Raw genomic sequence first — 114,112 nt, 5'->3', positions numbered from 1 at the left:
GTTCGGCGCTGTTCATCAACGCCCGGATCGACACCTACCTGATGTCCCTCGGAGATCCCGCCACCCGACTGCGGGACACGCTTGACCGGGCGGCGGCCTGCATCGCCGCCGGCGCGGACGGCATCTTCGTGCCCGGCGTGGCCGACGCCGAAACCATAGCGGCGCTCGCCGCCGAGCTCGCGGTGCCGTTGAACGTGATGGCCGGGCCGGGCTCACCCTCGATCAGTGAGCTTGCCGACCTGGGCGTCACGAGGGTCAGCCTCGGCCCGGCGATCGCCCTGGCCGCGTACGCGGCGGCGCGGCGCGCCGCCCGCGAGTTGCTGGCCGCTGGGACCTACCTGGCACTCGACGGCTCACTGGGCTTCGCCGAGACCGATGCGCTGATGGCTGCGCGGGCCTGATGGGTGTCGAACGGACGTCCGACGCCCGCGGCATGCCCACTGAACCCGCCCGAGGTGGGTCTCTCGCCTTGTCGGGCCCCCGCACTCCTGTTTCCGCGACTCGCGTATCCGGGCGCCGGTCAGGTGCCGACGCGGCGTGTCTCGTAGGCCCACATCACGATCTCGACGCGGTTGCGGGCGTTGAGCTTGCGCATCAGGGCGGCGATGTGGGTCTTGACGGTGCTGAGGCTGATGGACAGCTCATCGCCGATCTCGCTGTTGGTCCGCCCGCGAGCGGCAGCCAGCAGAACCTGTTCTTCGCGAGCGGTCAGCGGCTCGACAGGCTCAGGTGGCACCGAGCGCGGGCGGCTGTTCGCGAAGGAGGACAGGAGCCTCGCGGTGATGTTCGGTGCGATCAGGGCGTCGCCGCGGGCCGCGGCATGGACGGCCTGGGTGAGCATCTCGGCGCCGGCGTCCTTGAGGAGGAAGCCGCGGGCGCCTGCCTTGAGCGCGCCGTAGACGTACTCGTCGAGGTCGAAGGTGGTGATGACGACGACGGCCAGAGGATCGGCGACGTCGGCCCCGGCGAGCCGGCGGGTGGCTTCGATCCCGTCGACCTCGGGCATGCGGATGTCCAGCAGGCACACATCGGGACGCAGCGAACGGGCCATGGAGATCGCCCGGCGGCCGTCGGCGGCGTCGCCGACGACGGCGATGCCCGGTTGGGCGTTCAGGATCATGCAGAGCCCTGCCCTGACGATGTCCTGGTCGTCAGCGACCAGCACGCGGATGGTCATGACGTGCGCGCTGTCCGAGGCAGCGAGGCGTCGACGCTCCAGCCGCCGTCCGCGGCAGGTCCCGCCCGGAGGGTGCCGCCGAGCAGGCTCGCCCGCTCGGCCATGCCGCGCAGCCCGTAGCCGGCGTGCGAAGAGCTGGTCGTGGTCGCCTCGCCGTCATCGCGTACCCGCAGGTGCACCTGGTCGCGGGATGCGGTGACGTCGACGGTGACTCCGGTGGCGCCGCGGGCGTGGCGGGTCGCGTTGGTGACCGCCTCGGCGGCGATCAGGTAGAGGGCGGTGCCGACCGCCGGCTCAACGGCGTCGGCGTCACCGGAGACCTGCACGCGGACGCCCAGCACCTCGCCGCCGGGACGAGCGAGTCGCTCGATGTCCGCCACTCCTCGCCGAGGGGTGAGATCGGCGTCCGTACCGTCGCGCAGCACGCCCATGAGGGCTCGCATCTCCCTGAGCGTCCGGGACGCCTCTTCCTCGATGGTGACCAGGGTGGCCAGCGCGCGCTCCGGATCTGCGGCGGCCAGCGCGCGACCTGCCTGTGCCTGGACGGCGATGGCCGAGACGTGATGGCCGACCGTGTCGTGCAGCTCGCGGGCGAGTTCGTTGCGCTGGTGGAGCCGGACCTGCTCGACGTCGCGCTCGTGGCTTCTGGTGCGGTAGCGCACTGCCGCTCCGAGCGCGGCAGAGCACAGGAAGAAGCCGTAACCGGCGACCTTCTCCGCGGGTGAGGTCGACTCCGCGACGAGGGTGACGGGTAGCCAGATGAGGATGATGCCGAGTCCGAGGGCAGCCTCACGACCTGCTCCCCAGCGCAGCAGGGCGTAGGGCAACACGAGCAGCCCTGCGATGCCCAGCAGACCGGTGGCGTCGATGACCGCGATCCTCGCGATGTCGAAGAGGAGAACGGCTCCGAAGGCAACGCTTACCGCGGCCAGCGGTCGCGTGCGTCGATACAGCAGGCACGCTGCGACCACGACGCTGACACCGACCAGCAGCGGCGCCCATGCCCTGTCGTCGCGCAGCAGCATCTCGACGACCGAGATCACGACAAGAGCCGAGGACAGCGCCCAGTCCCGCCACAGACGCACCGGCGCACCTGTGGGGCGAGGCTCAGCCCAGATCCCAGCAAGCATGCTTCCCCCTTTTCCGAGAACGTAAGGGGGCCGCCCCTCGGGCGGATCAGCCGAAAGTACGGCGAGTTTCCCGCGCCCGGGGCCAGGACAGCCCGAGCCCGCAAGCGGATGTGACGCCCGCCGACGCTGGTCAGTGTGGAGACATCGAGTGAGCCGACCCGGCTGACGCCAGCAGACAGGAGACGTGATGACCAGAACCGACAGACGGGCCGGTGCGCTCCAGGAAGCGCACCTCCCGGTCCAGGCGAAGCTCGCCGCGGCCTGGGCCAGCTTCATGTTCCTCTACATTTACGTCGACTACCTCGCCCTGTACAAGCCCGGCTTCATCGACGACATCCTGGCCGGCGCCGTGCACGGGTTCGACACGGGCCCGACCTTCGTCGCCCTCGCGCTCACACTCATGGCCGTCCCGATCCTCATGATCCTGCTCTCCACGACGCTCCCCGCCCGTGTCAACCGCGCCACCAACCTCGTCGTGGCAACGCTCTACATCCCCGTCACGGTGTACAACGCGGACGGCGAATCCTGGACCTACCTCTACTTCTACGGCTTCTCCATCGGGCTCGAACTGCTGCTCCTGGCCTTCATCCTGCGCACCGCATGGACCTGGCCCCGGGCCGTTCGAGCCACCGCCGGCCGCGACCTCGCCCAGGCCCCGGCGTGACGCTCGAGGCAGGCCCCGTCGGCGGGGTCGGTTGCAGCTGCTCCGGCAGCAGCGACCGCGAGCAGCCGATTGCGTCGAATGTCGTTATATCTGCGTCTTCGCAGAACTTCATGGCATCCGCGAGACCGTATCGATCTTCTTCTTCTTTCCTCTGGCTCCTGGTAGAAGTGCGACATGCCCTCACGGCGTGTCACGTCACTGGCGGATGAGAGCGGATCGCGACGTGCTGGCTCGCCGCCGATGCACGGGTGTACCTCGCCGGGGCGGGCGGTGCCTCGGGTTTCATGATCGGTCGACTGCTGCTCGCGGTGCTCAGTGCGGGCACAACAGCTGGTCACGGCAACTCGTCGTCCAGCACTGGAGGTGTGATGAGCGAACCTGCCGAGGTCGATCGCCTGCTCAGCGCCGCCGACGAGATCACCGCGCGGGCCGGTCTCGGCCCGGACACCCGGGCGGCCGTTGAGCGGGCGGTTGCCGCTGCCCGTGGTCTGGGCGATCCCGGGCGTCTGCTGCATGCTCTCGGCCGCGCCACTCTGAACCTCTCTCAGGAACGGCTCGCCGATGGCGGTGACGTCACTGATCTGCGGGAACAGGCCGAGGAGGTCATCGCGCTCGCCGGCGATCTGCTCTCCGATCCGGACTGGCATGCCGACGCCGTGGTCCGCACCGTGCAGGCGGGCCAGATCCTGGCCGGCATCGGGCTCGTCGATCGCGGGCGCGATGTCGTCGAACGGGTGTGGCGGTTGGTCGCGCCCCGGCCCGCCGACGGCCTCGACGCCCGCCGCGCTCGGACCGCGGCACTGACTGGGCTGGTCACCCTGAGACTCGAGACGGACCCATCCGTCCTGGGACCGTTGGCCGCCGAGATGGTCGACCTGCAGCGTGGGCTCGCCCGCGACACCGGCGAAGCGGCCGCCGTGATCGACCTGGCGGACGCCCTTGGAATCTTCGCGCGGGTCGCCAGCAGTCTGGGGCGGCCGGACCTGATGCGGGTGGCGCTGACTGAACAGTACTCACTGGAACAGATGTTCCAGGGTTCCGGAGCGCAGAAGCGACTAGAACGGACCGAGGCGTCGCTGGCGCAGCTGCAACAAGCCGCGCCGGAAAACCTGGTGGTGCCCGACTCGGGCGCATGGCGGGTCCGCCGCTCCTACCTGGATCTGCTGGCCCAGCCCGCACCATCCGGCGTTACCGCCGGCGGGTTCGCGGCTCGGCTGGCGGCGGAGTCGCGGGTGACCGGCCGTGCACCCGGCAACCGCCCGCCCGCTGACCCGTCGGTGATCGCCGATTGTGCCGCCCGGCTCGATCAAGGTATCTCTCTGGCCGACGCGGATCAGATCATCGAGGCCGACCGCGTCCTCGCCGAGCTCGCCGACGAGTTGAGCCTGTACGACGGGGCGACGTCGGAGCCGGCCCGGCGGGACGTCCGGCGCCTCTGGTCCGCGGCCCTCTACCAGCGGGCGATGCTCCGGCACCGGATCGGCCACTGCGACGACGCCTGGGACCTTGCCTGGCTGTCCGTGGTCGTTGCCGTCCGGCGGCACGAGGGCCTGCTACGCGGGACCACCACCGAGCGGGAGGCGTTGGCCGACGCGGTCACCCACATGGTCGACGCCGCCGTCGTCGCGGAAGCCACCGGACGTCACGAAGACCAGATCATGCTGCTGTCGGAGGTCATCGACCGCTGCGCGGACGCGGAGGCGGCCTATCCACGGCTGCGCCGGATCCTCGGCACGGCCCTGCACAATCTCGCCTCCGCGCTGCTCGAACGCCGGCAGACAGCGACGGCGGCGCCCCTGGCCGAACATGCCTACGCGATCCGTCATGAGCTGGCCGTGCTGGACCAGCGCGCAGCCTGGGAGTACGCGAACACACTGCTGCTCACCGCCGCGCTCGCCGTCGACCGTCAGGACTGGCGAATCGCCGTCGAACGTCTCAGCGCAGCTGGGCGGCTGCTGGTTGCCTTACGGACGTACCCGGGAGCGATGGCCGGATACGCAGGACAGCTCGCCATCGAGGTCACCACCCGGGCGCCCGAGCTGGTGGATCGGGCCCGTGCCGCCGGCACCTGGCCGTATCAGACTTGGACCCCTCAGGCGTAGCGCCGCCCGTTCGGCGTGAGACCTCGCCCACGCGTGGGACGCCAAGCTCCGTCCCAGTTTGGCGCGAGCCTCGGTAGGGAAGTTTCGCGGACACCTCGATGAAGGAGGGGGTATGGAGACGTCCGCTAGCGTCGGGCGCAGTTATCGACAGCCGACAAGGCCATGCGTGGCGGCACCTGCTGCAGCGCCACCGCCGAGGGGGCGAGCCTAATGGCTCGCGTCGGTCGCTACGGGATCCCGAGGTTCGTGTGGTCCCTGATCTGGCTCGTCGTCTGCATCTTGATCGTCATCCTGTTGGCCCTGGTCATTCACCACTTCGGAGGCGCCTCTCTGTCGCTCAAGCTCGGCCACTTCTACCTGAACGTCGGCGTCACCTGACTTGCCACCTCGTCGACACTCCGGCGGCGGTCCGCTGCAGTACTGGCCCGGACCGCTCGGAGGGTGCCCGCGCGACGCGGGCACCCTCCGGGGCCGGCGGTGCCGGATTCCCGGCTCGCCCTCAGCTCGTGGGGCCGGACGCCGCCCCGCCGAGGGTCACCTTGAGGATCTTCTCGTTGCTGTTGTTCGGGGTGCTGTCCTTGTCCCCGCCGGTGCTCGTGGTCAGCCACAGGTTGCCGTCGAGGGTCGGTTCGACGGTGCGCAGCCGGAAGTACGTCCCGACGAAGTACTGCTGGACGTTGGTGAGCGTGTCGCCGCTGATCTCCGCACGGTACATCCGGTTGCCACGCAGGCAGGCGATGTAGAGCACGTCCCGGACGATCGCGATGCCGCTGCACGAGGCCTCGGCCACCGGGTACGTCCGGATCGGGGCCCTGAAGCTCGGGTTGGCGCAGTCGCCGGAGGTGCCTTCGCAGGCGGGCCAGCCGTAGTTGCCGCCCTTGACGATGATGTTGGTCTCGTCCATGACGTTGTTGCCGAACTCCTGCTCGAAGAGCCGGCCCTGGGAGTCGAAGGCAAGGCCCTGCGGGTTGCGGTGGCCGTAGCTCCACACGTGGTTGCCGAAGGGGTTGTCCGCCGGCACCGTGCCGTCGGGGTTGAGCCGCAGCACCTTGCCGCCGAGATTGTTGGTGTCCTGGGCCACGTCGGGGTTCTGTCCGTCGCCGGTGGCGGCGTAGAGCTTGCCGTCTGGGCCGAAGCGCAGCCGGCCGCCGTTGTGGTACTTGTTGCGCGGGATCCCGGTGACGAGCACCTGCCTGGTGCCGGTCTGCAGCGTGTCGTCGTAGCGGATGCGCACGATCCGGTTGTCGGTCGTGGTGGTGTGGTAGATGTACAGCCAGCGGTCGGTGGTGAAGGTGGCCGAGACGGCCAGCCCGAGCACGCCGCCCTCGCCGCTGGTGCCGGCCACGTTCGGCACGGTGCCGATGCTGCGCTTGTCGGTGCCGTCCGGGTTCATGGCGACGATGTCGAACAGGTCGCGCCGGCCGTAGAGGACCGTGCCGTCGGGCAGTTGCACAAGGCCCCAGGGCAGGTCCTTCTCGGTGGTGACCACCGTGGCGCCGCACACCGGGTTCGTGCAGCCCGAGCCGGTGTGCGCGGTGACCGCGGCGCTCGTCCCCGAGACATTGCCCTGGGCGTCGCGGGCGGTCACCGTGTACCGGTAGTCGGTGTCGGGCGTCAGCCCGGTGTCGGTGAACGTGGTCGCCGGTGGGTTGCCGCCGGTGCCGGTGGTGGAGCCGACGGCCGTACCGTTGCGCAGGATCGTGTAGCCGGTGACCGCGACGTTGTCGGTGGAGGCCGACCAGGTGAGGGTCACGGCTGTGCCGTTCACCGTCGCGGCCAGGTTGGTCGGCGTGCTGGGCGGAGTCGTGTCCTGCTGGCAGAACGGCGGGGTGACCGAGAGCGTGGAGCTGGCCTGCGAGACGTTGCCGGCGGCGTCGCGGGCGTTGACGTACCAGCCCCAGGTGACACCCTGCACGACGCTGAGCGTGGCGGTCAGCGTCCGTCCCGAGACCGAGGTGACGAGCTGGCCGTCGTGGTAGATGTCGTAGAAGGCGACGCCGACGTTGTCCCGGGACGCGTACCAGGAAAGCGTGACGGACTGACAGGTCAGCCGGCTGCTGCGCAGGCCGGTCGGCCGGGTGGGCGGGCTGGTGTCGGCGGCGAGCCGGGCCGCCGGCCGGCTGCCGGCCGCCGGCGCGGCCGCCGCGGCGTTTGCGGGTACGCCGGTCAGGACGGTGCCGGCGCAGATCAGCAGGGCGAGCGGTACGCGGTGTCGGAGCTGGTGAGGATTGGTCCGCACGGGTGCTTTCCTTCCCGGGGTTCTTGGTCAGTACGGGTAGCCGGGGACGTTGAGCCGAATGCTGTACAGGCCGGAGTCGTTCGTCCGGCCGGAGGTGATGTAGAGGGTCTGCCGGTCGGGTCCGCCGAACGCCACGTTCGTGGTGCCGGCGCCGCCGGAGCGGATCGTGCCGAGCTGCGCGCCTGAGGGCGAGTAGACGTGGATCAGCCCGTCCGAGCCGGAGGCCCAGTACACGTTGCCGGCGCAGTCGACGGTGACGCCGTCGGGACCGCCGAGGTAGTTGACGAAGACGCTGCGGGCGCCGGTGCTGCCGTCGGGCTGGACGACGTACTTGTAGATCTTGTCCTCGGAGTAGGCACCCACGTAGAGGGTGCCGCCGTCCGGGGAGAGCGCGATGCCGTTGGGTTGCCGCAGCCGGTCGTCCACCAGCGAGACCTGGCCGCCGGAGACGCGGAAGACACTGGTACGTCCGCTCATCTGGTCGGGTCGGTTGCCGCGCTGGAAGTTGGGGTCGGTGAAGTAGACGACGCCGTCGGAGCGGACCGTGACGTCGTTCGGTGAGTTGAACGCCCGGCCCTGGTAGTCGGCGGCGACGGTGCTGCGGGTCCGGTCGCTCAGCCGGTACGCGGAGACGTTCCGCTGGTCGTGGGTGGCGGCGATGATCTGCTGGGCGTCGGGGCTGAGTGCCAGGCCGTTGCTGCCGGAGTCGGCGATGAAGGTGTCGAAGGTCGAAGGCGGGGTGAATCGGCGGATCGTGGAGGGCTGCACGTTGTACGGCCCGGTGCCCGCGGCCATGTCGGACATCAGCAGGTAGCCGCCGTCGGCGATCCAGACCGGTCCTTCGAGGAACGAGAACCCGCCCTGGATCTTCGTCGCGGACACGGAGCCGGCCGGCAGCGGCGGGCCGTACCCGGTGCCGCCCGGGCAGACCCCGGGGGGCGCGCCGGGCGGCCCGGCGAGCGGGTAGGTGTGAACGTTCACATGAGCGGCGCGCCGAGGTGCCGGGGGCGCGGCGCCGGCGGGGCCTGGTGCGGTGGTGAGCGCGAGGCACAGGCCGGTGAGTGCGGCGATGGTTGGACGCCAGGTCATCGGGTACTCCAATCGGGGTCGGTGAATGCGAGGCCCGTGGCTGCCTGGACCGGCCCCGGCCGCCGACACCTGCTATCGATTAGTATCGATGTATTGGATGCAGCTTAGGCGAGGAAGCGGCGCCCCGCATCAGTTCCCCACGATCGCCTTCGGCGCATGCCCCGAAAGGCGGCCGATGACGTGACCGGGTTGAGCGCGGACACCCCGTACACCTTCTGCCGATGTTCGACATGACCCGCGCGTCTACTCACGATTCCGTCCCGGTGTCGTACTGCTCCCGCCGCCGGGCTCCTACCCGAGCTTGCTGCCCGCGCGGGCGGCGGCGAGAGCGGCTGCCATCCGGGTCAGGCGTGCGCCCTGGAAGCAGGCCGTCTCGAGGACAGCTCTGGCGTACTCGGGATCCCGGCTGGCGCGGCTCTCCACCTGGCTGACGCCGTACGGGTTTCCGCCGGCGACGTGAGCGGTGTCGTAGTTCAGGTAGCCCGTAGGCAGGATGATCGACCCCCAGTGGTGGAAGGTCTGGTAGAGGCTGAGCAGAGTCGCCTCCTGGCCGCCGTGTTCCTCGTAGCTGGCGGTGAAACCGGTCGCCGGCTTGTCGGCCAGTTCCTCCGCCTGCCATGGGCCGGTCGTGGTGTCGAGAAACTGGCGCAGCTGAGAGCAGATGTTCCCGAAACGGGTCGGCGTGCCGAAGGCGTACCCGTTGGCCCACCGGAGGTCGTCCAGGGTGGCGACCGGAATGTCGCCAGTGGCGTCGAGGTGGGCTCGCCACTGCGGCTTGGCATCAATGACGTGCTCCGGCGCCAACTCTGCCACCCGGCGCAGGCGGACCTCCGCGCCGGCGTCCGCGGCTCCGTCGACAAATGCCTGCGCGAGCCGGTGCACGGTGCCGGTGGCGGAGTAGTAGATGACGGCGATCCTGGCATCGGTATGCATGCTGCCTCCTGGGTCGGCTCGGTACTCGGTCAATCGTGCCGAGCAGGCTTACCGTTCGCTGACCACCCCCTTACCGACGCCGCTGAACGGCTGTTCGTCGAGGTCGAGCTGTGCGCCGCGGCTCATCTCGGCAGCGAGTTCGTCGCTGCCGAGCGCCTCCCGGAGGCGGGCGGTGATGCGCTGGACGTCGTGTTGCTCGCTGGGAGGCTGCGGCGCGCCGGCGGCCTCGCGCAGCGTCCGTGCCGCGGCGAGCAGCCGCGCGGCGGGCCGACTGTCACCGCCGAGGCTGATGGCCCCGGCGAGGCCCTCGAGAGCCAGGGCGACCGCCCGTTGATCACCGGTGGCGCGCGCCGCGTCGAGCGACTCACGGTGGTGGCGCTCGGCGAGGACAGCATCACCGCGGTGCTCGGCGATGAACCCCAACTCGGCCAGCGCGAGCGCGCAGCCCGGCAGGAAGCCGGCACGGCGGTTCCAGTCGAGCAGGTCCCGCTGCCGGGTCTCGGCGGCGTCGAGGTCGCCCCGCCGTCGCGCGATCATTGCCAGGCCCGTGCCGGCGAAGGCGACGGCGGAGGAGCTCGACTGTTCCTGGGCCACCTGTAGCGCGCGGTCGTGACTGACGACGGCCTCGTCGAGGTCGCCTCTCAGAATGGCGAGCCGGCCGATGCATGCCAGCTGCCGGGACACCGACGTCCACAGCCGCAGGTGTTCGGCGATGCGCAACGCCTCCCGGTAGCGCGTGGCGGCGCGATCGTAGTCGCCGTGGATCTCGGCCAGGGTTCCCAACAGGCTCGTCGGATGTACTTGGCCCCAGCGGTCGCCCAGTTGCTCGAACAGCGCCCGGCTGGTCTCGCAGTCACGCTGCGCCGCGGGCAGGTCGCTGCGGAGTACGAGCGCGAGGTCCGCTCGGATGGCGCAGGCGGCAGCGATGCCCCACCGGTCCCCGCCGGCGCGGAACGCCGCCAGCGCCGCGTCGACCAGGACGGCCGCCGCGCCCGGATCTCCGGAGCCGAGCATCATGGAAGCGAACAACCACTGCGCGAACGCCTTCTCCGGCCCCTCGTGGTCCTGGTAGCTCTCCAGGATCCGCTGCCGGGGAGCGGTCGGATCGCCGTCCCGGGTGGCGAGAGCGGTCAGCCACATCTCCGCATGCCGCCGCAGGCCGTCCGGTGCGACGTCGACCTCGCTCCTCGGGACGATGTCCAGCGCCGTTCGCAGTGACCGGCTCACCTCTCCGAACCGACCCCGGAGCAGCCGGTACCAGGACAACGAGGTGGCGAGCGCCAGGCCCACGCGGGCCTGACCGTCAGTGGCGGCGACGTCGAGCGCCGCCCGGAAGTTCGCGTTCTCGGCGTCCAGCTCGCGTAGCGCGCGGCTCTGATCGTGACCACGTAGCCGCCCGGCGGCCTGCTCGGCGAGACGGGCGAAACACGTGACGTAACGGCGACGAGTTGCGGGCAGCTCGGCGGCGCTGTCGAGCTGTTCCAGACCGTAGGCAGCCACCGTCTCCGGCAGCCGAAAGCGTCGCGGACTCTCACCGTGCCGCACCATGACCAGCGACCGGTCGATCAGGCGTGCCAGCACATCGAGGACCTCGTCCGCTGCCACCTGGCCGCCAGCGCACACCTGCTCGGCGGCGGCCAGGGTGGCGCCGTCGGCGAAGACCGCGAGCCGGCGCAGCACCGCGCGTTCGGGAGGCGCCAGCAACTCCCAACTCCAGTCGATCACGGCGCGAAGTCCCTGCTGACGCGGGGGCGCGGTGCGCCGGCCGGATGACAGCAGCCGGAAGCGATCGTCGAGCCGTGCCGCCAGCTCGTCCGGATCGAGAACGGCCAGACGGGACGCGGCCAGTTCCAGCGCCAGCGGTACGCCGTCGAGACGCCGGCAGATGACGGCGACCGCGTCCGTGTCCCGCTGATCGACGGTGAACCCCGGCTCGGTGGCGCGGGCGCGGGCTACGAAGAGCCGAACCGCCGGAGCCTCGGCGATCTGCCGCGCGCCGGCTCCGGGCTCCGGCAGGGCCAGCGGCGGCACCGGAATGACGACTTCGCCGGGGATCCCGAGCGGTTCGCGGCTCGTCGCCAGGATGCGCAGGTCGGCCGCGGCGCCGAGAAGTTTCTCGGTCAGTTGAGCGACTGACGCCACCACGTGTTCGCAGTTGTCGAGCAGCAACAGCATCCGCCGACCTCGCAGCGCGGCGACCAGCCGGTCCATCGGCTCGCGGGGTGGTCGATCACCGGGCAGGCCGGGCGGACTGTCGTCTCGGATCTCGAGCGTCGCCGCCACCATGTCGACAATCTCGGTGCAGGTCGCGTGGTCGCCGCTGTACGGCCGGCCGGCCAGCTCGACGAGCCACACTCCAGCGGGGAACGTGTCACCCAGCACCCGAGCGGCCTCGATCGCCAACCTGCTCTTTCCCACCCCACCCAGACCGGTCAGGGTCACCAGCCGCTCGTTCGTCAGCCGCTCCCGTACCGCCTCGACAGCCGCGTCGCGCCCGATCAGTCCGCCGTACGGACCCGGCGACAGAGGCGCCGGCAGGTTGGTTCGGGCCGGAGCCGACGCCGGTGCCGGCGGCTGGAGGGCGGGATCCTGGCGCAGGATCGCCGCGTGCAGCTCGACCAACTCTCTGCCGGGATCGACACCGAGTTCGTCGCGCGCCTGCCGACGGAACTGCTCGTAGGCGAACAGCGCCTCATGCTGCCGTCCCGAGCCGTACAGGGCGCGCAGGTGCGCGGCCCGTAGTCGCTCACGCCACGGGTGGCCTGCGACCAGGTCGGTCAGTTCCCCGGCGAGCAGGTGGTGCTGGCCAAGATCGAGCCGGGCCTCGGCCAGTTCCTCCAGCGCGGTCAGGCGCTGGTCGTTGAGCCGATCGACCGCCTGGCGGACGAATCGCTCGTCACTGAAGTCGGCGTACGGGGAACCGCGCCACAGCGACAGAGCGTCGGTCAGCGTCGCCGCCCGCACAGCGGGCTCCCGCTGCGCGCCCGAACGTAGCAACAGAGCGGCGAAGCGACCGGCGTCGACCGATTCCGACGACGTCCGCAGCCGGTAGCCGGCCTCACCGGACTCGACCAGCGCACGGCCACCCGCCTCGCCCGCCTCCAGGGCACGCCGCAACTGCGACACCTTGGTCTGGAGCGCCCCGAGCGCGTTGCCCGGCGCCTCGTCACCCCAGAGATCCTCGATCAGCCGGTCGGCGGTCACCGGGCGCCCCTCGTGAACCAGCAGGTCAGCCAGCAGACCACGCACTTTGAGGCCGGGCACGGCGACAGGTGTGCCGTCCGACGTCCACACCGCAACGTCGCCCAGCACTCCGAACCTCATCGCTTCACACTAGCCAGCCGGCTGTCCCGCCCCGCGAAGGTCCGCCGGCCGTCGGTCTGCTGGGCGGGAAGCGACGCGGGGTCACCGACGCGTACGTCAGCCGGCCATCAGCCGACGGTAAGGAGTCCCGGGAAGGCTGAACCGAGCCGACACCGGAGGAACGACATGGATCAGCTACAGCGGCGCCGAGCCGCTCACCGCGACAGGCAACTCGCACCGGGGCGGGTGGCCACACCCTGGCTCGCCCTGCTGGCCGGTCCGCTGTCGTTCGGGATTGCCGCACCGGCACTGCTGCTCGACGACCTGGCGCGCGCGACGGGTGGTGGGGAACAGGCCGCGGCCGCCGGTGTGACCGCCTTCGGCTGGGGGATCGCGTTGGGGACGCCGCTGTTGGCGGCGCTGCTCGCCCGTCGCGGCGTACGAGCGGCCCTGACCGTCGCGTCCGCGCTGGTGGCAGCGGGGACGCTCATCCTCGTGCTGATCCCGAGCGTGTCGGCGATGGTGGCCGGTGCGGCGGTGCAGGGACTGGGGTCTGCCGGCCTCACCGTGACCGCGATGAAACTGGCCGACTCGGCCCGGCAGATGGGCGTGGTCGCCGCGTCGCTGGCGGTCGTCGGGGCCACCGGTCCGCTGACCGGCGCACTGATCGCCGACCTCTCCTCGTGGCAGGCGGCGCTGGCGTTGCCGCTGCTGGCGGTGCTCGCCGTGCCCGCGACTCGCCGCGGCACCACCGCACCGGACGCGGCGCCGGCGCCGTTCGACTTCTTCGGGATGACCATCCTGGCCATGCTGGTCACCGCAGCCGTCCTCATTCCGCACCGGCCGCTGGTGGCCGGCCCGGCCACCGTCGTGCTGCTGCCTCTGCTGGTGGCCTGGACCAAGGTCCGCCCGGACGGCTTCCTGCCTGCTGCGGTGGCACGGAACGGCCGGTTCCTCGCGGCGTGCGCGCTGGCCTTCGCGCTGGGAGCGGGGAACTTCGCCCTGCTCTACGCCGCGCCGGACCTGCTGCGACAGCACGCGGGATGGGCAGGCACCCAGAGCGGGCTCGTGCTGCTGGCGCCGTACCTGATCGGCGGCATCTGCTCCGGGTTCCTGGTCGCGGCATCCGTGCGAGTGCCACGCCGCGTCGCGGTCGCCGTGTTGCTCCTCACCGGCGCCGCCGCGCTGCTGCTGGCGACGGTCACCACCGCTGTACCGCTGCTGCTTGCGGCGATGACGCTCGGCTCCTTGGCCGCCGCGACCGGCCAAGGCGTACTCGCCCTGCACGCGGCCGGCGTCGTATCCGGCTCCCACCGGGCCGAAGCACTGGGCCTGTTCAACCTCGCCTACCTGCTCAGCGTCGCGATCGGACCAGCCATCGCCGTGGCGCTCTCCCATCCGACCGCCTGATCAGCCCACGTCACGTCGCGGTCGGCACTATCGTGACTTTCAGGTCCGGCAGGCCGCGCCGTACGATCCGGTCCTCCACGGAGGGAAGTCCACGTGCCTTCAGACGTACATCCGGCCCTGGATGTGTTGATGCCCGCGGCGTTCCTGGGCCACGGCAACCCGATGAACGCCCTCGAGGTCAACCGGTATACCTCCGCGTGGAGAGCCTTCGGCGCCGCGGTGCCGCGTCCCCGCGCGATCCTGGTGGTCAGCGCCCATTGGTACATCAACGCCACGGCCGTCACCGCGATGCCCCGGCCGAGGACCATCCACGACTTCTACGGGTTTCCGCAGGAGCTGTTCGAGGTGCAGTACCCGGCGCCGGGGCTGCCCGAGCTGGCTGAGGAGGTCAGTGACGTCGTCCATCCGACCTGGGTCGGGGCGGACGTCGACAGCTGGGGCATCGACCATGGCACCTGGTCGGTGCTGATGCACGCCTTTCCGGACGCGACGATTCCCGTCGTCCAGCTCAGCATCAACGCCGACAAGCCGATGGACTACCACCTTCAACTCGGCGCCCGGCTCGCTCCACTGCGTCGGCGCGGCGTGCTGATCGTGGCGAGCGGCAACGTCGTGCACAACCTGCGCGGCATGGACTGGACGCTGACCGACGACGGCTTCGACTGGGCGCGACGCTTCGACGAGGACGCCAAGGCCCGGATGTTGACCGATCCGGGCGAGTACGCGACCCTCGACGCCCACGGGGACTTCCGCCGTGCGGTACCGACACCGGATCACTTCATCCCGGCGTTGTATCTCGCCGGTCTGGCCGCCGCCATGGACACCCCCGACACCGAGGTCCTCGTCGACGGCTACGCCTACGGCTCGTTGTCCATGACGGCCTACACCCTGGGCATGTCCTGTCCACCGGCTGCCGGCCGGGGCGGATCCCCGCAGCCACCGTCCGGGCTGCCGCCGGACGGCTCCAACATCTGAGCACCGGCTGTGTTCGATGGTTCCCCATGTTTGTGCCCGGGTGACCTGGGGCGCGGTCGCCCGGGCACCGCGGGCTACACCGTCGGCCTGGCTTCGTGCAGGATCCGGGCCAGCTCGGCCGGTCGGCTGAGCATCGGCCAGTGCCATGTCGGCAGTTCCTCGTACCGCCACGAATCGCCGGCCATGTGCCGGCACAGCGGCACGGTGGCGGCCATCTCGCGTGCCTGCTCGGCGGTGAAGCTCGACAGCACGCCGAGGCGGGGCAGCTTCTCCCACGCGCCGGTGAGCCGCACCGGGGTGATGGCAGTCGCCCACGGCTGGGCCACCGACCGCTCATCGAGCAACGCGACGACCGACTCATCCACGTCTGCTGCGCTCGCCGCCAGCCCGGCCCACGGCGGGGGTGGCAGCCGCCAGCCGTCGCCGTGTTCGGCCACCATCGCCGCGTTGCGGTCACGCTCCGGGGGCGGGCTGAAGTCCTCGTTCGCCGCCCCGTCGGGCAGCGGGCCGGTGTCGACGAAGACCAGTTGGGCGATGCGGTCGGTCATGCGGTCGGCAACGGCGGTCGTCACGACCGCGCCGGCGTAGCTGTGCCCGACGAGCACCACGTCGTGCAGGTCCTCGTAGCGCAGCAGGTTGACCACGTCGGTGACGTGGACGTCGAGGTCGGTGTCCGGGCGGGCCAGGTGGGCGCGCTCGCCCAGACCGGTCAGGCTCAGCGGGTACACCTCGTGGCCGTGCCCGCGCAGGGCGGCGGTGACCGGGCGCCAGGCCCATGCGCCGAGCCAGAACCCGGGAACCAGTACGAAGGTCGTCATGCCTGACACGCTACGATCAATACCGGACAGGTTCCGCCCGGATTGGAAGTGGGGATTCGTGACCCGGCCGACCGCGCGCGTACTGGCGTTGCTGGAGATCCTCCAGGCCGGCGGCGGCTTCACCGTCGCCGAACTGGCCGGTCGGCTGGGCGTCGACGAGCGCACGGTCCGCCGCTACGCCGCGCACCTCGCCGACCTGGGCATCCCGGTCGAGGCCCGGCGCGGCCGCTACGGCGGATACCGGCTCGCGCCCGGATACAAGCTGCCGCCACTCATGCTCACCGACGAGGAGGCGGTCGCCGTCATGCTCGGGCTCGTCGCCGCCCGCCGGGCCGGGCTGGTCACCGCCGAAGGCGCGGCCGCCGAGAGCGCGACCGCGAAGATCCGCCGGGTGTTGCCGGCGGTTCTCGCCCGGCGGATCGATTCGCTGCTGGAGACCGTGGACTTCACCGCACGGGTCCGGAAGTCCGCCCCGCCCGGCATCGAGGTGCTGCTGGTGCTCGCGGAAGCGGCCCGGCATCAGCAACCGGTGAACATCACCTACACCACCTGGCGTGGCGAGGCCGGCGAGCGCCGACTCGACCCGTACGGGCTGGTCTTCCACGCCGGCCGGTGGTACGTCACCGGCCACGACCACAACCGCCGGGCCGTACGGACGTTCCGGCTCGACCGCATCGGGACCGCCCGCCCCACCCCGGGCAGGTTCGACATCCCGGCCGGCTTCGATCCCACCACGCAAGTACTCACCGGGCTGGCAGCAGTGCCGTACGCACACGACATCTCCGTGGTGCTGCACACCAGCCCGGAGCAGGCGCAGCGACGGATCCCGCCCTCGGTCGGCACGCTCACCGAGGTTCCCGGCGGAGTGCGCCTCACCGCCCGAGCGGAACGGCTCGACGGCGCGGCACAGATGCTCGCCGGGCTCGGCTGGTCGTTCACGATCGAGCGCCCGGACGAACTCAAGGACGAGATACGCTCCCTGGCCGCCCGGCTGCTCACCGACACCGACGCCTGATCGGGCACTCACCCCGCGTACCGGCCGGATCGCTTCGGGCGCGCTGTCCCTGGCGGCGAGGCAATCGGCGGGGAATGATCGGGGTACACCGCGGGCTGCCCGCAGCAGTCCACGGCGCAGCAGAAGGGCGGGTCGACGCCGATGACTCCGACGCAGCTACGGGCCTACGTCGCTGTCGTCCGGCTGGGATCCGTCAAGCAGGCCGCCGCGCAACTGGAGGTCTCCGAGTCGGCGGTCTCGCTGCTCATCGGCCAGCTCCGGCGGGAGTTCGGAGACCAGTTGTTCACCCGGACGGCGGCGGGGCTGGCCTTCACCCCCGGCGGGCTGCGGCTCGCCAGCCGCGCGGCCGAGATGCTGGGCCTGCAGGACCGTACGGTCCTGGAGGTCAGTTCGGCGGCACACGGCCGCCGGATGCTGCGGGTCGCCGCCTCCAGCGAGTTCGCCGAGTTCGCCGCGCCGAGACTGATCGAGCTGTTCGCCAGACGCGCCGCCGACCTCGACATCGAGCTGAGCGTCTGCGACCCCGGCTCCTTCGAGTCGCTGCTGCTGACCCGGGCCGCGGACGTCGCGATGGGGCCGCTGCCGCCGGTGGCTGATCCGGCGATCTCCGGCCGGCCGATGATGAACTACCGGCTGGTGACTGTCCTCGGCCCGGACCATCCGCTGGCCGGTGTGCCGGCCTCGCCGGGGCAGCTGCGTGACCAGACCTGGCTGCTCGGCCCTTCGGCCACCGACACCGTGGGCGCTGTCCCGGCGATGCTGCGCCGGCTCGGCGTACCCGAGGAGCGGCAGCAGATCTTCCAGAGCCACGCGGCGGCGCTGGGTGAGGCGCAGCGCGGCCGGGGGATCGCGCCCGCGCTGTCGTTCACCGTCGCGCCGGATCTCCGCAGCGGCCAACTCGTGGCGTTGTCCGGGCCGCACGCCAAGGCCGAGGCGGTGTGGCATTCGCTGGTGCTCGTCACACCCGGCACACCGTCCGTGGCAGCGGAACTGTGCCGCTTCGCGTCGACGCCCCGGGCGATTCAGGCGATGATGCGCGGCGTGGGCGTCGCGGTGAACCGCTTCCGGCCCTCGGTGCACGTGACGCTCTGGAGCTGACCGGCGGCGTCCAGCAGGTCCCGGAACGTCGCGGCCGGCAGCAGCCGGTCACAGTAGGGCAGGGCCGCGGCCATGCCCGCCACCAGGGGAGCGAAGCCGGGGGCGCCGGCCCGTGGGTTCAGCCAGACGATCCGGTGGGCGCGGCGGCTCAGCCGTGCCATCACGGCGGCGAGTTCGTCCGAGGGGTCGCTGTCCCAGCCGTCCGAGCCGATCAGCACCACCGCCCCGCGAACCGCGTCGCCGTGCGGGGACGCGAGCAGTGCCCGCAGGTTCGTCGCGATGCGCGTACCCCCGAACCGGTCGGTCACGGCGGCGCCGGCGTGCGCGATCGCCGCGGACGCCGACGTGTGCCGCAGCGCGACGGTGAGCCGGGTGAGCGTCGTGGCGAAGGCGAACACCTCCGCGTCGGTGCTCACCGCGAAGGCCCGCAGCAGGTGCAGGTACGCGTGGGCCTGGGCCCGCATCGACTCGCTGAGGTCGCACAGCAGCACCACCCGGCGCGGTCGGCGTACCTGTCGCTCGCGGACGACCTCGACGGGCTCCCACGCGGTGCGACGGGCCCGGGCGATCGTCGGACGCAGCGCGACGCGCCGCCCGGCCGGACCGACGGCGTGCCGCCTGGTGCGCCGGGACGGCCAGCGGGCGACGGCCTCGCGCAGGGCGTCGCCGAGCAGCGCGAGCTGGGCGGCGTCGAGGTCCTCGAACGGCCGGTCGGCGAGCCCGGCGAGGGCGCTGGGCCGTCGCTCGGGCAGCCGCACCCCGGCGTCGGAGGGCTCCGCCTCGGCGACGGGCGCCGGCAACGTCGCCCACGGCAGCCCACCACCGTCGCCGGTGGCGTCGGTGTCGGCGGGCAACGGCAGGTGCACGTCGTCACGAGCGGCCGGCGGGGCCGCGGACCGGGTGAGCGGCAGCGGCGGCGCGTCGGCGAAGACAGCGGCGAAGACGCGGTCGAAGGCGGCGAGGTCGGCGTGCCGCCGCACGAAGCTGATCCGGGCGGCCCAGTAGAGCGCGGTCGTCTCACCGGGCGTCCACACGCCGAGCGCCCGGACGAAATCACCGGCCTCGGTGAGCCCGGCGGGTACGCCGGCCCGCTGCAACCGGTCGGCGAACGCCGTCGCGAACGCCGCGCGGTCGACGCCGCGCAGCAGACCGCCGCTCACCGGCGGGCGACCCACCAGGCGATCATCCCACCGACGACGACGATCCCGACGAGCACCGGCACGAGGCGCTTGACGACGGCCCCACCGGCGATGTCGAGCAGGTCCAGCGTCTCCGGTTCGGCGTCGGCATCCGGTCGACCGGTGGGCGCCGAGACGGCCACGGGGGTGCCGGCCACGGTGGTCCCGGACGGGGTGGCGTCCGCGTCGGCCGCGAGGGTACGGGGCAGGGCCGTGGAGGCGTCGGGCCCGGTCGCGGCGGACGTGGCGCGGTCGGGCGTGGCGGCGACGGCCGGCGCGGGCTCGGACGCGTCAGGCGCGGTGGCCGCGTGCGGGTCGCCGGTCTCCTCTGCCGCCAGCCTCGCTTCGAGGTTGGCGACGAACTGGGCGAGCAGCTTGCCGGACACCTCCTTGATCATGCCGCTGCCGAACTGGGCCAGCCGCCCCGAGATCTTCAGATCGGTGTCCACGTTGACGACTGTGCGCTGACCGTCCGGCCGCAGGTGGGCGGTGACCAGGGCGGACGCGTTCGCCGCGGACCGCCGGTCGCGGCCCTTCGCCTCGATCACCCCCCGGTACCGCTCCTCGTCCTTCTCGACGAAACGTGCGGTGCCGGCGAACTCGGAGACGACCGGGCCGACCTTGACCTTCACCGTGCCCTGGTGGACGTCGCCGTCGACGCCGGTCAACTGGGCGCCCGGCAGGCACGGCGCGACGCCCTCCAGGTCGGTGAGGATCGCCCACGCCTGCGCGATCGGAATGTCGACGGTGAACTCGTTGGTGATCTTCATGCCGGCCTCTCCTGGTGTGCGCCGAGCGCGGCGGCGACGGCGGCGCGGTCGTCGGGGGTCTTGGCGATGGTGCCGATGGTCCGGACGACGTCGGCGGCGGAGAGGTCGGCGGCGCCGAGCACTGACAGCGCGGCGACCCAGTCGATGGCCTCGGCCATGCCGGGCGCCTTGTCCAGGCCGAGGGCACGTACGTCGCCGACGAAGGCGGTCGCCGTGCGGATCAGCCCTTCGGTGGCGCCCGGCACGGCCCGCCGGACGATCTCGGTGGCCCGGTCCATCTGCGGAAAGTCGATCCAGTGGTACAGGCAGCGGCGGCGCAGCGCGTCGTGCAGGTCGCGGCTGCGGTTGGAGGTGAGCACCACGACCGGCGGCGTGGTCGCGGTGAACGTGCCCAGCTCGGGGATGGTGATCCCGGACTCGCCGAGGAACTCGAACAGCAGCGCCTCGAACTCGTCGTCGGCCCGGTCGATCTCGTCGATCAGCAGCACCGGCGGGACCGGCCCCGGGTGGCGTACCGCCCGCAGGATCGGCCGTTCCTGCAGGAACTCCGCGGCGAACAGGTCGGCGTCGGTGAGCGAGGCGTGCCGGGCCTCGGCCAGCCGGATGGCGAGCAACTGCCGCTGGTAGTTCCATTCGTACAGCGCCTCGCCGGGCGTCAGGCCCTCGTAGCACTGCAGCCGGATCAGTGTCGTGTCCAGCGCCCGCGCCAGCGCCTTGGCCGCCGCGGTCTTGCCGACGCCGGGCTCACCCTCGAGCAGCAGCGGCTTGCCCAGCTCCAGCGCGAGGAAGACGGCCATCGCCATGCCGTCGTCGGCCAGGTAGTCGACGGCGTCGAGCCGGCGCCGCACGGCCAGGGGGTCCTTCACCGCGCCTCGCCCGAGAGCAGCCGCCGGTAGTCCGCGCGGGTGTCCACGTCGATCGGCACCGGCCCGTCCACAGGTATCTCCGTGACCGGGTGGCGGCCGGAGTGCAGCAGCTTCCACACCGCCTTGTCGCCGTGCAGGACACGCAGCTCCGGCAGGACGTCGCGGGCGAACCAGAACGGGTGCCCCAGACCGTCGGCGTACCGGCACACCGCGAGCGGGGTGGTCGCCGCCGCGACCCGGCATACGTCGGCGGCCCGTACGCCTGGTTGGTCGCCGAGCAGGAGCACGAGCCCGTCGGCGCGCGGGTCCACCGCCTGCGTCGCGGCGCGGACCGACGATCCGCAACCAGTGCTGAACTCGGCGTTCTCGACGACCTGGACCCCGGTCAGGTCCACCCGTTCGCGGATCAGGTCGGCGGCGCCGCCGAGGGTCACCAGCAACTGGTCGAAGGCGCACGAACGGGCCAGGTCGAGGGTGGCGTCGAGCAGCGTCCGCCCGCGGTACGGCAGCAGTTGTTTGGCCTCGCCGAGGCGTACCGAGGCCCCGGCGGCCAGAACCAGGCCGGTCACGAACACGGCTACGCCGCCACGTGCCGGTCGAGGCAGCCGGGGCAGCAGAACCAGTGGTCGGTGCCGTCGATCCGCACGTGCGGGGTGTCCGGTCCGACCAGGACTGTCATCCCGCACACCGGGTCGACTGCTTGCTGGGGGAGCGCCGCGGGTGGTGCGGGGGAGGAAGCGAGGCCGTCCACCCGCAGCGCCCGCACCACCTCGGCCATGATCGACAGTGCGATCTCCTGTGGTGAGCGCGCCCCGATCTCCAGCCCGGCCGGGGTCCGGACCCGGGCGCGCTCCGCGTCGGACAGCGCCAGTTCGTCGAGCACCGCCGCCCCGCGCTTTCGGCTGGCGACCAGCGCGATGTGCCCCACCCCGGCGTCCAGGGCGGCGCGGATGGCGTCCTGCTCGCCCTTGCCGAGGCCGGCCACCACGACCGCTGTCGCGCCGGCGTAGTCGCCGGACGTGGCCACCTCGAAGTCGAGGAAGGCCGCCAGGGTGGCCACCGCCGCGCTGATCGGCGTGTCGCCCACCAGACCCAGCACGGGTACCGGTAGCACCGGGCGCAGGAAGATCTCCAGCGCCCCGCCCGAGTGGCACGGGTTGACCACGACCCGTGCCCCCGGCGTGTCGGGGAAGGCGGGCGTGCCGTCCGGCAGGACCCGCAGCAGCAGCGCCTTGCCGTCGCGGAGGGTGTCCAGGGCGGCCGCCCGCACCGAGTTCTCGGCGCACACCCCGCCGACGAAACCCTCGATGGTGCCGTCGGGCAGGATCACCGCGTCGTCGCCGGGCCGGGCCGACGTCGGGTCCTGCGCCCGGACCACCGTGGCGTGCACGAACGGCGCGCGCGAGACGGTCAGATCCTGCGTACGGCGGGCGATAGTCGTCATGGCCACCTCCCCTAGATCGGCGGGCGGGCGTTGCCGCGCATCGCGTCCCAGACGCGCGACGGCGTCAACGGCATGTCGGCATGCCGTACGCCGAAGGGTTCGAGCGCGTCGACGATCGCGTTGACGATCGCGGGCGGGGAGCCGACGGTGGCGGACTCGCCCACACCCTTCGCGCCGATCGGGTGGTGCGGGGACGGGGTGACGGTGAAGCCGGTCTCCCAGTCGGGCACCTCCAGCGCGGTGGGCAGCAGGTAGTCCATCAGCGACGCGCCGAGGCAGTTGCCGTCCTCGTCGAACGCGATCATCTCCATCAGGGCCATGCCGACCCCGTCGGCCAGCCCGCCGTGCACCTGCCCCTCGATGATCATGGGGTTGATCCGGGTGCCGCAGTCGTCGACGGCGATGAAGCGCCGCACCTTGACCTGCGCGGTGCCGGGGTCGATGTCCACCACGCAGATGTACGCCCCGTGCGGATACGTCAGGTTCGACGGGTTGTAGCAGATCTGCGCCTCCAACCCGCCCTCGACGCCCTCGGGCAGGTCACCGGCGCCGTGGGCCCGCATCGCGATGTCCTGGATCGTCACGCTCTTACCCGGATCGCCCTTGACCCGGAAGGAACCCTTGTCCCATTCCAGGTCGGCGACCGAGACCTCCAGCATGCCGGAGGCGATGATCCGGGCCTTGTCGCGGACCTTGCGGGCCACCAGGGCCGCCGCGGCGCCGGAGACGGGGGTGGACCGGCTGCCGTACGTGCCGAGGCCGAACGGCGTGTTGTCGGTGTCGCCGTGCAGCACGTCGATGTCGTCCGGCGGAATGCCGATCTCCTCCGCGACGATCTGCGCGAACGTCGTCTCGTGCCCCTGACCCTGGGACTGCACGCTGAGCCGGACCACCGCCTTGCCGGTCGGGTGCACGCGCAACTCGCAACCGTCGGCCATGCCCAGGCCGAGGATGTCCATGTTCTTGCGCGGCCCGGCGCCGACGGCCTCGGTGAAGAACGCGATGCCGATGCCCATCAGCTCGCCCCGGGCCCGCTTCTCCTGCTGCTCGCGCCGCAGGTCGGCGTAGCCGGCCATCTCCATCGCCAGGCGCATCGTCGGCTCGTAGTCGCCGGAGTCGTACACCCAGCCGGTCTTCGTGGTGTACGGGAACTGCTCCGGGCGGATGAAGTTCTTCAGCCGCAGCTCGGCCGGGTCCATGCCCAGCTCGTCGGCGAGGCAGTCGACGATCCGCTCGACGAGGTAGACGGCCTCGGTGATGCGGAACGAACAGGCGTACGCCACACCGCCCGGCGCCTTGTTCGTGAAGACCGCCGTCATCTTGCAGTACGCGGCCTCGATGTCGTAGCTGCCGGTGAAGACGCCGAAGAAACCGGCCGGGTACTTCACCGGCGCGGCGGTGCCGTTGAAGGCGCCGTGGTCGGCGAGGACGTTGGTGCGGATGGCCAGGATCCGGCCGTCACGGGTCGCCGCGATCTCACCACGCATGATGTAGTCGCGGGCGAAGCCGGTGCTGATCAGGTTCTCGAAGCGGTCCTCCATCCACTTCACCGGCTTCCCGGTGACGATCGACGCGACGATCGCGCAGACGTACCCCGGATAGATCGGCACCTTGTTGCCGAAGCCACCGCCGATGTCCGGCGAGATCACCTGGATCTTGTGCTCGGGGATGCCCGCCACCAGGGCGTAGAGGGTGCGGTGCGCGTGCGGCGCCTGCGTGGTGGACCAGAGGCGCAGCTTGCCCTCGACGGCGTCGAAGTCGGCGACCGCGCCGCACGTCTCCATCGGCGCCGGGTGCACCCGCGGATAGACCAGGTCCTGGGTGACCACGACGTCCGCCCGGGCGAACACCGCCGCGGTGGCCGCCTCGTCGCCGGTCTCCCAGTCGAAGCAGTGGTTGTCGGTCTTGCCCTCCAGGTCGTCGCGGATCACCGGGGCGTCCGGTTCCAGCGCGCGGCGGGCGTCGACGACCGGGTCGAGGACGTCGTACTCGACGTCGATCAGCTCCAGCGCGTCCCGCGCCGCGTACGGGTCCTCGGCGACGACGAACGCCACCTCCTGGCCCTGGAAGCGCACCTTGTCGGTGGCGAGGACGGCCTGCACGTCGTTGGAGAGCGTCGGCATCCAGGCCAGACCCTGCTCGGCCAGCATCGCCCCGGTCACTACCGCCTTGACGCCGGGGGATGCCTCGGCGGCGCTCGTGTCGATGCTCAGGATCCGCGCGTGGGCCACCGGCGAGCGGAGGATGGCCAGGTGCAGCAGCCCGGGCAGCCGGACGTCGTCGACGAACCGGCCCCGGCCGCGCACGAAGCGCGGATCCTCTTTCCGCAGCATCCGGCCGTAGCCCACCGGCTTCTGGTCGTTGTCGTGGAAGGTGTCCACGCGCTCGTGCACAGTCGTCATACGACGCTCCCGGCGGGCCGGCCGGCGTTGTCGATCTCGCCGGCTTCGGGTGATTCGGTGGTCTCGGTGACCGCGGCGGCCGCGTTCGCCTCGTGCACGGCGGCCCAGCGCACCGAGCGCACGATGGTGGCGTAGCCGGTGCAGCGGCAGATCTGGCCGGAGATCGCTTCGCGGATCTCCGCCTCGGTCGGGTCCGGGTTGCGGTTGAGCAGCGCCCGAGCGGTCATCATCATGCCGGGCGTGCAGAAGCCGCACTGCAGGCCGTGGCACTGCATGAAGCCCTGCTGGACCGGGTCGAGCTCCGCGCCCTTGGCCAGGCCCTCGACGGTACGCACCTGGTGGCCGCCGGCCATCGCGGCCAGCACGGTGCACGACTTCACCGGTTCGCCGTCGAGCCAGACGACGCAGGTGCCGCAGTTGCTGGTGTCGCAGCCCGAGTGCGTGCCGGTCAGGCCCAGCACGTCGCGCAGGAAGTGCACAAGCAGCAGGCGACCCTCGATCTCCCGGGTGACCTCGACGTCGTTGACGGTCATGGTGACCTGCATGCTCAGCTCCTCGCCCGTTCCACGGCCCGGCGCAGGGTCCGTCTGGTCAGCTCGTCGGCCAGGTGCCGCTTGTAGTCCGCGCTGCCCCGCTGATCGGTGGCCGGATCGCAGCTGCGCGCGGCGATCGCGCCGGCCTGCGCGAAGAGGCTCTCGCTGGGTGTCTGCCCGCGCAGCGCCGCCGAGACCTCCGGGATACCTGTGGTGTTCGGGCCTACGGCGGCCAGCCCGACCCGGGCGTCGGAGATCACGTCGCCGTCGAGCCAGACCGCGGCGCCGGCCGAGACCACCGCCCAGTCGCCGGCCCGGCGTTCCACCTTCTCGTAGGCGCTGCCGCAGCCGGGCCGCACCGGCAGCCGGACCTCGACCAGGATCTCCCCGTCGCCGACGGCCGTCTCGTACGGCCCGACGTGGAACTCCTCCATGGACACCACCCGTTCGGCGCCGCCCGGCCCGCGGATCACGCAGCTCGCGTCCAGGGCGGTGCAGACCGCGGACAGGTCCTCCGACGGGTCCGCCTGGCACAGGGAGCCGCCCAGTGTGCCCCGGTTGCGCACGATCGGATCGGCGATCACCCGTTCGGCGTCGGCGAAGATCGGGAAGGCCGCCGTCAGGGTGGCGGACTCCAGCAGCTCCCGATGCCGGGTCAGCGCACCGATGCGTAGCTCGTCCGGGCCCGCCTCGATGTAGCCGAGCTCGTCGTGGAGATCGTTGATGTCGATGAGATAGTCGAAAGTGGCCAGCCGCAGCTTCATCATCGGCAGCAGGCTGTGCCCGCCGGCGATCAGCCGTGACGTGCTGCCCAGCCGTTCCATCAGGCTGATGGCGTGGTCCACACTGGTTGCTCGTTCGTACTCGAACGGGGCCGGCACCTGCATATCGCACCTCCGGAAGTCGTCAATGTGGTGCCGGTGCCCGCGGAAGTCAACGCCGACCTAAGCAAGTCCTTAGGTCGGCGTTGACGGTGCCGCTGCTGCTCACGGATCGTGCGGCAATGCGAGACATCGTCGACGGGTTGAGCGCGTGGCGCGTCGCCGGCGTCCGGTTCGCCGTCGCGACAGTGGTGCGGACCTGGAAGTCGGCGCCCAGACCGCCGGGCGCGGCCATGGCGGTCTGCGCCGACGGTGAGGTCGTCGGCAGCATCTCCGGAGGTTGCGTCGAGGGCGCTGTGTACGAGCTGTGCCGGGAGGCCATACGCACCGGCCAGGTGCGCACCGAGACGTACGGCGTCGGCGACGACGACGCCTTCGAGGTGGGCCTGACCTGCGGCGGCACCATCGAGGTCCTGGTGCAGCCGGACGTCGTGCTGACCGAGCCCGACGCGGTGCTCGCCGCGATCCGCGCGGGTACGCCGGTGGCGACGGCGTCCGCCGGAATGGCCCAGATGGTGGTCTGGCCCGACCGGGTGGCCGGCACCCTCGGCGACGCCGACCTGGACCGCGCGGTGACGCAGCAGGCCGAGGGGATGCTGGCCCTCGGCACCACCGGAACCGTTCGACTCGGTACGCGCGGGCAGCAGCGGCACGACGAGGTGTCCGTGTTCGTCCAGTCGTACCTGCCGCCACCACGGATGATCGTGTTCGGCGCGATCGACTTCGCCGTCGCGGTGGCCCGGATCGGCCGCTTCCTCGGCTACCACGTCACGGTGTGCGACGCCCGGCCGGTGTTCGCCACCCGCAAGCGCTTCCCCGACGCCGACGACCTCGTCGTGCAGTGGCCGCACAGATACCTGGAGTCGACGGCCGTCGACGAGCGCACCGTGCTCTGCGTCCTCACCCACGACCCGAAGTTCGACGTCCCGCTGCTGGAGGTCGCCCTGCGCACCCGGGCCCGCTACATCGGCGCGATGGGCAGCCGCCGCACCCATACCGACCGGCTGCGCCGTCTGCGCGAGGCGGGCGTGGACGAGGCCGCCCTCGCCCGGCTCTCCTCACCGATCGGACTCGACCTGGGGGCGCGGACGCCGGAGGAGACCGCCGTGGCGATCGCCGCCGAGTTCGTCGCCCTGGCCGCCGGAGGGTCCGGCCGGCGGCTGACGGACCTCGACACCCCGATCCACCACCACTGAGCGGACCAGCGGCGAACGTGTCACCCCCGGCTCAGGCCGAGCGCCTCGTCCACCCGGTCCAGCACCGTCACGTCGTCGTGGCCGACACCGCGCAGCAGGTCGATCGCGGTCGCCCGGATCTGCCCGACGATCATGGTGACCGGCAGCGGCGGATCGGTCCGCAGCAGGCCCGCGGCGATCCGGACCGCCTCCAGCGCCGCCGCGTCGGCCCGCTGCGCGTGCCGGTCGGCGTCGGCGCCGGTGAGGTCGTGGGCCATGGCCTCACCGGCCGACCGTACGGCGGAGGTCAGCGCGCCGATCGCGGCGGCCAGCTCCGGCGGCGTGGCGGTGTGCCGGCGGGTCAGGGTCACGCCGGCCCGGGCCAGCACCCGGATGTTGCGGGCGGCGTAGTCGAGCTGCCGCAGCGTGGCCTCCACCTCGGCGAGCTTGCCCAGGTGCCGGCGGCGCAGTCCCAGCCGCAGCGTCTCGCCGGTGGCGAGCACGGCGGCCTGCATCTCGGCGACGCAGTCGTCCACCTGCCGCGCCCGGTCCAGCGCGGCGCGGGCGGCGTCCTCGTCGCAGCCACGCAGCGCCGCGTTGACCTGGTCGAGCAGGTCGGCCAGGTCGGTGTAGCTGCGCCGGGCCTGGGCCACCAGTGGTGCCAGCGGGTCACGGGCGGCCATCAGCTGGCTGGCGGCGAGCGCCACGGCGCCGCCGATGAGCGCGTCGACGAAGCGGAACGGCATCAGCGTCCCGTTCGGCGCGGAGACCACGACCAGGTACATCGCCGAGACGGTGGCCTGCACGACCAGGGCACGGCGGGCCCCGATCACCACGAGCGTCGTGGTGGTCAGCAGCAGCACCAGCAGGACCGTCTCGGTGCCCGGGCCCAGCGCGTACACCAGCAGCTCGGCGACGAGCACGGCGGCTGCCACGGCGAGCAGGATCTCGACGGTCTGCCGCAGCCGTCGCCCGCGGGACTCGCCGAGCACGACGAGCGCGGCGGTCGGCGCGAAGAACGGATCCGGGTGACGGATCACCACCGCCGCCACGATCCACGCGACCACAGCGGCGGCGGTCAGCTCGACCACTGTCATCCCGTCGCCGCGTAACCGCGCGACGGCGTCGCGTACCCAGCTCCGCACCGGTCGTACCCCTCTCGCCGGACAGGCCGGGACCCGGCCGCCGATTGATCTTCCGCGAGGAGGCCCACTACCCCGGCTGTGACCTGCTCAATCGCTGACGCCGGTAGCCGGCGCGGCCGACGACCCGCACCTGCCCGGGGTCAGCGGCGGATGAGGCCGAGTTCGGTGGCGGTGGCGACGGCAGCGGTACGCGACTCGACGCCGAGCTTGGCGTAGATGCGGGCCAGATGGGACTTGACGGTGCCCTCGGTCAGGTGCAGGCGGGCGCCGATGCTGTGGTTCGACAGACCGTCGGCGACCAGGGCGAGGACCTCGGTCTCGCGTCGGGTCAGGGCGGTGCCCGGCGTACGCAGGCGGTTCATCAACCGGTTCGCGACGGTGGGCGCCAGCGTGGTGCGTCCGGCGGCGGCGGTGCGGACAGCGGCGGCCAGGTCCTCGGGCGGGGCGTCCTTCAGGAGGTAGCCGGTGGCGCCCGCCTCGATGGCGGGCAGGGTGTCGGCGTCGGAGTCGTACGTGGTGACGATCAGCACGCGCGGCGCTTCCGGGCCGGCGGTGATCCGGGCGGTCGCCTCGGCGCCGCCCATGCCCTTGCCGAACTGCAGGTCCATCAGCACGACGTCGATGTCGCCCGCGGCGGCGCGGGTGACGGCCTCCTCGGCGGTGGCGGCTTCAGCCACGACGACCAGGTCGGGTTCGGTTTCCAGCACGGCGCGCAGTCCGGCCCGTACGACCGGGTGGTCGTCGGCCAGGAGGAGGCGGATGGGAACGTCGTCGGTCACGGTCGGCCCTCGGGCCCGGTCCTGGTGGTCGGGGCGAGGGGAAGCTCGGCGGTCAGGGCGGTGCCCCGGCCGGGCGCGGACGCGACGGCCAGGGTGCCGCCGAGGGCGGCCATGCGGGCGCGCATGGCCGCCAGGCCGAAGCCGCTGCCGTCGACGTCGGGAGCGGGCAGCTGTTCCGGGTCGAAGCCGCGCCCGTCGTCGACGACGTACAGGGCGATGCGGTCGCCGAGATAGCTGAGGGTGACCTCGGCCGTGGTGGCCCGGGCGTGGCGGACCGTGTTCGCGACTGTGGACTGGGCGATACGCAGGAGCGCCACCTCGTGGGCGGTCGGCAGCGACACGGGGTCGCCGGTGAGGTGGAAGCGGGCGGTGAGGCGGTGGCGGGCGCTGGTGGTGCTGCACAGGCGTTCCAGGGCCCCGGCCAGGGTGGTGCCTTCCAGGGTGGGCGGGGTGAGCGCGGCGACGAAGCGGCGGGCCTCGGCGAGGTTGTCCACGGCGACCTGACGGGCCGCGTCGACGTGACCGGAGGCGGCGTCGGGCCGGCCGGGCAGGGCGCGCTCGGCGGCGCGCAGCAGCAGCTGGATGCTGGACAGGCCCTGGGCGAGGGTGTCGTGGATCTCGCGGGCCAGACGCTCGCGCTCGGCGAGTACGCCGGCGGTGTGCTCGGCCCGGGCCAGGTCGGCCCGGGTGGCGGTGAGTTCCTCGATCAGCTGCCGGCGCTGTTCGCTCTCCCGGTACAGGGCCTGGTACCCCCACACCACCCCGACGGCGACGGCGGCGCCGAGCGCGGGACCGATCACCGTGGCCGGGGTGAAGGAGCCGGTGTGGGCGCCGAACCCGGCGACGGCCGCCACGGCGGTGACGATCACGGCGGCCAGGCCGGCGCGGCGCGGCAACAGGTGGAGCTGGAGGAAGTACAGCGGGAACGCCACCCAGATCGCGTCGGGGGACAGGCCCAGCAACACCAACCACACGGCCCCGACGGCGGCCAGCCACCACGCGGCGACCCGCCGCGAGCGCCGGATGCGGGGGAGGAGCGGCCCGACGGCGTACGCCAGACCGCACGCCACCGCCACCGCCACGATCGATCCGGCGTGCGGCCGGTCGTCGGCCACCGCCCGGCCGGCGGCCAGGACGAGCAGGCCGATGATCAGCAGGTGCAGGCACCAGGCCAGGGCTCGGGTGGTCGGGGTCAGGGCAGGGGCAGCGGTGCTCACAGTGCGTCCCACGTTACCGACGCCGGCGCCCCGGGGGCCTCTATCGAAAGTTAGAACCCGGGCCTCGCCTTTCGGCCCGCGAAGTGCTGTCCCACGCCAGACGCGCACGCCGGCGCCGGCCGCGATCGTGGATGCATACCGTTCCACCGCCCGAAAGGACAGGCCACTGCCGTGTTCGTCGCCTGGAGAGACCTGAAGTTCGCCAAGGGGCGCTTCGCCCTGATGGGGACCGTCATCGTGCTGATCACCCTGCTGGTCGGGCTGCTGTCCGGGCTGACGGCCGGACTGGGCCGGCAGAACGTCTCCGCCATCACCGGCCTGCCCGCCGACAGGATCGCCTTCCAGGCGCCCGGCGACGGCCAGGACGTGTCCTACTCCAACTCCACTGTCACCGAGCGGCAGTGGCAGCAGTGGGCCGAGGCCCCCGGCGTGACCGGCGCCGAACCGCTGGGCATCACCACGACCAGGGCCACCGCCGGAAACCGGAGCGTCGGGGTCTCCGCCTTCGGCGTCCGGCCCGGCTCCCGCCTGGCCCCCGACAGCGGCCGGATCGACGACCGCTCGGCGGTGCTGTCCACCAAGGCCGCCGCCGACCTCGGTGTGCGGGCCGGCGACTCCGTCACCCTGGCCGGGCAGCAACTGACAGTGGCGGCCGTACGCGGCGACGCCTCCTTCAGCCACACCCCCGTGGTGTGGATCAGCCTGGACGTGTGGCAGAAGAGCGCGCCCCCCACCGGCACCGGTGACGGCAGCCAGACGGCCACCGTCGTCGCCCTCACCACCACCGCGGACGCCGACCTGGGAGCCACCGACCGGCAGGCGGGCACCAGGACGGTCTCCGTGGCCGACTCGCTGTCCGCGATCGGCTCCTACACCTCCGAGAACGGCTCCCTGCAGCTGATGCGCGGCTTCCTGTTCGCCATCTCCGCCCTCGTCATCGGTGCCTTCTTCACCGTCTGGACCATCCAGCGCAGCGGCGACGTCGCAGTGCTCAAGGCACTCGGCGCCCCCACCGCCAACCTCCTCAAGGACGCCCTCGGACAAGCCGTCGTCCTGCTCACCGGCGGCACCCTGCTCGGCACCGGCATCGCCGCCGCGCTCGGCGCCCTCGTCGCCGGGTCCACGGTGCCGTTCCTCCTCACCCCGGTGACCGTCCTCCTTCCCGCGGCCGTGATCGTCGTCCTCGGCGCCCTCGGCGCCGCTCTGGCCATCCGCCGCATCACCTCCGTCGACCCGCTGACCGCCCTGGGGAGCGCCCGATGAGCCTGAACCTGACCGACATCACCCTCACCTACCCCGACGGCGAGGGCCGCCTGACCGCCCTCGACCACGTCACCCTGGACGTACCCAAGGGCAGCCTGACCGCCGTGATCGGCCCCTCCGGCTCCGGCAAGTCCAGCCTCCTCGCGGTCGCCGCAACCCTCATCACCCCCGACTCCGGCACCGTCACCATCGACGGCACCCCCACCACCGGAATGACGCGGGGCGAACTCGCCGACCTGCGCCGCCACAAGATCGGCATCGTCTTCCAGCAGCCCAACCTGCTGCCCTCCCTCACCGCCGCCGAGCAACTCCAGGTGATGGCCCAGATCGACGGCCGTCCACCGGCCGGAGCCCGTACCCGCGCCGTGGAACTCCTCGACGCGGTCGGCCTCGCCGGCCAGGCCGACCGCCGGCCGCACCAGCTCTCCGGCGGCCAGCGGCAGCGCGTCAACATCGCCCGCGCCCTGATGAACGACCCCACAGTCCTGCTCGTCGACGAACCCACCAGCGCGCTCGACCACGAACGCGGCGCCGCCGTCATCGAGCTGATCACCCGCCTCACCCACCAGCAGACCACCGCCACCGTCCTGGTCACCCACGACCGCACGCACCTCACCGCCGTCGACCAGATCGCCGAGGTCCACGACGGCCGCCTCCACCTTCCGGCGCCGGCCCGCTGAGATACGGGTCGGAGGTGGTGCCTGCTGTACCCGGACTGGGCAGCCCGCTGGATGGTCGCCGTTCCACCAGCTCAATAGCGTTTCTGGTGCGCGCAGTTCCTGCCGAGCCCACGGAGAGAGGCCACCAGAATGGGACAGACCGTCGAACCGGCGGTACGCGTCGAACAACTCACCCGCGTGTACGGCGCCGGCCGCAACCAGGTGACCGCGCTCGCGGGCGTCGACGTCAGCTTCGGCCGGGGAACCTTCACCGCGGTGATGGGACCCTCGGGCTCCGGCAAGAGCACGCTGCTGCAGATCGCGGCCGGGCTCGACCGCCCCACGAACGGCCGGGTGGTCCTCGGCGGCACCGACCTGTCCGGGCTGTCCGAGACGCGCCTGACCGAGCTGCGGCGTACCCGGATCGGGTTCGTCTTCCAGGCGTTCAACCTGATCGGCGCGCTCACCGTCGAGGAGAACATCGTGCTGCCCCTGCGTCTGGCCGGCGTCCGTCCGGACCGGGCCTGGCTGACCCACGTGGTCGAGCGGGTCGGCCTCGCCGACCGGCTGCACCACCGGCCGGCGGCGCTCTCCGGCGGCCAGCAGCAGCGGGTGGCGATCGCCCGGGCGCTGGCCACCCGCCCCGAGGTCATCTTCTCGGACGAGCCCACCGGCGCCCTCGACTCGCGGACCGCGACGGAGGTGCTGACGCTGTTGCGCGCGGTCGTGGACGAACACGGGCAGACGGTGGTGATGGTGACCCACGATCCGATCGCCGCGTCGTACGCGGACCGGGTCCTCGTACTGGCCGACGGCGCGATGGTCGCCGACCTCCCGCAGCTCGGCGCCGTCCGGATCGCCGAGCACCTGGCGTCGCTGGACCGGCGGGTCCTCCGATGACCGGCCTCGCCGCCCGCCTGCTGCGGCACCGCACCGGCCCCGCCGCCGCGACCCTGCTGGCCCTGATCGTCGGCGTGCTGATCCTGGTGGCGATGGGCACGCTCGTCGAATCGGGGCTGCGGTTCCGCCCGGAGCCGCGGCTCTGGGCGAGTGCCGACGTGGTCGTCGCCAACCGCACGATCAGCCACACGTTCCGGGAGTTCGACGGTGACACCACCACGAGCACCGTGGCGCTGCCCGAGGGCGGCACCGTGGACGCCGACCTGGTGGACCGGATCCGCCGGGTGCCGGGCGTCGTGGCCGTCACCGGCGACGACCGGGTGCCGATCGGCTCACCCGCAGCCGTGGGACACGGCTGGGACACGTACGTCTTCACCGGTCGTCGCCTCGCCGCGGGCGCCGCGCCCCGGACCGACGACGAGGTGGTGGCCGACACCCGGCTCGGGGTGTCGCCCGGCGACCCCATCGAGTTGGTCGTCGGCGGAATCAACCGGTCGTACCGGGTGAGCGGAACCGCCGAGACCGATACGGCGGCGGTGTTCTTCACCGACGCGCAGGCCGCGCGCCTGTCCGCCCACCCGGGCCGGGTGGACGCGATCGGCGTACGGATGGCGCCCGGCGCCGACCTCGGCGCGGTGCGCGAGATCGCGTCGGCGGCCGGCGCCACGACGTACGCCGGAAAGGACCGCGGGAAGGCCGAGCAGTCGGAGAACCTGGCCGCCCAGAGCCTGCTGGTCGGGGCCGGGGCGGCCTTCGGCGGGTACGTCGTCCTGTTGATCGTGTTCGTGGTGGCCGGCACCATCGGGCTGTCCGTCCGGCACCGTCGACGTGACCTGGCGTTGCTGCGCGCGGTCGCCGCCACGCCGGGGCAGGTGCGCCGCATGCTGGTCGCCGAGGCCGCGCTGCTCGCCCTGGCCGGCTCCGCGATCGGCGGCCCGGTCGGCCTGCTGGCGGCCCGCTGGGTGCACGGCGAACTGGTCGGGCGCGGGTTCGTGCCGGCCGGCTTCCCGATGGCGGGCGGTCTGTTCGCGGTGCCGGCCGCCATCGGTACGGCCGTCCTGGTGGCGGTGGTCGCCGCGCTGATCGCCGCGCGCCGGGTCACCGCCATCAAGCCGATCGAGGCGCTCGGCGAGATCGCCGTCGAGCCTCGGCGCAGCGGCCCGGCACGGATGATCGCCGGCGTGCTGACGCTGACGGCGGCCGGCAGCGCCGGGGCGTTCACGCTCGGCGGCGCCGGGTCGGCCGGGGCGCTGGCCGGCGCGGTCGGCATGCTCTACCTGTTCGTCATCGCGGTGGCGCTGCTCGCACCGATGATCAACGCCTACGCGGCACGCCTGCTCACCCCGGTGCTGCCGCGCATCTGGCGGGCCGGCGGCTACCTGGCCGCAGCCAACCTGCGGGCCAACGCGCAGGGCATGGCCACCGTCCTGACCGCCCTCGTGCTGTCCGTCGGGTTCGGCGGCTCGGTCTGGTTCCTGCAGGACAACCTGGAACGGCAGACCGCCACGCAGAGCAGCGCCGGAACGCTCGCCGAGCGGGTGCTCACCGCTCCGGGCGGACTGCCGGCGGACGCGGCCCGGGAGATCCGCGAGCTGGCCGGGGTGCAGGCTGCCACCGGGGTACGCCGCACCCAGGTCGTGGTGCGGGCGCTCGGCGGCATCGAGCCGGTCGGCGCGCAAGCGGTCGACCCGGAGGGCCTCACGTCGACGATGGACCTCACCGTGCGCAAGGGCGCCCTGGCCGAGCTGCGCGCCGGTACCGTCGCACTGTCCACGACGCAGGCTTCCTCGTCCGGCTGGGACGTCGGCGACAAGGCGGAACTCTGGCTGGGCGACGGCACCCCGGTCACGTTGGACGTGATCGCGATCTACGACCGTGGCCTCGGCTTCGGCGACGTCACAGTGGCCGCCGAGACGGTCGCCGGGCACACCGCGGCGAACACCGTCGACGAGGTGCTGGTCCGCGGCGGCCCGGACGCCGGCACCGCGTTGGCCACGTGGGCGGCGGCGCGGCCCGGCGCCGAGATTCTCGACGCCGCCACCCGTACGCGCCTGCTCAGCACCGATCTGGCGCTCGGCGCCTGGCTGAACCGGCTGCTGATCGGCGTGATGGTCGGGTACGCGGCGCTGGCGGCGGCCACCACGATGGTGATGGCGGCGCTGACCCGCCGCCGCGAGCTGGCGTTGCTGCAACTGGTCGGGGTCACCCGCCGTCAGATCCGCGGGATGGTCCGGGCCGAACAGGCCGGGCTGCTCGGCACCGCGGTGCTGATCGGCGCGACGATCGCGGTGCTGACGCTGGCCGCGATCGTCAACGGACTGACCGGCAGCCCGATCCCGTACGTGCCGCCGCTCGGGTGGGCGGCGGTGCTCGGCGGTACGGCACTGCTGGCGCTGGTGAGCACGGTGTGGCCCGTCCGGCGGCTGCTCGGCGCTCCGCCGATCGACAACATCGGCCTGAAGGAGTAGGTCCATCGGGACGTGCGGCAGCCTGATCGTCAGGGCGTCGAACTGCAGGTGTCCGCCGGATGCTTCCGCCTTGCGTTCCTCGGCCAGGACGGTGGCGCTGACCTCGTGCACGAACGCCCGGACCTCGTCGAACCGGCCGGGATCGCTGTCGTGGCCGGAGTCGTACCACCAGTCGCGCGCCCAGACGATCAGGTCCGCCCATCGCGGCAGGTCGTCGGCGGTCTGCTGGGCGGCCTGCCGCTTGGACAGTTGCCGCCCGTCGCACAGGCGCTGGTAGGCGCGGCAGAGCGTGAGCACCGCGTACGACTGGGCTCCGGGTGGGGTCATGTCGAGCACCCAGTCCGGCCAGTCGCGCACGTGGTCCCGCAGGGCGGCGCGCACGAGGCCGGGTTCGACGGCGGGCAGCAGCTCGCCGGCCGGCGGTCCCAGCAGCGTACGGCCGTAGTCGTGCACGGCGGCCCAGGTCACGACGCGGTGGGTGGTGGCGGGCAGCAGGTGCAACGACTCCCCGGGACTGATCCGGGCGATCACGTGGTCCCGGCCGGGAACGAGGCGTACCGCGTCCAGTGACACGTATTCCACCTCGATCCGGCCGGCCCACAGCGGGTGCCGCCGGTCGAGGTCCGCGTGCAGTTCGGCGAGGACGCCGAGGAGCTCCTCGTCCGGGTCACTCGCGAGCACCGCGAGCAGGTCGAGGTCGCTGCGGTTCATGTCGAAGTCGCCTGCCACGAGCGACCCGTGCACGTACAGGCCGAGAAGGTCGTCCGTCAGCGTGCGGCGCCACGCCTCGCGGAGGTCGGAGAGAACCGTGTCGGGTGGGACCACCGGGTGATCCTGCACGGTGGGTCGCCGCGGGGCCACCGATAAACCGGCCCGCACCGCCGGTTGTGCCTACGTGCTCGGCGGGTTGCGGTGCCGCTCGGCGAGGCCCGACGCGATCTGCCGCTGTGCGTCGTGCCGGTGCTGGTCGGCGCCGGCCTGGCGAACCGCGGCCGGATCCTCGTCCGACGGGCGCCTCGTCCGGTCGCGGCGGGCGACGAAGACGACGAGCGCGAGCACCACCACCACGATCACCGCGAGCGACACCAGCATCGTTCTCATGCCATCGACGCTACGGCGTACGCGCCAGCCCCGCCGTGGTGACGGTCGGAGGGCTGCTGCGTTCGCCGCAGGACGGCAGGCTCACGTGTCGTGATCGATGACGTCGCGCAGCGAAGCCGGGCCGTTCCGCCGATGACCGACTCCCGGCCCGGCGAATGAACGCCTGGTCTTCCCGGGGCGTCATTCGCCGGCTCGTTCGGTCCCTTTTGGCCGCCCCAGCACTGCCTCACCGATAACGGCGCCGGTTCGGATGCCCTCTCCCAGTCCCGCGGTCGTCGCGAAACCGCCACCCATCGGGCAGAAGGACAGCCCTCGATCGGCGCTCACCAGGGCCATGGCCTGGAGCGCGGCACCTACCTCTTTCAACGCGGTCGCATAGACTATGGAGTCGTAGGAACGGGCGGGGCGGGCGTAGTCGAGCACGAACAGCACCATCGCCTGAATCGACGTGTGCGGGATGCCCGTCAATCGATGGGCGAGGCCCAGCCACCGGTCGATCGCCGGCGCGGGTCCTGACGCCGGCGCGAGTTCGTGGCTCACGGCGTCGTATTCATATGCCCCGCGTTCCAGGTCATGGGCCGAAGCCGCGATGACGACGGCGGACAGCCCCGACAGCGCCCCGCCGGTCGGCATCGAACGCCACGCTCGCTCGCTCGCGACGGTACGCTCCAAGCGGCGAATCCGAAGTGACGCATCGAGGACGGCGCTGATCTCCGCGCTCCCGATGGGCGGACCGCCATGGTCGCGCAGCGATGACCTGGCGGAAATCGCCTCCTGGAGCGTCATGCCCTCCTGCGAGCGGTCGTCGTGGCCGAGAGCGATGCGCTCCGCTGTCATCGGGCGCCTGACCGGGTTGTCGATCTCCCAGTGAGTTGTTCCGATCTTGGCACCGTACAGCCCGAAGCTCGTGTCCAGGCGCGTCGCCCCGTGGAAGAGCGAATCGTGAAACTCCCACTCCTCCGAATGCTGGTTCCGCCCGGTGACCAACAGGCCGGCCCGGCTCAGCAGGTCGAGCAGTTCGCTCTCCGGGGCAGAGTCGACCTCGACATCCGCCCGTGCGATCAGACGTGCGGCGAACTCGACGGCCCATGTCGAGGTCAGGACGACGCGATCTGCCGAGTTCCCGCCGGCCAGTTCCGGCCCGTCGGGACCGAAGCGCATGTGGGCCGACGGAAGGGCGCGAACCGGCCGCACGTACGGCGACGGCGGGGAGTGGCGGACCCGGCGGGCGCCCGGTTCATGTCGCGCGAGTACGTGCTGTTCATGGACGACTTCTACGCCGAGGACGCCGCGGGCGTCGAGTTTGGCCAGCTCCTCGCCACCTCGCGAGGTGAGCTCCCGGGCGGACGACAGCCCGCCGACGGCCGCGACGATCTCCCTGCCGACCTCGGGCGGCATGCGGACGATCATCCGGCGGCCGCTGTGGGTCAACGCGAGGCCGTCGGCGTCCGGTTCGATGCTCCACCCCGCTGCCGGGGCCCAGCGCCTCATGAGGTCGAACCGATGGGCGGAAGGACTGTGCCCGGAGCGGAGGACACCGCCATTCCGTGTAGCCGCGACAGTGTGTCCAGGCGAACGAGACGCCCGGCCTGGATCACGGCTTCGACCTCTCTGCACGCGGATATGTCGACGAGCGGATTCGCGCGGAGCAGAACGACGTCTGCCACCGTGCCGTCGCTCAGGGAGCCCAGATCCGGACGACGGAGAGCCTCGGCTGCCCTGCACGTCGCCGCCGCGAGCGCTTCGTGCGGGGAGGCGCCCCAGTCAACCATGGCCTCCAGCTCGGACGGCAGGGAGTCGAAACCCACACCGGCGGCTCCGGCGTCCGTCCCCGCGATGAGGGTGACGCCGGCCGCCAGAGCTCGCTCGAAGCTGCGTCGTGCCTCCGGGAGTTGACTGACGGCCATCTCCACCAGACTTTTGCCTCCCTGCCGGATCCAGAGCTGCGGACGCCTCACTATCGATTGGAGCGCTACAGCGGTGGAGCAGAGGGCGGTGCCTTGTTTCGACATCGCACCGGCAGCGGCCTCCGATATCGCGAAGCCGTGCTCCAAGGTGTCGCAGCCGGCTTCCACGGCCGCGTCGATCGAACGCTCCGAGAAGTTCGCGTGTACGGCTACGGGGATGTCCAGCCAACGGGCCTCGGCGACCGCCTCCCTCAGTTCCTCCGGCCGGAGTTCCATCCGGCGCGCCGCGCTGCGCATCACCAGCTTGATCACATCCGCGCCGTCGGCGGCGTTTCGACGCACGAGCGCGCCGATGGATCCGGCTCCTTCGGACTCGACACCGAGCCAGCTTCCGTGCCCGCCGACTGCGGTGATGACCGGACCGGCGACGAACGGCCTGGCCCCGACGAACAAGTCCCGGGCCCAGGCGTTGCGGATGGAGTACCCGAGGTCACGCGGAGCACCCAGGTCGCGGACCGTCGTGATCCCACTGCGCAGCGCGGTCGCCAGATTCGCGACAGCCGTCAGTGTCATGGTGGTGGCCGAGATGTCCGACCAGCTCGACGCGGTCCGGCCATGAGGATCGCTGGTCGCGTGGACGTGCATGTCGATGAGCCCGGGAACGGCGAACAAACCGGTGCCGTCGAGGTGTGGGAGGTCGGCATCTGCGGTGGTGCGTGTGCTGACTGAACCGGAGATGATCGACAACGAGCCGAGGGTGGTGGTGCCGGAATCCGGATCGATGACGGTGCAGCCGGCAATGGTGAAATCCGCGGTCGGCGTGGCCGTCACGACGATCCTTCGGAGACGCGGGCAGCGCGCACTGCCTCCCCGTGCCATCCCCGCGCGCGCGACAGATTCACGGCCAAGTCCACCAGTTCGTCCGCCTCCCGGCCGCGGCCGGCCATGTGGTGCCAGCGCGCCAGCTCTGCCAGCGCGAGGATCCGGGCGCCCAGGTAGGCGTGCCGGCCGGTGCCCGTATCAACAGGCGACGTCATGGCGTCGGTCGCCTGACGGACGGCAGCGAGCAGCCATGACTCCGGGTCTGGAGCGATGCCCACCAGCGCCTCGAGCGCGTTCGCTTCGTCCTCGGGCACCTCGCGGGAAGCGGCTAGGGCGATTCCCGGCGCGAGGTAGGCGTAGACCGGCTCACGGTGGGCGCCGGTAAGCCGGACGTGGTCGAAGTATCGTCCTGTCGCTTGAAGGGCGGCGCGGGCCGAGTCGTGACGTGCGGCAGCGAACGCCTGGTGCGACAGGATGAAACCGAACTGGCGGAACGCCTTCGAGGCGAGTTCGGTGTCGCCGCCGTCGCGAACCTGACGGAGGAGATCTGTCGCGTGCTCGTACGAGGACCAGGCGCCCGCGACGTCACCGGATGCCAACTGGACGTATCCCATGTTGTGCCACGACTGGGCGGCAGCCATCAGATCTCCGGTGCCGAGGCGCACCTGGATCGCCTCGCGGAAGTCGTTCACGGGCGGATCGTCGTCGAAGTGGTGAAACCGCCATACGCCGATGGAGTGGCAACATTCGGCGAGAGCCGACAGGGCCTCCGAATCACGGAGAAGATGTCTCGCTGTCTCCGCCAGCTTGATTGCCTCCGCCCCTCTGCCCTGCTTCTCCACCGCCCACGCCGTGTTGAGCAGTGCTCGCCCCTCCCCGGCGACATTCGCGGAAGCGGCGCATTCCGAAGCGGTCCGGGAAAACCGTTCCTCTGCCTCGACGTAGCGAGCGGGATCGTCCAGACCTAGCTGAGCTGGCGTGAACAAGGGCGGTCACCTCGACGTCGTCGACTGATTGCTGAGATTGACGCCGATCGTAGCGTTCGGGTGGCTTGTTCACGAGGGTGTGCGACCTGTCGGCAGTTGATGCGCGCCGTGCCTGTGAGGCACGTTCACCACCCACTTTCGCGTCCGTCATCCTCCTTGCCGCCGCCATCGGCCGAACGGCGCGATGGGCTACACTGGCCCGGAAAGGCGTCGATAGGGACGAGTACCACTGCACGCAGCCAGCAGAGACCCGGGGATGGTGGAAGCCCGGGGGTGTGCGCAGCGGGAAGATCACCCTGGAGCCGTCGGAAGAAAGGCGTCACGCCGAGTAGACCCGACCACAACTTAACGAGAGGGCCGCGCGCTGTGGCCAAGGAGGGTGGTACCGCGGGGCCCGGGCCTCGTCCCTCCACCGAAGTTCGGTAACCGCTTCGTTGGAGGATCCATGTACCGCGCTGTGCCCGCGCAGGCGAGCTTTCCCGATATCGATCACGGCATCCTCAAATTCTGGAGTGATCGTAAGGTCTTCGCCCTCAGCCTGGAAAGATCGCAGGGGCGGCCGGAATGGGTCTTCTACGAGGGGCCCCCAACGGCGAACGGCATGCCAGGGGCGCACCACATCGAAGCCAGAGTGTTCAAGGACGTCTTTCCCCGGTACAAGACGATGAAGGGCTTCCATGTCGCGCGGAAGGCCGGCTGGGACTGCCACGGACTTCCGGTGGAACTGGCTGTCGAGCGCGAACTCGGCTTTTCCGGTAAGCGCGACATCGAGGCCTTCGGTATCGCGGAGTTCAACGCCCGGTGCCGCGAGTCGGTGACCCGGCATACCGACGAGTTCGCCCGGCTGACCGAACGCATGGGCTACTGGGTCGATATGGACGACGCCTACCGGACGATGGACCCGGAATACATCGAGTCGGTGTGGTGGTCGCTGAAGCAGATCTTCGAAAAAGGGCTGCTCGTCGAGGACTTCCGCGTGGCGCCCTGGTGTCCTCGTTGCGGGACGGGGCTGTCCGATCACGAGCTCGCCCAGGGGTACGAGGTGGTCACCGACCCGTCGGTGTTCGTGCGGTTCCCACTCACCTCGGGCCCCCTGGCGGGCCAGGCTTCCCTGCTCGTGTGGACCACGACCCCATGGACGCTGGTCTCCAACGTCGCGGTCGCGGTCAATCCCGACGTCACCTACGTCGTAATGACCGACGGCCAGGAGCAGCTCGTTGTCGCGGAGGCGCTGGCGGGCAGCGCACTCGGTGAGGGATGGACCGTCGTCGGCGACTCCTTCAGTGGCAAGGACATGGAACGCTGGACCTACCGGCGGCCATTCGACCTGGTCCAGGTCGAGGACGCGAACTTCGTCATCCTCGGGACGTATGTGACGACCGAGGACGGCACCGGCCTGGTGCACCAGGCGCCGGCATTCGGCGCTGACGACCTCGCCGCGTGCCGTGCGTATGGTCTTCCGATGGTCAACCCCGTCCGTCCGGACGGCACGTTCCAGTCCGACCTCGCGCTCGTCGGCGGCACGTTCTTCAAGAGTGCCGACGCGGTCCTGGTGGCGGATCTCGCCGAGCGGGGACTGCTCTTCCGCGAGGAGGCGTACGAGCACAGCTACCCGCACTGCTGGCGTTGTCACACGGCGCTGTTGTACTACGCGCAGCCGTCCTGGTACATCCGCACCACTGCCATCCGGGAAGCGCTGCTGCGCGAGAACGAGGCGACGACCTGGCAGCCGCAGAACATCAAGTACGGCCGTTACGGGGACTGGCTGAACAACAACGTCGACTGGGCGTTGTCCCGCAGTCGGTACTGGGGCACGCCGTTGCCTATCTGGCGCTGCCCGGACAACCACCTGACCTGCGTCGGCTCGCTGGCCGAGCTGAGCGAGCTGGCCGGGACTGACCTGTCCGAGCTGGATCCCCACCGTCCCTATATCGATGACGTCACCTTCGACTGCCGATGCGGCGCCACCGCGCGCCGGGTGCCCGAAGTCATCGACGCGTGGTACGACTCGGGCTCGATGCCTTTCGCGCAATTCGGGTATCCGCACAAGAACGTCGAACTCTTCGAGAAGCGGTACCCGGCGAACTTCATCTCGGAGGCGATCGACCAGACCAGGGGATGGTTCTACACCCTCATGGCGGTGGGCACCCTCATCTTCGACAAGTCGGCCTACGAAACGGTCGTCTGCCTGGGCCACATCCTCGCCGAGGACGGCCGCAAGATGTCGAAACACCTGGGGAACATCCTCGAACCCATCCCGCTGATGGACGAGCACGGTGCCGACGCGGTGCGCTGGTTCATGGCCGCTGTCGGTTCCCCGTGGTCAGCCCGGCGCGTCGGGCACAACACGCTTCAGGAAGTCGTCCGCAAGACTCTTCTGACCTACTGGAACACCGTGTCCTTCGGGGCGCTGTACGGCCGTGCCGCCGGCTGGTCGCCGTCGGCGGCAGATCCCGCGCCCCGTAGCCGCCCGCTGCTGGACCGATGGCTGTTGTCGGAGCTCAACAGCCTGGTACGCGACGTGGACGCCGCGATGGAGCGCTTCGACACCCACGAGGCCGGCCGGCTGCTGTCCACGTTCATCGACGATCTTTCCAACTGGTACGTTCGCCGCAGCCGCCGGCGTTTCTGGCACGGCGACCCGGCCGCCCTGGCCACGCTCCACGAGACGTTGTCCACCCTGACGCTCCTCCTCGCGCCGATCACACCGTTTGTGACCGAGCGGGTATGGCAGGACCTGGTGGTTCCGGTCACGCCCGGTGCGGCGGAGTCCGTGCACCTCGCCGCATACCCCACCGGCGACCTGTCCCTGATCGACCCGGAACTGTCGGCGCAGATGCTTCTCGTGCGTCGGCTCGTCGAACTCGGCCGCTCCGCCCGCGCCGACTCCGGCATCAGGACGCGCCAGCCGCTGTCTCGCGCGGTCGTGTCCGCGGCAGGTTTCGCCGACCTGCCGGCGGAACTCCTCGCCGAGATCGCGTCGGAGCTCAATGTCGTCTCGGTGGCACCCATCACGGCCACCAGCGGTTCACTCGTGGACACGACGGTGAAGGCGAACTTCCGCCCCCTGGGCAAGAGGTTCGGCAAGGCGGTCCAAGGCGTCGCCGCGGCGATTATGGCGGCCGAGCCGACCGCCCTCGCCAACGCCCTCCGTACGAGAGGTGAGGCGACCGTCGACGTGGACGGTGAGGCGGTGGTCGTCACGGTGGACGAGGTCGTCATCACCGAGACTCCACGTGCCGGATGGGCGGTCGCCAACGACGCAGGTGCGACGGTGGCGCTGGATCTGGACATCACGCCGGAACTCCGCCTCGCCGGGATCGCGCGGGACGTGATCCGCCAGATCCAGGAGGCCCGCAAGTCCACCGGCCTGGAGGTCGCCGATCGCATCGAACTCCGCTACGAGGCGACCGCTGACACCCTGACGGCGTTGACGGAGCATCAGAAGCTGGTGGCCGACGAGGTGCTTGCGACGGACTTCACCCTCGGGCGGCCGACGTGGGCAGATGCGACGTCCTTCACCGACGAGACGCTCGGCCTGACGTTCTGGCTGCGTAAGGCATGAGGAGCGCCGGGGCCACGAGCACGCCGCCCGTTCGGCCGTGCGTCGTGGCCCCGGCCCTTCGTATCGGCCGGCGGCGGGCCGAGCGGCGGGTCAGCGAACCCCGTGGACGTCCGTGGCCAGAACACTGAACCGCCCGGTGTGGAACACCAGTGCGTCGGTGCGGTCGCCGTGGCCGATGTCCAGCACCGAGCCGAGGAATATGGAGTGGTCGCCGCCCTCGTACACGGCGGCGAGCTCGCACTCCACCCAGCCGAGGTTGCCCTCGATGATGGGGGAGCCGGTGTGCTCGCCGGGCCGGAAATCGACGGTACGGAACTCCCGCTCGTCGCGCGGCCGGCTGGGACTGGCGAAGTAGCGCGCCAGTTCTTCCTGTCCTGCGGCGAGGATCGACACCGCGAACATCCCGTTCGCCAGAATTGTGCTGTGCATTGCGGCGGACTGCTTGACGCACACCAACACCATCGCCGGGTCGAGCGAGACCGACGTGAACGCGTTGGCGGTCATGCCGTGCGGGAGTTCCCGCCCGGACGTCACCACTGTGACGCCCGTGGCGAACGCACCCATCACCGCCCGCATGTCGACGTGACGGTCGCCGCCGCAGCGGTCGCGGGACACGGGCTTCTGCTTAGCGGCTGTCACCGTTCACCTCTTCCGTCAGCCACCGGGGCCGTCAGCACGTCGCGCATCGTCCACAGCGCTCCCTTCCCCGTCAGGTGATTGGTCGGCGGCATGCGCGCACCGGCCTCGGCTCAGTCGCCGGAGCCGGCATCGATCGCCGACCGGGTGGAACTCCTCGCCACTATCTGCTCGGCGGTCGCTCGTATCGTCAGCCAGCCGACGTTCGCGGGGTCGTCGAAGCCGGCGTCGGGGAAGGTTCCTTCCAGCCGCGCCAACAGCTCCACTGCGAGGAGGGAGTCTCCACCCGCCGCGATGAAATCGTGGTCGACGTCCACCGCATCCGTCTCCAGCAGTTCCCGCCAGAATCCGCTAACTGTTTCGAGTACCTCAGACGAATCCACGTCGCTCTCCTCAGCGAAGCTCCGAAAGCGTGCCCTCGGCGCGCGCAATCGAATTCTTTAAATCATTCTTCAGGATCTTGCCGTTCTCGGTCACGGGCATCGATCCGACAGCGAACACGCGGCGCGGTATCTGCTTCGGTGGCAGACGCTCGAGCAGGTGCACGCGAATGTCGTCCAGGCTCGTCCGGCCCGGCCGGAGCACCACGACCGCGGCGACGTACTCACCCAGCCGGGGATGCGGGAGTCCGAGCACGGCCGCGGCCTCGACCATCGGGTGCGAGAGGAGGGCGATCTCGACCGGGCGTGCCGAGAGCTTCTCCCCGCCGACGTTGAGGACGTCAGAGACGCGGTCGCTCAGATGCAGGTTGCCCTCCTCGTCGAGATGGCCGATGTCTCCGGTCGCCGTCCAGCCGTCCGGAAGGAAGGTTTTCGAGGGCACTGAGTCGTGCAGGTAGGAGCGGCGTCCGCGGAACCGCGGACAGGACATCTCCACGCGGCCGTGGACGCCCGGGCCGACGACGAGCCCCGTCTCCAGGCTCCTGATGCGGATCCGGGTGCCTCGTGCCGGTCTCCCGACGACATCGGGATCCGCGCCCGCTGACGGCATCTCCACCATCGCGGGCCAAGCCTCGGTGGTTCCGTACGCGTTGACCACCCGAACGGACGGCAGCATCCGGCGGATTCGTTCCACATGAGCCGGATTCAGCGGCGCCGAACCGCAGTGGATTACCTCCAGAGACGCGAGCATCTCACGTTGCGACGAGGTGAGCGTCGTGAGATGTGCCAGCATGGCAGGCGTCAGGAACAACAGGGTGACCTGACAGTCGGCGACCGCCTTGCACACGTCATTGGTGTTGAACTCCGGCAGCGCCGCGACCGCCCTGGTGATGGGATGCGTGAGCCCGGGCCCGTCGATGCCCTGGAACGGGGCGTACAACATCATGAGCGCGGCCGCCGTACCGATCGGGAAGGCGTGCAGGATCGGTGGGCCGATGCCGCCGTGAGCGGACGGCGGGCGGGCGTAGACCTCCGTGAAGAGCGCGTGCGGCGTCACGACCGCCTTGGGCAGGCCGGTCGTGCCGGACGTGTAGAGGATGTCGGCCGTCTGGTCGGGGCGGGTCGTCGCCGGCGGGGGAACCCGGTCCCCACAGCGCGGAGGCTCGACCGGAAGAACCTGATACGGATCGCCGCCCGGGCCGTTCCCCACCGGCGACGGGTCCGCAGCGATCCATGCGGAGATGCCGGCGTCCTGGGTGATGAAGTCGCGGACGGACGCCGGAGCTCCCGCCGAGACGGTGACAGTGACCGCGCCCAGCCGTTGCACCGCGAAGTAGGCGACGCACAGATCGATCCAGTGCCTGCGGTCGAACAGCAGACCGACACGCATGCCACTGGTGATCCCTGCCTCGGAAAGGCGCGCGGCCAGCGCCACCGAGTCGTGCAGCCACTCCGCGAAGGTGAGACCACGCACGAACGGTTCGACCAGCGCGAGGCGGTCGGGAACCTCCCCGGCGACGCGCTCGAGCAGCCCGAACGTCCCCGGGCAACGGTCCGTCGCGCCGCCTGCCCCTCTCGTCGTCACGGTGCCACCCGGGTCGCGACGTATCGGTGGCCGGCGCCCTCCTCGTCCGCGACGTAGGCGGCTGCGAGGTGATGGACGAACGGCTGGAGGCCGAGCGCTGACAGAAGAGCGGGGTCGGTGAAGCCCGTGCGGGTGGTCGAGCTGACGCCCTTCGCGCGAAGAGCGCGACCGACTTCCGCGCTCAGCCGTCCGCCGTCGACGAGGAAGCCGCGGAACGCCTTTTCGTGGCGATAGCGTCTCCGGTAGGCGGCGAGATCGCCGAAGACCCCGATGGCGAGGGGAGCCAGGACGTCAAGTCGCGGATCCGCCGCGGCGTCCATGGACGCCAGGCGGACTCCTGAACCGTACGAGGCGGGGTCGGCCACAGTGACCAGGACGCGACCGTCCACGCGCGACACGATCAGTAGCCCGTGGGCCGCTCCGTAGCTGTAGAGCAGCTCGGCCGGGTGCACCGCCTCGCGCAACCGTCGGCGATTGGCGCGCACCCGGGTGAGAGCGGTCCAGACCACCGCCGCCCACGGTTCGGGAATCTGCTCCCGGCGACCCTGGGGGACAGCCGGCTCGCGCAGGGCATCGAGGTCGTCTTGCGAGAACAGCCGCAGCGCCGATGCCCGGAGGCCACCAGTCGAATCCGCTCCGTCGCGAAAATGATCGATTCCGCTCCAGGCGTGGTAGCGGCGCACCGGCCCCCACGACGTGCCGTCGGCACCTTCGCGTTCGACCAGGAGACCGAGGCGGATCAACTGCTGTACGGCCGGGTCCTCGAACTCCTCGGCGACGACCTGGTGCAGAAGCCGCTCGACGCGGCCCGCGTCCAGGCGCCACGACCGGCCCAGCGCCGGTGCGCTGATCCGGATGGTGTCGGAGCCCTCGTTCTCCATGGTCGTTCCCGCAGCCCACGTGTACGCGGCTCCCATGTCACAGCCCTGCCCAGCAGACAGCACCGACAGCCAACTGTCTGCCGGAGTCCAGCCCGACGACGTCATGGAACCCGGCGAGCACCGCATAGTTGCCGCGCGTCGCCCATCCCAGGTCCGAGCCGTACCCTTCGAGCTCGCCTATCGCGAGTCCTCCGATCCAGAGTTGCTCCATGTACTCGTCGGCAGCGTCCCGCTCGGCGTCGACGGACACTGATACGACTACCGATGCGCCGACGTCGAACTCCGCCCGGCCGTACGCGACCGGAAGAAGGGAGGACAACTCCTCGCCGAGGCCGTGCCGGCTTCTCGGGATCAGCAGGGTCCCGTCCGGGCTGTACCACCCGGGACCCAGTTCGCCGGCGTCGACAACCGCGACGTGGAACCCGACCCCCTTCGCCGCATACCGCCGGCGGCACCGACCCACCGCACCGAAGAGTTCTGCGGGCGACAGACGTGCCCCGCTCACGACAGGCGGGTAGTGCTCGACCACCGCTCCCATGTTCGACGGGTCGGGAAGCGCCTCGGGCATCGACAGCGTGCGCGGCGACGAGCCGTTCCTCATCGCGTCGCTGACGAGGTCGAAGGCGGCGCCCCATCCGTGCTGCTGCCACGGTGCCCGATCACTGCCGGACGTGGGATATGACCGCCACCCACCCGACTCGAAGACGACGACGGCCTGATCGGTCGGCAGCACCGGCGGGCCTCCGTCATGCCGCGACGCGCCAGGCGCCCCGCCGCCGGTGAACGGCGCGTCGGCGATCTGGCGCTCCTCGACGACCGCAGGCACCGGTTCCGCCGGAGTTCCTGGACTAGACAAACGGATGGTCATTGTTCACCCCGCCACCCGAGCGACGGAGGAACGCCTCTACCTCGGACGGGAAGCGCGGAGCGTAAAGCAGCGGGAACGGATTGATCTGGAGATGGAGCAGGGCAGGGACCACCGCGCGAGCGACCACGGCGCCGGCGGCCCATGCCGGGGTGATGTCGCTGTACGCCCAGCGGAACCTCTCTGCGGAGATGGCATCGCCGATCTCGGTCCAGGTACGTCCGCCCGAGGTCGGGCCCTGGGCTTCGGCCACCTGGTCGACGAAGTAGTCGCCCAGGTGGGCGCGCCCGTGCCTCGCCCACCACAGCGCCCGGGTGTTGATGCCCACCGGCCGCTCCTCGGGGTCTCCCCGGCGGAGCAGACGCCAGCCGAGGTGAAAGATGTGCACCGCTTCGATCGCCGCTGAGCGGATCGCATCCGCCGCGTCCGCATGGGCGGCCGACCCGAAGGCCACCTCCGGCAGTCCGTCGCGGGTGCCGACGATGGCGGCCAGCGCGACCTGCAATCCGAAATGGCTGCCGGGCAGCAGCCCGACGACCACGTCAGCCGCACCGTCGAGAATTTCCGCGATGTCGTGAACGGAGTACCGGTCGTCGCCGGGACGGACTCGGGCCGCGCGGCGCCCGGAGTAGACGGCCGCCGCAACGGCGTGCCGTTCCACGACCTCAGTGAGCGCGCGGGTGAGGGCCGTGTCCCAGTCGACCCCGCACGCGGCGCCGATCGAGGTCATCGGTTTGACGCGGGTCGGATCCGAGTCGTGGACCCGCATCCGCTCGACGTCGGCGGGTACGAACACCTCGCCGTCCGGAGACTGCATCGTCACCCAGGTGTTCTGGGAGTGCGCGTTCCATGCGAACGGGCGGAGCAGCGGCTCTTGCGAGCACTGTTCCGGGCTGAAGGTCGCCCGGTCGTCGAGACGGATGGCCTTCGAGCCGAGCTCGTTCGCGGACGCACGCACAGGTGCGAGGGCTGGCTCGTGCAGCGCGGCGCGCTCGACAGCCTCACCCAGTGCTCTCTCGTCCGCCCGTGCGGGGTCAAGATCCCACGCGACGCCGAGCACGTCGTCGTCCGCCTCGACGACAGAGCCGAAGAGCCCGTCGAAAGGGCTCGTGAATCGGACGCATTTCCAATCATCGCGGACGACCGCAGCGGTGAGTGCCATTTTTTGTGGGTCAGCCTTTCCTGCTGGTCTTCCGACCGAAGGTGATGGTGTAGACCGGTGCCTCGTCATCCGAGAGCCCGAGCAACTCCGCCAGCACGTTGTCATTTGTCGCCGGGGTGATCAGCGCGCCGCAGTCGTACGACTCCGCCGCGATGATGAATTTCTGCGCGACTCGACCTACCTCGACGTACAGTTCGCGCAAGGCCCTCTCGTAGGGGAACATTTCCTGGCGGCGGGGGAAGTCGACGATCAGCACGATCGTGGCACTTGCCGTCATGGGTGCCTGCATGCCGCACATCAGATCGGCCATCTCCTGGCGGAAGCTGCCGGAGGTCAGCTGATCGGCTCGCTCGCCGGCGAGGTCGAGAGCCCAGATGCCCGAATCGACGCCGTTGATCGCGTACACGACGGCGCCCATACGCACGCCTGCCAGCGAGCCGGACGGCTCGAAGGGTGCCATGAGCGCGGAGAAGCAGCGGAAGATGGCGGCGACGGTCTCCCGCGACAAGGGCTCCGGCTCGAATTGGCGGGCCGTGCGTCGTCGTACCAGCAGTTCACCGACGCTGACCCCGCCGGTGCCGGCCGTAGTGCCTTCTTCTGCCCAGTTCCACTGCGGCGTCGACGTCGCTGGACGCGTCGGCTGAGCCTGACTGCCGCGGGCCGGATACCGGGCCTCCCGCCTGCTCTCCGAGATCTGCTCGGACCAGTTGAAGTAGTCGAGGCTCGGACGCCACCCGTTCGTGACCCAATCGGTCGAGATCGAATCGAGGTCGTCCGACGGAGACAGTTCGCGTGCCCCGACCTCGGGGGCGTCCGACACGAGTTTCCGGGCGAGTTCGGCGGCGTCGAAGCGGACCGACTGCGCCGACTGGGAGTCTTCGAGAACGGCGGCGTCACGGTCGGGTCGGATGACGAGGAGTGGCGACCATGTCGTGGACATCAATCCCGGCTTTCTGCAGGCTGATCGGCTGCGTGTACGAGAGTCGCTGCGATTGTCGCCTCGACGCGGTGGTCGGTGCCGAGCGCGTCCGCGACCTTTTTACCGTCGAGGTGCTGGGCATGCCGGACCGCCCAACCGTTCGCGCGGCTCAGGTACTCGGCAGTACCCATGAGGTGGCCCACATCCATGTGCACCGTCCGGAAGGTCCTTGGTTCCCGGTAGCGGTAGCGGTTCCGGGCGAAATAGGAGTTGAAGAATATGAGTGCGTAGGGGCGGTTGTCGTCGGCGATACCCGACAGGTCCGCCAGGTCGCGTGACGAGGCGTCGAGGTGATCCATGCGGTCCAGCGCACCGTCGACGGTCGCGACTTGGTAGACACCGTCGTCGATCCCGTCGACGGCATGCGTGACGACGGAGAACTCCGTCGGATGACGACTACCGCCGGAAGGGCTCGTCTTCCGCAGCAGGTTGGCCGATTCCGCGAACGGCATCCTGGCCTGACGAATCGGTCGGGTCAGCAGGGAGAGCAGCGACGCAAGGCGGTCGTAGTCCAGCGGCTGCGCCGCTACCGCAAGGTTCGTCGCCGCCGAAGCGGTCGCGGGGAACAACTCCGGGGCGGGGTCCGGCAGTGCGTACACCTTCTCCTGGTCGTGCAGCCGGGGCCGGGCCCGATCGACGTCGGGTTGCTGCGCGTTGTACGCGACCATCCGGCGTACGTCCTCCGCGGAGTTGCCGTCAGCCTCGTAGAACTCGAAGGGGTATCCGTAAGTACGCGCGTGATAGCGGGAGGCGGCCCGCCATCCATTCTCGGCCCACGACTCCAGCCACCGCCGCGTCTTGATCGCCTCGGCGTCGTCATCGCGCACCAGGTACTCGTGGGCGACCAGCCACTCGGCGATCAGCTCGGCCCTGCGCACGGAGCCGATCGCCGCCATGATCGGCTCCGACAGGGAATAGATGGTTCCCGGAGCGAAGGCGGCAACGAGCAGACCCGCAGCCGACGCGGGAACCTTGTGTCCGTTCAACCTGTCGTCTCGGCTGATGAGCCACAGGTCACTGGCCGCCGGCTCGATGCGCACAAGAGGGTGCGCGCGATACGTTGCGGAACGGGCGTCGGTGCCGTTTTCTGCGGCAGCCTCAGCTAGCGTCTCCAAAGCAGGGTCCTATCTCTTGTACGCTCCGACCGGTTGACTTTCTGGACAACCTGAATGATTGACATCCTGTCGGCGTTCCCGGATACGGCTGCCCGATGACAGGAAAGCGCGTGCTAACCGGCCGAAAGACGGCCGGTTAGCACGCGACAGTTGGATCACAGGGACGTGAAGCCGCCGGTGCAGCCGCCCTGGATGAGGGCCGTCGAGAAGAGGTCGACCTCCTCGAAGAGACCCTCGATGTTGTCGATGGACGATTCCTCGGCGGTCTCGTTGAGGGAGACCTCTGCGTTTTGCGCGGACATTTCCTGCGCGGTGGTTGTCATCATGCAAAAAGCATTACAGGGCTATTTAGCTATGTCAATGAGTGCAGCTGCGGCGGCCGGAGTCCTGGCTCTTCCGGACATATTTGCGCCTCGACGTCGACGCGACGAGCGAGCGTCCGGCCACCGCCCGGCGCCGGGCGGTGGCCGAAGAAGTGCCAAGGCTGGGTGCGGTGGGGCGGACGATCGCGGCGTGTGGACGGTCGGCGGGTTTGGCCGCTCAACCCACCTCGGTCTGGACGCGGATCGCCGCTCGCGCGGAGAGTTGCTCCCACTGCTGCGACAGTCCGCGACTGAGGCGGGCCACCAGCGGGAGGCAGTGCGGTGGAAGAGCGTTGATGATGTCGTGGTCGGAGACGAGGCTGAGTTGTTGATGCAGCATGCGCAGCAGGGTGCGCCCGGCCTCGGTGTAGCGCACGGACGGATCCTTGGCGAGGTTCTCCAGCGCCAACGCGGTGACGTCCCGGCTCGGCTCGGGCGCGCCGGGCGCCTCCTTGACCGCGGACAGTGCCCGTGCCGGCGACGGTGAACCCGCCGCACCTTCGTTCTGTTTGCGGCGTATGGTGCGGACCGTGTTCGGTGAGACGCCGGCCAACCGGGCGATTTCCCGCAGCGAAGCATCAGGTCGTTCGGCCAGGAGCGCGACGACAGCTTTCCGGCCGGCGTCGGCGTCTGTCGGCCGGACCCGTCCGTCCCGGCCGGTCCGCTCGGCCGGCATCGGCTGGCCGCTGCGTTGCCTCAATGTGCTGATCGTCTTGGCCGACAGCCCGGTGGCGCGGCCGAGTGACCGGTCCGACCAATGCGCGAACATCTCCAGCAGACGTTCGGCCGCCGCCCGGCGGTCGGCCAGGGTCAGCGGCAGGCCGTGCTTGATGTTGCTCGTGACGCTGCGCAGGAAGGCCATCTGGTCGTCGTCGTCGAGCATCAGCGCGTGAATCGAGTCCGCACCACGGAGCAGTGCCGCCTGCAGACGATGCATCCCGTCGATGACGCGCATGGTGCTGCGCTGCACCAGGATCGGCGGGTGCTGGAGTTCGGACTGGGCCAACAGCTGTACGTGCGTCTCGTCGACCCCGTGCCGGCGGGGGCCCTGACCGGGCAGGAGCGACCGGATCGGTACCGATACAGCCTCCTGCTGGCTTCCTTCGGTCCAGCTCTCCACAACCTGCAGCGGATCGTTGGCGTCGATCAACCTGTCCTCCCCGTGAACAGCTGCTGATGCCTCGCTGACCGGCTCTTCGTGGGCTCAGTCGTCGCCTCTCGTGAGTGGAACCGGTCCGATAAATCAGAGAACAACTTGTCGGAAATTTCGGGCTCCGGTGATGCTGCTGGTAATGGGCCGATCCTGAGTGCTCTGGCGGCCCGCGGCATGTGCAACTGTAGCTTCTGACCGCTTGCACAGGTGCCCCGTGGCACCCGGAAATTTCTCGGATTCAATGCGTCGACGCTCTTTTCCCTGCTTGGCGGTCGGTCTCGCTGTGGTGTAGGGCAGGGGGTCACCTACGCGGTCGCGGGTGGCATGCCGTGCGACCCGGTGTCGCGTGCGCAGCTGCGGAACCGCATCACTGCCGCGCCGGGATTCTCGGTGCCTTTCCGTAACTTCCGGGAGTGAGAGGGCCATGGCGACCTGGGCGCCGCCTACCGGTTCGAGAGCGACTGCGGCCTGCTGTCCTCGCGTGCCCGGGCACCCGGGCCGCGAGGTGGTCCACGTCGCTGATCAGTCCTGTACATCCCCTGCCCTCGAGACGAACCGGTGCGGGCGCATGCCGACCCGGCAGCCACGAAGCGCCTCGACGACAACGGTGTCGGAAGGAGCGCTGGTCTCGCGGCCGCTCCGAGGACTGGCCACCATCGCCACCAGGGAAGCCTCACCACCGGGAGTCTCAACCGCAAGTCGTAGGGTCATGCCCGGAAGCGCCGCATGCAGGCGTGCCGCCGTGGTGGGTAGGTGGATCCAGCTGTGGTCGATCTTGACCCAGTCGTCCGTCGCGCGGAACGACACGACGCCGGTCTCCGCGACGAGAGCGTCCGCGCTGAGCTCCGGTCGCAGGACCGCGGTGACGAGAATCGACTCGAACGCACGCAACCACTGCTCCGCCTCGGCGGGAGCGACATAGGCGGTGTCGACGAGCATCAGCACTTCGAGTATGTCGTCGCGGCGGTCCAGGTAGCAGAAGAGGGTGCTCGTGCTGCACTGGTCGCCGCCCAGCCACCGGACGGAGGTCCTGGCCGCTTCCTCCCGTATCCGCGCGGCGTTCGGTGCCTCCGCGGGGAGCGGCACGAACAGTCGGCTGTTGAGCCAGTAGGAGAGATCCAGCGGGAAGCCGCGCCGCTTCTCGACGCGCTCGCGCACCTCCATCAGGCCTCGGTGCGGGAAGCGCCCGGTCAGTGTCGCGTGGTGGATGGCGCCGGCGGATCGCCGCAGCAGCGCGTCGAAGTCGGCGTCGTCGATCGCCACGCAGGTGGGAACGTCCTGGGTGAGGCAACCCACCACGGCAGCCGTGTCCCGACCGGCCCGGTTGCTGACGCACACCTGGAGGTGGGCCCGGCTCAGCCCGCTGACGTGGGCCAGCACGAGGGAGAGGGCCGCGTGGCCGACCGCCGTCTCGCTGACCCCGTGCCGCTTGGCCAGGTGACTCAGGCACCACGCGCCGGCTGACGTCTGCATCACCACGTACCGATAGCGGGGATGCAACGGCTCGACCGGGAGCCGGGGCAGCATGCTCTGAGGCATGCGTGCAAGGCTCCGTTCGTGCCGGAGCAGCGCACGGGCCCCTTCCCGCCGGCCGGCCTCACTGCTCTCCCAGTGGCTGACATCGACGGGGTGGATCGCCGACGGCTCGCCGTCGGAGAAGTCAGCCTGGAGGACGTGGCGGAGGTGCCAGGTCATCCAGTGAGCGCCGAGGTAGTCCGACGCGAGATGGTTGATGGCCAGCAGGACGAAGGCCGGGCCACTCCGATCGGTCAGGATGCCCACGCGAACGGGGAGGTCGTCGGCCCCGAACGGGGTGCCCGCCAGCTCGGCTGCCGATTCGAGAGCCGATGTGAAGGTGGCTGTCACGGCGGTGATCACCGCGACGTGCAGGACTCCCTCGGTTGTGACCCTTTGCTGTGCGGAGGGCGCGTCCGGCTCGAACAGGGTTCGCGCGGACTCGCAGGCCTCGACCATTCCTCTGATGGCGGACGCGACCTCGTCGGCTTTCAGACCCGGCTTGATCCGGTGAGCGAACTTGAGGTTGAGCGAGGCGTTGTTCGGCTGGAGATCCGCCATCAGTTGCGCCATCCTCTGCTGTCCCCAGGTCAGATCGGCGGTTCGCCCGGACGGCGCACGAAAACGAATTTCCAATTCTTCTCCGTCCCGCAGTGACATCTTCTCCGTTGAACAGGACACCGAAAACAATTCGATTCAGAGAGGGGCTTGCGTCGAAGGCTATCGCTGGCATCCGTGCGGGGCAAGGTGGTTGGCGCGGCGATGGAAATGGTGCATGCTCGTCCGGTGACATTGATCCAAGTCGCAGGACTGCGTAAGGTCTTCCGCAAGCCGGAGAAGGCGCCGGGGCTACGCGGTTCCCTCCGGCACCTGCTCCAGCGTAGATTCTCCGAGCACGTCGCTGTGGACGGCATCGATCTGTCTGTGGCACAGGGCGAGGCAGTGGCCTACGTCGGTCCGAACGGCGCCGGCAAGTCCACCACGGTGAAGATGCTTTCCGGGATCCTGGTCCCGACGGCTGGACAGGTCCTCGTCGACGGCTTGGTGCCGTACCGGGCGAGGGTGGAGAACGCGCGACGCGTCGGCGTCGTCTTCGGGCAGCGAACGCAGCTGTGGTGGGACCTGCCCGTACGTGACTCGCTCGAACTGCTGCGGGACATGCACGGTCTGGGCGCCGCGCGGTACCGGGAGACACTGGCCCGCCTCGACGACGTCCTCGGCTTGGCCGACCTTCTCCCGGTGGTCGCCCGTAAGTTGTCGCTGGGGCAGCGCATGCGGGCCGACCTCGCCGCGGCGCTGCTCCACGAACCGCGGATCGTCTACCTGGACGAGCCGACGATCGGCTTGGACATCGCGGTGAAGGACCGGGTGCGTTCCTTCGTGCGTCGGCTGGTGGCGGACGGGACGACGGTCATGCTCACCACCCACGACCTCGCCGACATCGAGGACATCTGCCGGCGCATCGTGATCATCGACGCGGGACGTGTGGTGTACGACGGTGACCTGCAGTCGGTGAAGGACACCCATGTCCGCGAGCGATCGATGTCCTTCGAGCTGGCCGCCGGCTTGCCGGGCGTCGATCGGATCGCCGCGCGACTGCCGGGCGCTCAGGTCCGCGCGGGGTCGGACGACCGCGAGCTCACGGTCACCTTCGACCGGATGACGCTCGGCGCGCGAGAGGTGCTGGCGGCAGTGCTCGCCGAGGCGGAGATCGTCGACATGCACATCGACGAGCCGGCCATCGAGACGGTCGTCCGGAAGGTGTACGCGGGGCAGTTGCGGCCCGAGCCCGGCGGCGGGGTCGATCGGGAGACCGTGTCATGACATTCGTGACCGCCGGTGCGGTGCCGTTGCCGGCTGATACCCGATCACGCCGGATACGTGCCTATCGGAGCATGGCCCGGATGGCGCTGAAGAGCCTTCTCGCCTATCAGACGAGCTTCCTCTTCGGCATGCTGGCCTCGGCGTTCGGGGCCCTGTCCATGCTGTACCTGTGGCGCTCGGCACTCGCCGCCGGCCCTCGGCAAGGATTCGACTGGCCGCAGATGAAGGCGTACCTGCTGGTGGCGTTCGTCGTCGGTTCGCTGGTGTCCAGCTATACCGACTATCGAATGGCCAACCGCATCCAGCAGGGCGACGTGGCCATGGACCTGGTTCGGCCGGTCGACTACCAGTGGTCGCGCCTGGCCGAGAGCGTCGGGTTCGCCGTCTACGAAGCCGGCACGGCGATCGTGGTCGTCCTGGCAGCCGCCGCGATCTTCGGCGGCATGCCGCCGCCGGACCGGGACACCTTGCCGCTGTTCATCCTGTCCGCCTTGCTGGTGCTGCCCCTGCGGTTCGGAATCGTGTACCTGAGCGGTCTGCTCGTCTTCTGGACACAGAACTACGTGGGTGTGCAGGCCGCCCGGATCGCCCTGATCACGCTGTTCTCCGGGGCACTCGTACCGCTGGCCTTCCTGCCCGAGTGGATGCGGGTCATCGCCACGTACCTGCCGTTCGTCGGAATGGCGTCGACCCCGGCGCTGCTCTACACCGGCTCACTGGACGGCAGCGACGCGACGACCGCCGTGCTGGTGCAGGCGGCCTGGGCGGTCGCGCTGTGGTGGCTGGCGCGGTTGATGTGGTCGGCCGCTGCTCGGAAGCTGACGGTCCATGGTGGCTGAAGCACGACGAGCGCTGTGGCTCTACCGCCGTCTGCTCGGTGCCCAGGTGCGCGCCACTCTCCAGTACGAGGCCGACTTCTGGATCATGAGCCTGTCGGCAGTTCTCGTGCAGGCCGTCGGCGTGGTCTTCCTGTGGGCGATCTTCCGGAGCATCCCGGAGATCAACGGCTGGCAGTTCTGGGAAGTCGTGCTCATCTACGCGCTCGTGGTCGTCGCGGAAGGGCTGAGCGTGCTGGTCGCGCAGGGAGCCTGGACTCTCGCGGTGACTGTCAACTTCGGACAGCTGGACGCGATGCTGTTGCGGCCCTATCCACCGGTCCTCCAGGTGCTCAGCTCCGCGGTGGGAATGAACGGACTGGGCAATCTCGTCCTCGGCACCGGTCTGCTGATCGCCGCGGTGCGGCACGTCGACGTCAGTTGGAACGTCGGTCGCGTCGCGCTCGGGCTGCTGCTCGTGGTCGCGGCGGCCGGTGTGAAGATCGGGCTCAACCTCCTCACGAACTGCGCCGCCTTCTGGTTGCGTTCCCCGTACTCCATGTTCGCGTTCTCCATGCACAGCTTCGGGGAACTGGCTCGTTTTCCGGTCACCATCTACGGCCTTGGGGTCCGGATCACCCTTACCGTCGTCCTGCCCTATGCGTTCATGAGCTTCTTCCCCGCCGCGGCTGTCCTCGCGCACGGGCCGGCTCGTTGGCTGGGGCTGCTGACGCCGGTCGTCGCCCTCTACTGCCTGTGGATCGGGACGACCGTCTTCCGGTACGGGCTCTCACGATATGAAAGCTCCGGTCACTGATGTGCGAACACATCGGCCGCCACGCCGATTCCGTCGTCCAGTCTCTCGGAGCCCTCGGATGAGTCTCCTCGGAGGGCTGCGGGACGTCGTGCCGACTCCACCCGAGCACCGGGTGTGGATCAGCAGGGCCGAGGCGCTGGACACCTTGCGGTGTACGCCCGAGGAACTGGCGCAACTGGTTGCCGCCGGCCTCGTGGAGGAGGACGGCCGACACGACTACTGCGACGTGTGGAACGTTGGCCTGCTCAGCGGCACCGGACGCAGCAGTCCGGAGCGGATCATGATCTTCTTCGCGAGGATGCTGAAGTCGTACGGCGCGGACTGGGTCTCCGCGCGGGCCTACGAGATCGTCGGCTGGGCCCAGTGTCCCCGCGCGGAGCACTGCCCGTCGTCCGAGTGGAGCGCGCCTGTCCTACCGGACGTGCAGTGGCAGCATGAAGAGATCCAGGCCGGCAGGGCGGAGTGGCGCGGCAGGGTCGAACTGACCGGGAACACCGCCACGGTGCGAGACCCGAGGGTGCGGGAGGTCTGGGACGACCTGCTGCGGCGGTACCGCTTCCACTTCACACCCATGACCCTGTCCTCCGATGTCGCCGGCACCAGGCACCGGGGCGTCGGCGACTGCGACTCGCTGTGTCAGGTACTGATGTCTGAACTGCTGGACCGTGGTGTGGCGGCCGAGCAGGAGTCGGGTTACATCTTCGGAGGCGCACGCCTGGGCCTGCATTCCTGGGTACGGCTCGTGGACACCGACGGGGAGATCAAGATTCTCGACCCGGCCATGGCCCTGTTGTCCGACCTCTTCTTCACGCCCGAGTACAAGGCGTTCTGCTGCGGGTCCGGCAGTAACCGGGTGCTACGTCGCGCGAGTCGCGAGGGCATGTTCGCGGCTCATCCGTGCGTCACCGAAGACGGCAGGATTTTCTACGAGTTCACGCTCCGGTCGATCCGCCCCGGTCGGGCGCCGGGCCCGCGGTGCAGTGAGGGAGCAGGATGAACGGTCCTGAGGTGGAAGTCGCAGACCATGACGGGACGCGCGGCCGAGCGGGGGCCGCTGCCGTCGGTCGTCCGGTCGTCATCGACGGCCGGTCTCCGCCGCTCACCTCGCACGACCTGCACGCTGACGTTCTCGGCCTGCGACGTCGCGTACCCCGGGGTGCGACCGTGGCCCTGGTGGGGCAGAGTTCCCGCCTGGTCGCCTCAGCCATCGTCGCACTCGAGGGCTGGGCCGCCCGGGTCGAGTTCGTGGGTGACCTGAGTCCGACCGTAGGCTCGGCGGAGGCGGTGGTCCTGCGCGAGGCCGGGGATGCTGCCCCAGCTGCCGCCTACGCATCCCACGGCGAACTGTCGGCCGGCGACGCGAGCACCGACGTGCGTACGCTCTGGCGTGTCTTCTCCTCAGGCACGACGGGGACGCCCACCCCGACCGACCACAGTCTCGACTCGTTGACGCGGCGGATTCGCCCGGTACGCCCGGCGCGGAATCCCGGCGACCGCGAGCAGCGGCGGTGGGGTCTCCTGTTCTCTCCTACCCGGATGGCGGGCATCCAGGTCGTCCTCCAGGCGATCCACGGCGACACCCTGGTGGACGCCCACCACGCCGCCGGGCTCGACGAGCGCCTCCAGCTGTTCGCCGGAGCCGGCGTCGACGCACTGTCCGCGACCCCGACGATGTGGCGGATGATTCTGCGCAGCAGGGCCTGTGACGACCTCCGGCTGCAACAGATCACGCTGGGTGGTGAGATCGCGACACAGTCGCTGATCAATGCGTTGCGGCGGCGGTTCGATGCGCGCGTCACGCATGTCTACGCGTCCACCGAGGCCGGTGCCGCCTTCTCGGTGAGCGACGGCAGGGAAGGTTTCCCCCGGCATTTTCTCGAGCCGGCTCCCGGCCGTGTGGCACTGGAGATCCGCGACGGCGTCCTGTTCGTCCGGGCGCCGGGAAGCAGCACGGCGCAGCCGGACGGATTCGTCTGCACGGGCGACCTCGTCGAGCCTCGCGGTGACCGGGTCTACTTCGTCGGCCGGAAGTCGCAGACGGTGAACGTCGGAGGGGACAAGGTCTCGCCGGAGCGGGTCGAGGAGCTGATCCGGCGGCATCCCGCAGTACATGATGCCGTGGTGACGCCCAGGCGCAGCCCGATCACGGGCTGGATCCTGACCGCCCGGGTTGTGCCTTCGCCTCTCGGCAGTGGGCTCGACCCCGACGAACTGCAGTCGGCCCTGCGGTCATTCGTCGCCGACCATCTGCCCCGGTCGCATACTCCTGCCTCGATCACCGCGGTAACCGAGTTCTTCTTGTCGCCCACCGGAAAGGTCAGCAGAGCGTGAACGAGGCGGAATCCCGCGGCGACTGTCCGTACGCGGTAGTGACCGGAACCAGCAGTGGCCTGGGGCGGGCGGTGGCCCGGCGGCTCGGCAGCGACGGATACCGGGTGGTGGGCCTGGCCCGCCGCGAAGTCGAGCCGGGCGAGGTGGGTCCGGGCTATGTCCACGTCCGTGCCGACCTGAGTGATCTGGAGTCCCTGCCCGGCCTGGCACGCGCAATCGTGGAGGCGCACGGCGCCCCCTACGCGCTGGTGAACAACGCCGCTCGCGGCACCGACGGTCTCCTGCCGCTGGTGAAGGACAGAACCATCTGGGAAACAGTGCAACTCGACCTTGTGTCGCCGATGGTTCTGACGAAGCATCTTGTCCGCTCGATGATCTCAGCGGGCCGGGGACGCGTGGTCAACGTCTCCTCGATCGTTGCCTCGACGGGATTCCGCGGTCTGTCCGTCTACGGGGCGGCGAAAGCGGGTTTGGAGGGGTTCACCCGTTCGCTGGCCCGCGACGTAGGGCGGCGCGGCGTGACGGTCAATGCGGTGGCGCCGGGCTTCCTTGACACCGAGATGACCGGCGCCCTGGGGGCGGAGAGCCAGGCGCGCATCAAGGGGCGCAGTCCGATCGGCCGGTTCGCACGTCTCGACGAAGTGGCCGCCGCAGTGACCTACCTTCTTTCCCCGGATGCCGCCGGTGTGACCGGAACGCTGATCACCGTGGACGGCGGCTCCACCGCATGAGGCCCGGACCGGAAATGTGGACGGACAAACACGTAGGGAAGGTGGCGCAGTGCTCGAGCGGGAACGTGTAGCGGAGATCGTTCTTCGTGAAGTGGTCAAGCTGATCAAAGAGGAAGGGGGCGAGGACGGCGACGTCAGCCTGCAGAGCGGCCTGGCCGACAGCGGCTTGGACAGTCTCGCCTTCGCCGTCCTCGTTACGCGGCTCGAACAGTCGATGGGATTTGATCCCTTCCTCGCGTTGGAGGACGAGATCTTCCCCCGGACGGTGGGGGAGTTGGTGGAGGTCTACGTCGGCAATCAAATGGAGAGCGTCCCACCTCACAGGTGATGACTGCCGCTCCCCGGCAGGTTGGACGACTTCCCAAGGGCGCCCATCGGCGCGCCGTCGTCACGGGCGACGGCCGGGCTACGCGGTGTCGCCGTCGCGGAGGTGGTCCAACTCGGCGAGGTACATCGCCTGCAGGCGGTCGTGGTGCCGGACCAGCAGCCGGATCTCCTCGGCGCTGTAGCCCTCGACGAGCCGTTCCGCCCGCTCGGCGAAACGCTCGTACGGCCGCTCCAGGTCGGCGATCCGCTCCGGCCGTATGGTGACGACGACCCGCCGCCGGTCTGCCGGGTCGCGCTCGGCCGTCACGTAACCGGCCTGCTGGAGCCGGCGGAGCATGCTGGTGACCGCACCGGTGGTGAGGCTGGTCCGCTCGGCGATCTGCCCCGCGGTGGCGGAGCCGATGTCCGCCAGGTAGTCCAGGCACTCCAGGTCGCTCACGGCGAGGCCCAGCCGCTCCGCGATGGCGTACCGGAACACCATGGACAGCCGCGACGTCTCCCGCCCGGCGCGCATGAGGTCGGTGATCGCGGAGGCGCGGGCCGGATCGTGGGACATGCGGGCAATCATGCCTCCGGCACGGTGACCCGGTGCAGCCGAGGTAGCACGCGGGTCAGCACCCAGTGTGGCGCGGCCGCGCCCCCGGTGAGGCGGCGCATCAGCCCGGAGGCGGTGTCGACGGCGCGGAAGGCGTAGTCCGTCATCTCGTCCTGGTAGGCGGCGATCGCCTCCTCCGCCGAGGTGGCGCCCGCCCGCGCCTCGACCAGCCGGCGGCCGAGCAGGGCGGCGTCGCGGAGCGCGGTGTTGCCGCCGTGGGCGCCGAACGGTGGCATGACGTGTACGGCGTCACCCATCATCGTGGCCCGTGGCACCGCCCACCGGTGCGGCCGTCGGCCGGTGGCGAAGAGGTTGAGCACCGTGGCGTCCAGCTCGGCGGTGTCGACCAGGCGCCGGATGAGCGGATGGAAGTCCGTACTCAATCGGTCGGCCAGTTTCCACAGCGCCAGCAGGTTCCCGCGAACGTCGGCCGGCAGTTCCTCCTGCCGGAGCAGCAGGCCCCACATGACGTAGTCGTCGCCGCTGGGCGCGTAGTTGCCCGGGGCCAGGCGTGCGAACGCCGCCTGCGGGCTCTCGCCGAACCGCATGGAGGTGAAGAAGAAGGCGCTGCCGGGCCGGTCGGCGATGGCCAGGACCCCGCTGGTACGCAGTGCGTCGGGGATGACGCTCTCGCCGTTGCGCAGCAGGGGAGAGCGGCCGTAGATGCCCGCCATCGAGGTGTTCGCCGGGTCCGCGTCCGGCATGAGCTGCGGTCGCAGGGCCGAGCCGACGCCGTCCGCGCCCACCACGACGGTTGCCGCGGCGGCCTCGCCGTCGGAGAACCGCAGTCGAAGCCCTGCCGGGCCGCCGCTCTCCACCGCGACGGCGTCCTTGCCGTAGTGGATGCGCCCGTTCAACCCGGACTGCAGGATCGACCGCAGGGTCAGCCGGTCGACCTGGCGGGTCGCGCCCGGCTCGTCCTTGAACGTGATGGTGAAGGCGTCCCGCAGCCGGCTGTTGGTGAAGCGCAGGTGACCGCCGGGCTCGTCGCCGGTGGCCAGCGCCAGGTGGTAGAGCGAGCGGGGCAGGCTCTCGCGAAGCGCCTCCAGCCCGTACCGGTCGAGAATGATCCGGTAACCCTGCCGCCGGATGAAGGGGCCCGGGTCCCGCTCGTAGACGTGCACGTCGATGCCGGCGCGCGTCAGGTACTGGGCGAGGCAGAGGCCGGAGAGGCCGGCGCCGGCGATCGCCACCGAGAAGTCCGTCGATGCGCTCATGCAATTACCTTAATCATTAAGATAATTTGGGCAAGGGTCACTGTGAACAGTCACCTTGGACGGATACTCAAGTAGGTTGTATATTCGGCTCATGGGATCGGCTTCGCGTCCCGCGCTACGGGAACCGTCGTACTTCGTCCTCGCCGCTCTGCTCGGCGGGCCGCTCCACGGCTATGCCGTGATCAAGCGGGTCAAGGAGCTGTCCGACGGGCGGGTGACCCTCGCCGCCGGATCGCTGTACTCCGTGATCGACCGGCTGCTCGGCGAGGGCCTCGTCACCGCCGACGGTGAGGAGATCGTCAACGGGCGTGCCCGTCGCTACTACCGGCTCACCGACGAGGGCTGTCTCGTACTCACCGAAGAGGCCGACCGGCTCGCCCAGGCCGCCCGGGTGGTCATGGACCGCCTGCCGCGCCGGGTCTCATCGCAGGCAAGTGCCCGTCACCCTTCTACCGCGAGGATCAGACCAGCATGAGTTCCGATGTCCTGGAGAAGCGCTACCGGATGCTGCTGCGGGCCTACCCCGCCGACTACCGCCGCGAACGCGCCGACGAGCTGATCGACACGCTGATCGGCGACGAACCCACCACCCGCCGCTGGCCCAGCGCCCGGGAGGCGGCCTCGCTCGTCCGGGGCGGCCTGCGGGTGTACGGCGGCGGCGCCGCGCCCCGGCCCACCGCCGTGCTGTTCTGGCAGGGCATCCACCTCGGCGCCCTCGCGGTGCTGGCGCTGGGTGTCCTCATCGGCCTGGACGACATCGTCGAGGCGTTCCAGTTCGGCGGACTCTCGGACCCTCTGACCGTCCTGCGGAATCAGGGCATCCACGAGATCGTGCTGATCGCCGCGCTGGTGGCGCTCGTCGCGGGCCGCGCCCGTACCGCCGCCGTTCTGGCGGTGACCGCGGCGGTGGTGCCGACCGTGATCTCGCAGTACCTGTTCCTCAACGGCCTGCCGCAGTGGTGGGCGCCGGTCGTCGCCGCGCCGCTGATCGTGCTGGGGCTGCGGCGCCCGGCGGACGTGCCGCCGGCGCCCCGGGCCAACGCCGTCCTGGTCACCGCCGGCATCCTCGCCCTGCATCTCATCCCCGCGGGCGGCCTCCGCATGGCCGACGCCGGTCCGCGGATCGTCGTCGCCGTCATGGTCGTCGCCGGGATTGCCGCATTCCTGTGGGTGGCCACGGCCGACCAGCGGCTGCTGATCGCCGTCGTCCCCACCCTCCTGCTGGGTACGCTCCACCAGTTGGACAACAGCGGGTTGACGGGGGAGTTGCTGCTCCGGCCGGACGCCCTGCCGTCCCTGGTCGTCGCGGTCCTGATGGCTGTCGTCGCGGTCGTGTCGACCCGGCAGCGGCAGCGCACCCGAGCCTGACCGGTCCACAACGGCGGCCGGCAGGGATCTGTAGCCGACTGTGGCACACGGCCACCGCACGTTCATCGGCGGTCCTCAGACCATCGATGAACGTGCGGTGGCCGTCCTCATGGCTCGCCACACCCAACGCCGAAGCCGAGCGACGCCGGAGTACTACGGCTTGCCTGTCAGTACAAGGTGCCCATCCCGGTAAGATCACCGCTTCGCTTGACTCGCTTATTCACTCCCGTGCCGAGCGTCGGGAACATCACCGGATAAGAGCTGCCCGTGTAGTGCGCCAAGCCAAAGCCGTGCCCAGCCTCATGCGTGGCAACGGAGATGAGGTCGAAACGCCCCGCAGGGACAGTCCCGGAAAGGCCGGTGAACCAGTTCGTGACCCGGTTGTTGAATGCTATGTCGACCTCTACTCTGAGGCCGGAGCCGTCGACCCACGAGTAGGTGGCTCCCAAGATGTCCGGATCAAATCCGGCCCATCCGACTACATTTCCGTTGTCCCTCGTTCCCCACGTGTAGCGGGTGGTTGACCCTCGATAGTCGGCGAAGGCGAACGTGTAGTACGTGCCGCATGCGGAAGAAGTGTCAGTTATGAATTGGAAGCCGTACTTGATGGCTTGAAGCGCGTCCGAGGCCGGCTGCGACCGGCTGTTGTAGGTCCACGGAAACACAGATTGCTGCCATACGCCGCCGCTGAAGTTGTATTCGTAGGAGCTTCCGCAGTACGCAGGCACAGCTGCGAGCCCAGATGACTGAGTCTTCGCTGCCCCGGCTGGTTCTGGGTGCTTGGTGGCTGGTTCTGCGCGTTTGGCGAGGATGCGCTTGAGAGCGCCCGCTGTGGCAGTGGATCCAAGCGCGGGCGTCTCGTCGATCTGCAACGCCAGCTGACCGTCGGTCGCCCGATAGACAGAAGCAGCGCTCGGGCCCGTCGAGCCGGGCGTCCGCAGAACCTGCACGATGGCGACCATGCCTGGCTCCGGAACTGCAACCTCGAGACCCTCGGCGACTCGGACGACGGTGTCCGAAGCCAATTGGCAAGAAGTGCCGACCGACTTGATCTCGCTTGGTGACAAGGTTGAGCTGCATGGAATCTCGGCAGCGAACGACGGCGTCGTCGGCATCAAAGCGACCGCAGGCATCAAAGCGGTTAATGCGATTACGGTGCCAACTGACCTACTACGGCCTTCTTTTCGAGCCATGGAACACCCAACCCCCGTTGAGAGACATAGTCTTAAATTTTTGGATATCTGGACACTGTACGAGGCCGGGTTACCTTAGTCAAGATTCAGGTCCTTCGCCCGTGCGCGACAACTGGACAGGACGAGGCAGCAGGAAGCTCCTCAGTGCGGAAATTGCGTCTGGTCGATCATGTGTCCACGCAGGAGCTTCGGCGGCACGAGCGACAGAGGGCTGTTCAGCGTGACGCTCCTGATAACCCCGTACGCGATGAGGCCGCCGCCTCCACCTGCCTTCGGGCGGACGGAGGCGGCGGCCTCTTTGGTCGTTTCCGCGCCGGCTGCCGCAGCATGCCCGCGCGCCATCTCCGAGCGGCGGGCGCGTAGCTGGTCGACGTGGGCGGCGACGATCGCAGCCACCCGGCTCCTGCGGCGCGCCAGCTGGCACCACCAGGTTCCGGTCCGGGTCGGCGGCGCCGCCGGTTGAGCTACTGGATCACCGCAGCGCGCTGAAGAAGGCGCGCAGGTCGGCAGCGAGCACGTCGGGCTCTTCCTGGGCGAAGAAGTGGCCGCCGACGGTGGGCTCGCGCCAGTGGGTGAGGTTGGCGTAGGTGCGTTCGGCGAACGACCGGGGCAGGCCGGCGTCCTCCACGCTGACCGTGATACCGGCGGGCACGGCGACGATCGGCAGTGGTGGGGCCAGGCGGTCGTCACGGTAGGGCCGGAAGGACGTGCCGATGCAGTTGGTGACCCAGTACAGCATCACGGTGGTCAGCAGTTCGTCGAAGCCGAACCGGCGGGAGATGTCGCCGCCGCAGTCGCTCCAGCGCTGGTACTTCTCGATGATCCATGCGGCCAGTCCGGACGGCGAGTCGCTCAGCGCGGCCGCAAGGGTGTCGGGCCGTGTCTCCTGGATGATTCCGTAGCCCCAGTCATCCTGGGCCTTCGCGTCGAGCATGGCGACGAACGCCTCCTCGGCTGGGCTGAGGTCGCCCCTGCGGTCCGCCGGCGGGAACTTGATGTGCTGCGAGAAGACCCCGATGACCCGATCTGCGTGGCGGGCGCCGAGCCACGTCGACACGCCGGACCCGATGTCGCCACCGTAGGCGCCGAAGCGGTCGTAGCCCAGACGGGTCATCAGCTCAGCCCACACGTCCGCGACAGCCGGCTCGGTCGTCGGGCCCTCGGCGAGTGGCCCGGAGAAGACGAAGCCCGGCAGGCTCGGTATGACGAGGTCGAAGTCTGCGAGCCGGGACACCAGGGGCAGCATCTCCGTGTACGTGCTGGGCCAGCCATGGGTCAGGATCAGCGCCGTGGCGTCGGGCGATGCCGAGCGGACATGAACGAAGTGGACCGGCGCGCCTCGGACCGTGGTGACGAACTGAGGGTGCCGATTGAGGGCACGCTCGACCGCACGCCAGTCGAATCCGTCGAGCCAGTACCGCACCAGATCTGCCAGGTACGCAGGGTCGGTGCCGGCGCCCCACGGCTCTCCTGGGGCGGCCGGCGCGAGCCTTGTCCGCGAGAGCCGAGCCCGCAGGTCGTCCAGGACGGCTTCGGGCACATCGATGTGGAAGGGCGTCACCTGATCATGATTCCATCGCAAGGAGTCACTCGGCAGCCGCCCGAATGGGCAGGCTGCAGACTCGATCTCCGATCCGGGCGAGTACGCGACCTCGACGCCCACGGGGACTTCCGCCGTGCGGTACCGACACCGGATCACTTCGTCCCGGCGTTGTATCTCGCCGGTCTGGCCGCCGCCATGGACACCCCCGACACCGAGGTCCTCGTCGACGGCTACGCCTACGGCTCGTTGTCCATGACGGCCTACACCCTGGGCATGTCCTGTCCACCGGCTGCCGGCCGGGGCGGATCCCCGCAGCCACCGCCCGGGCTGCCGCCGGACGGCTCCAACATCTGAGGGAGCGCCGGCTGCTCGGTGGCACCACCGATGAAGCCGACCTGCATCAGCAGCGCGAACACGGTCAGCACCGGGGCGGGCCGGTCCGCGAAGTCCGCTGCGTCAACTCGGTTGTGTGCCGCTGCCCCGGCCTGGCAGCCTGGCTGCCTCGATCTGACGAGAGGCGGCCATGACGCGGACCTTCCTGCAGCCGGACGATCTGCACGACCTCGTGTCGGACCAGTTCGGCTCCGACCGGCGGCTCGCTGCCCTGGACCGGCTGACGGGCGGCACCAAGAAGGGCGTCTACCGGCTCCGGCTGGACGACCGGACAACAGTGATGCTGTACGTGTGGGCCGCGGACGAGAACTACTGGCCCCCGTCACCGACCGTCCCGGACGACCCGTTCACCGATGCGTCGGGCGCGGATCTCTTCGCCGCCGGTCACGCGGCGCTCACCGCGGCAGGTGTGCGTGTCCCGCATCTGATGATGATCGACCGGGACGGCCGTCACCTCGAGGCCGACATCGCGCTCGTCGAGGACGCCGGCGCGCGACGGCTGGAGGCGGTGCTGGAACACGATCCGGCCACCGCCGCCAGGCCGCTGTCCGCGCTCGGCGATGCCCTGCGCCGCATGCACACCGCCTTCGGACCGCACTACGGCAAGGTCGCGGCCGTCGCGCGAGGTGAGGCGTCCCAGACGCGGCGCACGGAGGACGTTGTCGTCGACCGAGCGCTCGGCCACCTCGACGCGGCAGCGGCCCGCGACGCCCGGCTGGCCGACGCCCATCACCGGATCGCCGCCCACGTACGCCATCTCAGGAGCGCGGTCGCCCCACGCGTGGAGTACGGGCTGGTGCACGGTGAACTCGGCCCGGACCACGTTCTCGTCACGCCGGCCCGCGAGGCCGTCATGATCGATTTCGAGGGGCTGACGTACTTCGATGTCGAATGGGATCATGCCTGGCTGCAGATGCGCTTCGGCGAAGCGTATTCGGCGCTGCGTCCGGTCGATCTCGATCCCCACCGGCTGGAGCTCTACCGGTACGCGCAGACGTTGTCCCTGATCGAAGGGCCACTGCGGATCGCGGACACCGACTTCCCGGACCGGAAGTGGATGCTCGACCTGGCCGAGTGGAACATCACCAAGGCGCTCGCCGCGACCTGACGGCAGCCTCAGTCGGCCGCCGGTCTACCAGGGGAGCGGGCCCTCGGCGTCGAAGTAGCCGCCGGTGGGGCCGTCGGGGCCGACCAGTGCCATCCGGACGATGATCTCGGCGCCCTGCTCGACGGTCTGGATCCCGGTGTTCCCGTTCAGGTCGGTCCTGGTGAAACCGGGCTCGACCGCGTTGATCCGCATGTTCGGGAACGCCTTCGCGTACTGCACGGTGATCATGTTGACCGCGGCCTTCGAGGCCGGGTAGGCGACACCGGGGTACGCGTACGCCGGGGTGCCCGGGTCGGTGACCCGGGTCAGCGAGGCCAGCCCGCTGCTGAGATTGACGATGACCGGGGCCGCCGAGCGCTGCAGCAGCGGCAGGAACGCGCCTGTGACACGGACGGTGCCGAAGACGTTCGTCTCGAACGTCTCCCGCATCATGTCGGCGGTCACCTCCGCGGCGCCGATCACCCGGTTGCCGGCGCCCCGGCCCTCGACGCCCGCGTTGTTGATCAGGACGTCCAGCCCTCCGTCCGCCTCGACGGCTCGCGCCGCGGCCGCCACTGACGCGCCGTCGGTGACGTCGAGCTGGACGGCCCGGGCACCTAGCAGCTCGGCGGCGCGGCGCCCGCGTCCGGCGTCCCGGCTGCCGACGTAGACGGTGTGGCCGGCTGCGACGAGCCGACGGGCGGTCTCGAAGCCGAGTCCCTTGTTCGCTCCGGTGATCAATGTCGTGGTCATGGCTCCATGCTGCGGCGCGGCGGCGCGGTGACCCAGTCGTCCGGTTTTCCTGGGACTGCCGGTACCAGGCAACGCCCCAGCTCGGCGGCGCACACTGGGGGGCATGGCGACGGAGTTCGGGCAGGCGGTGCGCCGCTGGCGCGACCGGGTCCCGCCCGCTGCCGCCGGGCTGCCGGCCGGCGGGCACCGGCGTACGGCCGGCCTGCGTCGGGAAGAGCTGGCGCTGCTGGCCGGGGTCTCCGTGGACTACGTCACCCGGCTCGAACAGGGCCGCGCGTCCCACCCGTCGGGGCAGGTGGTCGAAGCCCTGGCCCGGGCTCTGCGACTGTCGGCGACCGAGCGCGCCCACCTGTTCCGGCTGGCCGGGCTGGCGCCGCCGGGCGCGGAGACGGTGCCCGCGCACCTCACCCCGAGCGTCCAGCGGATGCTGGACCGGCTGGCCGGTACGCCCGTCGCCGTCTACGACGCGTCCTGGACGCTGCTCGTGGCCAACGTGCCATATGCGGCGTTGATGGGGGATCCGTCCGGGTGGCGTGGTCACCAGCGCAACGCGGTCTGGCGGCATTTCCTGGGCCCGGGCACCCGGGCCCGGCACACGCCGCAGTCACTGCGAGCGTTCGAGACGGCGCTGGTCGCCGACCTGCGCGCGGCGGCGGATTGCTACCCGGCCGACCAGCGGCTCCGGCGGCTCATCGCGGAGCTGCGGGCCGGCAGCGACCGGTTTGCGAAACTGTGGAAGTCCGGCGCGGTCGGCCGCCACGAGGCCGCCCGCAAGACCATCGACCACCCGAACGTCGGCCCGCTGACGCTGGACTGCGACGTGCTCACCGTGGCGGGCAGCGACCTGCGCATCATGATCTACACGGCCGAGCCCGGCACCGAGGACGCCGACCGCCTCGCCCTGCTCACCGTGCTTGGCACCCAGGCCCTGGTCGGCTAGCCGCCACTCGCCCGGGACGCCGTGGCATCGTCAGCGCTTGGCGACGGTGAGCAGCACCGCGGCGTCCTCCAGTGCCTCCAGCGTGTGCCGGCGGTCCGGCACGATCAGCAGATCGCCGGGTGCGCCGTCCCAGGACGTCTCGCCGGCGCCGAGCCGGACCCGGCCGTGCAGCACGTGGACGGTGGCCTCGCCGGGGTTCTCGTGCTCGCCGAGCGCCTGGCCGGCGGTCAGCGCGATCACCGTCTGGCGGAGCCTGTGCTCGTGGCCGCCGTAGACGGTGGAGCTGCTGCGGCCGCTGGAGGAGGCGTGCGCGAGCTTGAGCTGTTCGCGGGCCAGTGCGGTCAGGGATGACTTCTGCACGAGGGTCACCTGCTCACGGCATGGTGGCTTTCGGGGCGCCCTTGCCCGGGTCGATCCGGGTCGGACCGGCGGCCGAGGGCCGGATGTCGAAGTCGAAGATCTCGGTGGGCAGGTAGACGGTCGCGCAGGAGTTGGGGATGTCCACCACGCCGGAGAGCCGGCCCTCGATCGGTGCGGCGCCGAGCAGCAGGTACGCCTGTTCCGGCTGGTAGCCGAAGCGGGTCAGGTAGTCGATGGCGTGCAGGCACGCGCGCTGGTAGGCGAGCTGCGAGTCGAGGTACCGCTGTTCGCCGTCGAGGGTGACCGAGAGTCCGGAGAAGGCCAGCCACTGGGAGTACTGCGGCGGCGTGTCACCCGGCATGAAGATCGTGTTCTCGGCGACGCCGTACGTCTGCATGCCGTTCTTGATCAGGTCGACGTGCAGGTCGACGAAGCCGCCCATCTCGATGGCGCCGCAGAAGGTGATCTCTCCGTCGCCCTGGGAGAAGTGCAGGTCGCCGAGGGACAGGTTGGCGCCCGGCACGTACACGGGGTAGAAGACCCGGCTGCCGACGGTGAAGTTCTTGATGTCCTGGTTCCCGCCGTTCTCCCGAGGCGGCGCGGTTCGCGCCGCCTCCGCGGCCACCCGGTCGAAGTCGGCGCCGGTGAGGCTGCCGAGGATCGCGTCCTGCGGCTCGGGAGGCAGGGCCAGGGGCGGCACCCGGTCGGGTGCGGTGGCGATCAGCGCCCCCTCCCGCTGGTTCCAGGTCGCGAGCAGCGACGCGGACGGGGCGGTGCCCATCAGTCCCGGGTGGGCGATCCCGGTGAACGAGACCCCGGGGATGTGCCGGGAGGTGGCCTTGCGGCCGGTGAAGTCCCAGACCGCCTTGTACGCGTCGGGGAACTGTTCGGTGAGGAAGCCGCCGCCGTTGCCGGTGGGGAAGATGCCCGTGTAACCCCAGCCCTGACCGGCCAGCGGACCGGACTCCTGCGGGATCGGGCCCATGTCGAGGATGTCGACCATGAGCAGGTCGCCCGGCTCGGCGCCCTCGACGGCGAACGGGCCGCTGAGCGCGTGGACCCGGGTCAGCGGAGCGTCCCGGATGTCCTCGGCGGAGTCGTCGTTGTGGATCGCGCCGTCGAACCACTCGCGGCAGTGGACGCGGAACGACTGTCCGGGCCGTACCGTCGCCACGGGCGGGATGTCGGGATGCCAGCGGTTGTGCCCGACCTTCTCCTGGTCGGTGAACCTCTTCGTGGAGTCGAGGGGGAACAGCAGTTCAGGCACGGTCTTGAGCCCTTCTCGTGGTCACCATCGGGGCAGTCGGGCGTGGGCCGGGTTCGTCGAGCGGCGCGCCGGGCGACGGCCGGGCACCTGCCCGACCACCTCCGGCTGTTCCGCGCTGCGTTCGGTCCGGTCGATGGCCTCGCGCAGCGCCGCCGGCGTGCGGGTGAGCCGGGGCGCGGAGAACACCCGGGTCGCCGGGCCGTCACATCGGGGGCAGCTCGTCGACGGGCCCGCGGTGCCGACGGGCATCACGACGTCGAAGCTGCCGTCCTGCGGGCAGCGGTACTCGAAGGTGGCCATCGCCGATTCCCGTCCAGCCTTCGTGTGTGCGGTGGCCGTTCCGCAGCGGCTCACCCTGTCTCTCCGATTGTGGCTGATTGCTCAGATAGGCGGCGCAAAACGACGAATCAGGCAAAGGTGGTGCCTTGGTCGCCGGGTTGCCGCCCCGACCGAGGTGTGGGATACGTTGGCGATCATCGATGCGTTGGCGGCATCGTCGGCGTATGGCTGCCGTCTCCTCGTCCTCACTTCTGCGCCGTCTGCGGCCGGGTCTGCCGGCGGCCGTCGTGGTGTCCACGGCGGTGCTCGGCGCCGCCCTGACCGCGGTGCCGCCGGCGGGCGCCGGCGCCGCGTACCCCGCTGTCGCACCGGCGCCCGGCGGGGCCGCGGCGCCCGTCGCGGACCCGACCGGGACCGTCTCGCCGCCCACGTCGACGCCCAGCACGCCCAGCACCACGCCGTTCCCGCCGAGCCCGCCCACGAACCTGACCGCCACCCAGGTGCGGACCACCTCGGTCACCCTCACCTGGACGGCCGCCACGCGCGGCTGCTGCCCGGTCGTCGGGTACGACATCACCTACTACCAGGCGTTCGACGACGTGATCTACAGCCTCAGCCTCGGCGACGTCACCACCACCACGATCACCAACTACATCCAGCCGGGCCGGCAGTACTCGTTCCGGGTGTCGGCCCGCGACGGCGACGGCCGCCGCTCGGCCGCCACCGACGCGCTGACTGTGGTCACCCCGGTGACCGACACCGGCCCGGACACCACCCCGCCGAGCGCGCCGCAGAACCTCACAGTCGGCGAGGTGACCGGCTCCACCGCCACGCTGTCCTGGGCACCGTCGACCGACAACGTCGGCGTGCTCGGGTACAACGTCTACCGGTTCGACGGCTGGTTCACCTCGACGCTCGTCGCCACCGTGCCGGGGACCACGTACACCGGGCCGCTGCCCCCGTCGACGCCGCTGCGCACCCTGTACTACGTGCGGGCCCGGGACGCCGCCGGCAACGTGTCGATCGCCTCCAACACCGTCACCGTGCCCACGACGACCACTCCGCCACCACCGCCGCCCTCGACCTGCCGGGTGACCTACCGGAACCAGTCCGAGTGGGCCGGCGGCTTCGTGGCCACGGTGACGGTCCAGAACACCGGGACGGCGGCGGTCGACGGCTGGATCGTCACGTTCGGCTTCCCCGGCGACCAGCAGATCACCAACGCGTGGAACGCCACGGTCGGGCAGACCGGCGCCACGGTGACCGCCCGCAACGTCGACTGGAACCGCGTCATCGCCCCGGACGGATCCGCGACCTTCGGCTTCCAGGGACGGTGGGGCGCCAGCGACGCGCCGCCGACCGGCTTCTCGCTCAACGGCGCCCCCTGCACAGTCGGCTGAGAGGAAGTCCTGTGACCACACGCCACCGCCGCCGCGCCCTGGCCGGGGCCGTCACGGCCGTCGTCCTCGCCGTCACCACCACGATCGGGGGTACGCCGGCGCCCGTCGCCGCCGCGAACACGCTGAGCATGCGGGGCGCGGACGTCTCGTCGTTGCAGCGCAGCCTGGACCTGGGGGCGAAGTACTACGACGCGGGCGGGGTCGCCCGTGACCCGCTGGACATCCTCAGGTCCGCCGGCGTCAACTACGTCCGGCTGCGCGTCTGGAACAACCCGGCCAGCGGCTACAACAACAAGAGCAAGGTGCTGGTCCAGGCGAGAGCGGCCAAGGCGAAGGGCCTCAAGGTCCTCATCGACTTCCACTACTCCGACACCTGGGCCGACCCCGGCAAGCAGTACAAGCCGGCCGCCTGGGCCGGCCACAGCCTGAGCCAGCTGCGCAACGACGTGTACGCCTTCACGTACGACGTCTGCGCCGCCCTGCGCGGGCAGGGCACGCTGCCGGACAGCGTGCAGATCGGCAACGAGATCAACGTCGGGATGCTGTGGAACGAGGGGAAGGTCGTCAACAACGACTTCGCCCCGCTGGCCGGCCTGCTGAAGCAGGGCTACAACGCGGTGAAGGCCTGCGGCGGCGGCATCCCGGTCATGATCCACACCGCCAACGCCGACAGCAACGCCAACGCCCGCTGGTTCTACGACGGCATCCGCGCCCAGGGCGTGCAGTGGGACATGACCGCGCTGTCGTACTACTGCATGTGGCACGGCAGCCTGGCGAACCTCTACAACAACATCGTCGACCTGCGGAACCGCTACGGGAAGCCGGTGGTGATCGTGGAGACCGCGTACCCGTTCACCCGGGACGACGCGGACGGCCAGCCGAACGTCATCGGCGACGTCACCTGCGACGGGATCAGCGCGACCTGGGCCGGGCAGGCCCAGCAGTTCGACTGGGTCCAGAACACCGCCCGCAACGCCGGCGCCATCGGGGTCTTCTACTGGGAGCCGACCTGGTACGCCGTCCCCGGCAACGGCTGGGACCCGGCGAACATCAACGGCACCGGGAACGGCTGGGACAACATGGCCGTCTTCGACTGGTCCGGGCGGGTGAACCCGGGGGTGCGCTGGACGCCGTGACCGGCCGCCGGCCGCACCCCGGGTGCACCCGCCTGCTCATCGCCTGAAGAGGCGGCCTATCGAGTCGCGCCGGCCCCAGGCGATGAACACGAACAGGAAGAACAGCACCACCGGGGTGATGACCAGCGCGCCGCCGTCCAGGATGAACGCCTGGGTGATGGCGGCGCCGACCATGAGCAGCGCCAGCCCGACGGCGGCCAGGCCGGCGAGCCGCGGCACCAGCAGCCCGATGCCACCGGCCAGCTCCACCAGGCCGATGAAGTAGCGGAACCAGGGCGCTGCGCCCATGTCCTCGAAGGACTGGACGGTGTTCGTCTCGCCGAACAACTTGGGGCCGGCCGAGGCGACGATGAAGAAGACGCCGAGGAAACCCTGGAGCACCCACAGCGTGCGGTGCAGCCCACGGGCGACGGGCGGGGGAGTGGTGTCGACAACGCTCATGGCTCTCGTCCTCCTGAAGAATCAGCTGGTGCATCCGAACGGATGCACCAGCTGAGACCGGACAGGACATGTGAACTCATCGGTGATCCGGCGGACCGCTACCAGGCCTTGCCGCGGATCGGGGGCACGTCGAGATCGCGCTCGCCGCCCCGGTGCTCGGCGAGCAGTCGCCGGCGGATCGAACGCCAGGCGACGCGCTCCTGGCGGCGGCCGAGCCTGCGGCAGGACTGGAACGTGCAGAGCCGGCAGCCGCAGAGGTTGGGCGCCTGCGCCGACACCTCGCGGTGGCAGCGGGTGCGGATCCACTCGGGCGCGGCGAGGAACTCGGCCAGATCGCAGGCGCCCAGGTGGTGCCGGTGGATGTCGGTGAACCAGCGGCGCAGGTACGGATCCCGCTGCTGCACACGCTCGGGTCGGTGGATGTCGGTACGGGCCATGTGACGACCGCCCTTCCGGCCGCCCGCGCACCATGCGCGGGACTAACGCCTCTCTGGCATGCCGGTCACCTCCCGTCGCCGGTGGACGCCCCCATTCTGCTGATCATGGATCGGGCCAGGCATCCGATTTCCGGGGCCGCCCAATGGGTCGATCAGGCCGTACCATCGCCCGGTGAAGCTGCGCCGCCGGCTCGTCGCCGCGTCTCTGCTGCTGGCGGTGGAGACGATGGCGCTCGCGCTGCTCGTCACCGAGTCCCTGACGGGTGCGATCGCCGCCGCCGGCCTCACCTGCCTGTCGTTGTGGCTGCACCTCGCCCTGCACGAGGGCGGCCACCTCGTCGCGGCGAAGCTGCTGCGCCTGCCGGTCGTCGCGGTCCACATCGCGCCCTTCACCGGATGGCGCAACGAGGTGTCGGTCCGGCCGTCGGCGTCGATGCCGGCGTTGCCGCTGCGGATGGCGCTGTTCCATCTCGGCGGCCCGGTGGCGAACCTGGGCGCCGCCGCGGCGCTCGTCGTCGTGGCGACGCACACGGCAACGGTGTCGACGCGCCTGGCGCTGTTCAGCGCCGCGTTCGTCGGAGCGCTGCTCGGCCTGGGCAATCTCGTTCCGGGGAGTTCGCCCCGCAGTGACGGCCGCAACCTGCTCCGCTGGCTCGGGGCCCCGGCGGCCGCCCGGGCCGGACTGCGGGCGTACTACCACCAGGACGTGCGGCGGCCCGCCGAGGACGGTCCGAAGATCATCGGGAGTCCGCCCGGGCGGTAGCGCGGTCGCGGCTCAGCCGAGCGGGCCGGTCACCGCGGTCACCGTGCCGCCGGGCAGGAAGCCGGAACGGCCGTGCCCGCCGTGCGCCACCGGGCCGGGCAGCGAGACCGCAGCCGCCGCGTACATCCGGGCCGGCCCGGCGGGTGAGCCGCCCTGCCAGGCCAGGTAACCGGAGACGGTGGCGGGTTCGCCGGGGAAACGGCGGGCCAGCTCCGCGACGTACCGGGACACCGGCTCCGCGCGCGGGTCGAACCGGAGCGCGAGCATCTGCCCGGTCGCGGGGCGCAGCACCGCGGCGGTGAGCAGCCAGGGCGCCAGATAGGTGCCGGCCGCCGCGCCCGGCCCCCGCGCGGCGTCGCGCAGCGCCGCCTCCGCCCCGGCCCAGCCGGTGACCACGAGCGTCGGATGCCGTCCGGACCCCGGGGGTACGACACGCAGTCCGGCGCGGCGCGCGGCGTCGGTGACGGCGGCGACCGCCGCGACGGAGCGGGCCGAGGAGTCGCCCACGACGCCGAGGGCGCCCTCGGCCCGGGGCGCGAGGAAGGCGACTGTGGCGTCGAGGTCCTCGCGGTCACCGGAGGTGAGGGCGTCCGCGGGGCAGCGCGACAGCGGCTGCGGGTCGTCCCGCAGGAGCACGCCGAGGGCCGCGCTGACGCACTCCGGCCCGTCCGGACCGCGCAGGTCGGGACCGGGCGCGTCGGCCGCCCCGGCGTCCAGCCGAATCACGGCCTGGCGTCCGCCGTACGCGACGTGCAGCCGGCTCGGGCCGGGCGGAAGGTGTACGAGGGCCCAGCCGTTGGTGGCACCGGGCAGCCGGACGGCGGGGGAGAGGCGGTCCGCCCGCGTCCCGACCGAGACTCCCTCCGCGCCGACGTGCACGAGGTTCCAGCCGGGCCGCTGCGGCGCCACCACCAGCGGGAGGCCCCGGCCGCCGTTGTCCACTGCGACGAGCAGCGGCGCGCCGGGGCGGCCGGGCGGCGCGGGCAGCGCCACGGCGGTCGCGGTGGCGGCGACGATGACGACCGCGGGCAGCACGACCGCCTGTCCCCGCAGCAACGTCCGGTCCGGCTGCCGTCGGCGTCGCAGGCCGGCGCCCAGGCCCACGGCTCCGGCCACGGCGACCGCAAGGCAGACCCAGCGTGCCGGGCCGGCCCATCCGGGGCCTTCCGGGCCGAGGGCGGCGTGGTCGGTACCGAGCCGCACCGCGCCGGCCGCCGCCTCGGCGGTGACGGCGGCGAGCATCCAGGGCGCCGCCCGGTGGGCGACGCGCCGCCGGGCCGAGTCCGCGCCGAGCACTGTGGCGACGCCGCCCAGCAGCACCGCGGCGGCGAGCCCGTGCCCGGCGGCGGCCGTCGCCTCCGCGACTGTCGCGGTGGGCAGCGCCAGCAGGCCGGCCCCGGCGGACACGAGCAGAGCCAGGGGTACGCCGACCGCGCGCCGCCCGGCGCACCCGGGCAGGGCGAGGCAGGCCGCCGCGAGCACGAGCGTTCCGGCGGCGGGGGCGTCCCCGCCCAGGCCGAGGGTGAGCAGGTGCGCGACGGCGGCGGTCACCGCCGTGGCGGTGAGGCGGCGGGGCGCCGGGGCGGCGAGCGGTCGCAGCAGCACAAGCCCGGCCGTGGTGGCCGTCGCGGCGAGGGCGAGCAGCGCGGCGAACCCGGTGGCGGCCGGCGCGACACCGCCGCCGTCCGCGGCGTGGGCCGGCCCCGCCGCCAGCAGCGTGGCCGCCACTGCGGCGAGGGCCGCGCCGGTGAGCCGTCCGGCCGATCGGGGTACGCCCCGGCGACCGTCGGCGGTACGCGGTGTCGCGGTGCGGTCGGGCACTCGTGTCTCCTCGGCTGTCACATCGGTCGATCGGCCGGGTCGGCAACCGGGGGATACGTGTTGGCGGCGTACCAGTCGCCGCGGCCCCGCGGCAGCAGGTCGAGCACGTTCCACACCGGGGAGAGCAGGTCGATGCCGCGCTCGGTGCCGTCGACGAAGTTGGCCGGCTGGCTGTAGAAGTGCCGGACGCCGTCGCCGTCGCGGACCAGCACGCTGACCATCGGGCGCTGGTCGCCGTTCGGGTGCTCGGCGCGCAGGTCGGCGTTGAAGTCGGTGCCGTGGCTGGAGAGCAGCCGCAGGCCGGCCCAGCCGCGCCGGGCGCCCCAGGCGCGCAGCTTCTCCGCCGGGGCCTTGCCGACCACCACGAACGCGGTGTGCTGCTGGAGGTGGTGGGCGACGCCGTGGAACCCGTCCACCCACATCGAGCACATCGGGCAGGCGGCGTCGGCGTCCGGGTGGAACATCAGGTGGTAGACGAGGAGCGTGCGGTGCGCGCCGAAGAGCGCGGACAGCCGGACGGGGCGCAACGGGCCGGGCGCGGTCAGGTCGGCCGGTCCCTCGGTGAGCGCGACGTCGGCCACCGGCGCGCCGAGCGGCAGCTCCCGCCGGGCGGCGGCGACCTGTTCGATCTGGTCACACAGGCGGCGTTCGGCCTCGGCGAGGCGCAGCCGCGCGGCCACGTATCCGGCGTCGGCGCCGTCCGGCCACATCGGCAGCGCCGGCGCGCTCGCGTCCTCGGTCATCCTCTCGTCCTTCCTCGACCCGCGCTAACGCCGGCCATTCGCTATAGAATATAGAAGTGATCAGCGGGTAGGTGCCGACAGAGGGGGTACGCGCGTGACGGAGACGACCGCGCCACCAGGGCTGCCGCAGCATGGCCGGTTCGCCACCGCCGACCCCGACGCCGACATCCACGAGTGGCTCGCCGACTGGCGCCGCCAGGCCCCGATGCGCGTGGACGTCGTGCCCCTGGCCGGCCTGCGCGGCTGGCGCCAGGACGCCGACACCGGAGTCCTGGCCCACCGCAGCGGCCGGTTCTTCCGGGTGGAAGGGCTCTCCGTCGAGGTGCCGGGCGCGGCCGTGCCCCGCTGGGACCAGCCGGTGCTGCACCAGCCGGAGGTGGGCATCCTCGGGCTGCTCGCCCGCCGCGACGGCGACACGCTGCGGGTGCTGGTGCAGGCCAAGGCGGAGCCCGGCAACCAGGACGGCCACCAGCTCGCGCCCACCGTCCAGGCCACCCGGAGCAACTGGACCGGCGTCCACGGCGGCCGCCCGGTGCCGTTCCTGCACCACTTCCGCGACCCGGACCCGCGCCGGGTGCTCGTGGACGTCCGCCAGTCCGAGCACGGGTCCTGGTTCCTGCGCAAACGCAACCGCAACATGGTGGTCCTCACCGACGAGGACATCGTGCCGCCGCCCGGGTTCCGCTGGCTCAGCCTCGCCCAGCTGCACCGGCTCCTGCGCCACGACGACCTGGTCAACATGGACATCCGTACCGTGCTCTCGTGCCTGCCGGCGGAGCTGACGGCCCGGGCGGCCGGCCCGGCCGGGGACGCCTTCACGGCCGCGCTGCGCCGCTCCTGCCGGCCCGGGCCGGGCAGCCGGCACCACACCGGCGAGCTGCTGCACTGGATCACCGACGTCCGCAGCCGGACCGAGGTGGACGCCGACCGGACGGCGCTGCGCGGACAGGCGGCGTGGCATCTCGGCGAGGTCTCCCTGCGACACGACAGTGGGCTGTTCTTCGAGGTCATCGGCGTGGACGTGGACGCCGAGGGGCGCGAGGTGGCGAGCTGGTCGCAGCCGATGCTGCGGCCCTGCGGCCAGGGGGTGGTGGCGTTCCTGGCCACCCGCCTCGACGGTGTGCTGCACGTGCTGGCGCACGCCCGGGTCGAACCGGGCTTCGTCGACGTGGTGGAACTGGCGCCGACGGTCCAGTGCACGCCCGCCACGCTCGACTACCTGCCCGCCGCCGCGCGTCCGCCCTTCCTGGACCAGGTGCTCGGCGCGCCGCCGGAGCGGGTCCGGTTCCGCGCGCTCCTCTCCGAGGAGGGCGGACGGCTCTACCGGGCCCGTAGCAGCTATCTGGTGGTGGAGACCGACGACGTCGACCTGGAGAGCGACCAGTACCGCTGGGTGACGCTGCACCAGCTCTCGGAACTGCTGCGGCACAGCAACTACGTGAACGTCTCGGCCCGCAGCCTGATCGCCTGCCTGCGCGGGCTGCTGGACGCCGGCTGAGCGGGCGGACCGGGTCGCGCCCGGTCCGCCCGCCGCGACGGCGGTCAGTCGCCGAAGCCGGTCGGGTGGGCGTCGCCGACCGCGTTGAGCAGCACACCCTGCTCCAGCAGCGCCTTGCAGGCGCAGAGCACCATGGTGAACCCGCCCATCGAGTCGATCGCCTTCGCCACGGCCTGGTCGGCGCTGCCGGCGAAGCCGGTCTCGGTGACCCGGACCAGCGTCGTGTCACCCTCGCCCGGCAGGAACCGCCATTCGAGCTGGGTGGGGGACTCCGGGTCCCACTCGGCCAGGATGCGGCTGTTCTTCTCGACGTCCTTGACCGTGACGACGGTGGAGACGCCGTACATCTCCCAGTCCCAGGTGACGGTGGCGCCGGGTTCGAGCCGGCCGCTGCTCTTGGTGAACCAGAACTTCGTGGTCACCGCCGGGTCCGCGAACGCCTCGAAGACCTCGGCGGCGGGCCTGCGGATGAGCATCTGCGCGGTGACGGCAGGCGGTTGAGTCAAACGGTCGCTGTCCACGGGGTAGCCGTGTTCCCTTCTCGTGTCATCGGCACTGCGTACAAACGGTGGCGGGGTCAGGCCCGCCGGCGGTACAGGAACATGGAGAGCGGGGCGAAGACGGCCACCAGCGCCGCGCAGCCGGCCAGCGCCGCGCCTACCTCACCGGCGGTCGCCGTGCCGTGGGCCAGGCCGCGCGCGGCGGTGACCGTCAACGCGAACGGGTTCAGGCCGACCACGGCCTGCAGCCAGCCGGGAAGCGTCTCCTGCGGCACGAAGAAGTTGCTGACGAACGACACCGGGAAGACGATCGCCTGGCAGGCGCTCAGGGCGGCGGTCGGTGACTTCAGGGCGAGCCCGAAGACCACGTACACCCAGGAGAAGGAGAAGACGAAGACCAGGGTGATCAGGATCGTGGCGAGGACGCCGAGCACGCCACCGTCGGGCCGGAAGCCGACCGCGAGCCCGACCGCCACGGCGACCGCGCAGCCGACGACGTAGAGCACGTTGTTGCCGAGCAGGGTGCCGACGATCGCGGCGGGCCGCCAGATGGCCAGCGCGCGGAAGCGGTCGGTCACCTCCCGGGAGTTGTCCAGGTTGACCACCGCGCCGATCCGCATGCTGATCATGATCCCGGTGAACACCACGATGCCCGGGATGTAGAACTGCATGTAGCTCGACGTCGAACCGGCCAGCGCGCCGCCGAACAGGAAGCCGAAGACGAGCGTGAACATGACCGGCACGCCGAGCGCCTCGAGGATCTGCGTCGGGTCGCGGCGTACCTTCTGCACCGCCCGCCACGCGAAGGTCAGCGTGGACGACAGCGCGCCGGGACGTGCCGGCCGCGCCGCGGACGGCGCCGAGGCGCCACGGCCGGTGCCGGTCTCCACCATGCTGCTCACGCCGCCTCCTCGGTCTCGGTCCGCGAGCCGTCCGCCCGGTGCCCGGTGAGGGCGAGGAACACCTGGTCCAGGGTGGCGTGGCCGAAGGCGTACTCGGCCAGGCCGACGCCGGCCCCGGTGAGGGCGGCGAGCGCCCGGGTGGCCTCCTCCTCGGCCGCGACCTGCGCGGTCAGCTCCATCCGGTCGGCGCCGGCGTGCACCGCCGTGCCCAGCGCCTCCGCCAGCATCCGCTCGGCCGTCTCCCGCTGCCCGGCGTCGCGCAACCGCACCCGCAGCACGCTCGCACCGATCGACCGCTTCAGCTCCACCGGCGTGCCCTCGGCGATGACCCGGCCGTGGTCGACGACCGCGATCCGGTCGGCGAGCTGGTCGGCCTCGTCGAGATACTGCGTGGTGAGCAGGACGGTGGCGCCCTCGCCGACCATGCCCCGGACGAGTTCCCACACCTGGTTGCGGCTGTGCGGGTCCAGCCCGGTGGTCGGCTCGTCGAGGAACATCAGGTCGGGTGTCACGATCATGCTGCTGGCGATGTCGAGCCGACGGCGCATGCCGCCGGAGTAGGTCCGCACCAGCCGGGCGGCGGCCTCCTCCAGGCCGAACGTGGCGAGCAGCTCCTCGGCGCGGCGGCGGGCCGCGCTCCAGGAGAAGCCGCGTAGCCGGGAGAGCAGGACGAGATTGTCCCGGCCGGACAGTTCCTCGTCGACCGACGAGTATTGCCCGGTCAGCCCGATCCGGTCGCGGATCGCCCCGGCCTCGCGCACCACGTCGTGGCCGAGCACGCGGACCTCGCCGCTGTCGGGCGGGACGAGCGTGGCGAGGGTGCGGACGATCGTCGTCTTCCCGGCGCCGTTGGGGCCGAGCACGCCGAACACGCTTCCGGCCGACACGCGCAGATCGATCCCGTCGAGCGCGCGCACCTCGCCGTAGGATTTGCGCAATCGTGTGATCTCGATGGCGGGAGTGTCGGTCTGCTGTGCGGACAACCCAGCCGTACGCGACATTGTGTTCACAAACATATAGTAGCAGGACGTTTCGCTCCGGTCACGCCTCTTGATCCGCGCGTCGCGCGCGTTCCGCCACCACGTGATCGTCGCATGGACACCCGTCGGTCGATAGCTATAACATTCTCAAGCAGCAACTTGCCGCCGAGAGTGGAGGAGCGGACGTGTCCACACGCGAGCTGACCGAAATCGACGAGGTAGCGGAGATCTACGACGACGGCGCCTGGGCCGTCGAGGTGCTCGGCGGAAACATCCACTTCGGATGGTGGGAGGACGACGACGACCGCACGCCCTTCCTGGAGGCCATCAACCGGTTCACCGACATCGTCGGCGACCGCCTCGGCCTGCGCCCCGGCGATCGGCTGCTGGACGTCGGCTGCGGCGCCGGCGAGCCGGCCATCCGGCTCGGCCAGCGCAGCGACGCCGACATCACCGGCATCACCAACAGCGCCGAGCACCTCAAGCGGGCCCGGGAACGGGTCAACGAGTCCGGGCTGCGTGGCCAGGTCCGCTTCGAGCTCGGCGACGCCGCCGCGCTGAGCTACCCCGACGCCTCCTTCGACAAGGTGCTCGCCTTCGAGTCCCTGGTGCACGCGCAGGACCGCCGGCAGTGGCTCGCCGAGATCCGCCGCGTACTCAAGCCCGGCGGCCGGCTCGTGCTCACCGACCTCGCCGAGGACGCCCCGCTCACCGAGCGGGACCGGCAGATCCTCACCGACTTCACCCTCGCCCCGCCCGGCCCGCCGATGGCCGCGTTCGACCTGGTCCGCGACGCCGGCTTCGTGGTGGACGAGTTCCTCAGCTGCGGCGACAAGATCAGCCGTTCGTTCCCCGCGTACCACGAGCGGGTGCAGCAGCGGCGCGACACGCTCGCCGCCGCGCACGGCGCCGAGAAGATCGACGCCTTCCTCGCCGAGATGCCGGCCGTGCTCGACGTCCTGCGCACCAAGGTCGGCTGCGTCGTCATCGCCGCCCACAAGCCGCGCTGACCCGCCCGGCACCGGTGACCGGAAGGAGCAGGCAGATGACCGCCCCCGCCGTCACCGGCTGCCGGATCTGCGGCGGCCCGGTGACCGAGATGCTCGACCTCGGCCGCCAGCCCCTCTCCGACGCGTTCCCCCGCCCGGCCGACCTCGACGGCGAGTTCTTCTACCGCCTCGCCGTGGGTCGGTGCGCCGACTGCACGATGGTCCAGCTCGTCGAGGAGGTGCCGCGCGAGCGGATGTTCCACCACGACTACCCGTACCGCTCGTCGCTGTCGTCGGTGATGCGCGCGCACTTCACCGGCACCGGCCGGGAACTGCTCGCCACCGAGCTGACCCGGCCCGGCGCGTTCTGCGTCGAGCTGGGCTGCAACGACGGGGTGATGCTGCGGACCGTGGCCGCGGCCGGCGTACGCCACCTCGGCTTCGAGCCGTCCGCCGGGGTGGCCGAGCTGGCCCGTGGGCAGGGCGTACGGGTGCGTACCGACTTCTTCGAGGAGGAGACCGCCGCCGACGTGCTCGCCACCGACGGGCCGGCCGACGTCATCTACGCCGCCAACACGATCTGCCACCTGCCCTACCTGGACTCGGTGCTGCGCGGCGCGCGGCTGCTGCTCGCCCCCGGCGGCGTCCTCGTCTTCGAGGACCCGTACCTCGGCGACATCCTCGCCCGGACCGCCTTCGACCAGATCTACGACGAGCACTTCTACTACTTCACCGCCCACTCGGTACGGGCCGCCGCGGCCCGCTTCGGGCTGGAGCTCGTGGACGTGCGGCGGCTCCCGGTGCACGGCGGCGAGGTGCGCTACACGCTCGCCCGCGCCGGGGCGCGTACCCCGTCCCCGGCCGTCGCCGACCTGCTGCGCCAGGAACGGGAGCAGGGAGTGACCGGGGAGGCGGCGCTGCGCCGGTTCGCCGCCGCCGTCGCGCGTACCCGATCCGAGCTGGTCGCGCTGCTGCGCTCGCTGAGAGAGGAGGGCCGCACCGTCGCGGCCTACGGGGCCACCGCGAAGAGCGCCACCGTCACCAACTACTGCGGGCTCGGGCCGGAGCTGATCTCGTACGTCTGCGACACCACCCCGGCCAAGCAGGGCCGGCTGACCCCGGGCGCGCACATCCCGGTCCGCCCGCCCGAGGCATTCGCCGACCCGTACCCGGACTACGCGGTGCTCTTCGCCTGGAACCACGCCGAGGAGATCATGGCGAAGGAGACCGGCTTCCGGGCCGCCGGCGGCCGGTGGATCCACTACGTGCCCACCGTGCGCGTACGGTGACGGCATCGGTGGCGCGCGGCTTCTACCGCGCCGGATACCCGGAGATCTACGACCTGGTGATGCGGCACCGGGGCCGCGACCACATCGCCGAGGCCGCCACGCTCGCCCGGACGGTCCGGCGCCGGAACCCGGCCGCCGCCTCGCTGCTCGACGTGGCCTGCGGCACCGGGCTGCACCTGGAGCACCTGCGGACCCACTTCGCCCCGGTGACCGGCGTGGACCTGTCCGCGGAGATGCTGGCCCGAGCCGGCGCCCGGGTGCCGGACGTGGCCCTGCACGAGGGCGACATGCGCGACCTGGATCTGGCCGACACCTTCGACGTGGTGGTCTGCCTCTTCGCGGTGCCGCACCTGCGCGGCGCCGCCGAACTGGACCGGACCGTCGCGCGGCTGGCCGCCCACCTGACGCCGGGCGGCGTGCTGGCGGTCGAGCCCTGGTACACGCCGGAGACGTTCGTCCCCGGCTACGTGGCCCGCGACATGGTGCAGGAGCAGGACCGGGTGGTGGTCCGGCTGTCCCACTCGACGTGGCTCGACGACGCGCGCGACCGGATCCGGATGACAGTGCACCAGGCGTACGCCGACCCGGAGGCCGGTATCCGGCACGACACCGCGACGACCGATCTGACGCTGTTCCGGCCGCAGCACTTCGCCGCCGCGTTCGCCCGGGCCGGGCTCGCCGCCGCGCACGTCACGGCGCCGCCGTTCCGGTGGGGCCTGTGGATCGCCCGGCCCGCAGGTGCGCGGTGACCGGCGACCGGCCTCGCGTGGTCGTGCTCGGCGGCACCGGGTTCGTCGGCGCCCATGTCGCGGACGCCTTCGCCGACGCCGGCCACGACGTGCTCACGGTGGCCCGCCGCGCCCCGGCCGGCGACCGGCACCGGTTCACCGCGCTCGACCTCGGCGGCACCGGTCCGGGGACGCTGGCGCGGCTGCTGGACGCCGAGGACCCGGTCGCCGTGGTCGACTCCACCGGCAGCAGCTGGGGACTGGACCCCGGCCGGATGGCGGAGCGCTGCACCCGGCTCAGCGCGCTGCTGCTCGACGCGCTGCGCCGCGCCGCCTGCCGCCCCCGGCTGGTCCATCTCGGCTCGGTGCTGGAGCACGGGCCGCAGCCGGCCGATCCGCGCGGTACGTCCGCGCCGGACACCGCGTACGGCCGGGCGAAACTGGCCGCGACCCGGGCCGTGCTGGCGGCGGCCGACGCCGGTGAGGTCGACGCGGTGGTGCTGCGGCTGGTGAACGCGCTCGGCCCGGGGCTGCCCGCGACCAGCCTGCTGGGCCGGGTCGCCGCCGCGCTGGCGCCGGCCGCGCGGGCCGGCGTCGCCGCGCGGGTGACGCTCGCCCCGCTGGAGGCCCGGCGTGACTTCGTCGACGTCCGGGACGCCGCCGAGGCCGTGCTGGCCGCCGCCGGGCGCCCGGTGACCGGCCGCGTCCTCGACGTCGGCCGCGGCGAGGCGGTGCCGGTGCGGACGCTGGTCCGGCTCCTGGTGGAGGTCAGCGGCGTGCAGGCGACAGTGGTGGAGCGTGCCGGCCCGGCCGGCTGGCGGGCCGGGACCCGGTGGTCGTGCGTCGACCCGGCGCCCGCCGCGGCGGCCCTCGGCTGGCGGCCGCGCCGCGACCTGCGCCGGGCGGTCACCGACTTCTGGCACGACGAGCTGCGCCGCTACTCCGGCGACGGGGAGCCGGCGTCGGCGGGGCCGCCGCGCCAGCGGGCGCCGTAGCGCCGGCGGGGAATCGACAGGTGGCGCGACCGGCGTCACCGGCTCGGCGGTACGGCGTCGGCCGTGCCGCCGCGACGACAGGGAGGGCAGGAGTCATGCGCGTACTGTTCATGCCGGGTCCGGCCATCGGCCACGCGTTCCCGCTGGTACCGCTCGGGTGGGCGTTCCGCGCCGCCGGGCACGAGGTCGTCTTCGTCACCGCCGGTGACGCGCTGGCGGTGGCCCGGGCCGGGCTGCCGGTCCTGGACGCGGTGCCCGGACGCACCACCTCGGACATGCAGGCGCAGTTCATCCGCGACGTGCCGCGCCTCTTCGAGCCGATCGGCGCCGACCCGATCGCGGAGATGGAGGAACGCAAGCCGTACATCGTCTCGGCCTGGGACCCGTTCGTCGACGCCCACGTCGCGCTCGGCGAGTGGGTCCAGCCGGACCTTGTGGTGTACGACCCGATCTTCGCGGTCGGCCCGGTCGTCGCCGCCCGGCTGAAGGTGCCGGCGGTGGCGCACAGCCTCGGGCTGGCCCGGTTCACCCCCGACCTGCTGCGCGAGCTGCCCGGCGCGGTGGCGATGCGCCGGCACGGGGTGACGCTGCCCGAGGGCATCCGGACCGTCGACATCGCCCCGCCGAGCCTGGTCGAGGGCGGACCGGCCGACATCTCCATGCGCTACGTGCCGTACAACGGCGGCGGGGTGCTGCCCGACTGGCTGCGGGAACCGGTCGCCCGGCCCCGGATCGCCGTCACGTTCGGCACGCTCGGCGGGCCGGACCGGTTCGCCGCCGGCATCGCGCGGGTGCTTGCCGCCGCGCCCGGGCTGGACGCCGAGTTCGTGCTGGCGATCGGGGAGTCGGCCGCTCCGGCCGACCTGCCGCCGAACGTGCGGACCACCGGCTGGGTGCCGCTGAACCAGTTGCTGCGCGGCTGCGCCGCCGCGATCCACCACGGCGGCGACGGCACGACGCTGACCTGCGCCGCGCTCGGCGTCCGCCAGCTGGTGCTGCCCGGCTCGCCGGACGAGCTGGTCACCGGCGAGCTGCTGCGCGGCCGGGGGCTGGCGCACGTGCTGGGCTCGGTGGACGAGCTGGACGCCGCCGCGATCGGCCGGCTGCTCACCGACGCGGAGCTGGGCCGGGTGACCGGCGAGGTGCGGGCCGAGATCGCGGCGCTGCCGTCCCCGGCCGAGGTGGTGCCCCGGCTGGCCACGGCGGTGTGAGCGCGGCGGCGGGCGGCTCGTCGCCGCCCGCCGCCGGTTGCGGTCAGCGCAGTTGCGCGTCGGCCACCGCGAAGAGCAGCCCGTGCGGGTTCGCCTTGCCGGTGTCGCCGTGCGGCCAGCTCGTCCGGTCGAAGCTCACGCAGCGCCGGCCGGTGTGCTCGTCGCGGAACGCGCGGTCCTCGGTGAGCCGGCCCGCCGGGTCGACCAGCGCCATGCAGATCCGGGCGTCACCGTCGAGTCCGGTGGGCGCCACGAAGTAGTTCGAGGTGACCACCCGGGAGACCTGGTCGGTCTGGCGGAAGTGCTTCCCGCCCGCCACCGGCCGGAACGTGTCCATCGCGCCCCAGTGCGGCCCACCGAGTGTGGTGTCCACGATGGGCAGGGCGCTGACCAGCGCGGGACAGTCCGGCTCGGCGCCGCCGCGTACGGTCTCCGCGATCGTGTCGATGCGGCACGAGGTGCGGCTGCCGGCGGCCAGGAGCCGGCGGATGTCCAGCACGTACACCATGCCGGACTCGGCGTTGACGGCCGGTGAGTTGTTGCCGCCGAACATCACCGTGTGGAACAGGAAACGGTCGTCCGGGCTCACCATGAGCCAGCTGCCGCCGTCGGCCGCGCTGGTCGGGGTGTCACGCGGGTAGATCCGGCGGAAGGCGGTCGCGTCGTCGAACACCTGCCGCCAGGTCAGCTCCCGCTTGGTGATGTCCGGCGTGTAGTAGACCGCGCCCATCCCGGTGGCCACGAACGCTCCCTTGTGCCGGGGCTGGTGCGTCACCGCGGGCTCCATGGCCAGCAGACCCTCGCGGCTGTACTCGTCGTCGACCCGGGGCCCGTCGGGCAGGTAGGACAGGGAGAGCAGGCGGGGCCGGTTCCGGTCGCTGATGTCGTACGTGCGGACCGTGCGGCGCTGCAGGTTGGGGTCGGTCACCAGGCCGGCGACGACGTGCCGCACCTCGACGAAGTCGCTGGTGACCAGCCGGTTCAGGTCCTCGCGCAGCGCGATGCCGTGCGGGTTGGCGCAGGTCGGCACCGGCAGCGCGGGCTGGTTGGGGCAGGAGACCGGGTCCTCGGCGGTCTTCTTCGCCGCCGGCATCTCGGCCAGCACCCGGCCGTCGGCGCCGAGCCGGACCACCTCGCCGGGGGAGCCGGCGAAGCCGTTGCCCACGCGGGTCTGCCCGTCGGAGTAGGTGCAGGGCCCGGCGACGTCGGGCCCGCCCATGTACGACCCGTACGCGGTGCCGTCGCGCAGGACCGTGAACGCGTCCGGCACCGAGCCGCACGGGGTGTCGTGCGGCAGCGTCACGCCGCTGAGCGAGACCCGGGGCAGCCGGCTGACGTCGAAGACGTAGACGGTGTCGCTGAGCAGGCCGCCCGCGTACACCTTGTCGCCCTTGCGCCAGGTGTACTGCATGTGGTGCGGCTCGTTGCCGAAGACCGAGTCGACGGTGACGGTGTTCGCCACCCGGCCGTAGTCGGGGGAGCCGGGGGTGGCGTCCACGACGGCGAGGAAGTCGGGGTCGGGCCTGCCGTCGGGGCCGGGCGCGGCGTCACCGGTCCAGACCAGCAGCCACTGGCGGGCGGGCGCGCCGGGACGCTCGGCGGCCTGAGCCGTGCGGGTGAGGTGGTTGGTGATCCGGTACGGCTGGCCGTCGCTGCCGGTCACCGTCGAGGTTACCCGTCGCACGGACGCCCCGGCCGCGGCCGGGGGTGGCACCAGGCCGCTGCTGACGGCGACGAGCGCGATCACTCCGATGTGGGCGGCCCGCCGGAGCGGACCGCGCAGTTGTGGACGGGGCATGGACGTCCTCCTGGTCACGTGCGGGATTGAGGCCGGAACATGCCAGGCGTCGCGGTCGAGGGGGACGGAGAAGTGCCGGGGAGCGGCGCCCGCGGCAGCGAGCCTACTATCCGAATTGCAACTGTCAATTGACGGGAAGTCGACTGCAGGGAGATCCACTGCGCGCAATTTCCATCGATTGCCGGAGGGGCCTAGGTGGTCGACAGTGGCCGATGTCGGGGCAGGTCAGCTCGGTCCTGAGGGCTTGCCGGGAAAGGCTGTTCGTGCGCCCCGCAGGGTTGGTGCCAAGTCCGCGGCGACGGCGTCGCGGCCCGGGTGATTCCGTCCGTTCGGGCCAGTGGCCGGGAGCCGCCGGTACCGACGTCGGTTGACGAACGTGTAGCTAGCTGATGGGGCGGCGACTAGGATGCGGGGTGGTGATGCCGGGGTGAGGCGCCGCGGCGACGACGCTCCCGGGGAGGTCCGCCGCCATGACCGTCGGAGTCTGGAACTACCTGGCCGAGTACGAGAGCGAGCGGGAGGACGTCCTCGGCGCGGTGGACCAGGTCTTCTCCTCCGGCCGGCTGGTGCTCGGTGAGAGCGTGCGCGGCTTCGAGCGGGAGTTCGCCGCCTACCACGGCGTGCCGCACTGCGTCGGGGTGGCCAACGGCACCGACGCCATCTCGCTGGCCCTCTGGGCGCTGGGCGTACGCCCCGGCGACGAGGTGGTCACCGTCGCCAACACGGCCGCGCCGACCGTGCTCGCCATCGACGCGGTGGGCGCGGTGCCGGTCTTCGTCGACGTGGACGAGGCGACCTGCCTGATGCGCGTCGACCGGGTCGCCGACGTGATCACGCCGCGTACCCGGGTGCTGCTCCCGGTGCACCTCTACGGGCAGTGCGTCGAGATGGCGCCGCTGCGGGCGCTCGCCGCCGCGGACGGCCTCGCGGTGCTGGAGGACTGCGCGCAGGCGCACGGCGCGCGCCACCACGGCCGCGTGGCCGGGTCGCTCGGTGACGCCGCCGCCTTCTCCTTCTATCCGACCAAGGTGCTCGGCGCGTACGGCGACGGCGGCGCGACGATCACCGCCGACCCGGACGTGGAGCGGCGCCTGCGCCGGCTGCGGTACTACGGGATGGAGGACCGCTACTACGTCGAGGAGACGCCCGGCCGCAACAGCCGCCTGGACGAGGTGCAGGCGGAGATCCTGCGCCGCAAGCTGCGGCGGCTGGACCGCTACGTCGCCGCCCGCCGCGCGATCGCCCGCCGCTACGACGAGGGGCTCGCCGGCACCGGCCTGGGCCTGCCGGTCACCGCGCCCGGCAACGAGCACGTCTACTACCTCTACGTGGTGCGGCACCCGCGGCGCGACGAGATCCTGGCGGCGCTGCGTCGCCACGGCATCGAGCTGAACGTCAGCTACCGCTGGCCGGTGCACACCATGCGCGGCTTCGCCCACCTCGGCTACACCGAGGGGTCACTGCCGGTGACCGAGCGGCTGGCCGGGGAGATCTTCTCGCTGCCGATGTACCCGTCGCTGGACGAGGGCGCGCAGGCCCGGGTGATCGACGCGCTGCGCACGATTCTGCGGGCCTGGTGACGCTCCGAAGCGGGCACCGCAAGAATTGAGAATCATATAGCAAACTGCGCTCGCGCGGATCTACCATCTCGGCATGGAGCCTTCCACGTTCAGCACCCCGGTCGGCGACTTCGCCGACCTCCGTGACGACTTCCTGCGGCTCACCACCGAGATCGGCTGGTGCACCGTCGCCACTGTGGACGGACGCGACCGGCCGCGCAGCCGGATCATGCACGTCTCCTGGGAGGTCGGCGACGCCGGCCCGACCGGCTGGGTCAGCACCTCCCGCACCCCGGTCAAGACCGCCCACCTGGCCCGCAACCCGTACGTCTCGTGCAGCTACTGGACACCCGCGCACGACGCCGTCTTCGTCGACTGCCGCGCCACCTGGCTGGAGCCGGGCGACACCAAACGCCACGTCTGGGACCTCGTCGCCGCCGAGGCGACCCAGCGCGGCTTCGACCCGTACGCGGTCTGGCCCGACGGCCCCGCCGACGCCGGCTTCGAGGTGCTCCAGTTCGACCCCTGGCGGGTCCAGATCACCCTTCAGGACCTGGCCAACGGCCAGACCATCGGCTCGTCGCGGGTCTGGCACGCCGCCGGGCGGCCCGCGTCCACCGGCGCGCTGCTCTCCCGCTGATCCCGACCGGGCCGCCGCCGCACGACGGACCGGCCCGTCACCGCCGACGCGGCGAGCCGCGCGGCCCGACACCGAGGGAACGCACCATGACCACCACCCTGCGCACACCCGCGTCGGCGCCCGGCCGCCTGCCCGTGCTCGGGCACGGCCTGCAGATGAAACGACGACCCGCCGAGTTCCTGCTCGAACTCCAGTCCGGCGAGCCGGTCGTCACCATCGCGCTCGGCAAGCGCCCGGCGTACGTGGTGAACGACCCGACCCTGATGCGGGAGCTGCTGCGCGACGGCGACACCTTCGTCCGGGGCGGGCCGATGACCGAGCGCTTCCGGTCCATGTTCGGCAACGGCCTGGGCATCTCCGAGGGCGAGTTCCACCGCCGGCAGCGGGCGCTGATCCAGCCCGCCTTCCACCGCAACAAGGTCATCCACTACACCGAGCTGATGAGCCGGACGGTCGCCGGCAAGCTCGACTCCTGGCGCGACGGCCAGCGCCTCGCGGTCGAGAAGGAGATGGACGAGCTGGCCCTCACCAACGTCGTCGAGGTCGTCTTCGCCGGTGACCGAAGCCTGGACCGAGCCCGGTTCATGGCCGCGACCACCACCGTCCTGGGCGGACTGTTCCGCCGGATCACCGACGTGACGGGCGTGCTGACCCGCCTGCCCACCCAGGCCAACCGCGACTACGACACCGCGGCCGAATACCTGCGGGCGACCATCCGCCGGGTCATCGCCGAGTACCGCGCGGCCGGCACCGACCACGGCGACCTGCTGTCGATGATGCTCTTCGCCCGCGACGAGGACGGCCGGCCCGCGATGAGCGACGAGCAGGTCCACGACGAGGTGATGACGTTCTTCATCGCCGGCAGCAACACCATCGCCAACACGCTCTGCTGGGCGCTGCACCACGTCGGCGCGGACCCCGAGGTGCAGCGGCGGCTGCACGCCGAGGTCGACCGGGTGCTCGACGGACGGGCCGCCGGCTACGCCGACGTGCCGGCGCTGGAGTACACCCGCCAGGTGCTCTCCGAGACGCTGCGGCTGCGCACCCAGGGCCTGTTCAACAACCGGGTCACCGCCCGCGACGCCGAGCTGGGCGGCTACCTGATCCCGGCCGGCTCGGACGTGCTCTACAGCTTCCACGCCGTGCACCACAACCCGCGCATCTACCCCGAGCCCGAGCTCTTCGACCCGGACCGGTGGCTGCCGGAACGGGCCCGGACGCTGCCCCGCGGCGCGTTCATGCCGTTCGCCACCGGCGTGCACGGCTGCATCGGCGACCAGTTCGCCTGGACCGAGATGATCGTCTCGCTGGCCAGCATCGCCGCCCGCTGGCGGCTGGAGCCGGTGCCCGGCCACGAGCCGAAGCCCGTGCCGGCCATGACCATGCCCGTCGACGCGCTGCCGATGACCGCGCGCCGCCGTACCCGCTGAACGACCGACGCCCGGCCACCGGCCCACACGGACCGGCGGCCGGGCGTCCGGCCGCTCAGAGCTCCCCGGCGATCACGTTGCCCGGCGCGTCCGGGTCGGCGCTGAGGTAGAACTCGTGCGCCGCCCGGCCGTACTCCTCGCTGGTGAGGTAGCCGTCCCGGTCGGTGTCGAGCCGGTCGAAGATCCGTTGCGTGTCCTCCGAGCGCATGCCGCTCTTGCTCTGCGCCGCGAACATCTCCGCGTGGTTGATGCGCCCGTCCCGGTCCGCGTCGGCCACGTCGAACACGGCCAGGCTGAACGGCACCGCCGCGTTCGTCACGAACTCCGGGAACTCCGGCTTGTCGGCCCACGCCACCCACTCGGCGACCGTCACCCGCTTCTCGCCGTCGGGCCCGTCGCTGCCGCGCATCCCGCGCCACATCCGGGCCGCCGCGCCGTGGATCCGCCGCCAGCCCGGCGAGTACGGCGCCACGCCGTACGTGTCGCACCAGATCTGGGCCATCGCGGTGATGTCCAGCCCGTCGATGACGCCGTCCCCGTCGGCGTCGTACGAGGCGAAGACCTTCTCCAGCTTGCGGCGTTGCAGTTCGGTGGTCATCTCGGTCCCTTCTTCGCGTGGAATCTGTCAGTGCGGGGCGACCGCGCGGACGGTGAGCGCGGTCGAGGTCAGGTCGACCAGTCCGTCCGGGCCGGCGCGTCCCTCGGCGGCGGCGGCCACCTCCGCCCAGAGCGCGTCCCGCCCGGCCGGATCGAGCGCCTCGACCCGGCGGCGTACCGGTGGCGGCGCCACCGCCCGGGTGAACCGCGCGTACTCGGCCGGGTCGTGGAACCGGAACGGGACCGGGTACTCCTCGACTGTCACGTCCCGCAGGCCGGCGTCGGTCAGCCCGGCCGCCAGCGCCTCCGGATCGCACAGGCGGTACGGGCCGGGGGCGTCCGGTGGCCCGGACGGCAGGTCCAGCCGGCGCGCGAGCACGCCGTACCCGAGGGACATCAGCGGCACCCGCGGCGGTGGCGCCCACACCGCCGCGGCGAGCACGCCGCCCGGGACGAGCAGCCGGGCGATCCGGCCGAACGCGGCGCCGGGGTCGACGGCGAACATCAGGCCGAGCCGGCTGAGCACCACGTCGAACGCGTGCGGCGGCAGCTCCACCGTCTCCAGGTCGGCGACGAGGAAGTTGACGTTGCGCCGGCCCTCGGCCCGGCGGCGGGCCACGGCGAGCATGGCGGGGGAGAGGTCGACGCCGGTGACCGTGCCGGCCGGGCCGACGATGTCGGCGGCGCTGAGCGCCGGCTCCCCCGGACCGGTCGCGACGTCCAGGACGCGGTGCCCCGGCCGTACGCCACCCAGGGCCAGCAGCCGCGCGGTGAGCGCCGCGCCGCCCCGCTCGAAGGTCTCCCACTCGCGGGTCCAGCCGTCGCTGACGGCGTCCCAGGTCCGCCGCTGTTCGGCCTTCACCGCGGCGGCATCTGTCGATACGGACATCGCTTTCCCTCCTGTGGTCCGTCAGGTCACCTGCCCGGCCGGGCCGGTTCGCGGTCGGCGGGCCGGTCGCCGGCGTCCTCCGGCTCCCGCAGCACCCAGGCCCGCCGTCGCCCGCCCGGCCCCGGACCGGCCGACGAGGGCGTGCCGCCGGCGGGCCGGTCACGCCGTCCCCGCGCCATGAGCACGAGCAGGACCGCTCCGGTGACCACCGGCGCCAGCAGCAGGGCCAGGCCGGCCGCTCCGCCCGTACCCCCGTGGTGGCCGCCCCCGGCGGACCCGTCCGGCGGCGCGGTGGCCGGCGGGGACGCGGCCGGGGCGGCCCGCGGCGGCGCGCCGAGCCCGGCGGCGACGGTGAACGGGACCACGCCGGTGGCGGTCTGCCCGGTGGCGAGCTGGGCGTGGTAGCCGACCCGGTAGCGCCCGTCACCCACGACCGTCACCGGCACCTCGACGCCGTTGTCGCGGTAGCGCGGCGCGCCCGTCGCGCCGAACGCGCCGCCCGGGCCGATCAACCAGACATGGGTCCGCTCGGCGTCGAGCGGGCCGTTGAAGGTGAGCGTCACCGCCGCCGGGGCCGTGGTCAGCCGGGCGCCGGCCGGCGGGTCGGTGGTCACCAACCGCGCCGGCCGCAGCTGCGCCGCCAGGGTCAGCCCGGCCAGGCCGAGCGCGAGCAGCGTGAGCAGACCCGCCGCCAGCCACCTCAGCCCCGGCCCGCGCCTCACCGGACTTCGGCCACCCGGCGGCAACTGCACCGCATCCGGGCCAGTTCGTCGGCGAGCGGCGTGCGGTGCAGGTACATCGCCACCACCATCGGCAGGAACACCACCGCGTTGTAGAACAGGTGCAGCTCCACCCGGGGCGCCACCAGTTGCAGCAGGCTCGTCGGCACCGGCTGCCCGGCCAGGTTGCTGCCGGTCAGCGACTGCACCAGCAGCAGCAGGTGCTCCAGGTGGTGCCACACCTGGATCAGCAGCGCCGCCATCCACCAGGTCCGGGCGCGGCCGACGAAGCCGCCGCGCAGCAGCCAGAAACCGGCGAGCATGACCAGCGCGTACCCGTAGTGCAGCCACTCGCTCTCCACCAGCCACGGGAACGGCATGCCGAGTACGCCCCGGGCCTCCGGCCGGGACCAGCCGAACACCCAGATCTGCGCGGCCTGCACCAGGTGCTCGGCCCAGTGGGCGATGACGACGACGAGGAAGATCTGCAGGGCAGCCCGGTGCCGGCTGCCGTTCAGATCGAGCCCCGAAGCGCCGGCGTCGCGCTTGTCCGACAGGGTCACTGCGCCTCCTTCAGGAGCGGTTGGACGTGCCGGCGGCCGGCGGCCGGGTGGGAGTTCCCGTACCTGTCGAACCGGCCTCGCCGGAAGATCAGGGCGTCGCTGTCGGCAGCCGTGCGCGCGGCCACCAGCCGGCCCACCACGATCACGTGGTCGCCGCCGTCGTGGCAGCGCCACGGCCGGCACTCCAGCCAGGCCAGCGCCCCGTGCAGCAGCGGCGCGCCGGTCCGCTCGCCCGGCGACCAGCCGACAGTGGCGAACTGCGCGCGCCCGGGCCGCCGGCGCCGGTCGGCGAAGTGCCGGGCCAGGCGCTCCTGCCCCCCGGCCAGGACGGAGATGCCGAACCCGTCCGCGTCGGACAGGCAGGCGGACATCAGGCTGTCCCGGCTCACGCAGAGCAGCACCAGCGGCGGGTCCAGCGAGACCGAGGTGAACGAGTTCGCCGTCATCCCGTGCGGCAGCGGACCACCGACCGTCAGCACCGTGACGCCGGTGACGAACTCGCCGAGCACCGTACGCAGCGCGGCGGTGGCCGGCGGCGCGTCCACGGCGCGCTCAGGCACGGCCGGCCACCCCCTCGGCCGCCCGGTACGGCGCCAGCGCCCGCACCAGCGGCGTCGGCACGCGGGTCGGCACCACCTGCCCGGCGACCTCCCGCATGCAGGCGATCCGCTGGTGCCCCCGGGCCACCGGGACCAGCCCGCCCGGGCCGTCGCGCAGGTAGTCGAAGGCCAGGCCGAGCTGCGTCTGGGTCAGCTCGGTCAGGCTCATCCGGATGCGCAGCTCGTCGAACGCGTCGAGCTCGGCGAGGTACTCGCAGTCCACCCGCAGCGTGAACAGCTTCAACCCGGCGCGCAGGTCGTCGACCACCGCCGGGGCGTGCTCGCGCAGGAACATCTCCCGGCAGCGGCCCTGCCAGCGCAGGTAGTTGACGTAGTACACGTTGCCGACGAGGTTCGTCTCCTCGAACCCGACCACGTGGCGGTACTCGTACCAGGCGGACATGTCACACCCCCGTCGCGGTGAGGACGGCGACGACCACCGGCTGTGGCTCGCCGGTCAGACGGACCGGGCCGGTGGCCACCGTGACCCGGCCGCTGCGCACCAGCACCCACTCGCCGTCGCCGCCGGCCACCGTGAGCGGGGCGTCCACCGGCAGCCCCGCCTTGACCAGGCACTCCTTGGAGCACCAGACCCGGGTGGCGGCGACGTCGGCGTCCTCGCCGAGGTCGGCGGCGATCTGCCCGGCCAGCCCGGCGTGCCGGCCGAGCAGGTCGGCCCACACCTCGGCGGGCCGGGGCCGGACCACCTCCAGGTCGCAGGCGAGCGGCCCGGCGCCGGCCACCAGCAGGCTGGCGACCTCGCTGTGGGCGGCGGAGACGTGCCGGCCGTTGACCTCCTCGGGCCGCCCGTCCGGCCGGTACCGCAGCCGTACCGGCCGTCCCACGGCCCGTCCGACGGCGACGGCGGTGACCTCCCGTCGTGCTCCGCCGGTCCGGTCCGGACGCGGTTCCACCACCACCGCCAGGTCGGCGTCGAGCAGCCGGCCCAGCCGCCGCTCCAGCGCCGGTCCGAGCAGCGCCGGCGGCCACGGCAGGGCGGCCGGGCGGTGGCGCACCGCGCGCAGGCGCAGACCGAGCCAGCGTTCCACCACCGTCCCGGCCGCGCCGAGGACCGTCACGTCGTACCGGTAGGTGTCGTCGCGGTGCTCCCGCTCCACCGCCACGAAGCGGACCTGCTCGGTGGCGGCGAGCTTCGGCCCGGCCGGCTCCACCCGGTCCACGGCGATCGGCAGCAGCGTCGCGTCCGGCACGCAGACCTGGATGCCGTGCAGGAAGGCGTCCCGCGCGCCCGCGTCGCCGAGCAGCAGCCGCTGCGGCAGGAACGCGTGGAACCAGCGCATGTCCTCGGTGGTGGCGACGTCCGCCTCGGCCCGCCGGGACGCGACCCGGTGGTAGCGCACCAGCCGGCGGAACCGGTCGCCCTGGAAGAGCAGGTCACCGTAGAGATCCCGGCCCGGCTCCAGCGGCACCGGCGGCAGCCCGCCGGTCACGCCCGGCGCCTCCCGGTCGCCCTCGTCCGGCTCGAAGCGGACGGTGCCCCGGAAGTGGTCGGCCGCGAAGCCCGTCTCGTCGCTGCGGATCGCCACCTCCACCACGCCCGCCTCGGCCTGCACCGCGGCGATCCGGACGGTGACGCGCCCGCCGCGGGCCACCACCACGGGCCGGGGGAAGCTGACGCCGGTCAGCACGGGCACGCCGGTGGCGCCGGCGAGCGCGGTGGCCACCTGCGCCATCGCCTCCATGCCGAGCACCGCGGGCAGCAGGAGGTTGCCGTCCAGGTCGTGCTCGGCGAGGTACGGGTCGCTCTCGGCCGACAGGTCCGCCTCGACCACCAGCTCCACGCCGTCGTACTGCACCAGCGGACGTTCCAGGAAGCGCAGCAGCGGCAGCTCCCGCCGCTCGTGCCGCAGCGTGTCCAGCCCGTCGGTGCGGCCGGTGACCACCACCGAGGCGGGCAGCCGGGGCAGCGCCAGCACCTGGCGCAGCAGCCGGACGCCCTCGTCCGGCGGGATGGGGGTGATGCCGGCGCGCAGCAGCGACTCGACGGCGGAGAGCCGTTCACCCATGCCGACGCCGGACCAGACCGACCATTCCAGACAGACCGCGCGGCATCCGGTGAAGCGCCGGCCGGCCTCGGCGGTCAGCCGGGCCAGCCAGTCGTTGGCCAGCGCGTAGTGCGCCTCCCCGGGCAGGCCGCCGCGCCCGATCACGCTGCCGAACGTCACCAGCAGCCGCAGCTTGTCCGGCTCGACCGCGGCGAGGACGTTGGCCAGGCCGTCCACCTTCGGCGCCAGCGTGGCGCGCAGGGTGTCCGGGGCCAGCGCGCCGAGGGCGGCCGGCCGGTTGACCCCGGCGCCGTGCAGGACCCCGGCGACCGGGCCCAGGTGCGCGCGTACCTGCGCCACCGCGGCGCGTACCGCCTCCGGGTCGGTGACGTCGGCGCGCACGTACCGCAGGCGCACCCCCGCCTCCCGCATCCGGGTCAGGTTCGCGGCCAGCTCCGGGTCCGCGGCCGGGTCGGCCCGGCCGAGCAGGGCCAGCCGCGCCCCGGTGTCCCGGGCCAGGGCGAGCGCGCACTCGGCGGTGATGCCCTTCCCGCCGCCGGTCACCAGCAGGACGTCGTCCGGCCGCAGCGGCGGACCGGCCGGACCCGGGCGTGCCGGGCCGGGCGGCGGCAGCGGCCGCAGCAGCGGGACCCGTCGCCGGCCGTCCGGGCCGAGGTGCGACTCGGCGTACCCGTCGGTGGCCGCCACCTCGCGCACCACCCGGTCCACCAGGTCGTCGGCCGGGGCCGCCTCGACCAGCGTCACGTGCAGACCCGAGCCCTCCAGCCGGGCGGTACGGGCCAGCCCGGCGACGCCCCGGCCGTGCTGGACGACCACCAGGCGGCTGCCCGGCGGTTGCGTCACCGCCGCCTGGACGGCGCGCAACGCGAGGTCCAGGTCCACCTCCTCACCCGGGCAGAGCAGCACGCCGCCGCCGACGCCCGCACCGGCGAGCGCGTCGCGCAGCGCCTCCGCGTACGGGTGCCGGGCCGGCGCGTACAGCCGCCAGGCACCCGGCCCGGCCGGGCCGGCGGCGACCCGCTCCACCGGCTCCTCGACCAGTTCGACGGTGAAGCCGCGCACCCACGTGGCGACGCCGTCCACCCGGCGGTCGGCGGGCGGAGCGGCCGGGTCCAGCTCCCGCAGCGCGTCGGCGATCTCCCGCAGCGTGGCGGTGGCGAAGTTCGTCGGCGCCTGCACCGCCGGCAGGCCGAGTTCCCGGGCGGCCTCGTTCACCAGCTGTCCCACCGCGATCGAGCTGAGGTGCAGGCCGTCGAGCAGCCGGGTGTCCGCGCCGATGCTCTCGGCCGGCAGCTCCGCGCGGGACGCGGCCAGCCGGCGCAGCACGGCCAGCGGATCGGCCGCCGGTCCGCCGCCGGCCGGGGCCGTCTCGTCGCCGGTCACCGGCCCGTCCGCGGTCTGCGGGGCGGCCCCGGCCGGGGCCGCCACGACCACAGCGGGCGCGGCCTCGCACGGGTTGGCGAAGAAGCGCCGCCGCACGGCCAGGTCGAGTGGACGGATCGGACGGTCACTGACCAGCGCGGCGTGGTCGACGGGCGCGCCCAGCGCCCAGAGCGCGCCGACAGTGCCGAGGAACCCGGCGAGCGTCGGCGCGTCCGTGCCGGTGGCGAACACCGGCACGTCGACCAGTTCCCGGGCCATCCGGGCGAGCACCTGGCCGGGACCGACCTCGACCAGCGCGTCCACCCGCCGGCCGGCCTCGGTGACCGCCGCGGCGAAGCGCACCGGTTCGGTGATCTGCCGGCGCAGCAGCGCCGCCAGGTCGGTGCCGGAGGTCAGCTCCGCGCCGGTGACTGTGGAGACCACCGGCCGGCGCGGCGGGGCCAGGCGGACCCCTTCCAGCCAGTCGCCGAACTCGCGGGCGGCCGACGCCATCAGCGGGGAGTGGAACGCGTGCGAGACGGCTAGGTCCGCCCAGTGCACACCGGCCTCCGTGGCCCGCTCGCACACCCGCCGGACCGCGTCGGACGGACCGGCGACCACGGTTTGCCGGGGCCCGTTGTAGCCGGCCACCACCACCGGTTCGGCGCCGATCAGCCGGGCGGTGACGGTGTCGTCGGCGGCGATGCCGGCCATGGTCCCCGGTTCCCGGCAGCCGGCCATGACCGCGCCGCGCGCCGCGGCGATCCGCAGCAGCGCCTCCGCGTCGACGGTGCCGGCCCAGTGCAGCGCGGTGATCTCGCCGAGGCTGTGCCCGACCGCCACCCGCGCCTCGACGCCCAGTTCGGTGAGCACCCGCAGACCGGCCAGGGAACCCGCGGCGATGCGCGGCTGGGCCACCTCCGTGGCCACCGGGTCCGCGTCGGCGGGCAGCGCCGCCAGGCGGTGCACCTCGGCGGCGGCCGGGAAGCGCCGGGCCAGCGCGCCGCCGTCGACGCCGCGGCCGGAGCCCTGACCGGGGAAGAGGAACCCGAGCCGGGCCGGCCGCAGCGTGCGCCGCAACGCCAGCCCGTCGGCGAACAACTCCTCCTCGCCCCGGTCGAGCGCCGCCAGGGCACGCTCGAACCGGTCCACCGCCTCGGCGGGGGAGGCGGCGACCACCGCCAGCCGCATCGCCCGGTCGCGTACCTCACCGGCCAGGGCGCCGGCCAGGTCGGTCAGCTCGCCATACGACAGCCGGGCCAGCGGATCGAGCAGCGCGGCCACCCGTTCCCGCAGCGCCACCGGGTCGGCCGCGTCGAGCAGCAGCAGCTCGGCGTCCTGGGTGTGCCGGGCCAGCCGCAGCTGCTGCCGCCGGACACGCTCCGGCACGGCGGACGGGCCGGCCTCCAGCACCAGGTGGGTGTTGATCCCGCCGAAGCCCATCGCGGTGACCCCGGCGCGCAGCGGCGCCCCGTCCGGCCACGGCTCGGCCACCGGCGCGGCGCGCAGCGTACGGTCCGCGGCGGTCAGCTCCGCGCGGGGACGGGCGCACCCGGCGGTGGGCGGGACGATGGCGTGCCGCAACGCCATGGTCGCCTTGATCAGCCCGGCCACCCCGGCGGCGGCCTTGGTGTGCCCGATGAGCGCCTTGATGGAGCCGATGGCGGCCGGATCGGTGGCCCCGGCGTCGCGCCGGGCGGCGGAGAGGGCACGCAGCTCGGTGGCGTCGCCGACGGCGGTGCCGGTGCCGTGCCCCTCGAAGAGCGGGACCGTGCCGATGCCGAAGCCGGCCCGCTGGTACGCCCGGTCCAGCGCCAGCCGGTAGCCCTGTGCCTCGGGCCGGGTCATCCCGCCGCGCCCGTCGGAGGAGACGCCCCAGCCGGCGATCGTCGCGTGCACGACGCGCCCCTGCGCCACCGCGTCGTCGTGACGCATCAGCACGACCATGCCGCAGCCCTCGCCCGGCCAGAAGCCCTGCGACCGCTCGTCGTACACCCGCATCTCGTCGCGGGCCAGCGCGCCGGCCTTGGCGAAGCCGACCATCTCGAACGGGTCGATGGACAGGTCCACCCCGCCCGCCACCGCCACGTCGACCTCGCCGTCGGCCAGGGCGCGCGCGGCGGTGACCACGGACAGCAGGCTGGAGGCGCAGGCGGCGTCCACCGTCCAGCCGCCGCCACCGAGGTCGAAGTGGTTGCAGATCCGCCCGGCGATGGTGTTGGAGAGACCACCGGCGAGCGTGTCCTCGTCGATCGGCGGGAACGGGCTCTTGTACCGCTCCTCGGTCAGCGCCAGGAACTCCGCGATCCGCCGGTCGGGCCACCCCTGCTCCTGCAGCCCGGCGGCCAGCACCCGGCGCACGTACGGCCAGCGCAGCCGCAGCACGTTGGCGCGGGAGAACTCGCCGGTGAGGGTGTTGCCGACCACCACGGCGGTACGGTCCCGGGGCAGCCCGGCGCCGTCCGGCCAGCCGGCGTCGGCGAGCGCCTCGCCGGCCACGTCCAGCGCCAGCCAGTGGGTGAGGTCGGTGGAGCGGTAGGTGCTGCCGGCGATCCGGTGCCGGATCCGGTCGAACGTGTACCCCTCGATGACGGCGGCGTGCCGGTTGTAGAAACGGTCCGGGGTGGCCGGGTCGGCGTCCCAGTAGTCCTCCAGGCTCATCCGCTCCGGCGGCAGCCGGCGGAACGCGCGGCGTCCGCTGAGGGCGTTGCGCCACAGGTCGGCCACCGAATCGGCTTCCGGGTAGCGGCAGCTCATGCCGACGACCGCGATTCTGCTCATGTCGTCACTCCTGGGGTTGTGCGATTCGCGGATCAGGCGGGCACGGGCCGCTTGCCGTTGTCCGCGGAGACGGGACCGGCGGTGGCCGGTGTCCCGGGCGTTGCGGGCGAGACGGGTTGGTCCTGCTCGCGGCGCCGCTGCTCGCGGCGCGAGGCGTGCAGCGACCAGAGGAAGGTGCCGCGGACCAGGCAGACGATCGCGGTGGCGAAGAAGAGCCCGTACGTCACCGAGGCGCCGGTCAGCACGCCGTACACCAGCGCCACGCCGCCACCGAACGCGAACTGGGCGGCGGGCCGGCTCGGCGTGGTGCCCGGATCGGTGATCATGTAGTTGGTGAACAGGACGAACGCGGTACCGGTCATGGTGGCCAGCGCGGCCACGATCGACGTGTCCAGCACCAGGCCCCGGACCACCGACTGCACCACGAAGATCGACAGCCAGCCGGCGATCAGCCACATCCGGCGGGTGAGCTTCGCGTTGAGCATCGTGCCCAGGACGAGGATCACGGCCACGATCGCCCAGTCGGCGGGGCCGGAGAGGTTCTCGGTGAAGTGGTACGGCGGCGCGATGGAGACCCACGGGAACAGCAGCAGCACGATCGCGATGCCGAAGTTCGACGGGTTCATGAAGTGCCGCAGCCGCCCGTTGACCGGCGCCCGCAGCAGCCACTTGCCGCTGATCGCCACCAGCACGCCGAAGAGCATCACCAGCACCCGGTCGTTGGTGTAGAGCAGCATGTTCACCGCCAGCGCGGTGATGTGCGCGGGGAAGAGGAACTCGACCAGGTTGCGCACGCCGCCGGCGTACCGGGGGGCGCGGCCCTCACCCCGGGCGCCCACCGCCTCCAGCAGCAGCTCGGCGGCGTACGCGGTGAGCACGGCGTACACCGGCCAGAGCGCGGGCTGCTCGAAGCCGAGGACCGTGTAGCCGAGGATGTTGAGGACGGTGATCGAGATCGCGAAGCGGCGCAGCGCTGTCACTCGCGGGTCGCGTGGCTTCGTCATGAACTCGCCTCCTGTGCCTGGGTGCCGAGGGTGAGCGCGTGCCGGCCGGGGGCGAGCGTCACCGTCTGCGCGCGTGGCGCGCCGGTGCGGTCCCGCCAGGCCAGGTCGACCTGGACCGGCCCGGTGACGTCGCCGAGGCCGATGTGCACCTCGAAGCTGCGCCGGCCGGAGTGGCCGCTGCCGCCGTCGACCCGGCCGCGCAGCACACGGCCGTCCGGGGTGCGGACGGTGACGTCCGCGCCGATCACCGGGGAGCCGGTGGCGGCGTCGCCGGCCGGCGGCCGGTTCAGCTTCAGGGACAGCTGCGATCCGGTGCCGGGGCTGTCGTTGCGGTAGAACACCGGCGCGTCCCACTGCCGGGCCACCGCCATGTCCAGCCGGCCGTCGCCGTCGGCGTCGCCGAGCGCGATGCCCCGGGTCGGGATGGGCACCGCCAGGCCGAGCTGGCCGGCGATGTCGGCGTAGGCGCCGCCGGGCATCCGGGCGTGCAGGCGCAGCGGCTGCCCGCCGGCGATGTCGTCGCCCTGCCGGACCCGTGGCCACGCCGAGGTGTGCTCCAGCAGCGTGTCGTTGGCGGTGGCCAGCTCCTGCAGCTGCGCCCACCGGTTCACCTCGCCCTTGACGAAGCCGCTGGTCTGCACGATGTCGGGCCGGCCGCTGTTGGTCAGGTCGGCGATCTTGACGTCCCAGCTCCAGCCGCTCCAGGCGAGGTTGAGCGGGGCGCTGCGGTCGACGAACGGCGCCCGCCCGTCGGCGAGCCGCTGCCGCAGGTCGTCGGTGTCCCGGGCCTGGTTGACGAAGGCGAAGTTGCTCTCCTGGATGCCGAACGAGGTGGTGATGTTGCCGACGTACATGTCGTAGAGGCCGTCGCCGTCCAGGTCGCCGACGTCCACGCCCATGCCCTTGAAGGAGTCGTGCCCGAGGATCTTCGACTTGGGCACGGTGAGCCGGCTGCCCTCGCCCTCGACCAGGGCCAGCCGCACCCGGCCCGGCGTGGAGCGGTTGTGCAGCAGCCGGTCGGGGCCGAAGTCGTTCGCCACGTACAGCTCGGGCAGCAGGTCGCCGTCGAGGTCGGTGGCGGTCGACGCGAGTGCCCAGCCGCGGGAGACGTCGTCGTCGAAGAGGTCCGGCACGTCGGCGAAGGTGACGCTGTCGGCGGTCGCGCCGGTCCAGCGCAGGACATGGTCGCGTCCGCCGTTGTACGCGGCCGACATGGACCTGTTCATCGCCACGCCGCCGCTGACCGTGTGGTCGAGCACCGGGCCGTCGGGGAAGTAGTTGCCGACGAACACGTCCTCGTGACCGTCGCCGTCGAAGTCCGCCACGCTCACCGTGTTTGTGTTCCACCGCGGCCCGGTGTAGCCGCCGTCGGCGGCGGCGGGCCGGGGGACCAGCTCGACCGGCTGGAACGCCGCCGCGGACAGACCGGTGGCGTCCGGGCGGGCCAGGAAGATCACCGGTGTCCGGCCCCACCAGTAGACCAGCAGGTCGGTGCGGCCGTCCTCGTTGAAGTCGCCGGGCGCGCAGCCCATCGGCGCCATGTGCGGCCCCATCGGCAGCGGCGCCGGGTCGAGCACGAACGGCTGGTACCGCTCCTGGCGCGCCCCGGGCGTCGGCGTGACCACCACCCGGTCGATCCGCGGGTCGGTGACGCAGAGGTCGTTGGCCAGGCCGTCGCCGTCGATGTCGTTCATGGCGACCCCGGCGCCCACCGACGAGATCCACGCGTCGATGTGCGTGTACTCCTTGTTGACCCGGCGGATGCTCTGTTGCGGCAGACCACCCGGGATCGCGATGGACAGCGGCGTGAACCGGTAGCCCGCGGCCACCCGTCGCCGTTCCTCGTCGGTAGCAGTGGCCGGCTCGGCGATCAGGAACAGGCCGACGATCAGCAGCAGGGCGGTCAGCCCGGCGAGATGACGTCGGCCCCAACCCAGGATCATGGACACCCGGTCAGCACCTCCCCAGCAGTACGAGATGGTCGGCGATCCGCTGACGCCACACCGCGAAGGCGGGCAGCGACGCCGAGTCGGTCAGATCGGTCAGGGCGGCATCGGTGATCGCGGCGGCCTGCTCGATGCTGGTGACGCAGAACGCGCCGACCGCGACAGCGGTGTGCGTCGGCACGTGTCCGGCCCGCATCCGGGCCTTGGCCGCGAACGCGGCGCCCTGGCCGAGCGCCGCCCGGTGCTCGCCGGCCGCCTCGCGCAGCGTTCGCAGTTCCGTCAGATCGGCGCCACCGGCGTAGCTGGCGGCCAGGCCGACCCCGCTCCACAGGTCGGAGTGCCGGTCGGCGGGGAACCGGTGGAGCAGCCGGACCAGTTCGGCCGGGTCGGCGCCGGCGACGAACCACAGCGCCCGGCCGATGCCCTGGTCCACCGCGTGCGGCGCGTAGTGCCGCAGCTCCGCCGGCCAGATGTGCGCCGGGTCGCGGTGCCGTGCGTGGACGTACCGGCCGGTGTGGAAGTAGGCCTGGTGGAAGCCGTAGCCGTCGAGGGCGAGCCAGCGCAGCAGCGGGTCGGGCGGGAGGATGGCCGGCCGGCGCCAGCGGGGCAGCCGGGCCATGGCCCAGCCGGCGCCCACGTGGGCCATGTAGACGTGCGCGTCGCCGCGCCCGGCCAGGAACCGCGCCATGCCCCGGCCGCCGCCGGGGCGGAGGCCGTCCATCAGGGCGTACGCCATCGCGGCGCCCTCGTAGGCGAAGCCGCGCAGCGGCGCCGGCCGGCTTTCCAGCAGTTCCTCGGCGGCCCGGGGCTCCGGCGCCCCGGCGGCGTCACCGAAACCGCCGATGAAACTCTGCCCGGCGCTTTCCAGGGCCTGCCGCGCGGCGTCGTTCTTGACATGGAAGCCGCGTTTGTCAAACAACGCCTCGCGCTTATCCGGCGTCAGGATTCGTTGTCGCAGTGCCAACAATATTCGGGCCATGGCAAGTCCAATTCGCCGTGGGTGTACGCGTGCGGATCCTGCTCGCCTGCAGAGAAGTTCTTCGATTGGCGTGCCCGCTCTGGCCAATACTCGCGGAACGCCTCGGCGACTGTCTTCTCGCAGGTTGCTGTGTTGCCTCAGGTGACCGTCGGCACCGCTTGGGCGGGCGCGCGAAGCCGGGTGCGCGCAAGCCTGGAAGTGGGTCCCGCACCGGCTCCGGCCAGCACGTATCGCCCGCCGCCGAGGGCGCCCGAGCGGCCCGCGTGCGGCAAATCAAGACTCGTTCAAGAGCCGCACAGCACTATTGGTCACGGTTTCCGGGTAGCGATGGAGGGGCCATGGGGCAGTTTTCAGGTGCCGACTGCAAGGAACATGACGGCCGGTCGGCCGCCATTGTCCGGGTGATTGAGCACATGAAAAGAGAGCTCGGCAGGCCGTTGCCGCTGGAAACGCTGGCGCGCCTTGCCCCGTTCAGCCCCTTCTATTTCCATCGCGTGTTCAAGCAGGCCACCTCGATGACACCGGCACGTTTCCTGGCCGCCCTGCGGATGGCCGAGGCGCGACGGCTGCTGCTGCGTTCCTCGCTCACCGTCACGGCGATCAGCGCCCAGGTCGGGTACTCCAGCGTCGGCACGTTCACCACCCAGTTCCGGCGCTGGGTGAGTCTGCCCCCGGAGCGGTTCCGCCAGCTCGCCCGGCAGTTGGCGGGCGTGTCGGTGGCGGCGCTGCTGCCGGTGATCCGCAGCCGCGCGATAGTCGCCGGCCAGGGCCCCCGGGCGCTGATGCACCTCGACACCGTGGACCTGCCGGGGCTGCTGCTCGCCGCGGTGGCACCCCACGACGGGGGGCGCAACGAATGGTGGACGGCCGCGCCGCGTCCACTGCCGGCCGCGCTGCCCGCCACCGTGCCGCCGGGCGAGCACCGCGCCCGGGTCCTGCTGCTGCGCCCGGACCGGGACGCCACCTCGGCGCTCGTCGACGGCGCGCCGGACAGCTTCCTGATCGGCGACGCGGACCTGCGGATACCGGCCGAGACGGGCAGCACCCAGCGCATCGCCGTCGCGCGGGCCACGCTCACGGTGCCGGTGCGGCAGGTGCGGGTCACCGATCCGCCGTTGCTCTCGGCCACGCCGCTGCGCTGGCTGCTGGGCGTGTCGCAGGCCGGCTGGCGGGGGCGGACGCCGGTGATGGCCGAGCGGCGCGCGCTCCGAACCGCCTGATGGCCGTGCCGGCCCCGAAGATCGAGCTGCACGTCCACTTCGAAGGGACGGTACGGCCGGAGACGCTCCTGGTCATCGCCCGCCGCAACGGTCAGCGGCTGCCCGCGGAGACGGTCGAGGGTCTGCGTCAGCTCTACGAGTTCACCGACTTCGACCACTTCGTCCGCACCTGGGTGTTGACCACCAACTGCCTGCGTACGGCCGACGACTTCCGGCGCATCGTGGTGGCGTACGCCGCCGAGGCGGCCACGCACGGCGCTGTCTACCTGGAGGGCATCTTCTCGCCGGCCGAGCGGGTGCGCCGGGGCGTCGGCTGGGCGGACATCTTCGAGGGGTACGCCGACGGCGCGGCCGAGGCGTACGAGCGGCACGGCGTACGGGTGTTGCTGACGCCCGACGTGGACCGCGAGTTGCCGCCGGCGGACGCGGAGGAGTGCGCCCGCCAGGCCGTGCGGTACCGGGACCGGGGCGTGGTCGGGTTCGGTCTGGGCGGGCCGGAGCTGGCCGCGCCGGCGAAGGCGTTCGCCCGGGCGGTGGCGATCGCCCGCGACGGCGGTCTGGCGTTCGTCCCGCACGGCGGCGAGGCGGGCGGGCCGGATTCGGTACGCGACCTGCTGGAGCTGGCTCCGGCCCGGATCCGTCACGGCATCCGGGCCGCCGAGGACGACGACCTGCTCGCCGAGCTGCGGGACCGGGGTGTGGTGCTGGACGTGTGCCCCACGTCGAACCTGCGGACCCGGGTGGTGGAGTCCGAGGCCGCGCATCCGTTGCCCCGCCTCGTCGCCGCCGGTCTGCGCTGCTCGGTCGGGACCGACGACCCGGCGATGTTCGGTACCGATCTGGGCCGTGAGCACGAGTTGGCGGCGCGTCTCGGGCTCGGGCCCGAGCGGGCGTACGCCGCCGGGGTGGCCGGGGCGCTCTGCGACGACGCGACGCGTGATCATCTGATGGCGGTGGGCCGGCGGGCCTACGGCTGACCCGTCGGCACCGGCTTGCCGGCCCGGAAGACGAGTGTGGACGTGTCGGTGTCGTCGGGGTCGCCTTCGCAGTCCACGACGACGATCTGACCCGGGGTCAGCTCGTTGAACAGGATCCGTTCGGACAGGTTGTCTTCGATGTCGCGCTGGATCGTGCGGCGTAGTGGCCGTGCGCCGAGGACGGGGTCGAAGCCCTTCTTCGCGAGGTACTTCTTCGCGTTGTCGGTCAGCTCCAGACCCATGTCCTTGTTCCGCAGCTGGGTTTCGATGCGCTGGATCATGATGTCGACGATGGAGAGGATCTCGGTCTCGCGCAGCTGGTGGAAGACGATGGTGTCGTCGATGCGGTTGAGGAACTCGGGCCGGAAGTGCTGCTTGAGTTCGTCGTTGACCTTCTGCTTCATCCGGTCGTAGTTCGACTCGGAGTCCTCCGACGCCTGGAAGCCCAGCGACACCGCCTTGGCGACGTCGCGGGTGCCGAGGTTGGTGGTCAGGATGATGACCGTGTTCTTGAAGTCCACGATCCGGCCCTGACCGTCGGTGAGGCGCCCGTCCTCCAGGATCTGCAGGAGCGTGTTGAACACGTCCGGGTGGGCCTTCTCGATCTCGTCGAAGAGGACCACGGAGAACGGCCGGCGACGTACCTTCTCGGTCAGCTGCCCGCCCTCGTCGTAGCCGACGTAGCCGGGCGGGGCACCGACGAGCCGGGACACGGTGTACCGGTCGTGGAACTCCGACATGTCCAGCTGGATCAGGGCGTCCTCGGACCCGAACAGGAACTCCGCCAGGGCCTTGGACAGCTCGGTCTTACCGACGCCGGACGGGCCGGCGAAGATGAACGACCCGGACGGGCGCTTCGGGTCCTTCAACCCGGCCCGGGTACGGCGGATCGCCTTCGAGACCGCCTTGACCGCGTCTTCCTGGCCGATGACGCGCTTGTGCAGCTCGTCTTCCATGCGCAGCAGCCGAGAGGTCTCCTCCTCGGTCAGCTTGTAGACCGGGATACCGGTCCAGTTGCCGAGGACCTCGGCGATCTGCTCGTCGTCGACCTCACTGACGACGTCCAGGTCACCGGCCTTCCACTCCTTCTCCCGCTGCGCCTTCTGCCCGAGCAGCTGCTTCTCGGTGTCCCGCAGCTGCGCGGCCCGCTCGAAGTCCTGCGCGTCGATCGCGGACTCCTTGTCCCGACGCACCTGCGCGATCCGCTCGTCGAAGTCCCGCAGGTCCGGCGGCGCGGTCATCCGGCGGATCCGCATCCGCGCCCCCGCCTCGTCGATCAGGTCGATCGCCTTGTCCGGCAGGAACCGATCCGAGATGTACCGGTCGGCCAGCGTCGCCGCGGCGACCAGCGCGGCGTCGGTGATGGACACCCGGTGGTGCGCCTCGTACCGGTCCCGCAGACCCTTCAAAATCTCGATGGTGTGCGCCAGCGACGGCTCACCCACCTGGATCGGCTGGAAACGACGCTCCAGAGCGGCGTCCTTCTCCAAATGCTTGCGGTACTCATCCAGCGTGGTGGCGCCGATGGTCTGCAGCTCACCACGGGCCAGCATCGGCTTGAGGATGCTGGCGGCGTCGATCGCGCCCTCCGCCGCGCCCGCACCGACGAGCGTGTGGATCTCGTCGATGAACAGGATGATGTCACCGCGGGTGCGGATCTCCTTGAGCACCTTCTTCAGACGCTCCTCGAAATCACCCCGATACCGGGAACCGGCGACCAGCGCACCGAGGTCGAGCGTGTAGAGCTGCTTGTCCTTCAGCGTCTCGGGCACCTCACCCTTGATGATCTTCTGGGACAGGCCCTCCACCACGGCGGTCTTACCGACGCCGGGCTCGCCGATCAGCACCGGGTTGTTCTTGGTGCGGCGGGACAGCACCTGCATGACCCGCTCGATCTCCTTCTCCCGCCCGATGACCGGGTCGAGCTTGCCCTCCCGGGCGGCCTGGGTCAGGTTGCGGCCGAACTGATCCAGCACCAGGCTGGTCGACGGCGCGGCCTCACCCGGCGCGGCACCGGCGGCGGCCGGCTCCTTACCCTGGTAGCCGGAGAGCAGCTGGATGACCTGCTGACGGACCCGGTTCAGGTCCGCGCCCAGCTTCACCAGGACCTGCGCGGCGACGCCCTCGCCCTCGCGGATCAGGCCGAGCAGGATGTGCTCGGTGCCGATGTAGTTGTGGCCCAGCTGCAACGCCTCGCGCAGCGACAGCTCCAGCACCTTCTTCGCCCGCGGCGTGAACGGGATGTGCCCGCTCGGCGCCTGCTGACCCTGGCCGATGATCTCCTCGACCTGCTGACGCACACCCTCCAGCGAAATACCCAGACTCTCCAGAGCCTTCGCCGCGACACCCTCACCCTCGTGGATCAGGCCCAACAGGATGTGCTCCGTACCGATGTAGTTGTGGTTGAGCATCCGGGCCTCTTCCTGGGCCAGGACGACAACCCGTCGCGCTCGGTCGGTGAACCGCTCGAACATGCCCTCGTGCTCCTCACCTGAGTCATCCGGCCATCAGAATACTAAGATTTCATATAGCATTCTGTCTATCCTGGATGCTCGACACGGGCCTCCAGGTGGGCGGCATCCCTTTCAGGGTGGGCCTTCGTCGGAACCGGGTCACGCAACCCGGCACGGCCCGCAACTTCTATCAATAGCTTCGCCATATGAAAAAGAACTCCCCGCCGTCGTCGTTCCGCCCGGCGGCCTTTACGCACGTCCCGGGCGGTGATCACGCTGCTCGGGCGGGTTGGCGGCCTGGCCTGCCGAGTTTCCTGAGCAATAGCTGAGTGTGGCGACGTGGTAACCGGATGTGCCAGTCTCGGGCTCACGCTGAGCCTGGGGGGATAGATGATGGAGAGTCGCGCCTGTTACCGGGTCGACCTGTTGGGTCCGCTGCGCGTGCGGCGGAAGGGGCATCCGGTGGAGCCCGGACCGGCCAAGCAGCGGGCGGTGCTCTCGCTTCTGGCGTTACGCCTGGGCGACAGCGTCCCGGTGAGCGAGGTGGAGGAGGCGGTCTGGGGCGGCGTAGTCCCGCCGAGCGCCCGGTCGCTCGTGCACACGTACGTGGCCCGGCTGCGCCAGGTCCTCGAACCGGAGCATCCGCCGCGGCGCCGGGTACGGGTCATCGCCTCGACCGTCACCGGGTACTCGCTGCGCGCCGAGACCGTCGAGACGGACGTCGCGCGGTTCCGCCGCTGTGTCGCCGAGGCCGAGAAGCGGATCGGCGAGGGCTGCCGTGAGGAGGCGTTCCACCTGCTCGGGCAGGCGCTGGACCTGTGGCGCAGCCCGACCCTCGGTGAGCTGCGCTCGCTGCTGCACGACAACATCGAGGTGGAGGCCCTGGGTGCGGCCTGGGTGGCGACCTCGCACAGCTACGTCGGTCTGGGGCTGCGGCTGGGACGCGCCGCGGCGGTGCTCGACACCGCCACCCGGCTGGCCCGGCTGGAACCCCTGCACGAGGCGATCCAGGCCGACTATCTGGCCGTGCTCGGCAGCAGCGGGCACCGGACCGTGGCCCTGCACCGGTACGCCGACATCACCGAGCGGCTCCGTACCGAACTGGGCGTCGACCCGGGGGAGGAACTGCGGGCGGTGCACCGGGCGCTGGTGCGCCCGGCCGGCCGTCCACCGGTGCCCCGGCCGGCGCCGGCGGTGCCGGCCGCAAGGCGCAGGCCCGGCTGCGGGCCGATCTCCGGGCCGCTGCACTGGCGGGCCGGGGACATCGCCGACCTGGCGGCCCTGCTGGCGAAGTACCGCGCGGTGACCGTCACCGGCGCGCCCGGCTGTGGCAAGTCGGCGGTGACCCTGCGCGCCGCCCACCAGGCCGCCCGCGTCTTCACCGGCGGGGTCCTGACGGTGGACACGCTCGATCTCAGTGACCGGCGGCAGCTGGAACGCCGGCTGGCCCGGATGCTCGGGGGCAACGGCGCCGAGGATCCGGTCGAACTGCTGCGCGACCAGCCGACACTCGTGGTGCTGGACAACGCCGAGCACCTGGTCGACGCGTGTGCGGTGGTCGCCGACCGGCTGTTGCTGGCGTGCCCGGACGTGGCGGTGCTGACCGGCTCGCGTCAGCCGCTCGGGCTGCCGTACGAGCGGGTCCAGCGCCTGCATCCGCTCCCGGTGCCGCAGCCGGGCGGATGGCCGTCGGTCCTGTCCAATCCGGCGGTCGCGCTGCTCGCCGAACGGGCGGCCCAGGCCCGCCCCGGGTTCCGCCTCGACCGGCGGGACGCGGAGGTCGCGGTGGAGATCTGCCGCCGGCTCGACGGCCTGCCGCTGGCCCTGGAGATGGCGGCGGCGTGCCTGGCCACCGAGAGTCTGGACGGGGTGCTGCGCAAGCTGGAGGGACCGCTGGACGGACTGCGCCCGCCCGCCGCCGGACCGGAGTCACGCCACACGTCGCTGCAGGCGATGCTCGACCGTAGCGTCCAGCGCCTCGACGTGGCCGAGCGTTGTCTGTTCCAGCGCGTCGCGTTGCTGCCGGGGGTGTTCGACCTGGCGGCCGCCCAGCGGTTCTGGCGGCCCCATCCGTCCGGGCCCACCGACGTGCGGGTGGTGCTCGCCGCCCTGGTGGACAAGTCCCTGGTGATGCCGGTCGGGACGACCGGCGGCCGGTACCGGATGCTCGGCCTGCTGCGCCGGCTGGCGCTGGAGACGGGCACCCCGGGGGCCGTGACGAGTCCCGCCGCCGAACTGCCCCTGCCGCT

103 protein-coding genes and 1 pseudogene (2 of these 104 cut by a window edge) are annotated in these 114,112 nt (G+C 71.7%); 42 read left to right on the top strand and 62 right to left on the bottom strand.

Going from position 1 to position 114,112, the window contains the following annotated elements; genetic code table 11:
• On the top strand, positions 1 to 401 hold the final stretch of the coding sequence (locus DQE82_RS18825; RefSeq protein WP_233514715.1) for an isocitrate lyase/phosphoenolpyruvate mutase family protein. The gene continues 409 nt to the left of window position 1, outside the view; the window shows 401 of its 810 coding nt (coding positions 410–810); its start codon lies off the left edge, out of view; its stop codon occupies positions 399 to 401.
• A 119-nt stretch (positions 402 to 520) separates the two neighbouring features.
• Here DQE82_RS18825 and DQE82_RS18820 read toward each other — a convergent pair whose 3' ends face one another.
• The gene (locus DQE82_RS18820) at positions 521 to 1,177 is read right to left on the bottom strand and encodes a response regulator transcription factor (RefSeq protein WP_043325390.1); all 657 of its coding nucleotides are present in this window, start codon (positions 1,175 to 1,177) and stop codon (positions 521 to 523) included.
• Positions 1,174 to 2,220 carry a sensor histidine kinase gene (locus DQE82_RS18815; protein ID WP_233514714.1) on the bottom strand — a complete coding sequence of 349 codons (1,047 nt, stop codon included), beginning with the start codon at positions 2,218 to 2,220 and terminating at the stop codon, positions 1,174 to 1,176. Before DQE82_RS18815 ends, DQE82_RS18820 begins: the two co-directional genes overlap by 4 nt.
• Positions 2,221 to 2,494: 274 nt before the next feature.
• Between DQE82_RS18815 and DQE82_RS18810 the strand changes: the two genes are divergently transcribed.
• The 3 genes from DQE82_RS18810 (at position 2,495) to DQE82_RS18800 (ending at position 5,451) form a co-directional block, all read left to right on the top strand.
• Positions 2,495 to 2,971, top strand: coding sequence for a DUF6326 family protein (locus DQE82_RS18810; RefSeq protein ID WP_113973345.1), 477 nt, complete (start codon positions 2,495 to 2,497; stop codon positions 2,969 to 2,971).
• A 368-nt stretch (positions 2,972 to 3,339) separates the two neighbouring features.
• Positions 3,340 to 5,073, top strand: a complete 1,734-nt coding sequence (locus DQE82_RS18805) for a hypothetical protein (RefSeq protein WP_113973344.1) — start codon at positions 3,340 to 3,342, stop codon at positions 5,071 to 5,073.
• Between the two features lie 162 nt (positions 5,074 to 5,235).
• Positions 5,236 to 5,451 (top strand): hypothetical protein, encoded by a 216-nt coding sequence (locus DQE82_RS18800; RefSeq protein WP_064447312.1) that lies wholly within the window; start codon positions 5,236 to 5,238, stop codon positions 5,449 to 5,451.
• 121 nt (positions 5,452 to 5,572) lie between these two features.
• Here DQE82_RS18800 and DQE82_RS18795 read toward each other — a convergent pair whose 3' ends face one another.
• The 4 genes from DQE82_RS18795 to DQE82_RS18780 all read right to left on the bottom strand — a co-directional run bounded on the left by DQE82_RS18795 (position 5,573) and on the right by DQE82_RS18780 (position 12,658).
• Positions 5,573 to 7,312, bottom strand: a complete 1,740-nt coding sequence (locus DQE82_RS18795) for a PQQ-dependent sugar dehydrogenase (protein WP_113973343.1) — start codon at positions 7,310 to 7,312, stop codon at positions 5,573 to 5,575.
• 27 nt (positions 7,313 to 7,339) lie between these two features.
• On the bottom strand, positions 7,340 to 8,401 hold the full coding sequence (locus DQE82_RS18790; RefSeq protein WP_113973431.1) for an SMP-30/gluconolactonase/LRE family protein: 1,062 nt from the start codon (positions 8,399 to 8,401) through the stop codon (positions 7,340 to 7,342).
• Between the two features lie 291 nt (positions 8,402 to 8,692).
• The gene (gene wrbA / locus DQE82_RS18785; protein ID WP_104114746.1) at positions 8,693 to 9,334 is read right to left on the bottom strand and encodes an NAD(P)H:quinone oxidoreductase; all 642 of its coding nucleotides are present in this window, start codon (positions 9,332 to 9,334) and stop codon (positions 8,693 to 8,695) included.
• 48 nt (positions 9,335 to 9,382) lie between these two features.
• Entirely contained in the window at positions 9,383 to 12,658 is a 3,276-nt protein-coding gene (locus DQE82_RS18780) for a BTAD domain-containing putative transcriptional regulator (protein ID WP_233514713.1), read from the bottom strand.
• Positions 12,659 to 12,823: 165 nt separating this feature from the next.
• On the opposite strand from DQE82_RS18780, the gene DQE82_RS18775 reads away from it, so the two are divergent.
• Both DQE82_RS18775 and ygiD read left to right on the top strand, forming a co-directional pair.
• Entirely contained in the window at positions 12,824 to 14,047 is a 1,224-nt protein-coding gene (locus DQE82_RS18775; protein WP_069087914.1) for an MFS transporter, read from the top strand.
• A 129-nt stretch (positions 14,048 to 14,176) separates the two neighbouring features.
• A complete protein-coding gene (gene ygiD, locus DQE82_RS18770; protein WP_113973341.1) occupies positions 14,177 to 15,022 on the top strand; it encodes a 4,5-DOPA dioxygenase extradiol in 846 nt (281 codons plus the stop codon).
• A 74-nt stretch (positions 15,023 to 15,096) separates the two neighbouring features.
• On the opposite strand, the gene DQE82_RS18765 is transcribed toward ygiD, so the two are convergent.
• On the bottom strand, positions 15,097 to 15,840 hold the full coding sequence (locus DQE82_RS18765) for an alpha/beta fold hydrolase (protein WP_113973340.1): 744 nt from the start codon (positions 15,838 to 15,840) through the stop codon (positions 15,097 to 15,099).
• A gap of 58 nt (positions 15,841 to 15,898) precedes the next feature.
• Here DQE82_RS18765 and DQE82_RS18760 point away from each other — a divergent pair, with 58 nt between their 5' ends.
• Together DQE82_RS18760 and DQE82_RS18755 are read left to right on the top strand one after the other, a co-directional pair.
• A complete protein-coding gene (locus DQE82_RS18760) occupies positions 15,899 to 16,855 on the top strand; it encodes a YafY family protein (RefSeq protein WP_113973339.1) in 957 nt (318 codons plus the stop codon).
• 141 nt (positions 16,856 to 16,996) lie between these two features.
• On the top strand, positions 16,997 to 17,953 hold the full coding sequence (locus DQE82_RS18755; protein ID WP_064447319.1) for a LysR family transcriptional regulator: 957 nt from the start codon (positions 16,997 to 16,999) through the stop codon (positions 17,951 to 17,953).
• On the opposite strand, the gene DQE82_RS18750 is transcribed toward DQE82_RS18755, so the two are convergent.
• From DQE82_RS18750 to DQE82_RS18715, 8 genes are read right to left on the bottom strand one after another with little or no spacing between them, the layout of a single operon-like run.
• Complete coding sequence (locus DQE82_RS18750; RefSeq protein WP_233514712.1) at positions 17,878 to 19,128, bottom strand: VWA domain-containing protein; 1,251 nt, start codon at positions 19,126 to 19,128, stop codon at positions 17,878 to 17,880. The two genes, DQE82_RS18755 and DQE82_RS18750, sit on opposite strands and share 76 nt — an antisense overlap.
• On the bottom strand, positions 19,110 to 19,901 hold the full coding sequence (locus DQE82_RS18745) for an SRPBCC family protein (RefSeq protein ID WP_113973338.1): 792 nt from the start codon (positions 19,899 to 19,901) through the stop codon (positions 19,110 to 19,112). The genes DQE82_RS18750 and DQE82_RS18745 overlap by 19 nt, the downstream gene beginning before the upstream one ends.
• The gene (locus tag DQE82_RS18740) at positions 19,898 to 20,767 is read right to left on the bottom strand and encodes a MoxR family ATPase (protein ID WP_113973337.1); all 870 of its coding nucleotides are present in this window, start codon (positions 20,765 to 20,767) and stop codon (positions 19,898 to 19,900) included. Before DQE82_RS18740 ends, DQE82_RS18745 begins: the two co-directional genes overlap by 4 nt.
• A complete protein-coding gene (locus DQE82_RS18735; protein ID WP_233514711.1) occupies positions 20,764 to 21,336 on the bottom strand; it encodes an NTP transferase domain-containing protein in 573 nt (190 codons plus the stop codon). The genes DQE82_RS18740 and DQE82_RS18735 overlap by 4 nt, the downstream gene beginning before the upstream one ends.
• 8 nt (positions 21,337 to 21,344) lie before the next feature.
• Positions 21,345 to 22,211, bottom strand: coding sequence for an XdhC family protein (locus tag DQE82_RS18730; RefSeq protein WP_113973335.1), 867 nt, complete (start codon positions 22,209 to 22,211; stop codon positions 21,345 to 21,347).
• Positions 22,212 to 22,222: 11 nt separating this feature from the next.
• The gene (locus DQE82_RS18725; protein ID WP_113973334.1) at positions 22,223 to 24,613 is read right to left on the bottom strand and encodes an aerobic carbon-monoxide dehydrogenase large subunit; all 2,391 of its coding nucleotides are present in this window, start codon (positions 24,611 to 24,613) and stop codon (positions 22,223 to 22,225) included.
• Complete coding sequence (locus DQE82_RS18720) at positions 24,610 to 25,158, bottom strand: (2Fe-2S)-binding protein (protein WP_043325358.1); 549 nt, start codon at positions 25,156 to 25,158, stop codon at positions 24,610 to 24,612. The genes DQE82_RS18725 and DQE82_RS18720 overlap by 4 nt, the downstream gene beginning before the upstream one ends.
• 2 nt (positions 25,159 to 25,160) lie before the next feature.
• Positions 25,161 to 26,033: a xanthine dehydrogenase family protein subunit M gene (locus tag DQE82_RS18715; protein WP_113973333.1), complete on the bottom strand. Its 873-nt coding sequence runs from the start codon at positions 26,031 to 26,033 to the stop codon at positions 25,161 to 25,163.
• Between the two features lie 116 nt (positions 26,034 to 26,149).
• On the opposite strand from DQE82_RS18715, the gene DQE82_RS18710 reads away from it, so the two are divergent.
• Entirely contained in the window at positions 26,150 to 27,223 is a 1,074-nt protein-coding gene (locus DQE82_RS18710) for an XdhC family protein (protein ID WP_113973332.1), read from the top strand.
• A 20-nt stretch (positions 27,224 to 27,243) separates the two neighbouring features.
• On the opposite strand, the gene DQE82_RS18705 is transcribed toward DQE82_RS18710, so the two are convergent.
• From DQE82_RS18705 to DQE82_RS18695, 3 genes are all read right to left on the bottom strand, one after another.
• The gene (locus DQE82_RS18705) at positions 27,244 to 28,347 is read right to left on the bottom strand and encodes an FUSC family protein (RefSeq protein WP_064447327.1); all 1,104 of its coding nucleotides are present in this window, start codon (positions 28,345 to 28,347) and stop codon (positions 27,244 to 27,246) included.
• Positions 28,348 to 28,487: 140 nt separating this feature from the next.
• Positions 28,488 to 29,126: a response regulator transcription factor gene (locus DQE82_RS18700; protein WP_043325350.1), complete on the bottom strand. Its 639-nt coding sequence runs from the start codon at positions 29,124 to 29,126 to the stop codon at positions 28,488 to 28,490.
• Entirely contained in the window at positions 29,123 to 30,343 is a 1,221-nt protein-coding gene (locus DQE82_RS18695) for a sensor histidine kinase (protein ID WP_113973331.1), read from the bottom strand. Before DQE82_RS18695 ends, DQE82_RS18700 begins: the two co-directional genes overlap by 4 nt.
• A gap of 171 nt (positions 30,344 to 30,514) precedes the next feature.
• On the opposite strand from DQE82_RS18695, the gene DQE82_RS18690 reads away from it, so the two are divergent.
• The 4 genes from DQE82_RS18690 (at position 30,515) to DQE82_RS18675 (ending at position 35,633) form a co-directional block, all read left to right on the top strand.
• Positions 30,515 to 31,606 carry an FtsX-like permease family protein gene (locus DQE82_RS18690; protein WP_113973330.1) on the top strand — a complete coding sequence of 364 codons (1,092 nt, stop codon included), beginning with the start codon at positions 30,515 to 30,517 and terminating at the stop codon, positions 31,604 to 31,606.
• A complete protein-coding gene (locus DQE82_RS18685) occupies positions 31,603 to 32,286 on the top strand; it encodes an ABC transporter ATP-binding protein (protein ID WP_113973329.1) in 684 nt (227 codons plus the stop codon). The genes DQE82_RS18690 and DQE82_RS18685 overlap by 4 nt, the downstream gene beginning before the upstream one ends.
• Positions 32,287 to 32,415: 129 nt before the next feature.
• On the top strand, positions 32,416 to 33,165 hold the full coding sequence (locus DQE82_RS18680; protein ID WP_113973328.1) for an ABC transporter ATP-binding protein: 750 nt from the start codon (positions 32,416 to 32,418) through the stop codon (positions 33,163 to 33,165).
• Entirely contained in the window at positions 33,162 to 35,633 is a 2,472-nt protein-coding gene (locus tag DQE82_RS18675) for an FtsX-like permease family protein (protein WP_113973327.1), read from the top strand. Before DQE82_RS18680 ends, DQE82_RS18675 begins: the two co-directional genes overlap by 4 nt.
• A 156-nt stretch (positions 35,634 to 35,789) precedes the next feature.
• On the opposite strand, the pseudogene DQE82_RS31165 reads toward DQE82_RS18675, so the two are convergent.
• Positions 35,790 to 35,990, bottom strand: a pseudogene (locus DQE82_RS31165) (aminoglycoside adenylyltransferase domain-containing protein); the annotation flags it as partial.
• Between DQE82_RS31165 and DQE82_RS31160 the strand changes: the two are divergent.
• Positions 35,991 to 36,203, top strand: a complete 213-nt coding sequence (locus tag DQE82_RS31160; RefSeq protein ID WP_231915554.1) for a hypothetical protein — start codon at positions 35,991 to 35,993, stop codon at positions 36,201 to 36,203.
• A 321-nt stretch (positions 36,204 to 36,524) separates the two neighbouring features.
• Here DQE82_RS31160 and DQE82_RS18665 read toward each other — a convergent pair whose 3' ends face one another.
• The 4 genes from DQE82_RS18665 to DQE82_RS18650 form a co-directional block, all read right to left on the bottom strand.
• Positions 36,525 to 36,734 carry a hypothetical protein gene (locus DQE82_RS18665; protein ID WP_043325343.1) on the bottom strand — a complete coding sequence of 70 codons (210 nt, stop codon included), beginning with the start codon at positions 36,732 to 36,734 and terminating at the stop codon, positions 36,525 to 36,527.
• A 180-nt stretch (positions 36,735 to 36,914) separates the two neighbouring features.
• The gene (locus tag DQE82_RS18660) at positions 36,915 to 38,225 is read right to left on the bottom strand and encodes a nitroreductase family protein (protein ID WP_069087901.1); all 1,311 of its coding nucleotides are present in this window, start codon (positions 38,223 to 38,225) and stop codon (positions 36,915 to 36,917) included.
• The gene (locus DQE82_RS18655) at positions 38,222 to 39,472 is read right to left on the bottom strand and encodes an amidohydrolase family protein (protein WP_043325340.1); all 1,251 of its coding nucleotides are present in this window, start codon (positions 39,470 to 39,472) and stop codon (positions 38,222 to 38,224) included. The genes DQE82_RS18660 and DQE82_RS18655 overlap by 4 nt, the downstream gene beginning before the upstream one ends.
• On the bottom strand, positions 39,469 to 40,449 hold the full coding sequence (locus tag DQE82_RS18650) for a hypothetical protein (protein ID WP_147265147.1): 981 nt from the start codon (positions 40,447 to 40,449) through the stop codon (positions 39,469 to 39,471). Before DQE82_RS18650 ends, DQE82_RS18655 begins: the two co-directional genes overlap by 4 nt.
• A gap of 445 nt (positions 40,450 to 40,894) precedes the next feature.
• Here DQE82_RS18650 and ileS point away from each other — a divergent pair, with 445 nt between their 5' ends.
• On the top strand, positions 40,895 to 44,014 hold the full coding sequence (gene ileS, locus DQE82_RS18645; protein WP_104114725.1) for an isoleucine--tRNA ligase: 3,120 nt from the start codon (positions 40,895 to 40,897) through the stop codon (positions 44,012 to 44,014).
• A 90-nt stretch (positions 44,015 to 44,104) separates the two neighbouring features.
• Here ileS and DQE82_RS18640 read toward each other — a convergent pair whose 3' ends face one another.
• The 11 genes from DQE82_RS18640 to DQE82_RS18595 form a co-directional block, all read right to left on the bottom strand.
• The gene (locus DQE82_RS18640) at positions 44,105 to 44,629 is read right to left on the bottom strand and encodes a flavin reductase family protein (RefSeq protein WP_233514709.1); all 525 of its coding nucleotides are present in this window, start codon (positions 44,627 to 44,629) and stop codon (positions 44,105 to 44,107) included.
• Between the two features lie 134 nt (positions 44,630 to 44,763).
• Positions 44,764 to 45,033, bottom strand: coding sequence for a phosphopantetheine-binding protein (locus DQE82_RS18635; RefSeq protein WP_069087898.1), 270 nt, complete (start codon positions 45,031 to 45,033; stop codon positions 44,764 to 44,766).
• A gap of 10 nt (positions 45,034 to 45,043) precedes the next feature.
• Positions 45,044 to 46,615, bottom strand: coding sequence for a class I adenylate-forming enzyme family protein (locus tag DQE82_RS18630; protein ID WP_113973325.1), 1,572 nt, complete (start codon positions 46,613 to 46,615; stop codon positions 45,044 to 45,046).
• Entirely contained in the window at positions 46,612 to 47,496 is an 885-nt protein-coding gene (locus DQE82_RS18625) for a hypothetical protein (protein WP_147265146.1), read from the bottom strand. Before DQE82_RS18625 ends, DQE82_RS18630 begins: the two co-directional genes overlap by 4 nt.
• A 37-nt stretch (positions 47,497 to 47,533) precedes the next feature.
• Positions 47,534 to 48,364, bottom strand: a complete 831-nt coding sequence (locus DQE82_RS18620; protein WP_147265145.1) for a hypothetical protein — start codon at positions 48,362 to 48,364, stop codon at positions 47,534 to 47,536.
• Entirely contained in the window at positions 48,345 to 49,523 is a 1,179-nt protein-coding gene (locus tag DQE82_RS18615) for a YcaO-like family protein (protein WP_158559991.1), read from the bottom strand. Before DQE82_RS18615 ends, DQE82_RS18620 begins: the two co-directional genes overlap by 20 nt.
• Positions 49,524 to 49,533: 10 nt before the next feature.
• A complete protein-coding gene (locus DQE82_RS18610; protein WP_113973321.1) occupies positions 49,534 to 50,463 on the bottom strand; it encodes a nitroreductase family protein in 930 nt (309 codons plus the stop codon).
• Positions 50,463 to 51,617, bottom strand: coding sequence for a hypothetical protein (locus DQE82_RS18605; protein ID WP_124778785.1), 1,155 nt, complete (start codon positions 51,615 to 51,617; stop codon positions 50,463 to 50,465). The genes DQE82_RS18610 and DQE82_RS18605 overlap by 1 nt, the downstream gene beginning before the upstream one ends.
• 155 nt (positions 51,618 to 51,772) lie before the next feature.
• Positions 51,773 to 51,943, bottom strand: coding sequence for a hypothetical protein (locus DQE82_RS30660; RefSeq protein ID WP_157539106.1), 171 nt, complete (start codon positions 51,941 to 51,943; stop codon positions 51,773 to 51,775).
• 214 nt (positions 51,944 to 52,157) lie between these two features.
• Positions 52,158 to 53,129, bottom strand: a complete 972-nt coding sequence (locus DQE82_RS18600; protein ID WP_083296958.1) for a ParB/RepB/Spo0J family partition protein — start codon at positions 53,127 to 53,129, stop codon at positions 52,158 to 52,160.
• 525 nt (positions 53,130 to 53,654) lie between these two features.
• On the bottom strand, positions 53,655 to 55,307 hold the full coding sequence (locus DQE82_RS18595) for a condensation domain-containing protein (RefSeq protein WP_113973320.1): 1,653 nt from the start codon (positions 55,305 to 55,307) through the stop codon (positions 53,655 to 53,657).
• A gap of 75 nt (positions 55,308 to 55,382) precedes the next feature.
• Here DQE82_RS18595 and DQE82_RS18590 point away from each other — a divergent pair, with 75 nt between their 5' ends.
• From DQE82_RS18590 to DQE82_RS18560, 7 genes are read left to right on the top strand one after another with little or no spacing between them, the layout of a single operon-like run.
• Positions 55,383 to 56,471, top strand: coding sequence for an ATP-binding cassette domain-containing protein (locus tag DQE82_RS18590; RefSeq protein WP_231915555.1), 1,089 nt, complete (start codon positions 55,383 to 55,385; stop codon positions 56,469 to 56,471).
• A gap of 5 nt (positions 56,472 to 56,476) precedes the next feature.
• Complete coding sequence (locus tag DQE82_RS18585; RefSeq protein ID WP_233514708.1) at positions 56,477 to 57,310, top strand: ABC-2 family transporter protein; 834 nt, start codon at positions 56,477 to 56,479, stop codon at positions 57,308 to 57,310.
• Positions 57,300 to 58,103 carry an ABC transporter permease gene (locus DQE82_RS18580; RefSeq protein ID WP_113973319.1) on the top strand — a complete coding sequence of 268 codons (804 nt, stop codon included), beginning with the start codon at positions 57,300 to 57,302 and terminating at the stop codon, positions 58,101 to 58,103. Before DQE82_RS18585 ends, DQE82_RS18580 begins: the two co-directional genes overlap by 11 nt.
• 58 nt (positions 58,104 to 58,161) lie before the next feature.
• Positions 58,162 to 59,100 carry a hypothetical protein gene (locus DQE82_RS18575; protein WP_113973318.1) on the top strand — a complete coding sequence of 313 codons (939 nt, stop codon included), beginning with the start codon at positions 58,162 to 58,164 and terminating at the stop codon, positions 59,098 to 59,100.
• Positions 59,097 to 60,434 (top strand): AMP-binding protein, encoded by a 1,338-nt coding sequence (locus DQE82_RS18570; RefSeq protein ID WP_113973317.1) that lies wholly within the window; start codon positions 59,097 to 59,099, stop codon positions 60,432 to 60,434. Before DQE82_RS18575 ends, DQE82_RS18570 begins: the two co-directional genes overlap by 4 nt.
• Positions 60,431 to 61,165 (top strand): SDR family NAD(P)-dependent oxidoreductase, encoded by a 735-nt coding sequence (locus DQE82_RS18565; protein WP_113973316.1) that lies wholly within the window; start codon positions 60,431 to 60,433, stop codon positions 61,163 to 61,165. The genes DQE82_RS18570 and DQE82_RS18565 overlap by 4 nt, the downstream gene beginning before the upstream one ends.
• 49 nt (positions 61,166 to 61,214) lie before the next feature.
• Positions 61,215 to 61,493 (top strand): phosphopantetheine-binding protein, encoded by a 279-nt coding sequence (locus DQE82_RS18560; RefSeq protein ID WP_158559989.1) that lies wholly within the window; start codon positions 61,215 to 61,217, stop codon positions 61,491 to 61,493.
• A gap of 78 nt (positions 61,494 to 61,571) precedes the next feature.
• Here DQE82_RS18560 and DQE82_RS18555 read toward each other — a convergent pair whose 3' ends face one another.
• A complete protein-coding gene (locus tag DQE82_RS18555) occupies positions 61,572 to 62,048 on the bottom strand; it encodes a MarR family transcriptional regulator (protein WP_233514707.1) in 477 nt (158 codons plus the stop codon).
• A gap of 8 nt (positions 62,049 to 62,056) precedes the next feature.
• The gene (locus DQE82_RS18550) at positions 62,057 to 63,304 is read right to left on the bottom strand and encodes an NAD(P)/FAD-dependent oxidoreductase (protein WP_113973314.1); all 1,248 of its coding nucleotides are present in this window, start codon (positions 63,302 to 63,304) and stop codon (positions 62,057 to 62,059) included.
• A gap of 91 nt (positions 63,305 to 63,395) precedes the next feature.
• Here DQE82_RS18550 and DQE82_RS18545 point away from each other — a divergent pair, with 91 nt between their 5' ends.
• Complete coding sequence (locus DQE82_RS18545) at positions 63,396 to 63,779, top strand: PadR family transcriptional regulator (protein WP_113973313.1); 384 nt, start codon at positions 63,396 to 63,398, stop codon at positions 63,777 to 63,779.
• Positions 63,776 to 64,672 (top strand): hypothetical protein, encoded by an 897-nt coding sequence (locus tag DQE82_RS18540; protein ID WP_113973312.1) that lies wholly within the window; start codon positions 63,776 to 63,778, stop codon positions 64,670 to 64,672. Before DQE82_RS18545 ends, DQE82_RS18540 begins: the two co-directional genes overlap by 4 nt.
• Before the next feature lie 167 nt (positions 64,673 to 64,839).
• Here the strand turns inward: DQE82_RS18540 and DQE82_RS30535 are convergent, their stop codons facing one another.
• From DQE82_RS30535 to DQE82_RS18525, 3 genes are all read right to left on the bottom strand, one after another.
• Positions 64,840 to 65,634: a matrixin family metalloprotease gene (locus DQE82_RS30535; RefSeq protein WP_147265144.1), complete on the bottom strand. Its 795-nt coding sequence runs from the start codon at positions 65,632 to 65,634 to the stop codon at positions 64,840 to 64,842.
• 372 nt (positions 65,635 to 66,006) lie between these two features.
• Complete coding sequence (locus tag DQE82_RS18530; protein WP_113973311.1) at positions 66,007 to 66,261, bottom strand: hypothetical protein; 255 nt, start codon at positions 66,259 to 66,261, stop codon at positions 66,007 to 66,009.
• Positions 66,262 to 66,337: 76 nt separating this feature from the next.
• Positions 66,338 to 67,528, bottom strand: coding sequence for an epoxide hydrolase family protein (locus DQE82_RS18525; protein WP_233514706.1), 1,191 nt, complete (start codon positions 67,526 to 67,528; stop codon positions 66,338 to 66,340).
• Positions 67,529 to 67,576: 48 nt separating this feature from the next.
• Between DQE82_RS18525 and DQE82_RS18520 the strand changes: the two genes are divergently transcribed.
• Entirely contained in the window at positions 67,577 to 67,762 is a 186-nt protein-coding gene (locus DQE82_RS18520) for a hypothetical protein (RefSeq protein ID WP_233514705.1), read from the top strand.
• A 169-nt stretch (positions 67,763 to 67,931) separates the two neighbouring features.
• On the top strand, positions 67,932 to 68,909 hold the full coding sequence (locus tag DQE82_RS18515; protein WP_113973309.1) for a phosphotransferase family protein: 978 nt from the start codon (positions 67,932 to 67,934) through the stop codon (positions 68,907 to 68,909).
• Between the two features lie 24 nt (positions 68,910 to 68,933).
• On the opposite strand, the gene DQE82_RS18510 is transcribed toward DQE82_RS18515, so the two are convergent.
• Complete coding sequence (locus tag DQE82_RS18510) at positions 68,934 to 69,641, bottom strand: SDR family NAD(P)-dependent oxidoreductase (RefSeq protein ID WP_113973308.1); 708 nt, start codon at positions 69,639 to 69,641, stop codon at positions 68,934 to 68,936.
• Positions 69,642 to 69,744: 103 nt separating this feature from the next.
• On the opposite strand from DQE82_RS18510, the gene DQE82_RS18505 reads away from it, so the two are divergent.
• The gene (locus DQE82_RS18505) at positions 69,745 to 70,581 is read left to right on the top strand and encodes a helix-turn-helix transcriptional regulator (RefSeq protein ID WP_113973307.1); all 837 of its coding nucleotides are present in this window, start codon (positions 69,745 to 69,747) and stop codon (positions 70,579 to 70,581) included.
• Between the two features lie 30 nt (positions 70,582 to 70,611).
• On the opposite strand, the gene DQE82_RS18500 is transcribed toward DQE82_RS18505, so the two are convergent.
• From DQE82_RS18500 to DQE82_RS18490, 3 genes are read right to left on the bottom strand one after another with little or no spacing between them, the layout of a single operon-like run.
• Complete coding sequence (locus DQE82_RS18500; protein WP_064447525.1) at positions 70,612 to 70,941, bottom strand: cupin domain-containing protein; 330 nt, start codon at positions 70,939 to 70,941, stop codon at positions 70,612 to 70,614.
• A 13-nt stretch (positions 70,942 to 70,954) separates the two neighbouring features.
• Positions 70,955 to 72,208: a formamidase gene (fmdA, locus tag DQE82_RS18495; protein ID WP_043325299.1), complete on the bottom strand. Its 1,254-nt coding sequence runs from the start codon at positions 72,206 to 72,208 to the stop codon at positions 70,955 to 70,957.
• A gap of 21 nt (positions 72,209 to 72,229) precedes the next feature.
• Complete coding sequence (locus DQE82_RS18490; protein WP_069087883.1) at positions 72,230 to 72,508, bottom strand: zinc ribbon domain-containing protein; 279 nt, start codon at positions 72,506 to 72,508, stop codon at positions 72,230 to 72,232.
• A 203-nt stretch (positions 72,509 to 72,711) separates the two neighbouring features.
• Between DQE82_RS18490 and DQE82_RS18485 the strand changes: the two genes are divergently transcribed.
• Both DQE82_RS18485 and DQE82_RS18480 read left to right on the top strand, forming a co-directional pair.
• Positions 72,712 to 73,887: a cellulose binding domain-containing protein gene (locus DQE82_RS18485; RefSeq protein WP_113973306.1), complete on the top strand. Its 1,176-nt coding sequence runs from the start codon at positions 72,712 to 72,714 to the stop codon at positions 73,885 to 73,887.
• Between the two features lie 11 nt (positions 73,888 to 73,898).
• A complete protein-coding gene (locus DQE82_RS18480; protein WP_113973305.1) occupies positions 73,899 to 75,023 on the top strand; it encodes a glycosyl hydrolase 53 family protein in 1,125 nt (374 codons plus the stop codon).
• A gap of 36 nt (positions 75,024 to 75,059) precedes the next feature.
• Here DQE82_RS18480 and DQE82_RS18475 read toward each other — a convergent pair whose 3' ends face one another.
• Together DQE82_RS18475 and DQE82_RS18470 are read right to left on the bottom strand one after the other, a co-directional pair.
• Positions 75,060 to 75,464, bottom strand: a complete 405-nt coding sequence (locus tag DQE82_RS18475; protein WP_043325293.1) for a DoxX family protein — start codon at positions 75,462 to 75,464, stop codon at positions 75,060 to 75,062.
• Between the two features lie 98 nt (positions 75,465 to 75,562).
• Positions 75,563 to 75,901 (bottom strand): hypothetical protein, encoded by a 339-nt coding sequence (locus tag DQE82_RS18470; protein ID WP_043325291.1) that lies wholly within the window; start codon positions 75,899 to 75,901, stop codon positions 75,563 to 75,565.
• Positions 75,902 to 76,073: 172 nt separating this feature from the next.
• On the opposite strand from DQE82_RS18470, the gene DQE82_RS18465 reads away from it, so the two are divergent.
• On the top strand, positions 76,074 to 76,664 hold the full coding sequence (locus DQE82_RS18465; protein WP_223201166.1) for a hypothetical protein: 591 nt from the start codon (positions 76,074 to 76,076) through the stop codon (positions 76,662 to 76,664).
• A 12-nt stretch (positions 76,665 to 76,676) separates the two neighbouring features.
• Here DQE82_RS18465 and DQE82_RS18460 read toward each other — a convergent pair whose 3' ends face one another.
• Entirely contained in the window at positions 76,677 to 78,485 is a 1,809-nt protein-coding gene (locus DQE82_RS18460; protein ID WP_113973304.1) for a hypothetical protein, read from the bottom strand.
• A 17-nt stretch (positions 78,486 to 78,502) separates the two neighbouring features.
• Positions 78,503 to 79,228, bottom strand: a complete 726-nt coding sequence (locus DQE82_RS18455) for a DUF899 family protein (RefSeq protein ID WP_199496031.1) — start codon at positions 79,226 to 79,228, stop codon at positions 78,503 to 78,505.
• A 94-nt stretch (positions 79,229 to 79,322) separates the two neighbouring features.
• On the opposite strand from DQE82_RS18455, the gene DQE82_RS18450 reads away from it, so the two are divergent.
• Positions 79,323 to 80,726 (top strand): NDP-hexose 2,3-dehydratase family protein, encoded by a 1,404-nt coding sequence (locus tag DQE82_RS18450; protein WP_064447364.1) that lies wholly within the window; start codon positions 79,323 to 79,325, stop codon positions 80,724 to 80,726.
• Positions 80,727 to 80,770: 44 nt separating this feature from the next.
• Here the strand turns inward: DQE82_RS18450 and DQE82_RS18445 are convergent, their stop codons facing one another.
• The 3 genes from DQE82_RS18445 to DQE82_RS18435 form a co-directional block, all read right to left on the bottom strand.
• Positions 80,771 to 81,202: an SRPBCC family protein gene (locus DQE82_RS18445; protein WP_176722772.1), complete on the bottom strand. Its 432-nt coding sequence runs from the start codon at positions 81,200 to 81,202 to the stop codon at positions 80,771 to 80,773.
• A 101-nt stretch (positions 81,203 to 81,303) separates the two neighbouring features.
• A complete protein-coding gene (locus DQE82_RS18440; protein WP_222948614.1) occupies positions 81,304 to 82,119 on the bottom strand; it encodes an ABC transporter permease in 816 nt (271 codons plus the stop codon).
• A gap of 5 nt (positions 82,120 to 82,124) precedes the next feature.
• A complete protein-coding gene (locus DQE82_RS18435; RefSeq protein WP_051611109.1) occupies positions 82,125 to 83,129 on the bottom strand; it encodes an ATP-binding cassette domain-containing protein in 1,005 nt (334 codons plus the stop codon).
• Positions 83,130 to 83,293: 164 nt separating this feature from the next.
• Between DQE82_RS18435 and DQE82_RS18430 the strand changes: the two genes are divergently transcribed.
• From DQE82_RS18430 to DQE82_RS18410, 5 genes are all read left to right on the top strand, one after another.
• Positions 83,294 to 84,118 carry a cyclopropane-fatty-acyl-phospholipid synthase family protein gene (locus DQE82_RS18430; RefSeq protein ID WP_043325280.1) on the top strand — a complete coding sequence of 275 codons (825 nt, stop codon included), beginning with the start codon at positions 83,294 to 83,296 and terminating at the stop codon, positions 84,116 to 84,118.
• A 35-nt stretch (positions 84,119 to 84,153) separates the two neighbouring features.
• The gene (locus tag DQE82_RS18425; RefSeq protein WP_069087877.1) at positions 84,154 to 85,386 is read left to right on the top strand and encodes a class I SAM-dependent methyltransferase; all 1,233 of its coding nucleotides are present in this window, start codon (positions 84,154 to 84,156) and stop codon (positions 85,384 to 85,386) included.
• Entirely contained in the window at positions 85,383 to 86,135 is a 753-nt protein-coding gene (locus DQE82_RS18420; protein ID WP_233514704.1) for a trans-aconitate 2-methyltransferase, read from the top strand. The genes DQE82_RS18425 and DQE82_RS18420 overlap by 4 nt, the downstream gene beginning before the upstream one ends.
• On the top strand, positions 86,132 to 87,109 hold the full coding sequence (locus DQE82_RS18415) for an NAD(P)-dependent oxidoreductase (RefSeq protein WP_113973302.1): 978 nt from the start codon (positions 86,132 to 86,134) through the stop codon (positions 87,107 to 87,109). Before DQE82_RS18420 ends, DQE82_RS18415 begins: the two co-directional genes overlap by 4 nt.
• Positions 87,110 to 87,204: 95 nt before the next feature.
• On the top strand, positions 87,205 to 88,320 hold the full coding sequence (locus DQE82_RS18410; RefSeq protein WP_113973301.1) for a nucleotide disphospho-sugar-binding domain-containing protein: 1,116 nt from the start codon (positions 87,205 to 87,207) through the stop codon (positions 88,318 to 88,320).
• A 43-nt stretch (positions 88,321 to 88,363) separates the two neighbouring features.
• On the opposite strand, the gene DQE82_RS18405 is transcribed toward DQE82_RS18410, so the two are convergent.
• Positions 88,364 to 90,118: a hypothetical protein gene (locus DQE82_RS18405; protein WP_197494921.1), complete on the bottom strand. Its 1,755-nt coding sequence runs from the start codon at positions 90,116 to 90,118 to the stop codon at positions 88,364 to 88,366.
• A 470-nt stretch (positions 90,119 to 90,588) separates the two neighbouring features.
• Here DQE82_RS18405 and DQE82_RS18400 point away from each other — a divergent pair, with 470 nt between their 5' ends.
• From DQE82_RS18400 to DQE82_RS18390, 3 genes are all read left to right on the top strand, one after another.
• Positions 90,589 to 91,698, top strand: a complete 1,110-nt coding sequence (locus DQE82_RS18400; protein WP_113973300.1) for a DegT/DnrJ/EryC1/StrS aminotransferase family protein — start codon at positions 90,589 to 90,591, stop codon at positions 91,696 to 91,698.
• Positions 91,699 to 91,771: 73 nt separating this feature from the next.
• Positions 91,772 to 92,317, top strand: coding sequence for a pyridoxamine 5'-phosphate oxidase family protein (locus DQE82_RS18395; RefSeq protein ID WP_030503323.1), 546 nt, complete (start codon positions 91,772 to 91,774; stop codon positions 92,315 to 92,317).
• An 86-nt stretch (positions 92,318 to 92,403) separates the two neighbouring features.
• Entirely contained in the window at positions 92,404 to 93,747 is a 1,344-nt protein-coding gene (locus tag DQE82_RS18390; protein WP_043325274.1) for a cytochrome P450, read from the top strand.
• Between the two features lie 55 nt (positions 93,748 to 93,802).
• Here the strand turns inward: DQE82_RS18390 and DQE82_RS18385 are convergent, their stop codons facing one another.
• The 10 genes from DQE82_RS18385 to DQE82_RS18340 are packed head-to-tail and all read right to left on the bottom strand — an operon-like array spanning position 93,803 to position 107,213.
• Positions 93,803 to 94,345, bottom strand: a complete 543-nt coding sequence (locus DQE82_RS18385) for an EF-hand domain-containing protein (protein ID WP_030503321.1) — start codon at positions 94,343 to 94,345, stop codon at positions 93,803 to 93,805.
• A gap of 27 nt (positions 94,346 to 94,372) precedes the next feature.
• Positions 94,373 to 95,233, bottom strand: a complete 861-nt coding sequence (locus DQE82_RS18380) for a class I SAM-dependent methyltransferase (RefSeq protein ID WP_064447372.1) — start codon at positions 95,231 to 95,233, stop codon at positions 94,373 to 94,375.
• Positions 95,234 to 95,259: 26 nt separating this feature from the next.
• On the bottom strand, positions 95,260 to 95,955 hold the full coding sequence (locus DQE82_RS18375) for a copper resistance CopC family protein (protein WP_158559988.1): 696 nt from the start codon (positions 95,953 to 95,955) through the stop codon (positions 95,260 to 95,262).
• Positions 95,952 to 96,515 carry a hypothetical protein gene (locus tag DQE82_RS18370; RefSeq protein ID WP_051611104.1) on the bottom strand — a complete coding sequence of 188 codons (564 nt, stop codon included), beginning with the start codon at positions 96,513 to 96,515 and terminating at the stop codon, positions 95,952 to 95,954. The genes DQE82_RS18375 and DQE82_RS18370 overlap by 4 nt, the downstream gene beginning before the upstream one ends.
• Complete coding sequence (locus DQE82_RS18365; RefSeq protein ID WP_233514703.1) at positions 96,512 to 97,075, bottom strand: flavin reductase family protein; 564 nt, start codon at positions 97,073 to 97,075, stop codon at positions 96,512 to 96,514. The genes DQE82_RS18370 and DQE82_RS18365 overlap by 4 nt, the downstream gene beginning before the upstream one ends.
• A complete protein-coding gene (locus DQE82_RS18360; protein ID WP_030503316.1) occupies positions 97,068 to 97,517 on the bottom strand; it encodes a thioesterase family protein in 450 nt (149 codons plus the stop codon). Before DQE82_RS18360 ends, DQE82_RS18365 begins: the two co-directional genes overlap by 8 nt.
• A gap of 1 nt (position 97,518) precedes the next feature.
• Positions 97,519 to 103,284, bottom strand: coding sequence for an SDR family NAD(P)-dependent oxidoreductase (locus DQE82_RS18355; RefSeq protein WP_113973298.1), 5,766 nt, complete (start codon positions 103,282 to 103,284; stop codon positions 97,519 to 97,521).
• Between the two features lie 32 nt (positions 103,285 to 103,316).
• The gene (locus DQE82_RS18350; protein WP_043325264.1) at positions 103,317 to 104,288 is read right to left on the bottom strand and encodes a hypothetical protein; all 972 of its coding nucleotides are present in this window, start codon (positions 104,286 to 104,288) and stop codon (positions 103,317 to 103,319) included.
• Complete coding sequence (locus DQE82_RS18345) at positions 104,285 to 106,237, bottom strand: CRTAC1 family protein (RefSeq protein ID WP_064447376.1); 1,953 nt, start codon at positions 106,235 to 106,237, stop codon at positions 104,285 to 104,287. The genes DQE82_RS18350 and DQE82_RS18345 overlap by 4 nt, the downstream gene beginning before the upstream one ends.
• A gap of 4 nt (positions 106,238 to 106,241) precedes the next feature.
• Positions 106,242 to 107,213, bottom strand: coding sequence for a DUF1702 family protein (locus DQE82_RS18340; RefSeq protein ID WP_113973297.1), 972 nt, complete (start codon positions 107,211 to 107,213; stop codon positions 106,242 to 106,244).
• A 413-nt stretch (positions 107,214 to 107,626) separates the two neighbouring features.
• Between DQE82_RS18340 and DQE82_RS18335 the strand changes: the two genes are divergently transcribed.
• Both DQE82_RS18335 and add read left to right on the top strand, forming a co-directional pair.
• Positions 107,627 to 108,433, top strand: a complete 807-nt coding sequence (locus DQE82_RS18335; protein ID WP_233514702.1) for an AraC family transcriptional regulator — start codon at positions 107,627 to 107,629, stop codon at positions 108,431 to 108,433.
• Entirely contained in the window at positions 108,433 to 109,410 is a 978-nt protein-coding gene (add, locus tag DQE82_RS18330; protein WP_199496029.1) for an adenosine deaminase, read from the top strand. Before DQE82_RS18335 ends, add begins: the two co-directional genes overlap by 1 nt.
• Here the strand turns inward: add and DQE82_RS18325 are convergent.
• Positions 109,401 to 111,884, bottom strand: coding sequence for an ATP-dependent Clp protease ATP-binding subunit (locus DQE82_RS18325; protein WP_113973295.1), 2,484 nt, complete (start codon positions 111,882 to 111,884; stop codon positions 109,401 to 109,403). The genes add and DQE82_RS18325 overlap by 10 nt on opposite strands.
• Before the next feature lie 372 nt (positions 111,885 to 112,256).
• On the opposite strand from DQE82_RS18325, the gene DQE82_RS18320 reads away from it, so the two are divergent.
• Positions 112,257 to 114,112 carry the 5' portion of a BTAD domain-containing putative transcriptional regulator gene (locus tag DQE82_RS18320; protein ID WP_233514701.1) on the top strand. Its footprint extends 46 nt past the window's final position, so 1,856 of the gene's 1,902 nt are visible here — the first part of the coding sequence; the start codon lies at positions 112,257 to 112,259; the stop codon falls past the right edge of the window.

Origin of the sequence: Micromonospora sp. LHW51205, from assembly GCF_003315815.1 — a bacterium.
Lineage (GTDB): Bacteria > Actinomycetota > Actinomycetes > Mycobacteriales > Micromonosporaceae > Micromonospora > Micromonospora chalcea.
The sequence above is the reverse complement of the archived record's forward strand: the minus strand, read 5'-3'. Positions and strand labels throughout refer to the sequence as shown.

Bases quoted from the DNA above. Each gene is read 5' to 3' on its own strand.
- DQE82_RS18820 (WP_043325390.1), bottom strand. From the start codon at position 1,177: ATGACCATCCGCGTGCTGGTCGCTGACGACCAGGACATCGTCAGGGCA.
- DQE82_RS18810 (WP_113973345.1), top strand. From the start codon at position 2,495: ATGACCAGAACCGACAGACGGGCCGGTGCGCTCCAGGAAGCGCACCTC.
- DQE82_RS18805 (WP_113973344.1), top strand. From the start codon at position 3,340: ATGAGCGAACCTGCCGAGGTCGATCGCCTGCTCAGCGCCGCCGACGAG.
- DQE82_RS18800 (WP_064447312.1), top strand. From the start codon at position 5,236: ATGCGTGGCGGCACCTGCTGCAGCGCCACCGCCGAGGGGGCGAGCCTA.
- DQE82_RS18790 (WP_113973431.1), bottom strand. From the start codon at position 8,401: ATGACCTGGCGTCCAACCATCGCCGCACTCACCGGCCTGTGCCTCGCG.
- wrbA (WP_104114746.1), bottom strand. From the start codon at position 9,334: ATGCATACCGATGCCAGGATCGCCGTCATCTACTACTCCGCCACCGGC.
- DQE82_RS18780 (WP_233514713.1), bottom strand. From the start codon at position 12,658: ATGAGGTTCGGAGTGCTGGGCGACGTTGCGGTGTGGACGTCGGACGGC.
- DQE82_RS18775 (WP_069087914.1), top strand. From the start codon at position 12,824: ATGGATCAGCTACAGCGGCGCCGAGCCGCTCACCGCGACAGGCAACTC.
- ygiD (WP_113973341.1), top strand. From the start codon at position 14,177: ATGCCCGCGGCGTTCCTGGGCCACGGCAACCCGATGAACGCCCTCGAG.
- DQE82_RS18765 (WP_113973340.1), bottom strand. From the start codon at position 15,840: ATGACGACCTTCGTACTGGTTCCCGGGTTCTGGCTCGGCGCATGGGCC.
- DQE82_RS18755 (WP_064447319.1), top strand. From the start codon at position 16,997: ATGACTCCGACGCAGCTACGGGCCTACGTCGCTGTCGTCCGGCTGGGA.
- DQE82_RS18745 (WP_113973338.1), bottom strand. From the start codon at position 19,901: ATGAAGATCACCAACGAGTTCACCGTCGACATTCCGATCGCGCAGGCG.
- DQE82_RS18730 (WP_113973335.1), bottom strand. From the start codon at position 22,211: ATGACGACTATCGCCCGCCGTACGCAGGATCTGACCGTCTCGCGCGCG.
- DQE82_RS18725 (WP_113973334.1), bottom strand. From the start codon at position 24,613: ATGACGACTGTGCACGAGCGCGTGGACACCTTCCACGACAACGACCAG.
- DQE82_RS18720 (WP_043325358.1), bottom strand. From the start codon at position 25,158: ATGCAGGTCACCATGACCGTCAACGACGTCGAGGTCACCCGGGAGATC.
- DQE82_RS18715 (WP_113973333.1), bottom strand. From the start codon at position 26,033: ATGCAGGTGCCGGCCCCGTTCGAGTACGAACGAGCAACCAGTGTGGAC.
- DQE82_RS18710 (WP_113973332.1), top strand. From the start codon at position 26,150: ATGCGAGACATCGTCGACGGGTTGAGCGCGTGGCGCGTCGCCGGCGTC.
- DQE82_RS18685 (WP_113973329.1), top strand. From the start codon at position 31,603: ATGAGCCTGAACCTGACCGACATCACCCTCACCTACCCCGACGGCGAG.
- DQE82_RS18680 (WP_113973328.1), top strand. From the start codon at position 32,416: ATGGGACAGACCGTCGAACCGGCGGTACGCGTCGAACAACTCACCCGC.
- DQE82_RS18675 (WP_113973327.1), top strand. From the start codon at position 33,162: ATGACCGGCCTCGCCGCCCGCCTGCTGCGGCACCGCACCGGCCCCGCC.
- DQE82_RS18665 (WP_043325343.1), bottom strand. From the start codon at position 36,734: ATGAGAACGATGCTGGTGTCGCTCGCGGTGATCGTGGTGGTGGTGCTC.
- DQE82_RS18660 (WP_069087901.1), bottom strand. From the start codon at position 38,225: ATGAGGCGCTGGGCCCCGGCAGCGGGGTGGAGCATCGAACCGGACGCC.
- ileS (WP_104114725.1), top strand. From the start codon at position 40,895: ATGTACCGCGCTGTGCCCGCGCAGGCGAGCTTTCCCGATATCGATCAC.
- DQE82_RS18625 (WP_147265146.1), bottom strand. From the start codon at position 47,496: ATGGAGAACGAGGGCTCCGACACCATCCGGATCAGCGCACCGGCGCTG.
- DQE82_RS18620 (WP_147265145.1), bottom strand. From the start codon at position 48,364: ATGACCATCCGTTTGTCTAGTCCAGGAACTCCGGCGGAACCGGTGCCT.
- DQE82_RS18615 (WP_158559991.1), bottom strand. From the start codon at position 49,523: ATGGCACTCACCGCTGCGGTCGTCCGCGATGATTGGAAATGCGTCCGA.
- DQE82_RS18610 (WP_113973321.1), bottom strand. From the start codon at position 50,463: ATGTCCACGACATGGTCGCCACTCCTCGTCATCCGACCCGACCGTGAC.
- DQE82_RS30660 (WP_157539106.1), bottom strand. From the start codon at position 51,943: ATGATGACAACCACCGCGCAGGAAATGTCCGCGCAAAACGCAGAGGTC.
- DQE82_RS18595 (WP_113973320.1), bottom strand. From the start codon at position 55,307: ATGTCACTGCGGGACGGAGAAGAATTGGAAATTCGTTTTCGTGCGCCG.
- DQE82_RS18580 (WP_113973319.1), top strand. From the start codon at position 57,300: ATGGTGGCTGAAGCACGACGAGCGCTGTGGCTCTACCGCCGTCTGCTC.
- DQE82_RS18575 (WP_113973318.1), top strand. From the start codon at position 58,162: ATGAGTCTCCTCGGAGGGCTGCGGGACGTCGTGCCGACTCCACCCGAG.
- DQE82_RS18570 (WP_113973317.1), top strand. From the start codon at position 59,097: ATGAACGGTCCTGAGGTGGAAGTCGCAGACCATGACGGGACGCGCGGC.
- DQE82_RS18555 (WP_233514707.1), bottom strand. From the start codon at position 62,048: ATGTCCCACGATCCGGCCCGCGCCTCCGCGATCACCGACCTCATGCGC.
- DQE82_RS18550 (WP_113973314.1), bottom strand. From the start codon at position 63,304: ATGAGCGCATCGACGGACTTCTCGGTGGCGATCGCCGGCGCCGGCCTC.
- DQE82_RS18545 (WP_113973313.1), top strand. From the start codon at position 63,396: ATGGGATCGGCTTCGCGTCCCGCGCTACGGGAACCGTCGTACTTCGTC.
- DQE82_RS18540 (WP_113973312.1), top strand. From the start codon at position 63,776: ATGAGTTCCGATGTCCTGGAGAAGCGCTACCGGATGCTGCTGCGGGCC.
- DQE82_RS30535 (WP_147265144.1), bottom strand. From the start codon at position 65,634: ATGGTCGCCATCGTGCAGGTTCTGCGGACGCCCGGCTCGACGGGCCCG.
- DQE82_RS18515 (WP_113973309.1), top strand. From the start codon at position 67,932: ATGACGCGGACCTTCCTGCAGCCGGACGATCTGCACGACCTCGTGTCG.
- DQE82_RS18510 (WP_113973308.1), bottom strand. From the start codon at position 69,641: ATGACCACGACATTGATCACCGGAGCGAACAAGGGACTCGGCTTCGAG.
- DQE82_RS18505 (WP_113973307.1), top strand. From the start codon at position 69,745: ATGGCGACGGAGTTCGGGCAGGCGGTGCGCCGCTGGCGCGACCGGGTC.
- DQE82_RS18490 (WP_069087883.1), bottom strand. From the start codon at position 72,508: ATGGCCACCTTCGAGTACCGCTGCCCGCAGGACGGCAGCTTCGACGTC.
- DQE82_RS18485 (WP_113973306.1), top strand. From the start codon at position 72,712: ATGGCTGCCGTCTCCTCGTCCTCACTTCTGCGCCGTCTGCGGCCGGGT.
- DQE82_RS18475 (WP_043325293.1), bottom strand. From the start codon at position 75,464: ATGAGCGTTGTCGACACCACTCCCCCGCCCGTCGCCCGTGGGCTGCAC.
- DQE82_RS18470 (WP_043325291.1), bottom strand. From the start codon at position 75,901: ATGGCCCGTACCGACATCCACCGACCCGAGCGTGTGCAGCAGCGGGAT.
- DQE82_RS18455 (WP_199496031.1), bottom strand. From the start codon at position 79,228: ATGACCGAGGACGCGAGCGCGCCGGCGCTGCCGATGTGGCCGGACGGC.
- DQE82_RS18445 (WP_176722772.1), bottom strand. From the start codon at position 81,202: ATGCTCATCCGCAGGCCCGCCGCCGAGGTCTTCGAGGCGTTCGCGGAC.
- DQE82_RS18440 (WP_222948614.1), bottom strand. From the start codon at position 82,119: ATGGTGGAGACCGGCACCGGCCGTGGCGCCTCGGCGCCGTCCGCGGCG.
- DQE82_RS18435 (WP_051611109.1), bottom strand. From the start codon at position 83,129: ATGTCGCGTACGGCTGGGTTGTCCGCACAGCAGACCGACACTCCCGCC.
- DQE82_RS18425 (WP_069087877.1), top strand. From the start codon at position 84,154: ATGACCGCCCCCGCCGTCACCGGCTGCCGGATCTGCGGCGGCCCGGTG.
- DQE82_RS18410 (WP_113973301.1), top strand. From the start codon at position 87,205: ATGCGCGTACTGTTCATGCCGGGTCCGGCCATCGGCCACGCGTTCCCG.
- DQE82_RS18405 (WP_197494921.1), bottom strand. From the start codon at position 90,118: ATGCCCCGTCCACAACTGCGCGGTCCGCTCCGGCGGGCCGCCCACATC.
- DQE82_RS18400 (WP_113973300.1), top strand. From the start codon at position 90,589: ATGACCGTCGGAGTCTGGAACTACCTGGCCGAGTACGAGAGCGAGCGG.
- DQE82_RS18395 (WP_030503323.1), top strand. From the start codon at position 91,772: ATGGAGCCTTCCACGTTCAGCACCCCGGTCGGCGACTTCGCCGACCTC.
- DQE82_RS18390 (WP_043325274.1), top strand. From the start codon at position 92,404: ATGACCACCACCCTGCGCACACCCGCGTCGGCGCCCGGCCGCCTGCCC.
- DQE82_RS18385 (WP_030503321.1), bottom strand. From the start codon at position 94,345: ATGACCACCGAACTGCAACGCCGCAAGCTGGAGAAGGTCTTCGCCTCG.
- DQE82_RS18380 (WP_064447372.1), bottom strand. From the start codon at position 95,233: ATGTCCGTATCGACAGATGCCGCCGCGGTGAAGGCCGAACAGCGGCGG.
- DQE82_RS18360 (WP_030503316.1), bottom strand. From the start codon at position 97,517: ATGTCCGCCTGGTACGAGTACCGCCACGTGGTCGGGTTCGAGGAGACG.
- DQE82_RS18355 (WP_113973298.1), bottom strand. From the start codon at position 103,284: ATGAGCAGAATCGCGGTCGTCGGCATGAGCTGCCGCTACCCGGAAGCC.
- DQE82_RS18350 (WP_043325264.1), bottom strand. From the start codon at position 104,288: ATGACGAAGCCACGCGACCCGCGAGTGACAGCGCTGCGCCGCTTCGCG.
- DQE82_RS18340 (WP_113973297.1), bottom strand. From the start codon at position 107,213: ATGGCCCGAATATTGTTGGCACTGCGACAACGAATCCTGACGCCGGAT.
- DQE82_RS18335 (WP_233514702.1), top strand. From the start codon at position 107,627: ATGAAAAGAGAGCTCGGCAGGCCGTTGCCGCTGGAAACGCTGGCGCGC.
- add (WP_199496029.1), top strand. From the start codon at position 108,433: ATGGCCGTGCCGGCCCCGAAGATCGAGCTGCACGTCCACTTCGAAGGG.
- DQE82_RS18325 (WP_113973295.1), bottom strand. From the start codon at position 111,884: ATGTTCGAGCGGTTCACCGACCGAGCGCGACGGGTTGTCGTCCTGGCC.